General features: G+C 42.6%; 85 protein-coding genes, 1 tRNA gene and 5 pseudogenes (2 of these 91 running past the window's edge). 39 read left to right on the top strand and 52 right to left on the bottom strand.

What is annotated here, in order from left to right; all coding sequences use genetic code 11:
- The 7 genes from IPJ86_02430 to IPJ86_02400 all read right to left on the bottom strand — a co-directional run.
- Nucleotides 1–242 carry the start of a DUF4476 domain-containing protein gene (locus IPJ86_02430; GenBank protein ID MBK7886182.1) on the bottom strand. 505 nt of this gene lie to the left of the window's left edge, so only the first 242 of its 747 coding nucleotides appear in the window; it begins with the start codon at nt 240–242; the stop codon falls past the left edge of the window.
- Nucleotides 243–650: 408 nt separating this feature from the next.
- Nucleotides 651–1,193, bottom strand: a complete 543-nt coding sequence (locus IPJ86_02425) for an SET domain-containing protein-lysine N-methyltransferase (GenBank protein ID MBK7886181.1) — start codon at nt 1,191–1,193, stop codon at nt 651–653.
- Between the two features lie 525 nt (nt 1,194–1,718).
- The gene (gene mfd / locus IPJ86_02420; protein MBK7886180.1) at nt 1,719–5,099 is read right to left on the bottom strand and encodes a transcription-repair coupling factor; all 3,381 of its coding nucleotides are present in this window, start codon (nt 5,097–5,099) and stop codon (nt 1,719–1,721) included.
- A gap of 48 nt (nt 5,100–5,147) precedes the next feature.
- Entirely contained in the window at nt 5,148–6,044 is an 897-nt protein-coding gene (locus IPJ86_02415) for a hypothetical protein (protein ID MBK7886179.1), read from the bottom strand.
- Nucleotides 6,041–7,591, bottom strand: a complete 1,551-nt coding sequence (locus tag IPJ86_02410; protein MBK7886178.1) for a 2,3-bisphosphoglycerate-independent phosphoglycerate mutase — start codon at nt 7,589–7,591, stop codon at nt 6,041–6,043. The genes IPJ86_02415 and IPJ86_02410 overlap by 4 nt, the downstream gene beginning before the upstream one ends.
- 65 nt (nt 7,592–7,656) lie before the next feature.
- Entirely contained in the window at nt 7,657–8,625 is a 969-nt protein-coding gene (locus tag IPJ86_02405) for a HAMP domain-containing histidine kinase (GenBank protein ID MBK7886177.1), read from the bottom strand.
- Between the two features lie 380 nt (nt 8,626–9,005).
- A complete protein-coding gene (locus IPJ86_02400; protein ID MBK7886176.1) occupies nt 9,006–9,593 on the bottom strand; it encodes an AAA family ATPase in 588 nt (195 codons plus the stop codon).
- Between the two features lie 195 nt (nt 9,594–9,788).
- On the opposite strand from IPJ86_02400, the gene IPJ86_02395 reads away from it, so the two are divergent.
- Entirely contained in the window at nt 9,789–10,811 is a 1,023-nt protein-coding gene (locus IPJ86_02395; protein ID MBK7886175.1) for a hypothetical protein, read from the top strand.
- Complete coding sequence (locus tag IPJ86_02390) at nt 10,795–11,322, top strand: T9SS type A sorting domain-containing protein (GenBank protein MBK7886174.1); 528 nt, start codon at nt 10,795–10,797, stop codon at nt 11,320–11,322. Before IPJ86_02395 ends, IPJ86_02390 begins: the two co-directional genes overlap by 17 nt.
- Nucleotides 11,323–11,503: 181 nt before the next feature.
- Here the strand turns inward: IPJ86_02390 and IPJ86_02385 are convergent, their stop codons facing one another.
- Nucleotides 11,504–17,020 carry a PKD domain-containing protein gene (locus IPJ86_02385; GenBank protein ID MBK7886173.1) on the bottom strand — a complete coding sequence of 1,839 codons (5,517 nt, stop codon included), beginning with the start codon at nt 17,018–17,020 and terminating at the stop codon, nt 11,504–11,506.
- Nucleotides 17,021–17,061: 41 nt separating this feature from the next.
- Nucleotides 17,062–17,631 (bottom strand): hypothetical protein, encoded by a 570-nt coding sequence (locus IPJ86_02380; GenBank protein MBK7886172.1) that lies wholly within the window; start codon nt 17,629–17,631, stop codon nt 17,062–17,064.
- Nucleotides 17,632–17,946: 315 nt separating this feature from the next.
- On the opposite strand from IPJ86_02380, the gene IPJ86_02375 reads away from it, so the two are divergent.
- The gene (locus IPJ86_02375; protein ID MBK7886171.1) at nt 17,947–19,404 is read left to right on the top strand and encodes a hypothetical protein; all 1,458 of its coding nucleotides are present in this window, start codon (nt 17,947–17,949) and stop codon (nt 19,402–19,404) included.
- 54 nt (nt 19,405–19,458) lie between these two features.
- Here the strand turns inward: IPJ86_02375 and IPJ86_02370 are convergent, their stop codons facing one another.
- Together IPJ86_02370 and IPJ86_02365 are read right to left on the bottom strand one after the other, a co-directional pair.
- Nucleotides 19,459–19,854 carry a response regulator gene (locus IPJ86_02370; GenBank protein MBK7886170.1) on the bottom strand — a complete coding sequence of 132 codons (396 nt, stop codon included), beginning with the start codon at nt 19,852–19,854 and terminating at the stop codon, nt 19,459–19,461.
- 22 nt (nt 19,855–19,876) lie between these two features.
- Nucleotides 19,877–19,952, bottom strand: a tRNA-Phe gene (locus IPJ86_02365).
- Nucleotides 19,953–20,084: 132 nt separating this feature from the next.
- Between IPJ86_02365 and IPJ86_02360 the strand changes: the two genes are divergently transcribed.
- From IPJ86_02360 to IPJ86_02340, 5 genes are all read left to right on the top strand, one after another.
- Nucleotides 20,085–20,819 carry a type III pantothenate kinase gene (locus IPJ86_02360; protein ID MBK7886169.1) on the top strand — a complete coding sequence of 245 codons (735 nt, stop codon included), beginning with the start codon at nt 20,085–20,087 and terminating at the stop codon, nt 20,817–20,819.
- Nucleotides 20,803–22,074, top strand: a complete 1,272-nt coding sequence (locus tag IPJ86_02355; GenBank protein MBK7886168.1) for a hypothetical protein — start codon at nt 20,803–20,805, stop codon at nt 22,072–22,074. Before IPJ86_02360 ends, IPJ86_02355 begins: the two co-directional genes overlap by 17 nt.
- Nucleotides 22,040–22,648 carry an LPS export ABC transporter periplasmic protein LptC gene (gene lptC / locus IPJ86_02350; protein MBK7886167.1) on the top strand — a complete coding sequence of 203 codons (609 nt, stop codon included), beginning with the start codon at nt 22,040–22,042 and terminating at the stop codon, nt 22,646–22,648. The genes IPJ86_02355 and lptC overlap by 35 nt, the downstream gene beginning before the upstream one ends.
- A gap of 6 nt (nt 22,649–22,654) precedes the next feature.
- Nucleotides 22,655–22,840, top strand: a complete 186-nt coding sequence (locus IPJ86_02345; protein ID MBK7886166.1) for a hypothetical protein — start codon at nt 22,655–22,657, stop codon at nt 22,838–22,840.
- Between the two features lie 156 nt (nt 22,841–22,996).
- Nucleotides 22,997–25,087 carry a SurA N-terminal domain-containing protein gene (locus IPJ86_02340; protein ID MBK7886165.1) on the top strand — a complete coding sequence of 697 codons (2,091 nt, stop codon included), beginning with the start codon at nt 22,997–22,999 and terminating at the stop codon, nt 25,085–25,087.
- Nucleotides 25,088–25,612: 525 nt separating this feature from the next.
- Here IPJ86_02340 and murI read toward each other — a convergent pair.
- The 14 genes from murI to IPJ86_02270 all read right to left on the bottom strand — a co-directional run bounded on the left by murI (nt 25,613) and on the right by IPJ86_02270 (nt 40,124).
- Nucleotides 25,613–26,434, bottom strand: a complete 822-nt coding sequence (gene murI, locus IPJ86_02335; protein ID MBK7886164.1) for a glutamate racemase — start codon at nt 26,432–26,434, stop codon at nt 25,613–25,615.
- Between the two features lie 160 nt (nt 26,435–26,594).
- Nucleotides 26,595–27,107 carry an OmpH family outer membrane protein gene (locus tag IPJ86_02330; GenBank protein MBK7886163.1) on the bottom strand — a complete coding sequence of 171 codons (513 nt, stop codon included), beginning with the start codon at nt 27,105–27,107 and terminating at the stop codon, nt 26,595–26,597.
- 38 nt (nt 27,108–27,145) lie between these two features.
- Nucleotides 27,146–27,766, bottom strand: coding sequence for an OmpH family outer membrane protein (locus tag IPJ86_02325; protein MBK7886162.1), 621 nt, complete (start codon nt 27,764–27,766; stop codon nt 27,146–27,148).
- Nucleotides 27,767–28,210: 444 nt separating this feature from the next.
- The gene (locus tag IPJ86_02320; GenBank protein MBK7886161.1) at nt 28,211–28,909 is read right to left on the bottom strand and encodes a cytochrome-c peroxidase; all 699 of its coding nucleotides are present in this window, start codon (nt 28,907–28,909) and stop codon (nt 28,211–28,213) included.
- Nucleotides 28,888–29,292 (bottom strand): cytochrome-c peroxidase, encoded by a 405-nt coding sequence (locus IPJ86_02315; GenBank protein MBK7886160.1) that lies wholly within the window; start codon nt 29,290–29,292, stop codon nt 28,888–28,890. The genes IPJ86_02320 and IPJ86_02315 overlap by 22 nt, the downstream gene beginning before the upstream one ends.
- Nucleotides 29,289–30,317: a c-type cytochrome gene (locus tag IPJ86_02310; protein ID MBK7886159.1), complete on the bottom strand. Its 1,029-nt coding sequence runs from the start codon at nt 30,315–30,317 to the stop codon at nt 29,289–29,291. The genes IPJ86_02315 and IPJ86_02310 overlap by 4 nt, the downstream gene beginning before the upstream one ends.
- Nucleotides 30,318–30,321: 4 nt before the next feature.
- Nucleotides 30,322–31,269 carry a T9SS type A sorting domain-containing protein gene (locus tag IPJ86_02305; GenBank protein MBK7886158.1) on the bottom strand — a complete coding sequence of 316 codons (948 nt, stop codon included), beginning with the start codon at nt 31,267–31,269 and terminating at the stop codon, nt 30,322–30,324.
- Nucleotides 31,270–31,547: 278 nt separating this feature from the next.
- The gene (gene bamA / locus IPJ86_02300) at nt 31,548–34,055 is read right to left on the bottom strand and encodes an outer membrane protein assembly factor BamA (GenBank protein ID MBK7886157.1); all 2,508 of its coding nucleotides are present in this window, start codon (nt 34,053–34,055) and stop codon (nt 31,548–31,550) included.
- Entirely contained in the window at nt 34,048–34,800 is a 753-nt protein-coding gene (locus tag IPJ86_02295; protein MBK7886156.1) for an isoprenyl transferase, read from the bottom strand. The genes bamA and IPJ86_02295 overlap by 8 nt, the downstream gene beginning before the upstream one ends.
- A gap of 76 nt (nt 34,801–34,876) precedes the next feature.
- Nucleotides 34,877–35,647 (bottom strand): hypothetical protein, encoded by a 771-nt coding sequence (locus IPJ86_02290; GenBank protein MBK7886155.1) that lies wholly within the window; start codon nt 35,645–35,647, stop codon nt 34,877–34,879.
- A 153-nt stretch (nt 35,648–35,800) separates the two neighbouring features.
- A complete protein-coding gene (locus IPJ86_02285) occupies nt 35,801–36,709 on the bottom strand; it encodes an outer membrane beta-barrel protein (protein MBK7886154.1) in 909 nt (302 codons plus the stop codon).
- 83 nt (nt 36,710–36,792) lie between these two features.
- Complete coding sequence (locus tag IPJ86_02280; GenBank protein ID MBK7886153.1) at nt 36,793–37,671, bottom strand: NAD kinase; 879 nt, start codon at nt 37,669–37,671, stop codon at nt 36,793–36,795.
- 253 nt (nt 37,672–37,924) lie between these two features.
- Nucleotides 37,925–39,331, bottom strand: a complete 1,407-nt coding sequence (locus IPJ86_02275; protein MBK7886152.1) for a hypothetical protein — start codon at nt 39,329–39,331, stop codon at nt 37,925–37,927.
- Nucleotides 39,332–39,392: 61 nt separating this feature from the next.
- Complete coding sequence (locus IPJ86_02270; protein ID MBK7886151.1) at nt 39,393–40,124, bottom strand: cbs domain containing protein; 732 nt, start codon at nt 40,122–40,124, stop codon at nt 39,393–39,395.
- Between the two features lie 126 nt (nt 40,125–40,250).
- Here IPJ86_02270 and IPJ86_02265 point away from each other — a divergent pair, with 126 nt between their 5' ends.
- Together IPJ86_02265 and IPJ86_02260 are read left to right on the top strand one after the other, a co-directional pair.
- Entirely contained in the window at nt 40,251–40,967 is a 717-nt protein-coding gene (locus tag IPJ86_02265) for a pyridoxine 5'-phosphate synthase (GenBank protein ID MBK7886150.1), read from the top strand.
- A gap of 267 nt (nt 40,968–41,234) precedes the next feature.
- Complete coding sequence (locus IPJ86_02260; protein ID MBK7886149.1) at nt 41,235–42,758, top strand: T9SS type A sorting domain-containing protein; 1,524 nt, start codon at nt 41,235–41,237, stop codon at nt 42,756–42,758.
- A 462-nt stretch (nt 42,759–43,220) separates the two neighbouring features.
- Here IPJ86_02260 and IPJ86_02255 read toward each other — a convergent pair whose 3' ends face one another.
- The 5 genes from IPJ86_02255 to serA all read right to left on the bottom strand — a co-directional run bounded on the left by IPJ86_02255 (nt 43,221) and on the right by serA (nt 48,360).
- Nucleotides 43,221–44,303: a M48 family metallopeptidase gene (locus tag IPJ86_02255; protein ID MBK7886148.1), complete on the bottom strand. Its 1,083-nt coding sequence runs from the start codon at nt 44,301–44,303 to the stop codon at nt 43,221–43,223.
- 14 nt (nt 44,304–44,317) lie between these two features.
- On the bottom strand, nt 44,318–45,283 hold the full coding sequence (locus tag IPJ86_02250) for a DUF898 family protein (protein ID MBK7886147.1): 966 nt from the start codon (nt 45,281–45,283) through the stop codon (nt 44,318–44,320).
- Between the two features lie 572 nt (nt 45,284–45,855).
- The gene (locus tag IPJ86_02245; GenBank protein ID MBK7886146.1) at nt 45,856–46,146 is read right to left on the bottom strand and encodes a transposase; all 291 of its coding nucleotides are present in this window, start codon (nt 46,144–46,146) and stop codon (nt 45,856–45,858) included.
- 706 nt (nt 46,147–46,852) lie between these two features.
- Nucleotides 46,853–47,020 carry a hypothetical protein gene (locus IPJ86_02240; protein MBK7886145.1) on the bottom strand — a complete coding sequence of 56 codons (168 nt, stop codon included), beginning with the start codon at nt 47,018–47,020 and terminating at the stop codon, nt 46,853–46,855.
- 113 nt (nt 47,021–47,133) lie between these two features.
- Nucleotides 47,134–48,360, bottom strand: coding sequence for a phosphoglycerate dehydrogenase (gene serA / locus IPJ86_02235; protein ID MBK7886144.1), 1,227 nt, complete (start codon nt 48,358–48,360; stop codon nt 47,134–47,136).
- Between the two features lie 140 nt (nt 48,361–48,500).
- Between serA and fbp the strand changes: the two genes are divergently transcribed.
- Entirely contained in the window at nt 48,501–49,535 is a 1,035-nt protein-coding gene (fbp, locus tag IPJ86_02230) for a class 1 fructose-bisphosphatase (GenBank protein MBK7886143.1), read from the top strand.
- Between the two features lie 34 nt (nt 49,536–49,569).
- On the opposite strand, the gene IPJ86_02225 is transcribed toward fbp, so the two are convergent.
- On the bottom strand, nt 49,570–50,766 hold the full coding sequence (locus IPJ86_02225; GenBank protein ID MBK7886142.1) for an amidohydrolase: 1,197 nt from the start codon (nt 50,764–50,766) through the stop codon (nt 49,570–49,572).
- 747 nt (nt 50,767–51,513) lie between these two features.
- Nucleotides 51,514–54,882 carry a hypothetical protein gene (locus IPJ86_02220; GenBank protein MBK7886141.1) on the bottom strand — a complete coding sequence of 1,123 codons (3,369 nt, stop codon included), beginning with the start codon at nt 54,880–54,882 and terminating at the stop codon, nt 51,514–51,516.
- Nucleotides 54,883–54,999: 117 nt separating this feature from the next.
- Here IPJ86_02220 and gldC point away from each other — a divergent pair, with 117 nt between their 5' ends.
- The 4 genes from gldC (at nt 55,000) to IPJ86_02200 (ending at nt 57,962) form a co-directional block, all read left to right on the top strand.
- A complete protein-coding gene (gldC, locus tag IPJ86_02215) occupies nt 55,000–55,350 on the top strand; it encodes a gliding motility protein GldC (GenBank protein MBK7886140.1) in 351 nt (116 codons plus the stop codon).
- Nucleotides 55,351–55,586: 236 nt separating this feature from the next.
- Nucleotides 55,587–56,192, top strand: a complete 606-nt coding sequence (locus IPJ86_02210) for a YihA family ribosome biogenesis GTP-binding protein (GenBank protein MBK7886139.1) — start codon at nt 55,587–55,589, stop codon at nt 56,190–56,192.
- A 246-nt stretch (nt 56,193–56,438) separates the two neighbouring features.
- Complete coding sequence (locus tag IPJ86_02205) at nt 56,439–57,773, top strand: hypothetical protein (GenBank protein MBK7886138.1); 1,335 nt, start codon at nt 56,439–56,441, stop codon at nt 57,771–57,773.
- 36 nt (nt 57,774–57,809) lie between these two features.
- The gene (locus IPJ86_02200; protein ID MBK7886137.1) at nt 57,810–57,962 is read left to right on the top strand and encodes a T9SS type A sorting domain-containing protein; all 153 of its coding nucleotides are present in this window, start codon (nt 57,810–57,812) and stop codon (nt 57,960–57,962) included.
- A 169-nt stretch (nt 57,963–58,131) separates the two neighbouring features.
- Here IPJ86_02200 and IPJ86_02195 read toward each other — a convergent pair whose 3' ends face one another.
- Both IPJ86_02195 and IPJ86_02190 read right to left on the bottom strand, forming a co-directional pair.
- The gene (locus IPJ86_02195) at nt 58,132–59,067 is read right to left on the bottom strand and encodes a GNAT family N-acetyltransferase (protein MBK7886136.1); all 936 of its coding nucleotides are present in this window, start codon (nt 59,065–59,067) and stop codon (nt 58,132–58,134) included.
- A gap of 5 nt (nt 59,068–59,072) precedes the next feature.
- The gene (locus tag IPJ86_02190) at nt 59,073–59,954 is read right to left on the bottom strand and encodes a 1-acyl-sn-glycerol-3-phosphate acyltransferase (protein ID MBK7886135.1); all 882 of its coding nucleotides are present in this window, start codon (nt 59,952–59,954) and stop codon (nt 59,073–59,075) included.
- A 505-nt stretch (nt 59,955–60,459) separates the two neighbouring features.
- On the opposite strand from IPJ86_02190, the gene mraZ reads away from it, so the two are divergent.
- From mraZ to IPJ86_02120, 14 genes and pseudogenes are all read left to right on the top strand, one after another.
- Complete coding sequence (mraZ, locus tag IPJ86_02185; GenBank protein MBK7886134.1) at nt 60,460–60,942, top strand: division/cell wall cluster transcriptional repressor MraZ; 483 nt, start codon at nt 60,460–60,462, stop codon at nt 60,940–60,942.
- Nucleotides 60,929–61,828, top strand: coding sequence for a 16S rRNA (cytosine(1402)-N(4))-methyltransferase RsmH (gene rsmH, locus IPJ86_02180; protein ID MBK7886133.1), 900 nt, complete (start codon nt 60,929–60,931; stop codon nt 61,826–61,828). Before mraZ ends, rsmH begins: the two co-directional genes overlap by 14 nt.
- Nucleotides 61,825–62,223, top strand: a complete 399-nt coding sequence (locus IPJ86_02175) for a hypothetical protein (GenBank protein ID MBK7886132.1) — start codon at nt 61,825–61,827, stop codon at nt 62,221–62,223. The genes rsmH and IPJ86_02175 overlap by 4 nt, the downstream gene beginning before the upstream one ends.
- Nucleotides 62,224–62,251: 28 nt before the next feature.
- Nucleotides 62,252–64,041: pseudogene (locus IPJ86_02170) on the top strand (transpeptidase family protein).
- Nucleotides 64,041–65,498, top strand: coding sequence for a UDP-N-acetylmuramoyl-L-alanyl-D-glutamate--2,6-diaminopimelate ligase (locus tag IPJ86_02165; protein ID MBK7886131.1), 1,458 nt, complete (start codon nt 64,041–64,043; stop codon nt 65,496–65,498). The pseudogene IPJ86_02170 and the gene IPJ86_02165 overlap by 1 nt, the downstream one beginning before the upstream one ends.
- Nucleotides 65,499–65,501: 3 nt before the next feature.
- Nucleotides 65,502–66,758, top strand: coding sequence for a phospho-N-acetylmuramoyl-pentapeptide-transferase (locus IPJ86_02160; GenBank protein ID MBK7886130.1), 1,257 nt, complete (start codon nt 65,502–65,504; stop codon nt 66,756–66,758).
- An 8-nt stretch (nt 66,759–66,766) separates the two neighbouring features.
- Nucleotides 66,767–68,110 (top strand): annotated as a pseudogene (gene murD / locus IPJ86_02155) (UDP-N-acetylmuramoyl-L-alanine--D-glutamate ligase).
- 29 nt (nt 68,111–68,139) lie between these two features.
- Nucleotides 68,140–69,297 carry an FtsW/RodA/SpoVE family cell cycle protein gene (locus IPJ86_02150; GenBank protein ID MBK7886129.1) on the top strand — a complete coding sequence of 386 codons (1,158 nt, stop codon included), beginning with the start codon at nt 68,140–68,142 and terminating at the stop codon, nt 69,295–69,297.
- Nucleotides 69,281–70,396: an undecaprenyldiphospho-muramoylpentapeptide beta-N-acetylglucosaminyltransferase gene (gene murG, locus IPJ86_02145; protein ID MBK7886128.1), complete on the top strand. Its 1,116-nt coding sequence runs from the start codon at nt 69,281–69,283 to the stop codon at nt 70,394–70,396. The genes IPJ86_02150 and murG overlap by 17 nt, the downstream gene beginning before the upstream one ends.
- 3 nt (nt 70,397–70,399) lie before the next feature.
- Nucleotides 70,400–71,797, top strand: coding sequence for a UDP-N-acetylmuramate--L-alanine ligase (locus tag IPJ86_02140; protein ID MBK7886127.1), 1,398 nt, complete (start codon nt 70,400–70,402; stop codon nt 71,795–71,797).
- Nucleotides 71,794–72,606: an FtsQ-type POTRA domain-containing protein gene (locus tag IPJ86_02135; protein ID MBK7886126.1), complete on the top strand. Its 813-nt coding sequence runs from the start codon at nt 71,794–71,796 to the stop codon at nt 72,604–72,606. The genes IPJ86_02140 and IPJ86_02135 overlap by 4 nt, the downstream gene beginning before the upstream one ends.
- Before the next feature lie 3 nt (nt 72,607–72,609).
- Entirely contained in the window at nt 72,610–73,887 is a 1,278-nt protein-coding gene (ftsA, locus tag IPJ86_02130) for a cell division protein FtsA (GenBank protein ID MBK7886125.1), read from the top strand.
- 76 nt (nt 73,888–73,963) lie between these two features.
- The gene (gene ftsZ / locus IPJ86_02125) at nt 73,964–75,610 is read left to right on the top strand and encodes a cell division protein FtsZ (GenBank protein ID MBK7886124.1); all 1,647 of its coding nucleotides are present in this window, start codon (nt 73,964–73,966) and stop codon (nt 75,608–75,610) included.
- Between the two features lie 13 nt (nt 75,611–75,623).
- On the top strand, nt 75,624–76,073 hold the full coding sequence (locus IPJ86_02120; protein ID MBK7886123.1) for a GatB/YqeY domain-containing protein: 450 nt from the start codon (nt 75,624–75,626) through the stop codon (nt 76,071–76,073).
- A gap of 416 nt (nt 76,074–76,489) precedes the next feature.
- Here the strand turns inward: IPJ86_02120 and IPJ86_02115 are convergent, their stop codons facing one another.
- The 3 genes from IPJ86_02115 to IPJ86_02105 form a co-directional block, all read right to left on the bottom strand.
- Nucleotides 76,490–78,034, bottom strand: coding sequence for a T9SS type A sorting domain-containing protein (locus IPJ86_02115; protein MBK7886122.1), 1,545 nt, complete (start codon nt 78,032–78,034; stop codon nt 76,490–76,492).
- 99 nt (nt 78,035–78,133) lie between these two features.
- The gene (locus IPJ86_02110; GenBank protein MBK7886121.1) at nt 78,134–79,057 is read right to left on the bottom strand and encodes a T9SS type A sorting domain-containing protein; all 924 of its coding nucleotides are present in this window, start codon (nt 79,055–79,057) and stop codon (nt 78,134–78,136) included.
- On the bottom strand, nt 79,047–79,601 hold the full coding sequence (locus IPJ86_02105; GenBank protein MBK7886120.1) for a hypothetical protein: 555 nt from the start codon (nt 79,599–79,601) through the stop codon (nt 79,047–79,049). The genes IPJ86_02110 and IPJ86_02105 overlap by 11 nt, the downstream gene beginning before the upstream one ends.
- A 465-nt stretch (nt 79,602–80,066) precedes the next feature.
- On the opposite strand from IPJ86_02105, the gene IPJ86_02100 reads away from it, so the two are divergent.
- Together IPJ86_02100 and IPJ86_02095 are read left to right on the top strand one after the other, a co-directional pair.
- Nucleotides 80,067–87,347, top strand: coding sequence for a tandem-95 repeat protein (locus IPJ86_02100; GenBank protein MBK7886119.1), 7,281 nt, complete (start codon nt 80,067–80,069; stop codon nt 87,345–87,347).
- A 168-nt stretch (nt 87,348–87,515) separates the two neighbouring features.
- Nucleotides 87,516–89,950, top strand: a pseudogene (locus IPJ86_02095) (phenylalanine--tRNA ligase subunit beta).
- A 21-nt stretch (nt 89,951–89,971) separates the two neighbouring features.
- Here the strand turns inward: IPJ86_02095 and IPJ86_02090 are convergent.
- Entirely contained in the window at nt 89,972–92,308 is a 2,337-nt protein-coding gene (locus IPJ86_02090; GenBank protein MBK7886118.1) for a T9SS type A sorting domain-containing protein, read from the bottom strand.
- Between the two features lie 346 nt (nt 92,309–92,654).
- Between IPJ86_02090 and IPJ86_02085 the strand changes: the two genes are divergently transcribed.
- From IPJ86_02085 to rpmA, 4 genes are all read left to right on the top strand, one after another.
- Entirely contained in the window at nt 92,655–93,920 is a 1,266-nt protein-coding gene (locus tag IPJ86_02085; protein MBK7886117.1) for a DEAD/DEAH box helicase, read from the top strand.
- A gap of 8 nt (nt 93,921–93,928) precedes the next feature.
- Nucleotides 93,929–94,807 carry an EamA family transporter gene (locus IPJ86_02080; GenBank protein MBK7886116.1) on the top strand — a complete coding sequence of 293 codons (879 nt, stop codon included), beginning with the start codon at nt 93,929–93,931 and terminating at the stop codon, nt 94,805–94,807.
- Nucleotides 94,808–95,222: 415 nt separating this feature from the next.
- Nucleotides 95,223–95,534 carry a 50S ribosomal protein L21 gene (gene rplU / locus IPJ86_02075; protein ID MBK7886115.1) on the top strand — a complete coding sequence of 104 codons (312 nt, stop codon included), beginning with the start codon at nt 95,223–95,225 and terminating at the stop codon, nt 95,532–95,534.
- A gap of 29 nt (nt 95,535–95,563) precedes the next feature.
- Complete coding sequence (gene rpmA / locus IPJ86_02070) at nt 95,564–95,836, top strand: 50S ribosomal protein L27 (protein MBK7886114.1); 273 nt, start codon at nt 95,564–95,566, stop codon at nt 95,834–95,836.
- 597 nt (nt 95,837–96,433) lie between these two features.
- Here rpmA and IPJ86_02065 read toward each other — a convergent pair.
- The 7 genes from IPJ86_02065 to IPJ86_02035 form a co-directional block, all read right to left on the bottom strand.
- Entirely contained in the window at nt 96,434–97,297 is an 864-nt protein-coding gene (locus IPJ86_02065; GenBank protein ID MBK7886113.1) for a hypothetical protein, read from the bottom strand.
- A gap of 142 nt (nt 97,298–97,439) precedes the next feature.
- The gene (locus tag IPJ86_02060; protein ID MBK7886112.1) at nt 97,440–100,871 is read right to left on the bottom strand and encodes an efflux RND transporter permease subunit; all 3,432 of its coding nucleotides are present in this window, start codon (nt 100,869–100,871) and stop codon (nt 97,440–97,442) included.
- A 44-nt stretch (nt 100,872–100,915) separates the two neighbouring features.
- Complete coding sequence (locus tag IPJ86_02055; protein MBK7886111.1) at nt 100,916–102,019, bottom strand: efflux RND transporter periplasmic adaptor subunit; 1,104 nt, start codon at nt 102,017–102,019, stop codon at nt 100,916–100,918.
- 28 nt (nt 102,020–102,047) lie between these two features.
- Nucleotides 102,048–103,376, bottom strand: a complete 1,329-nt coding sequence (locus IPJ86_02050; protein ID MBK7886110.1) for a TolC family protein — start codon at nt 103,374–103,376, stop codon at nt 102,048–102,050.
- 122 nt (nt 103,377–103,498) lie between these two features.
- Nucleotides 103,499–104,125, bottom strand: a complete 627-nt coding sequence (locus IPJ86_02045) for a TetR/AcrR family transcriptional regulator (GenBank protein ID MBK7886109.1) — start codon at nt 104,123–104,125, stop codon at nt 103,499–103,501.
- Between the two features lie 170 nt (nt 104,126–104,295).
- Complete coding sequence (locus IPJ86_02040) at nt 104,296–104,640, bottom strand: twin-arginine translocase TatA/TatE family subunit (protein MBK7886108.1); 345 nt, start codon at nt 104,638–104,640, stop codon at nt 104,296–104,298.
- A gap of 340 nt (nt 104,641–104,980) precedes the next feature.
- Nucleotides 104,981–106,630: an alkaline phosphatase family protein gene (locus IPJ86_02035; protein ID MBK7886107.1), complete on the bottom strand. Its 1,650-nt coding sequence runs from the start codon at nt 106,628–106,630 to the stop codon at nt 104,981–104,983.
- A gap of 420 nt (nt 106,631–107,050) precedes the next feature.
- Here IPJ86_02035 and IPJ86_02030 point away from each other — a divergent pair, with 420 nt between their 5' ends.
- The 4 genes from IPJ86_02030 to IPJ86_02015 are packed head-to-tail and all read left to right on the top strand — an operon-like array spanning nt 107,051 to nt 108,697.
- Nucleotides 107,051–107,638: a hypothetical protein gene (locus IPJ86_02030; protein MBK7886106.1), complete on the top strand. Its 588-nt coding sequence runs from the start codon at nt 107,051–107,053 to the stop codon at nt 107,636–107,638.
- Nucleotides 107,635–108,066 (top strand): cytochrome-c peroxidase, encoded by a 432-nt coding sequence (locus IPJ86_02025; GenBank protein MBK7886105.1) that lies wholly within the window; start codon nt 107,635–107,637, stop codon nt 108,064–108,066. The genes IPJ86_02030 and IPJ86_02025 overlap by 4 nt, the downstream gene beginning before the upstream one ends.
- A complete protein-coding gene (locus IPJ86_02020) occupies nt 108,054–108,422 on the top strand; it encodes a hypothetical protein (GenBank protein ID MBK7886104.1) in 369 nt (122 codons plus the stop codon). Before IPJ86_02025 ends, IPJ86_02020 begins: the two co-directional genes overlap by 13 nt.
- A gap of 56 nt (nt 108,423–108,478) precedes the next feature.
- Nucleotides 108,479–108,697 (top strand): hypothetical protein, encoded by a 219-nt coding sequence (locus IPJ86_02015; GenBank protein MBK7886103.1) that lies wholly within the window; start codon nt 108,479–108,481, stop codon nt 108,695–108,697.
- 56 nt (nt 108,698–108,753) lie between these two features.
- On the opposite strand, the gene IPJ86_02010 is transcribed toward IPJ86_02015, so the two are convergent.
- The 7 genes and pseudogenes from IPJ86_02010 to IPJ86_01980 form a co-directional block, all read right to left on the bottom strand.
- Nucleotides 108,754–109,626 carry a pirin family protein gene (locus IPJ86_02010; protein ID MBK7886102.1) on the bottom strand — a complete coding sequence of 291 codons (873 nt, stop codon included), beginning with the start codon at nt 109,624–109,626 and terminating at the stop codon, nt 108,754–108,756.
- A 334-nt stretch (nt 109,627–109,960) separates the two neighbouring features.
- Nucleotides 109,961–112,150, bottom strand: coding sequence for a T9SS type A sorting domain-containing protein (locus IPJ86_02005; protein MBK7886101.1), 2,190 nt, complete (start codon nt 112,148–112,150; stop codon nt 109,961–109,963).
- Nucleotides 112,151–112,226: 76 nt separating this feature from the next.
- Nucleotides 112,227–112,922, bottom strand: a complete 696-nt coding sequence (locus tag IPJ86_02000; GenBank protein MBK7886100.1) for a DUF2490 domain-containing protein — start codon at nt 112,920–112,922, stop codon at nt 112,227–112,229.
- Nucleotides 112,919–113,287: a fluoride efflux transporter CrcB gene (gene crcB / locus IPJ86_01995; GenBank protein MBK7886099.1), complete on the bottom strand. Its 369-nt coding sequence runs from the start codon at nt 113,285–113,287 to the stop codon at nt 112,919–112,921. The genes IPJ86_02000 and crcB overlap by 4 nt, the downstream gene beginning before the upstream one ends.
- Complete coding sequence (locus tag IPJ86_01990; protein MBK7886098.1) at nt 113,284–113,868, bottom strand: phosphatase PAP2 family protein; 585 nt, start codon at nt 113,866–113,868, stop codon at nt 113,284–113,286. The genes crcB and IPJ86_01990 overlap by 4 nt, the downstream gene beginning before the upstream one ends.
- A gap of 4 nt (nt 113,869–113,872) precedes the next feature.
- Nucleotides 113,873–114,903, bottom strand: a pseudogene (gene obgE / locus IPJ86_01985) (GTPase ObgE).
- Between the two features lie 80 nt (nt 114,904–114,983).
- Nucleotides 114,984–115,343 (bottom strand): annotated as a pseudogene (locus IPJ86_01980) (adenylate kinase) (it continues 218 nt past the right edge of the window).

Below are 115,343 nucleotides of genomic sequence, written 5' to 3'. Positions count from 1 at the left end.
CTTTGCTGGTTATAGGAGTGGTAGTGATTTCTATATGTCCACACTTGTAGTTGATGACGGCCCGGCATGATGTCGTTGATGATAACCGCTGTTCCGGGTGTATTATACTGAACATGGTTTAGACTTACAATGACAGGCTTGTTGTCGAAGGTACGGATGCGGAGGTCCGAGAGCCTGTGATCCGCAGATGCATGAGCAGAAATTAGGCTGCTGATGATGAGAGTAGAGATCAGGTTTTTCATTTTTTTTTCCTCCTGTTGAATTGTTTGTTATTTGTTGTTGAAAAGCAAGAGGCAAGGGCTATGCCAAAGAAGAGACCACAGACCCTTATCCCCAAATATGGGGAGGCCTTCCTGATCAGTTAATTGGATTTATTATTCGTTAAAGGAACTGTCAGATCATTGAAAAATAATGATTTATAGCGACAGGAAAACGAGTATGAAATTAATATGAACTCAGGAGTTCTTCTTTCTGCTGAAATAGGTCTCGTTGAGCTGGCTGTAAACAACAAGTGCAAAAGAAATGCAAACTATGGCTATCGAAACATTCATCATATCTATCGGAGTTTAATTAGGACAAAGGTCGACCTATAATTTAAACTGAATGTTAAATCATCGCGTTAAATTTTAACAAACCGATGTTAAATGAATTCAGACCCTGCTTCCGGCCTTCTTTTTCAAATTGACTTTCTTCTTTGCAGCAACTCCCGCCGATTTACTGTATTGTTCTTTTTTCTTTTTACGGGCGATGTATTCACGGCGTTTTTCGCGCTCGCGTGCTAAAAATAAATGTCTTGTTTTTTCGAGGTATCTCCAGTAATCATCTCCATAATGCACAAAAACTTCTTGTCCGGGTAAAATAGTGCGTGTAGCGACAATGAACACTCTTTGTTCACCATTGCGTCGCTTGATTTCATATTGTGCATTGTTGGTTAATCCGGAAACTCTTCCGATTCCTCTGGCGTCGTTGGCATAGCGTCCCATCGCCCAGGGAGTAAAATATGCATCTACGCATCGGTTTTTTGAGATAAAAAACACGTAACCTTCGTGTCCCTCTTGTGCTCTCTTTTCGCACTCCGACCAGGGAACAAATTCCCCTTCATACTCACAAATGATGTCGCCCCGGCGGTACTCTTGTTCAACAAATAATCCTTTTCCTGCTTTCGGGAGCTGACTTTTTTTAATGTAAACCATAGTTGATATCAGGATGAATCTGCTTTGTATACAGATTTACTAATCCGGCGCGCAAAGATACACGCTATATGATATCAATAGCTATAGTATGTAAAAATTAATGATTGGTTTTCTTTGCTTTCGTCTCAAGATATTGTTGATAGAATACACAAATAGCTCCCAATGCAACGATGATAATAGAGATTGTTTTCATTTGTTTATGTTTTGAATACATAACAAAGGTCTATTGAGATAGCCCCTTTTGCCCTTCATTTTTGGTCAATAGAAGCTCAAAAAGGGCGAAAATGCCTCTTTTGTGGTCAGAATTAGGTTTGGGGCCGGGAATTTTATGCCCGAAAAGTGAAGATGTTTAAGAATTTGAATTCAGATTTCTTTCATTCGGTGGTTATGGTTTTCTTTTTTACACCTTTGAAGGGAGAAGGTGTTTTCATAGCGAGTTAAGTGGGAAAGCAAGAATGAAAAATATCAAATTCAAATAATGATTATCCTGAAAATGTAGAGCCGGGAAAATGTGATTTTCAGAAGTTAGACTTTTAATTCTACCTCTTTTTCCATCATCCTTGCCAATAAACTATCTGCCTCCTTTACACTATCTACATGCATCAAAGTAAGACTCAGTTTACCTTTGTCTTCTTTTAGTTTACAGGCTCTGGGATGGTTCTGAACGTATTTTAAAATAGTGGAAAAGAGGGTGCTTTGAAAATACGCTGAATCTTTATTGCTGATGAAGTAGGTTTTTAAGGTCCGGTTTTTAAGTACGATCTTCTCGAAACCCAGTTGCTTGGCTTTCCAGCGAAGTCGTATGGTATGCATGAGCTCATACACTTGTTTCGGAACCGGTCCGAAGCGGTCGCGCAGTTGCTCTCCGAAAGCGACCAGTTTTTCTTCATTGGCCACCTCGTCCAGTTCTTTATAAAGACTGAATCTTTCCGTGATATTGGTGATGTAATCATCCGGGATGCGCATTTCCAGGTCAGTGTCAATCTGGCAATCACGTACATAGTTGGTGATGGATTCATCCTCAGGGAAGAGTCCTTTGAAATCCGTTTCCTTGAGTTCCTGAATGGCTTCGTCCAGAATTTTATGGTACATCTCAAAACCAATTTCAGAAATGAATCCGCTCTGCTCTCCACCTAACAAATTCCCGGCACCACGTATGTCTAAATCGCGCATGGCCACATGAAAACCACTCCCCAGCTCCGAATGTTCTTCAATGGCCTTGAGTCGCTGTCGGGCTTCAGGGGTGAGTACCGTGAGTGGAGGTGCCAGCAAATAGCAAAATGCTTTTTTGTTGGAACGTCCTACTCGTCCACGCATCTGGTGCAAATCACTTAAGCCGAAGTAATGGGCATTGTTGATGATGATGGTATTGGCATTGCTGATATCCAGCCCCGACTCAATAATGGTAGTGGCGACCAGGACATCAGTGTCTCCCTCAATAAAATTGATCAGAATTTCTTCGAGTTTTTCTCCATCCATCTGTCCATGACCGACACTGATTTTTACATCCGGACATAACTTGTGAATCATAGCAGAGATATCGTGGATGTCCTGTACCCTGTTGTGAACAAAGAATACCTGTCCGCCTCTCGATACTTCGTAGTTGATGGCATCACGGATCAGGTGTTCGTTGAAGACATGCACTTCAGTGTTGACCGGATGGCGATTGGGCGGTGCGGTGTTGATAATACTTAAATCACGTGCTCCCATCAATGAAAATTGTAACGTACGGGGGATCGGTGTCGCCGTTAGGGTTAACGTATCTACATTTACTCTTAACGCTTTCAGTTTCTCCTTCGCTGCTACACCAAATTTTTGTTCTTCGTCAATGATCATCAGTCCGAGATCCTTGAAAAATACATCCTTGCTGAGGATGCGATGCGTGCCGATGAGTATATCTATCTTCCCGGCTTCCAGCTTTTTTAAGGTAGCAGTTTGTTCGGCTGTGCTCTTAAAGCGGTTGAGATAATCAATGGTGCAGGGAAACTCTTTGAGGCGTTCACTGAAGGTGCGGTAATGTTGTAAGGCCAGGATAGTGGTAGGAACCAACACCGCGACTTGTTTTCCATCTGCCACTGCTTTGAATGCTGCACGGATGGCGATTTCTGTTTTTCCAAAGCCAACATCTCCGCAAATCAACCGGTCCATCGGATATTCCTTCTCCATATCTTTCTTCACATCTCTCGTCGACTTCAACTGATCAGGCGTGTCCTCATACATAAAGGAGGCCTCCAGTTCTGTTTGCATATAGGAGTCGGCAGTGAAGGCGAACCCACTTTGCGCGCGTCGCTTGGCATATAAGGCAATGAGGTCTTTGGCAATATCCTTTACCTTTTTCTTGGTCTTCGATTTGAGTGTGGACCATGCCGTACTTCCCAATTTATTAAGAGTGGGTGCTGTGCCATCCTTGCTGGAGTAACGCGCAATCCGGTGCAGCGAATGAATACTGATGTAAAGTATATCATTGTCTTTGTACACCAATCGGATCGCTTCCTGTTGTTTTCCGTTTACATCCAGGGTCTCAAGTCCGGCGAATCGTCCGACACCATGATCAATATGTGTGATGAAATCTCCGGGCTTGAGACTATAAATTTCCTTTAAGGTGATGGCCTCACTTTTGCTGTAATTTTTCTTAAGCCGGAAACGGTGATAGCGATCAAATACCTGATGGTCGGTATAGCAAATCAGTTTGAGATCATGATCAATAAATCCCTGATGTAAAGCAGTAAGTATAGTATGAAATTTTAATTCAATACCCTTGTAAGCATCCGGCTTTGGAATGTCTTCAAAAATGGAATAAAGTCGTTCGGATTGTTTCGCGGATTCAGAGAAGAGATAATTGGTATATGATTTTTCCTGATTTTTATAAAGATTGTCGAGGAGTAAATTGAAGTTCTTGTTAAAGTGCGGTTGCGGTGAGATGTTAAAAGCAATGTTTTCCCTGTTTTCAAAAAAAGGCTTCGTTCCGAATTCCACGATGAGGTGTGGTTCAATTTTACTGCGGAGATCGTCTAATGAGTCAAACAGTTCATCTACTTTTCGCACCACCTGCTCCTCTTCAATGAAAACTTCTGAGCCATAACGTTCATTCACTTTTTCAAGCGAAGATTCAATGGCATTTAACGTGTATGCGAAGTCTTTGATGTAAAGATTCGTTTCCGCAGGTAAAAAGTCCAGGAAGGATTCATGCTCTTCTTTGACTAAACCTGATTGAATATTGGGGATGATGGTGACAAAGCCAATGCTCTTCTCGCTCAATTGTGTGGAGGGATCAAAGCTCCGGATGGACTCAATTTTATCTCCGAAAAGTTCAATACGATAGGGCAACTCGTGCGCAAAAGAGTAAATGTCGATGATACCACCACGAATAGCGAATTGACCGGGCTCATAAACGAAATCAATTTGTTCAAAAACATTTTCCTGCATGAACTCTGTCAGGAAATCAATGCTGAGCTTTTCACCCACTTTGACTTCCATGGTGTTGCGCTCGAGCGATTTCTTCGTGATGACTTTCTCATGGATCGCCTCCGGATAAGTGATCACAATAAAATGCTCTCTACTTTTATTGATCCGCGTGAGGACTTCTGCCCGGTGGAGGACACTGTTATTGTCCGGCTGATCCAGTTGATACGGTTTCTTATAGGAGGAGGGGTAGAGGACAGCTTTCTGATCGCCCAAAATATTTTCGAGATCATTTTGAAAATAGGCAGCTTCTTCACGATCTCCAAGAATAAATAAGGCAGGTTGGGGAAACTGATGCAAATGTGATGCAATAAAAACGGCATCTGAAGAGCCGGCTAATCCTTGCAGAAATATACGCTGTTGCTTACGTTCGAGCAGAAGTGTGCGGAGTCGCTGTGCCTGCGCCTGATTCTGGTATTTCTGAAGTATATTTAATAAATCCACCCGCACCTGTACTTTTCGGTGCTGCAAAGGTAATGAATGCGGAAACGATTAATCGAATGCAGGGCAATTTGCTTTTTTCTTTTTTCGCTTACCCCCCTTGAAACCGGATTTGTTACCTCCTCCGCCACTGCCACGGTTGCCATTGTCACCAAAAACAGGAGTGTATAAGAGTTTTACTCCGGCAAACATATAGGTGTCGTTGTCGTTGGGGTCTCCTCTGGAAGCACCTGTTCTTGGGTATCCATCGGCAAGGTTACTGGCCATCTCCACAGCAAGTGCTCCGTTAGGGGTTGCAGAAAGTTGAAGAGAGTCAACATATTTACCACTGAGATCATCAAAATAGTCGGCAAAAGTGAAATGATTTATAATCTCAATTCTTGCTGCAAAGGCATTGGAGAGCCTGAATTCTACACCCACGCCAAGCGGAAAAGATAGACTGTATAATTTATAGGGCTTGGGATTACCACCTCCTTCAATGTATTGTCCCTCTGTACCCAGTTTTTGTAATTCTATCTCCTGATCGTTCAAGAGGGCTATCGGATTGTAGTGATAATAAGCAACTCCGCCAATGAGGTAAGGCGTTACTTTTCTGGTTTTCCCATTTTGATAACCCAATATTCTATATTCTGCAGTCAATGAAACCTGCCAGATATCATTTCTGAAGTGAAGATCTCTATCCAGATTAAAATCCTGTATGGCCAGAGAATCTGCCCCTACCACTTTACCTGCAGAGAAGGCCCCGGCAATGTAAAAATGCTGACTTGCTCTGTACAATAATCCTCCGGTAAAATAATAGCGAAAGAGCTTTTGATGCGTCAGTAACCGGTCGTTCATGTCACCGTAGTACCAGGTGGTTCCACCACCAATGAAAATGCCGGTTCTTGTTTGTGATGAGGCTTGCAAAGAAAGGGTAAGAAGGAAAATTATTATAATTCGTCGGGTCATGATGGGATGTTTGCTGTTACCGTTTTTCCGGAAATGAGGACTTCGCCGGTCATTTCTGATGGAATGGGTATATTCATTAACGTTAGTATGGTCGGGGCAATGTCTGCCAGGCGACCGGAAGCCAATTTGATATTCTTGTCCCCGGTGATCAAAACGCAGGGAACAGGGTTGGTAGTATGTGCCGTGTTCGGACTTCCATCCGGATTCACCATCATATCCGCATTTCCATGATCAGCAATGATGATAAAGTTGTAATCTTTTTTTAGTCCTGCCTCTACTACTTCTTTCAGACAACTATCCACGGCTTCCACTGCTTTAATGGCAGCATTGAAATTTCCGGTATGCCCCACCATATCGGCATTGGCAAAATTCAGACAAACGAAGTCGGTTTCTCCTGTATGGAGTTCTTGTACGATAGCATCTTTTACAGCGAAGGCACTCATCTCCGGTTGCAAATCATAGGTGGCAACTTTCGGAGAAGGAATCATAATTCTCTTTTCTCCTTCGAAAGGTTGCTCTCGTCCGCCACTGAAGAAGAAGCTGACATGCGGATATTTTTCAGTTTCAGCGATGCGGATTTGCTTTTTATGATGCAAGGAAACCACTTCTCCCAAGGTCATGTTCAGATTGTTTTTTTCGAAAATGACAGAGATATTTTTATACCTGTCGTCGTATCTGGTCATGGTGACATAATGCAGATTAAGCTTTTTCATTCCGGCATCCGGCAGATCCTGCTGGGTGAGTACTTCCGTAATTTCACGGCAGCGGTCGGTCCGGAAATTGAAGCAAATGACAACATCATCCTCTTTAATATTTCCACAGGCTTCTCCTTTCTCATCAGTGATAATAATTGGCTTGAGGAATTCGTCGGTAATTCCTTCGGCATAGGCTGTAGCAACGGACGATTTCCAGTCGGTGGTTTTTTGTCCGATGCCGTTCACGAGCGCATCATAGGCCAATTTCACTCGTTCCCATCTCTTATCACGGTCCATGGCAAAATACCTGCCCGTGATAGAAGCAATTTTTCCGGTACTCTTATCAAGATGTTCCTGTAGATGCGTGAGGTAATTAAGTCCTCCCTTCGGATCCGTATCGCGGCCATCGGTGAAGGCATGAATAAAAACTTTTTTCAGTCCTGCTTCATGCGCTAATGTGCAAAGATGTTGGAGGTGATTGATATGAGAATGTACGCCACCGTCGGAAACGAGTCCGATCAGATGCAAAGCCCTGTCCTTTTCCGCAGCAGTTTTTAGTGCATTCACAAGGACCGGTTGGTGATCTATCGTTCGTTCCCTGACCGCTTTATTGATATTCGCGAGTTCCTGCCAGACAATTCTACCGGCACCAATGTTAAGATGACCCACTTCCGAATTCCCCATCTGACCTTCCGGTAAACCCACATCTTCGCCGGAAGTGAGCAGACTACAGGTCGGATAGCGCTTCATCAGGTCATCCATAAAAGGCGTATGGGCTTGAGAAATAGCATTTCTAAGGCTGTCAGGCGCTAAGCCCCAACCATCCAGAATTACAAGAACTACTTTACTCATAAATTGCTGCTTTTTATCTTAAAAGAATCGTGCAAAGTTACGGTAAAAATACGGCAGGAAGCATGCTATTTCTCAGCTGGAATCCTGATTTCAAAAACAGAGCCGGCAGGGTGGTTGGCCCTGACTTTTATAGTGCCTTTGTGAAGATGCACGATATGCTGCACAATAAAGAGGCCCAATCCGGTGCCTTTTGTGCGTCTCGTATCTTCATTTCCAACGCGATAGAATTTTTCAAATATTTTTAAACGCTCTGATTCTTCTATGCCGATGCCTTCATCGCGAATGGTCATTACCGCTTCATGCAGATGTCTGCTCAAACTGATTTCAATGGTCGTATCGGAGGTAGAGTACTTCTCGGCATTTTCAAGGAGATTGTAAATCATAGAACTTAAAGCCATTTTATCCCCAACAATGAATACGCCCGGGGTAATGATTTCTTTAAAACTATGATCGTGATCTTGCCGTTCAATATACTCCTGTATCAACTGCTCCATGAAATCGGAGAAATTGATGCGCTCAAAATGTAAATCAAAATTATTGTTTTCTAATCGTGATGCAAACAAGGCATTTTCAACCAGGAGATTGATACGTTCCGTTTCCAGCAAGGCTCTTCTGATAATTTCCTGTTGTTTCGGCCGGTCGAGGTCACGTTTCTGAATCGTTTGCAAATTTAATTTCACGGCAGCTAAAGGAGATTTGAATTCATGCGTGATAGAGAGCAGGAAGTTTTTTTGCTGCCGTGCCAGTGCAAACTCTTTCCGAAAGGCTTCCTTGGTTTTATAAATTCCAAAAACCAGCAATGCCAGAAACACACTGCCCTCACCCAGGACCATATACAAACGCTTCTTTAAATCCTGAGCAAAACGCAATTCTTCTTTTTGTATAGCAACAGGATCATCATGTACCAGCTCGGTCAGATCCATACGGTAGGCCACAATCTCCTGATTCAAATCAATCAGCAAATACGCCCACCACGAAAATTGCAACAAGATATATGCAACCAGCAAATAAAATATGAAGAGAGGTTTAGCCATAATTTTTTTGTAGCACCAAAGTTACAACAAACGGTGAATATGAAATGGATGAACCCGTAGTGACAGGTCGCGACCTGTCACCGGCAAATAAATGTAGTGACAGGTCGCGACCTGTCCCGCGTAAAATCGTAAATTGGTAACCTTCTCTATTTGTCCGAATGTAGCCGCGTTACATGTAATGCGGCTACATTCGGACGATGACAGTAATGACAGGTCGCGACCTGTCATTACGGAATATCCAACCACTCTATAAATCTTCCGGTTTAATCTTTACTATTTTGTTGTCTCTCATCACAACCAGTACAGAGTTTTTATATTTTTTGTAGGCAATCAATTTTTCATACGATATTTCAAGCCCCTTCAAAATTTTGTCCCGGAGTTCATTTTGTTCTTCTACAGTTATCATAGCATTTTTTAATTTGATCAAACTTTGTAGTGTTAATAATATTTAATTCCCTTGAATGGTTTTTTCTGCAATCGTTTCCTTGTGAATTGTCAAAAATTAAAGCTCCATCCGTTATTGGTAAATATATATCAAATAAATTTATAATTCCTCTTAAATATCTTCTTTCAATTACATCCGTCGGGATGTCGTGTCCACCCTCCAAGACTCGTGTCCTAACACGTTCCTTTGCTAATTCTGCATTTTGTAGCCAAAAGAAAATTAAAGTTATGGAATAATTATTTTCTTTTGCTTCAAGTATTTTACTTCTATAGCTCTTGGTTGATAAAGTTGTCTCAAAAGCAAAGCTTTCGTTTAAATACAGTAATTCATTTATTCGGTTTAACATTAAACGACCGGCTTCAAAAGCAATTTTTTCCGGCTGGAATGGTGAAATCCCTTTGGCAATTTCATCGGCATTTACAAATTCTTTACAATTGATCATTTCCGGTAAAATAGTAAAGGAAGCTGTGGTTTTACCAGATCCGTTACATCCTGCAATTATATATAGATTTTTATCTACCATTCCTGCAAATTTAATGAATTTTCCACTCTATTAAGCACAATTTTGCTTCATTTATGCTGAACACTTATAACTGTTTGGATAGTTAATCCTTTCAAAAAGATATATTTAATCAAAATAGTAGACGGATCTCAATTGCCTGTTTCAGAAAGAGAATTACCCTTATCTTTATTCCTGCCAATAATTCTGCATCGTTTCATGTTCCATAAAATCTTTCTTCTGTTCTTTTTCATCCGGTTGTTTTCTTCCGATGTTCATGCTCAGTTTACCGATCGTTATTGGGCTTTTGGAGATAGCGCAGCAATAGATTTTACTAATTTGAATAGTCCTCAACCCGCTAGTAGCATTTTAAGAGTACGTGGGACTTGTGCGAGTATTTGTGACAGTGCTGGTGATTTATTATTTTATTGTGGTTCTCCCAATTGGGCACAATGGTTAGCAATAAATAATATTTTTACAGATGGAACGGTAGTCAACAAAAACCATATTGTAATGGAAAGTGGTGATTCACTTGTTGGGGCATTATGGTATCAGGAAATGGTTATTGTTCCGGACCCAGGGGATATTAATCGTTTTTATATTTTTTGTGCTGGTAATACTCAACCAGTTGTAGGATTATATTATTCAATCGTTGACTTATCTTTTAATGGTGGTTTAGGAAAAGTTGTACAAAAAAATGTTCAACTCCGAAATGATACTATTACAGATGGGATAACAGCAGTAAGGCATGGAAACGGAAGGGATTGGTGGGTTTTAGCAAGAAGCTGGAAGACTGTTCCTACTAATGATATTACTGCATACTTGATTAGTCCATCTGGTGTTACCATAAGTCCTACTCAATATATTGGTGCAAGTATAGCATTGCAGAGTACTTATAGGCTAAAATTTAATTTGGCTGGTGACCATTTATATAATGTTTCTTCAAATGGTATCATTGAAAGATACGACTTTGACAGATGCTCTGGTATTCTATCTAATAAGATTGTTTATTCGTTAACAACATCCGGTTATAGCGGTCTTTGGGGTTTTGAAGTATCACCTGATGAAAGTAAATTGTATGTCTCTTCAATTTATCAAGGGGTTGGAGGAAACAAGGGATATTTAATACAATTTGACCTGAATAGCTCCAATTTTATTGCTAGTGCAGAAACTTTAAGGACTTTTTACGATCCGGATATTCCCGGCCTTTTAGAGTTAGGGCCTGATGGAAAATATATTTAAGTACTTTTGGGCTGGTCCGGATGCTTGTAGTTTTTATTTATTTTGTGCATCTACGGTTAATATAACTAATTCAAATTTATCAGTTATAAATTCTCCTGATAGTGTATTTCCAGCTTGCGATTTTACTTTATTCAGTTTTTACTTAGGAGGTCACAAAGCTTATGTAGGCCTTCCGAATAATCACAATTATGAATTAGGGGCTTGGGTAGGATCACCATGTGATACTCTTTCCGTTGGCTTAGAGTACTTATTTCCTAAGAACAAGGAGTTGAAACTATATTTTGATAAATCCTGGCAAACAATTTTTGTCAATGCTGAAGAGTTAAAAGGAAGAAATGCAACATTAGAGTTTTTTAATATAAATGGGCAGATAATTGATCGAATTTCTTCCAAAACAGATGGAAGTTATTTTAGCAACAGCAGTTCATTTTCGTCTCAACCTGATGGTGTGTACATTGTTAGGTTAAGTACCGAGAAGGAAGTGTTAACGGGGAGATTCGTGAAATGGTGAACAATAATTTTGTCAGATTGTTGCCGCGTCCGATTTTAATCACGCCATATGTAACGATGTCCGAATGTAGCCGCGTTACATGTAACGCGGCTACATTCGGACATTGACAACGGTAGGTAGTGACAGGTCATCTTGCTGGTGACAGGTCGCGACCTGTCACTACATACCGTCCTCACCGTTGTCAATCATCCAACTCCGTCGAGATACTCGTCCCCGTAACCGTTTTTACCGGAACCCAGGTGCCTTGCGGACTTAAAAATTCAATGACATAATTATCTACACCTGTCGCCCAATCTTCATAGGGTGACCAGTTCAAATAGGTGCGATGGTCTTTCCAATATCCTTCGAGTAAAATGCTTTTTCCGATATTGCTTTCCAAGCCCGGAATCTGACAATCGTTTACCACTACTACTTTATAAGTGTAGGAATTTGTTTGCACTTCCGCAGTCATATCGGTATAGCTGTTGACCGCAGCCGGTTCTGTCGCGATCTGACTGAAGTTGATGTTGTCAATGCTACGGAAAATCCGGTATTCAAGGACGCGCTCCGGATGAATGAATGGGGCATTCCATTCGGTGAGTATGTATTGGTTGTTCACTACAGTGGAGCGGACAATTAACGATTGCTGATTTTCGAAAATATTTTCCGGCCATGCCGCTGCGGTATCACTCCATGCTCTGAAGGGTTGTCCGCATAAGTCAACCGCTTCCACACGGTATTCGTATTCGAAAGGACAAAGTAAAGTGGTGTCGGTGTATTGTAGTGTCGTGGATGGAAGGCTGGCGATAAGTTGTGGACTACCCGATGGGCGCTCTGTACGGTAAAGTTTGTATTCGTTGAAGGTGCATCCCTGATAAGCCGTCCAGCTGACCTGAATGATAAGTCCGGTGCTTTGTGCGCTGATGTTGATGGTGGTATGCGAGGTGCTGCTGTCTAACGGTAACTCATAGCCGCAATGATCAATAGTTTGTACCTTATAGGTATAGGTATTGTTTTTTGTGTTTAAGCCATTGTCGGTATATGCACTCGTTAATGCTGTCGTAGCGAGTACAGGGTTATTGTCCGTGTAGATGAGATCCCAGGCATTTCCTGCAGTATTGTACCGGTATAAACGATAAGCGGCGACATCATTTTGCCATGTGTTGAACCATGTAATTTCAACCTGCTGATCGTTGAGTACACTGGCCGAAGCAATAGGACTTACAGCCGGCGGCAATGTATCGTAAACCTGGAAATACTGCAATTGAGTGCTGGTGTCGGAACAGCCATTGTTGTTGGTTACAATTAAGGTGACATCAAAGATTCCGGAACTGTTACCGGTAATCACAGGATTCATTAATGTACTGGTCGTGAAACCAAAATCCCATTGATAAGTCGGAGCAATGGTGTCGTTGGATTGATCGTTGAATTGAAGTACATCGCCAAAGCAGACAGCCGTTGTATCCACTGAGAATGCAGCTACAGGTGTTAGTAATGATTCAATGCCGGGTTGGAAAGTAAAGGTATCACTGCAGCCAAAATTATTGGTGGCGATGAGAACGGGTGTATATTGACCGGGAATAGAGTAGGTATACGAAGGATCAGTAGTCGTGGAAGAATCACCGTTTCCAAAATACCAGGTGTAAGAGATAGCACCTCCCGATGTATTCGTGAATTGAGTGCTTAACGGATTACAACCCGAATTGGTATTCACAGTAGCAGAAGCAGCAGGTGAAGGATGGATCAATACCTGTTGTTGCGCGGTATCCGAACATCCGTTGCTATTGGTGATGATAAGGGTGATGGTATAGATGGAATCATTCACCAACAACGGTTGAAAAACAGAATCTGTACTGCTTAAACCGTTATTCGTCGTCCAATTGTAATTCGGATTTTGTGTGAGGGATGAGTTACTGGAAAACGTCAATTGCGCCGGTTCACATCCTACGGTATCACTCGCAGAAATACCAGCAACAGGGGTTTGCCAAACATCAATTCCCGTGCTGAATTGGAAGGTGTCCTTACAACCGAATGAAGTGGTGGCAATGAGTTCCGGATAATACATTCCTCCCTGAATATAGGTATGTGTGGGATCATCTAACTGACTCGTATCTCCATCTCCTAAATCCCAGAGATAAGTAATCGCGCCCTGCGAAAGATTGATGAAGGATGTAGTAAATGTAGAGCAGCCCGAACTATCTGTGACAGATGCCGCAGCAACAGGTTTAGGATGGATGATTAATGGCAATGGATAACTATAGGATGAAGTACAACCTATCGAGTCAATCGTTATTAAAGTGATGGTGTACGATCCTGTATCCTGGTAGATATGTGCAGGATGGCAAAGCGTATCAATCGTTCCGTCTCCGAAATCCCAACTCCATTGACTGGCATTAATGGACGAATCCGTAAACTGAACACCTTGTCCCTGGCATCCGGAAAGTGTGGATATGCCGAAATTAGTATAAGTTCCCGGAATGGAAATATAATCCTGGCGTATCATCGTATCACTGCACCCATAACTGTTGATAGCAATGAGTGTGATGGTGTAGGTGCCCGGAATATAGTAGATATGTTGCGGATTGATATTGGAAGAAATCCCTCCGTCTCCAAACGACCAGCTGAATTGTGTGGCATCGGAAGTGGTATTGACGAAACTGATTTGTGTCGGCGAACATCCTGCGAGAGAAGGGGAATAAAAATCAACAACCGGTGATGAAATATGTACCATGTCAGGATAAAGAATGGTATCCAGGCATCCACCCGGGAATTCTGCAATCAGCATGACATCAAAATAGCCATTGCCGGTGTAAGTATGTGTGGGATGTTGCAACGTTGATGTGCTGTTGTCGCCAAAGTTCCAGGTCCAGGCGATGGCTCCGTTGGAAAGATCACTGAACTGTACAGCATGTGGAATACATCCTGTTGAATCATCAACCAGCGCACCGGCCGCATAATAGGGGAATGGAACCTGATAGGAAGTATCCATGCACCCATTGTTATCAGTTATGATGAGTTGAATGGAATCGGTCGGATCACTATAATAGGTGTATACCGGATTTTGCTGTACCGAACTGTCGCCATTTCCAAAATACCAAAGCCATTGCACGGCATTGTTACTTTGATCTGTAAAGCTTACCGTGACCGGCATACATTGTCCGTTGGTGGTATAGGTGAATAAACTTTGCGCCTGTATCACATTCAGATAGCCCACAGCTGTATGTGTAACAGAACAGGTATTTTCTATAGCCGTTAACGTTATAGTATATACGCCAGCCTGCGCGAAGGTATGCGTAGGATTCAGATCATTGGATGTGTTTCCATCTCCAAAGTCCCAACTATAGGAAGAGGCGTTTTGCGAATTGTTTTGAAAGGTCACCGCTGCATTGACACAGGAAATAGTGTTAGAAGTGAATGCCGGAATGGGATTGTTCACTACAACCGGTATTGCCAGATTAAAAGTGTCTTTGCAACCCAGCGTATCGGTGGTGATGAGTTCGACATTATAGCTGCCCGCAGTGGTATAGGTGTAGGCGGGTTGCAATTGTGCCGACGTATTTCCATCTCCAAAATTCCATAACGCATTGGTAAAGGCGAGTGAATCGGTTAAACTGAATTGCACCGGACTTCCTAAGCAAATATCCTGACTTCCGGAGAGCATAGGATTCGAATGTCCGAGTGTGATGGTAGTGGTGATGGTGGCAAGACAGCCTTCACCAATGCTCATGTTTAAGACAATGGTATAAGTGCCCGCCTGCTGATAAGTATGTGTCGGATTGGCTAACGTTGAAGTAGTACCGTCACCGAAATCCCAACTGAAAGTGGTGATATCGGGCGTTTGGGTGGAGAAACTAATGGTATAAGGTTTACAGGGATTGATAAAATTAAACTCTATCGGCTGCGGATCGTAGGGAATGGCTTTTACAATTGCATAGGGATTGAAGGTTTGAGTACATCCTCCCGGCATCGACGTTTGTAATGTAACCGTATAGATACCCGGTGTCGGATACAAGGCACTTGGGGATTGAGAAGTGGAGCCGGATCCATTCCCGAAATTCCAGTTCCAGGTGTTACTGCCTGTAGTAGGATCTGAAAACGCTATCGGATTATCCTGACAAACAAGGAATGTATCGGGGACTGTGTAAGCCACTTGTCCGCTGATGACGGTCACATAATTTGCTTTATACACCGTGTCTTTACAACCGAATGAATTGGTGACGATCAGATATACCGTATAATTTCCAATCGCAGCGTATGTATGACTGGGGTTGGCAAGATTGGAAGTAGTGCCATCTCCAAAATTCCATAGGTAATTATTGACATTAACGGCATTGCCGGTATGTGTAAACTGAACTGTCATGCCCGGACAACCTACCAGTGGCGTTCCGGTAAAGTAGGCTCTGGGGGCAAAGGATTTTATGAGTTGCGGTCTTGTAATTGAAGTTTGACAACCATTAGGAGAGATCGCAGTTAAGGTCACACTGAAGTAGCCACCCTGTGTATAAAGCGTCGTTGGATTGGTCAGATATGAGGAATCGCTGTTTCCGAATTTCCACAAATAGGAAGTCGCTCCTGTACTCAAATTAATAAACTGCGCGATGAAAGGAACACAACCACTATCCTGCAGCACAGTGAAATTAGCTACCGGTAGCGCATCTACTACAACCAGATTAGGAAGTGTAACGGAACCATTGCAACCGCTCTGGGTGGTAACGGTGAGTGTAATCGTATATGAACCGGGATTGGTATAAGTATGTACAGGATTGTCCAGAGTAGAAGTGGTGCCATCGCCCAGATCCCAGCTCCAGGTGGTGGCATTGGGTACAGTACAGTCAAACTGAATTGTGAGCGGACCACATCCTGCACTATCATTCATCGTAAAAGAAGGGACTAAACTATTTCCAATGGTGATGTTATTGGCAGAAGTGGCGGTGTCTATACATCCATTTGGAGAAGTGACAATTAAAGTGACCGGATAGTTTCCTGCACCGGCATATTGATGCGAAGGATTTTGCTGTGTGGAGGTGTTTCCATCACCAAAGTTCCATTGCCAGGAGGAGATGTTTGTTGCGGAAGCGGAAAACTGAAAGATGGTCGCAACATCACATGCCGAAGTCTGGTTGATGGTAATTTGAGCCAGCGGACTCGCATGAATGGTGATATAACTGTTCTTTATCGCAATGTCCTGGCACCCGAAAATATTTGATGCAATGAGCTTGACATTGTACGTACCGGGCGTAGTGTAAGTATGTGAGGGATTTGTTGCATTAGATGAACTGCCATCACCAAAATCCCATATATAGGAAGAGGCGCCCACAGAAATATTGGTAAAGAGTATGCTGTTCTGATCTTCGCAACCTGAAAAAGCAGAAGCATTGAAATCAGCAACCGGGTCGCCTAATATGGTAATGGTAGAGACAATGGTGTCTTTAATTCCTGTGGCAGAGGTGGCAATAAGGACAACCGTATATGCACCGGAATTAATATAAGAGGTGGAGGGATTGGTTAAAGTCGAATTGTTTCCGTTACCAAGACTCCATTGATAACTAACGGCACCGGTAGAAGTGTTTATAAAATTCACTAATAAGGGCGCGCAACCGCTGTCCTGGCTACTGGTAAACGAAGCTACGGGCACCTGGGCCCGTAGTAACGTTGTTGCAGTAAGTAGAAACAACAAGCTGAGATATTTTCTGAATACCCTATTCGCCGTTATTTTCATAGTTCGTAAACACGTGCACTTCACGTATAAAGGGACGTCGATTATTTGTTTTCTTCTTCGCCCTGTGCGTAGTTTTCGAAATTCGATGACTGGTTGATAACAGAACTAACAGAGCTGTATAATTGTGTACCTTCCTTGGTAATTTTCTTTACACGGTAGTAGGCAAATCCTGCAGGAGGTGTTTTGTCGATCCATGAATAGTAGAGTTCGATTTCCGATCCAATACCTTCTTTTACACCAACCGATTGAAATTCCTGACCGTTTCCGGAGCGTTCTATAACATATACGCAGTCTTCGCTTTCATTTTTTGACGTCCAGCTCACGAATACTTTACCGCTGTTGTAAACCGTATTGTAGTTGTGAATATTGACACCCGCCTGCTCATTCGCAGTGAACGGAGCACCCGGTGCGACCTGAGTTCCCTGTGCCATGGTGGTGCCTGCTGCAGCCATGAGGAGAATGAATACGATCGTCTCAATCAGGAAGAGATATTTAAACGTTGATCCTTTCTGTTCGTCACGATTGAAGTAACGCTTCGGTTTAGAGTACATCAGCATCCTGTTTTCACGGATGGTTTTGTAGAAGTCTTCTGTGTGTGCCTGGTGGTTCATTTTCAATTTATTTTTTGGTCATTGTCAATTTACGATCCTATATACGTGGGTAGAGGGGGTATTGGTTACATTCCTTCCATTTGTAAGGTTTTGGTCTTTTTTCACCGTTTTTAAAGGGAAATAGTAACCGGGGAAGGGGAATTGAAGTAGAAAGGACGTTCGTAATATTCTTGCGATCATGGACTGAATACGCAGTTTATGGAAAGAAGTTCCTACCCGGTTGAAATAATCAGAATAGAGAGACCCGGAAACCTTGTTGAAAGATCTGCGTATCAAGTGGCATAAAATACTCATCCAATTTAAGCAAGCTCAAGCATGGAAATCTTAAGTAAAACAATTAAGAAACTGACCGAAGATGAATACCAGCAACTGTTGCAGGAGGTGTCAGGGAAGAAGAAGAATAAGCCTTTTCTGGTGCTGGAAACTACACGGAATCGCGAAGTAGAAGATAGCGAGATGATGGATATCTTACAGGTGAACCCCAGCGCTTATTATACGCTGAAGTCCCGCCTGAATTCCAAAATCGCTTCTATACTCAGTAAGAAAGTGCAGAATCCGATACAAACGTTAATGGATGAGGTCTCCAGAGTACCGGCACACCTTTTTGGAAACAACCGCGAATTTTCGGTGAGAGCATTGCGTGAACTCGAGAAACAGCTAATAGAATATGACCTGAATGCAGAATTGATTTTAGTGTATAAAACACTTGCTCAATTGCATCTCTATTCAGAAGAGTACGATTCTTATGAGACCAAGTTTAACAAGCATGTCGCTTTTTCTCTCGCAGTGTCGAAGGCAGAAGGTGTCTTTTTCAGAATGATAAAGAAGTTAGGTGTTTATCAGTTGAATGGTCAGGAGTCCGATCTCGAAGAAGTGATCATGATGAAAAGGGAACTTAGCAATATTTGCGAGTTGTATGATTCCCATCGCCTCTATGTGCTTTATAATGTTGCCAGAATTTATTATTTATGTAATGTTCCTCATAAACTGGATGGACTGAAAGCTCGTGAGATTGAAATTGAAGCGGTCCTTCAAAAGATGACCAAGATTTTTGACAGCTATCCCATGGATACGTTTTATCAGAATATAAAATGTATTACGGATATGTTGTACTTTGAGTATTATGTGCGCACCGGAAATATTGTTCGTGCAGATTATTATCTCCAGCGCATCCATCAGCAGTTGCCGGAGATGACGGAGAAGCATATGATGAACTTTTTTGTGGTGCAATTCCTACGCTCTAAAATTGTAAAGTATCAAATCGATAGTAATATTGATCACCTGCAGTTTTATGCGGATAAGCTGGAGAAATATTGCGACTTTAATCAGGAGGAGGAATATCATTTTATTTGTGTGAAGCGTTATCTGGCTATCGTTCGTTTTTATCAACGCGACTTTCAGGGTGCTGCACGTAAGATTAATGAATTGCGCAATCAGATGTCGTTGAAGCAACATCTCTACACGGATATCGATTCAAAACTTTTTCAGGCCTTGCAATATTGCATTCTCGGTGATGATAGCCTTTGCATGCAAATTATCTCCAGTCTCAAGAGGCAAATCAGAGAACAGGATGCAGAGTTTGAGTCTGCCCGTTTTCTGATGAAATTGTTGAAGACCGCTTTGAAGCCTGCCGACTATCGTCGTAAAGTGAAGAAGATTGCAGAGATGTGGACAGAGTTTGAAGCATTGAATAGTGGTTCCTGCCCCGTGATCTCTTATGTAAAAGTGGATGAAAATATTATTCGCAGAATGAGCAATCCGATCAAGGATTAAATAGAATTATTTTTAAAAAAGGAAGCCCCGATGCATGCATCGGGGCTTCCTTTTTTAGAGGATGATGGCATCCAAATATTTTTCACTGAGCGGTTTGTTCACGTATTTAAATACATGCGAATTCGTGGAGGCCCGGTTGATGTCGTCAGGTGAAATCGAAGAGGATAAAACAACGATCTTACTCGTGTTTTTTATTTCATCCGACAACAATTCGAAATCCGTTAAAAATTCAAACCCATCTTTCACAGGCATATTCAAATCCAAAAAGATAATCTCAGGGTAATCGGCCTGCTGGTTCAGTCCGCGAAGGAAACCTAAGGGAGCATCAGCGGAATTTTTAACAATGACCTCTTTTGAAAAATGACTGGAGGTAATCATTCTTTCATTGATGAAGTTGTCGATCTCGTTGTCGTCGATCAGCAGGACCTTCCGAAAGCGAGTGGGTTTCATCTTGGTGGTTTTAAAATTTATTTGGTGGTGATGGGCGGAATCGAACCGTCGACACAAGGATTTTCAGTCCTTTGCTCTACCAACTGAGCTACATCACCGTGTTGGAGCCCGCAAAAGTAAGACATTTTTAGGAAAAACAAGTCGGGAATCAAAAGGTCTTCTCTTTCTGCTAAAGAAATTACAGATCAATTAAATAGCTTTTAAAATTTAATTAATCCTAATATTGCATCGTGAATCTGGTGCTCGATATTGGTAATTCTTCCATCAAGTATGGCGTATTTGATGGGGATCATCCCGTGAAAGTGGGTGTGCTCAATGAAATAGCAATAAATCAATTGCAATCAGATATCTCCGGGAAAAAAATCAAGAGGGTAATGATCTCTGCAGTAGCCCCTTTGCCTCCGTATCTGGAGAAACTTATTCAAGGTATAGAGGAGGTTTTTTATCTGGATGAAAAGATGCAAGTCCCTGTGAAGAATGGGTATGAAACACCTCAAACCCTGGGCCGGGACCGTCTCGCTAACGCTTGTGCAGCGCATGTTTTATTTCCGGGTCAGGATGTTCTTATTATAGATGCGGGTACCTGTTTGAAATTTGATTTTGTAAGCCATGATGGAATTTACTCAGGAGGTTCCATCTCCCCCGGCTTGAAAATGAGGTTCAAGGCATTAAATACTTTTACTGCCCGGTTGCCCTTGTTGGATCCTGTTTCCGCACCCGCTCTCACAGGTAAAAATACAACGGCCTCCATTCTTTCGGGCGTGGTTAATGGAATGGTGGCGGAAATCGAGGGCTTCATTCTGCAATACCGGGAACTTTATCCTCGTTTGGAACTAATATTAACCGGTGGCGACAGTGAATTCTTTTTAAATCAGCTCAAATCCCGCATCTTTGTTGCCCCGGTATTCACCTTGCAGGGTTTAAATGCGATTCTTCAGTTACAACACCATGATGAAAATAAGTAGGTTGATAGTCAGTATTCTAATGGTCTTTTTGATCCATCAGAGTTTTGGACAAACGAGTACCGTCTCCCCTTACTCCAGATTTGGACCGGGCGAATTGCTTTTTAATGGCTTTGCTCATCAACGTGGAATGGGTGGGACATCATTGGCGGAGAGTTATTTCGGCCGGCTTAATGTGTCGAATCCTGCCTCCTATGCCTATGATTCCTTGATGGTGTTTGAGTTTGGTGTAAGTGGCGAAAGACTCTGGTTAGATCAGGGTGCCATCAATAGTAAGAAGTACAATGCGAAACTGGAGTACCTCGTTCTCGGTATGCCGTTACTGCGGAATAAAATCGGACTCGTTTTCGGTATGCTGCCCTTTAGCGGAATTGGCTATTCTATCAAAACTTCTTCCTTTATCGATTCCTCCAATACCATCTCCACTACTTATGAAGGTACAGGAGGTTTAAATAAATATTTTCTGGGGACAGGCATAAAATTATCAAAGCAATTTTCGGTGGGAGTTAATGCTTCTTATCTCTTCGGATCAACCGAACAATCCAGGATAATCGAATTTACTGATACGGATTTCTTTGGAACCAGAGTGCTGGATAATACCTCTGTGGGAGATTTCCTTTTTGATTTTGGATTGCACTATAAAGCCCATCTGAAAAATAATTATACATTGGCCATAGGTGCTACTTTTTCTACTGCTCAACAGATGAAGGCGAAAAGATCCTTCCTTTGGGAAAATTACAGAACCAATGCGATCGGAATAGATTTTTCACGAGATACTGTTCAGTACATCGCAGAAGAAAAGGGTGAAATTGAATTGCCGATGTCATTTGGTATCGGTATACAAGTAGCGAAAGGTGAAAAATGGACCGTTCAATCCGATTTCAGGTTTCAGGAATGGAGTACGTATAAATCTTTCAGAGGAGAAGATAGTCTGGATAATAGTATGCGGGTTTCAATTGGTGGTCAATATGTGAATGATGCGAAAGGGACACGATTTATTGAAAGGATGCAATTCCGTGCCGGACTATTTTATAGTCAGTCGTATTTGAATTTACGTAATAATACTATTGAAGATAAAGGCATTAGCCTCGGCTTTGGCTTGCCTTTGAGAAAGGCATATCAGTCGATGATCAACATTGCTCTTGAAGCAGGGCAAAGAGGAACTACGGAGAGTACATTGATCCGGGAACGCTATGTTCGTGCCGTTATCGGTATTACCTTCAATGAAAATTGGTTCCAAAAAAGAAGATTTGATTAATCTGATCATGCGGACAAGTCGATTGTTTTTTAACAGAAGGAGTCTGGATTTCCTTTTTTTGTTAACTTTCGCTGGTGTTTTAAGTGCTTGTGAAAATGACCAGACAGAGATTAAACGTATTACAGAGCAAAAGAATGAGCCGGTAGAGCATATCAAGGGCCTTGAAACGCTCTATAGTGATTCGGGATTGGTACGCGTCAGAGTCAGGGCGCCCGAATTGAAGAAGATTGTTTCTCCACAGAATATCACGGAGATGCCTCAGGGGATACATATTGAATTCTTTGACCCGGAAATGAAAGTGGAATCCGAGTTAAAAGCGAAGTACGCGGTGCATTACGAGAATGAAAAAAGATGGGAAGCGAGGAAGGATGTAGTCGTGGTGAATAAAAAAGGAGAAATGCTGAATACAGAACTGCTGATCTGGAATGAAAGAAATGAAAAATTAACCAGTGATCAGCATGTTAAAATTACAACGGAAGATGAGATCATCTATGGGGACGGATTTGAAGCCAACCAGGATTTCAGTCTGTATAAAATATTTAATGTCAGAGGTCGCATTACAGTTAAAAAATAAGAAGCGATGTTGAGGGTGCTTGAACTTTCGTGGTTGGTCATTGTACTGCTTGGAGCTTCTCTCGGTACTTATAAACTTATTACTGAAACCCTCACTTCAGCACTGTGGTTTTTCATCTTTACCGGTGTGGCGATGGTCTTCTGGTTGATCAGAAGAAATCAGCGAATCCGAATGGAAAAAAGAGAAAAGTAAATCAGAAGGACCTTTTTGCCTATAGTGCTTTTCAAAATATTATCTAAAGAACTGATTTAAAATAAAATAGGATGTGGTTTTACTGCTCCAATTAGTTTTCACTTTGAAGAAAGCTTCGTATATTCGCACCCTCTAAATTCGAAAAATTATATTGTTATGGCAGTTATTGAGAAAATCAGGGGTAAGGCAGGTCTGTTGATCGGTATCGTTGGATTCAGTCTTGCGGCGTTTATCCTTGGAGACTTTTTCTCCACTCGGAATGGCTTTATGAGTGGAAGTGATTCTACCGTGGGCGAAATAAAAGGAAAAAAAATAAATATCATGGATTTTGAAGCCCGTGTGCAAACACAGGTGGATAATTACAAACTTCAGTCTTCTAACGAAACGGTGGATCAAAATACCATGGACCAACTCCGCGAGCAATCCTGGAATCAGTTGATCAATGAAATGGTGATGAATCCTCAGTTTGAAAAACTGGGACTGACATGTTCACCAAAAGAGTTGCTGGATATGGTGCAGGGAAAAAATCCTCATCAGCAAATCAAGCAAGCTTTTACCGATCCTAAAACCGGAATTTTTAATTCGGCCAATGTGGTCAATTTCCTGAAGAATATGGATAATGATGCAACAGGTAAAACACGTCAGCAATGGGTGCTATTTGAAAATGCTATCCGTGAAGAACGTATCCAGCAAAAATATTATAACCTGATAAAGCAAGGTCTTTTTGTGACAAAGGCAGAAGCGAAAGATGATTTCTTTGCAAAGAACAAAACTGCAAATGTGCGTTATGTGGCACTACCTTATACAAGTATTATTGATAGCACAATAGAAATCACTGATTCAGAACTGAAGACATTGTACAATGCAACGATGAAGAAGTACAAGCAGGAAGCTTCAACGAATATCGATTACGTGACTTTTGAAATTACGCCGAGCGATATGGATCGTCAGGCCGCTATGTTTGCCATTACGCAATTGACAGATACTTTCAGGACGTCAACGAATGATTCGGTTTTTGTGGTGCTGAATAGTGATGGTCCTTTTAATGCTTCTTACAATAAGAAAGGAAGTTTGCCTTTTAATATCGATTCTCTGATGTTTAGCGTTCCGGTGGGATTTGTCTTTGGTCCTTATGAGGAGAATGGTGCATTCCGTCTCGCTAAACTTTCAGCAGTGAAGATGATGCCGGATTCTGTGAAGGCTTCTCATATCTTGTTAAAAATTGAAGGTGCTAATAAGGATTCTGTTCTTGCCAGAGCTGATAGCATTAAGAATGCATTGAAAAGTGGCGCTGATTTTAAAACCTTATCGGATCAGTATTCAACAGATGAAGGTGCGAAGATGAAGGGGGGTGATCTGGGATGGTTTAGTCCGGGTATGATGGTGGCCGAATTTAATGATGCCTGCTTCCAGGGAAATAAGGGAGATTATACGGTTGTTCAAACACAATTCGGAGTGCATATCATCCATATCGTGGATCAGGGTAAGCAAAGTCGTCAGGTGCGTGTAGCTTATGTAGAAAAGAAAATTGAACCAAGTACCAAAACCTATCAGGCGGTATATGCAAAAGCCAATGAGTTCGCCGGGAAAAATTTAACTGCCGATGCTTTTGAAAAGGCTGTAACAGAACAGAAGCTGACCAAATTCTCTGAGCCGAATATCATGGAGACTGCCCGTCAGGTTGGTCCGCTGGAAGGATCACGCGAAATGGTGCGCTGGTCATTTACTGCAGAGTTGGGTGAAGTATCAAAAGCATTTGAATTTGGAAATCGTTTTGTCATTGCGAAATTGAATGATCGTCGTGAAAAAGGTTTTAGTACGATGGAGCAGGTGAAAGATCAGTTAACCGCTGAACTGCGCCGCGATAAAAAAGCAGCGATGCTGATGGAGAAGATGAAGAAAGGCGGAACCACGCTGGAGTCAATCGGTACTGCCGTGACACAACCGGTACAATCCGCAGCGTCTGTTTCTTTCGCTTCACCCATGCTTGCTAATAGCGGAATGGAGTCGTTTGTGGTAGGATACCTGATGGCAATGAAGCCCGGTCAAACATCAGCCCCTTTAAAAGGCCTGAATGGTGTGTATGTGGTGCAAGTGGAATCTTTTGCTGATGTCAAGGAACCTGCTGACCTGAAAGAGGCTACTAAGCAACTCCGCTCACAATTGCAGAACCGCAGCCAGTATGAGTCGTACAATGCCTTGCGCGAAAAAGCAGGAATTGTTGACAAACGCGCGAAGTTTTATTAAGAGAATGTAAATTGATTTTTCGGATAGCCCTGGGGTTAGATCGGAGATCAGTTATAAGATAATTAAAAAGCCGGATCCCAAGTCCGGCTTTTTTTATAATGGTAGCTGTACGATTTGGCAGAACTCAACTTGCACTTCTTCCTGCAAAACCCCTGTAGGGACGATATCTCTGTAAAGAAAGAGCTCCCCACTCAACTTACACTTCTTCCTGCAAAAGCCCTGTAGGGGCGATATCTCTGTAAAGAAGAGCTCCCCCTCTCGTAACAACTGCCATCACCCGACCGAAGGTCGGGTGATGGCAGTTAGATGGAGAAAGATGACATCCTTGCGTTACGGAGATGTCGCCCCAACAGAGCTTAAGTCAATGAAGGGGCAGCTACCTCGTGAAAGAAGCTAGTTACAGAGTAGCTCTTTAAGGGCTTGTTCAACAACGAAGAAGTGACTAAAGAGGCGACAATCAATTTTCACTAACAAAAAAAATCTCCCGATGTAGCTATTGTATTTCTTTTAAAAGTCCCGGTTCATTCACTTCCACAAATTCTTCTGTTCCAATTTAACCTTACCCTTGAAAAATATTTTTGTGCTCATTTCAAAAGAGGAGGTGAAATCTGAAATAAAGAATCGATGTTTTCCGGCTTTGCCCTGATGCAGCAATTGCTGTTCGTCGAGGACCCATTGTACATGGTGCGCTACTATTCTTGCCGAATCAAATATCTGGACACGACCTTTATAGTATTGTTCAATCTCCGGACGAATGAGCGGGTAATGGGTACATCCTAAAATAAGACTATCAATATTTTTTAATTTCGGGCGGGAGAGATAATCGTTAATGATGGTCTTCGAAATTTTATTGTTGAAGAAACCTTCTTCAATCATAGGAGCAAGCAGGGGGGTGGCCAGAGAGGATACACTAATTTTTTTAGATCGTGATTTTAATTTAGAGTCATATACTTCTGATTTTATCGTGGCCTTGGTGCCAATCACACCTACATGCTTAGTGGCGGTTTGCGCACTGACATAATCCACCACCGGATCAATTACATTTATTACAATCGCTTTGTTCCCAACATGTTTTTTTACAGTATCATAAGCCACGGATGAAATACTGTTACAGGCAATCACAATGGCTTTACAATTAAAACTCAACAGAAAATCACTGATCACCACTGACCATTTTCGAATAGCCTCCGGCGATTTATCACCATAGGGTAGGTGGGCCGTATCTCCAAAATAAATCAATGTTTCATTCGGCATGAGTTCATGAATGGCGTTGGCAACGGTGAGGCCGCCAATACCGGAATCAAAAATTCCCAGAGGACGGGAGGAAGGGTGAGCAGGACGAGGCATAGTCAAAAATAGAGAAATTCAGCTTGTCAGGGGTGGTGTAAGATTTCTTTTAGCAATGAAGTGAAGGGGAGAGAATGTAAAGCAGATTTTCAGGACTGGTTGGAAAAACAAAAAGGCTGCTTCCGGAAGAAACAGCCTTTTTAAGATTTATTTTTTCGAATTATTTCAATCCGAGTTTCCCTTTAACGAGAGGGAGCACATCGTCACCCTCCTGTGCAAACAGCAATGTTCCGGCGCTTGAGTCAAAGATATAAGAGAACTTATTGTCTTTCGCTACTGCATTAATTGCTTCTTCTGCCTTCTTCAAAATAGGAGTGTATAACTCTTCTTTTTTCTTTTGCATTGAGCTTTGAGCAGATTCCTGAAAGGATTGAATACGTTCTTCGAGGTCGCTGATCTCTTTCAATTTAGCATCTCGAATCGGATCAGCCATTGAACCTTCTTTTGATTTAAAGTCGGAGATTTTTCCCTGATATTCGGCGGTCATCGTTTTCAGCTGATTTTCGAGTGATGCTCCGAATTTTTGCAAGGAGGAATCAGCATTTTTTGTTTCAGGCATCAGACTCAATAATTGAGTAGAGTTGATATGTCCGAATTTGAGTGTGTTCTGCGCTTGTACCTGCACGGATAAGCCCAGCAGAATACCACAGAGGATGGCAAAGATTCTTGTCATGATAAATGGAATAGTTATTAGTTGATTAGTTGTTTTAATTATTTACGATCATCGGATCCGCCACCACCTGAAGGGGGAGGAGTATCACCTGAGCCACCGGGTTTAGTCGCACCGCCGCCATCTGTTTGTCCTTTGGTACCGGCTTTATAACCCATAGCTGCTAAAATATCATCGCTTTTGTCGTATTTGGGATTGGTGTATAACATCACCAGATCGCCTGACTTGTCAAAAATGACCGCATAGCCCTGATCGGTAGCAATTTTCTTTACGGCATTATAAATTTTATCCTGGATAGGTTTAATGAGTTCTTGTTTCTTCTTGAAGAGCTCCCCTTCATACCCGAATTTCTGTTTTTGAAATTCCTTTACTTCTTTTTCTTTATTGGTAATTTCCTGTTCGCGTTTACGACGCATTTCTTCAGTCAGCAGGATTTGCTCCGCCTGATAATCTTTATAGAGCTTATCGATAACACCATATTTGGCTTCGATATCTTTCTGCCAGGCCACACTCAATTGATCTAGTTGTTGCTGAGCGGCTTTATATTCAGAAATATTGTCAAGAATGTACTGCGAATCAATATAAGCGTACTTCTGAGCGAAAAGGGGCGAACCGATGAATAGTGTGGTTGCGAAGGTGAATGCTAGGATGAACTTCTTCATGTGTTGGGTTTTATCTGTCCCGCGTTTGCAAATTATCGTGCCAAATTTACCGATTTTATCGGAAGCAGCCAAATCGGGAACGTTATTATTATGAGGGTATAGCTATGTAAATCAGTGGTTTGAAAGAACATAGCGATAGAGAGTACTTCAAAACGCTGAATTCAGCAGTTTATTTCTTTAGGGATTCTTCATTTGTGGGGTGGAAGAAGCAAGGGTTAAAGGTGGAGGTAGGGTGTTACCAGTTGCCAGTTGCCGGTATTTCGCCACGACGTGGTGATGGAAGAATGTAGTTTTTATACGGAGATATCGCACCCTCCAGAGCTGGTAGGGTAGGTTGAAATAAGTTGTCTTGCAAAGAAGATCTCTACATACTATGACGATCACTACTGCAGCGACGCCATCTTGTGGCGAGAACCCTAAATCAAATAATAAACATTTTTTACGTTAAAAAGGACTTTTATATTCAGGGTTAGTCATCAGTTCCTGGTCGGTTAATGTTTTTAGAAAAGCAACTAAGGCCTGCTTATCAGAAGATGAAAGTTGCAAGCCATTGGGTAATTGCTGCAGAAAGGATGCATCAAGGGTTGTGGAGTTTGTGACCAGATTATAGTGATCTACGACTTGCTCTAATGTTTGAAATCTCCCGTCATGCATATAAGGTGCGGTAAGCTCCACATTTCGTAAGGAGGGTACTTTGAACTTTGCTCTGTCTGCCGGGAGATTGGTTACTTTTTCTCTGCCAATATCCGTTACACTCAAATCATCATCAATGCCGTTGTTCATATACTTGTCATTTTCAAAATTAGCACCACCATGGCAGTGTTTGCAGTCGGCACCGCTTGTAGAAGGAAAGCCCGGGTTGTATTCTGTAAAAAATAAATAGCGGCCCCGCTCTTCCTGAGCAGTTAATGTATAAGCCCCGGTCAGATAATCATCGTATTTGGAATGGTTGGAAACAATAGAATTCATAAATTGCTCTAACGCTTTTGAAATTAAAATGGTGTCGATCTGGGTGGTGCCAAATGCCTTTCGAAATTGGTTCGGGTAATTAGAACTTGATTGTAATTTATTGACAACATTGTTCAATGTTTCATCCATTTCTAAATTATCCTGAATTGGTTTTAAGGATTGGTGACGTAACAAATGTGCTCTGCCATCCCAAAAAATTCATTGGTATGCCAGGCCATATTGAATACCGACATGGCATTTCTTCCCCCCGGCAAATTGTTTACACCAATTGAAAATTGTGCAGTATCGTTAAAAGCAAATTGTTGCATATGACAACTGGCACAAGATTGTGTATTCGTGCGCGATAATTTTTTCTCATAAAATAACATTCTGCCCAATTTTACACCCTCCCGTGTTAAGGGATTGTCCTGTGCAATAGAAGGAGGAGGAAATGCACCTATATCTAATGTGTAAGGTGCATCAGGTGTTTCCGTGGATTCCGTGTCTTTTTTACAACTGTTTGCAGATAGAGCAATTGTTGTAATGATAAATACAATTACGAGTTTGGTATTTCTCATTTTTTGAAATCGTTGTTCTGAATGAAAGAAGGATCAGTTAATGAATTTAAAAAATTGACGAGGTCTTGCTTTTCCTGATTAGTAAGGGAGAGCGCAGTAATTAAATTACTTTTATTGACATGATTTTTACCACCTGAATTATAATGTTCTACTACATCTTCCAGCGTGGCCAAACTACCATCGTGCATATAGGGACCTGTGAGTGCAATATTGCGTAAAGTCGGCACCTTAAATTTTGCTCTGTCTTCCGGGAGATGGGTTAAACGCATTCGACCACTGTCGGCATAATTCAAATACAAGCCATTGTTTTCAAAAGCGTAATTGGTAAAGTTAAATCCACTATGGCATTGACTGCAATTCGTTTTATTACTTCTAAAAAGTTGGAGACCCCGCTGCTCACTGGTGCTGAGCGCATCGGATTTTCCGGCGTAATTAAATTCATCGTAACGACTATTGCCACTTATTAAACTCCTTTCAAAGGTGGCAATGGCCCGGGTAATAACATAGGGATCCATCGTTCTGCCATAGGCAATTTGTGCCTGTTGATTGTAACTGTTGTTTAATTTTAATTTATCCACTACATCAAGCATATTTGTATTAAACTCGTTATGCTCTTGTATGGGAACTAAAATTTGCATTTCCAATGTGCTGACTCCGCCGGCACGAGTAAAGTAAGGGTGATACGCCACATTAGCCAATGTAGGGGCATTGCTGGTACCCGGAGAATTGTTGTCGCCTAAACTGAATGCAACACTGTCACCGAATGCAAATTTCTGATGATGACAGGAAGCGCAACTTATGGTATTGTTTTTAGAAAGTTGAGTATCATAAAAGAGTCGTTTGCCTAACTCCCATCGCTCTTTAGTGAAGGTGTTGCTATCAGGGAAATCAATTAAGGGAAATCCTATTGGAATATTTATTATTTCCTGTTCTGCCAAAGGCGATGTGTCGTCTTTTTTGCAACCGATGAGTAGGGTGCAAAAGGAAATGACTAGGAGAAAAACCTTAACGACCGGGCTTTTCATTCTCCTATTCTTTAATTATTTTTCTATGCGTCACAAGGGTATCCCGGTTGTAAAATTTCAAAATATACATTCCTTTTGCAGTATGGCTCAGGTCGATTTCATTTTTGTTACTTAATGGTGTTTCAAAGACCACTTTACCGGTAACATCAGTCATCACCATTTTGTTTACGTTGTTATTTTGCTGATCAAAGTTGATAAACAAAGTTTTGGCAGATGGATTTGGATAAATATCTAAGTTTATATTTTCTTCCGCATTATTAATTGAAGTAGGGGTGCCGGCTCCCGGGCCAAATACATAATCACGAAAGTTTTCTAATGCGGTTAAATCAGTTGCATTTACACCATGATCTATGGGGCCGGAGGTCACATTAATATTTTCAAGTGCCTGTGAATAATCAGCATCTAAATTGATATATACATCGCTTCCACTGTTTACACCGGTAGTCATTACAGTTTGTTGAAAGTAATTGGCGTTTCCTAATCCGTGCATTTCAAATAGTGTTGTAAATCCAAAACCTGTGACACCTTCCAATGCTAAAAAGCGATATCCGGAAGACCAGCCCCAATGCATGGATGGACTTTGAAATGAAAGCGGATGTCCTGCTGGCTGTAAGGTAATATCAGAATTGTTAGTAGGCGCCTCAACACCGATGTAAAACTTAACACCTTCCACATTGGTCACATTAAAGTTGCCTAAAAGGTCAATCACAGTGATTGAACCTTTGGCCAGGATGTAATGAGAAGGTACAGCCGTTTCCACACCTCCATCATGAATGATTTTAATGCTGGAAATGTAGTAGTCTACACGCGTAATTCTGAAATTTTGCATTAAGTTGTTTTGCGCAGTTTGATTGAATGCAAAATTGGATGCACCAAGTTTATGCGAAATCGTCAGGTATACATTTTTTTGTGCTTTGGAAATTGTTGCTGCGAACATCAAAGCAAATAACATTATGTAGAAATTTTTATTCATTTTATTTTTTTAATTAAGTTGTATAACATTTATAATTCATGGCCGGTTTTAAACTCAATCGACCTTCAATTGCTCAATCAAATATAGGAAATTATTTAGTATTGGAGTATTCAAATTTTTCAGGGCAATCTAATTGGCATGGATGATAACGGACGGGGTTATTTTACCACCCTGACATTGGGCCTTGGAGAGATCCCGGCATGATATGGAATAGAAAATGAAGGCGTTACACAAATAATATTCGACTAATACACCGGCTAAAACTGCTGTCCGATCGTAAAGTGAAATTGGCCTTTGTTGACGTTGGGTTTGTTTTCAATTTCGTCGATGCCGTAGCCCCAGTCGAGTCCGAGGAGGCCGAACATGGGAAGGAAAATCCGGACGCCTATACCAGCCGAACGTTTGATGTTGAAAGGATTGAAATTGCGGGTGCCTAACCAGTTGTTACCGGCTTCGATGAAGGCCAGCGTGTAGATGGTGGCAGAGGGATTGAGCGATACCGGAAAGCGCAACTCCATCGTGTACTTGTTGTACGCCGTTCCACCCACCGTATTGCCATTGATGCTGGGTGTGATGGTGTTGTTGTTGTATCCTCTCAATGCGATGATCTCACGTCCGTCTAATGCGAATCCTGAAAGTCCGTCTCCTCCTAAATAGAATCGCTCAAAGGGCGAAGGTCCGATGTCACCGTTGTAGTAACCAAGGATGCCCATTTGTGCTCTGGAGAATAACACGAACTTGGTGCCGAGGCTCTTGTACCATGATCCGCTGAATTTCCATTTATGGTATTCAATCCACTTGTAACGGACTTCTGAACTGGCGGTGGTGTAGTCGGTGGTCTTGTCAAATAAACTGAAAGGTGGGGTGAGCTGTATGGTAAATGATAACTGCGAGCCGCTTCTTATCCAGATGAATCCATCTACTGAATTTCTGGAGATGGTTTGTTCAAAGTTTAAATTGTTGGAGTACCCATCACTGAATAAGAAAGTACCCTGCCAGTTTTCCAGCGTGTACCGTTGATAGGTTAACTCATGATAGATCTGGAAGAAGTCATCCGGCCATTTTAATCTTCTTCCTAACCCTACTGAACTACCGCTGATTTTTAACGCGGAGCGATCTTCATTTCCTTTTGGTAATCCATCCGTTTGTACAGAGTGGAAGAGGGAGACGCTGAGCGAATTTTGCTTTCTTCCTCCCAGCCACGGCTCTGTAAAGGACATGTTGTAACTTTGGAAGAATCGTCCGTTCGACTGAAAACGAATGCTCAGTCGTTGTCCGTCGCCGGTAGGAAGCGGAGACCATGTTCCTTTTTTGAAAATATTGCGCGCAGAGAAATTATTGAATGATACGCCCAGTGTTCCCACAACTCCGGCTCCACCGCCCCAGCCTCCTGATAATTCAAGCTGATCGGAAGGACGTTCTTCTACAATGTATTCGATGTCGACAGTTCCATCAGCCGGATTCGGTTTAGGAATTACATTTAATTTTTCCTGATCGAAGTAGCCCAATTGCGCCAATTCGCGTTGTGTACGGATGATGTCGGAACGATTGAAAAGTTGTCCGGGCTTGGTGCGGATTTCACGCAGTACGACTTTGTCGTTGGTCTTGGAATTTCCTTTTACGGTGATGCGGTTAACGGTCGCTTGTTTTCCTTCGTAGATGCGCATCTCCAGATCGATGGAATCATTTTCGACCAATACCTCTACAGGAGTGACCTGGAAAAATAAATATCCATCATCCATGTACAGCGAACTGATATCGCGGCTGTTCTGACTGATGAAAAGTCCTTCATCTAATTTCTGCTGATTGTAAACATCTCCTCTGTTAATGCCGAGTGTTTGACTGAGCAAGGCAGTAGGATATTTGGTATTCCCGATCCAGGTGATGTTTCTGAAAAAATATTTATTCCCTTCATCTATCCACACCTCAATATTTACACTCTTCTCATCAAATTTATAAACGCTGTCCTTGACGATTTCTGCATCTCTGAATCCTTTGGCGTTATAGGAAGCGACTACTTTTTCTTTATCTTTCTCGAGTGCTTCGTCGTTGAATTTGGAAGAACTAAAGATTTTATACCATCCTTTTTCCTTGCTGCCCTTCATCTTTCTTCGGATTTTCTTCTCTGTAAATTCTGTATTTCCGTGGATGATGACATCGTTAATTTTTACGCGCCTCTTATTACTAACGGCGATGCGCATGAGTTCCTGATTGACTCCGGCGGCACTATCGCGTTCCGTTTTTACATCTACCCCGATAAAGAGAAAGCCTTTGTCGACATAGTAATCCTTCACCTGATTCTTGGTCATCTGAATCAGATTTTCGGTGATCACTTTTCCTTTGACAAGCTGAAGTTTATCGCGCAGTTTATCCGCTTCATTTTTGCTGATGCCCGAGAAAGAGAATTTCGAAAGTCGTGGACGTTCTACCAATTGCAAATTCAGAAATATTCTGTCGCCGGTGATTTTTTCGGCCACCACTTTGATATCAGAAAGAAGTCCTTGTTTCCAGAGATTTTCTATGGCGCCGGAAATTTTATCTCCCGGAATTTTATACCGTTCACCAATGTTGAGTCCGGTGAGGGTGATGAGGACTCTTTCATCCAGAAACTGTACGCCGGTAACCGTGATGCCTCCGAGTTCAAATTCTTTTGGGTTGCCAAAATCAATCTCCTGATCCACACCACCAATAGTTTCTATCTGTGCCGCGAGGGGAGAGGAGAGGAAGATGAAAAGTAGGAGCAGTATGGAATAAACTCTAAGCATGTTCTGATTTCAGTTGTTCGGATGTTTTTCCGAAACGGCGTTCACGGTTTTGAAAGTCGATGATGGCTTCATAAAGATCTTCCCTGCGGAAATCCGGCCATAGTTTTTGTGTAAAGTATAATTCGGCATAGGCGATCTGCCAGAGGAGGTAATTGCTGACACGTGCTTCACCACTGGTGCGGATCAGAAGTTCAGGATCAGGCCAGGCGGCAGTATTCAGGTGCTGACTGATGATCTTCTCACTGATATCTTCGGGCTTCAGCAATCCTTCTTTTACTTCACGCGCGATGTTCTGTACCGCGTTGGTGATTTCCCATCGGGAACTATAGCTGAGAGCCAGCACCAGTGTCATCCGGGAATTGCCGGCAGTTTTCTCAATGCTTTTATTCAGGTTTTTTAAAACTTTATCCGGTAGACTTTCTGTATTGCCGATGGTAGCGAGACGGATATTGTTCTCCATCAAGGTGGGCGTCTCTTTGGAGATGGTTTGTACCAGCAGATGCATCAGCGCATCAATTTCAAAGCGGGGACGGCTCCAGTTTTCAGTGCTAAAGGCATAGAGGGTTAAAACTTCTACCCCTAGCTCCGCAGCACCCTCTACGGTATCACGCACGGCTTTCACGCCATTCTGATGACCGAAAGTGCGTATTTTACCATGTTGTTTTGCCCAGCGTCCATTACCATCCATGATAATTGCTACATGACGTGGTAAACGTTGGAGGTCTATCTTTTCTTTTAATGACATGGTTGAGGCCCGCAAATGTAATAAATGTGACGGCCTTATTCGCCCCCGAAAGGATATTAACTGCTCATTAACGAAACTACCAGAGTTTTATTCTGAAAGGCTGGCAATTATCGATGTATTTTTTTGATAAAGTATAGGTGATTTGAATCCCCGTAAATACATACCAGTCACGGTGTTTGGTGTCCCCTCTCTGTCGTCCGATATTTCCTCCGGGTGCCTGGTTGAGAGAGCGGTCACTTAAAAATTCTGCGGTTTTACCGTATTCTCTCCTGATGGCCAGGGGGTCGGCATAGGTGCTACTTACATCATCGAGATAATCCGTGTAAGTACGTCGCACACCTGACTCTATTGTCACCCCAAAACGGCGCATCAACTTGAATTTCATACCTCCTCCAAAAACGAAAGCGGCATTTATTCTTTTATAAGGATCACGGTCAGGATAGAGATCTGTTCCCTGTCCCTCCGTTCCGAGTGGTTGTAATTCTACCCATTCGTCATCGATCTCCGCTTTAGGGTTAAAGTGAAAGACGGATAACCCACAGAGCAAATACGGACTCATTGTGGTATATGGACTCGCTGTTTGGTACGGAAAGAAATTGAATTCAAATTGTCCGGATAGTTCGATGATACGGGAGCGAAAATTGAGGTTTCTGTTTCTGCTGTCAAAATCTTCAGCTTCTTCATCGCTGGCACGAACATGCCCATAGTTAAATGCTGCCTTGAATGCCCAGTGATTACTGTAAGACCGTCTGTATAAAATTCCGATCGCAGGATCCACAAAACGGGTATCATACATATTGGGATCCAGATCACCTTTGTATCCCATCACTCCAAACATAATTCCCATCTCGCGTGATTGCGACTGGCTAATGATTGGCCAACAAGCACTTAGAATAAGAAATAGCGATATTGTCCGCTTCATAATCATCTGCAAAACGTGGGATTATCTATAATAATTGCCCGGAGGAGATTCCGGTTAAGCCCACAAAGGTAAAAATGATCAGAATATAGGGAAGTTAGTACGGCCGGTACGAATTTTATAGTGAAGGCTAATGATAGCGAACATATATGCATCATTGTCACGGGGATCGCCGCGCTGTTGTCCTTCCTGAGTTTGTATCTCACTTAAGCCCAGTGATTTATCTGATAATAGAGCTGCTTCAGTACCATATTTTTGACGAATAGCTTCTTTGTCATAATACGTTTTGCTTACGTCGTCAATATAATCCGTAAATGTCTTTCTGATACCAAACTCAAAACCTACACCCCATCTCCTGTTAAAGAAATAGCGACCACCGATTCCCAGTGGAATACAAACCTGGGTGCGTTTATATTTATCACGTGCAGGAGAAATTCCTTGTCCTTCAGTTCCAAGTGGCTGAAGTTCATACCATTTATCGTTCAATTCACCTTTTGGATTAAAATGGAAAACACCTATTCCCACAAATCCATACAATGATCCTTCAAAGGAAGTAGACCTTCTGACACCACGTAAACGGTAGATTCCACCTTCCCGCTGTGATAAGAGGGCCGCTTCAAAATTTACATTGAACTCGTAGATATTCGATTTGAAATTGAGGTTTCTATTGTTCCTGAAAAACTCCTTCGTCAATTTATCATCCCCTTTTATATGTCCGTAAGTCAGGTGAGAATGCAAAGAGAAGATGGGGGTGAGTTTGTAACGCAATCCCAGTGATAGGGCAGGTCTGGTCAGACTAAATTCCAGATCCTTGAAACCGTTAGTCCCAATGGCATTGGCGCCTCCTAATTCTCCTAAAAAATTACTGGCTCCGATACCGAAACTCCATTCATAGCGGTAGGCTTTCCATCGGGCTCGAAGACGCTGAGCTTCGCTCACAGAACTGAACGCGGTGAGGAAAATGAGGCAAATAAGTAGGTGTTTCTTCATGTTGGTTGGGTGAGGCCTTTGGACAAAAATAATATTTTCCTTTTTATCCAAGCATATTTATTGTGTACGATTTGGTGAGTGGCTTAGTTTCTTGTGTCAAGACCCCAATTTAATTTCTTTCGAAGGGTGTCCAGGAAGTTGGTATTTCCCAGCCGGACGAGGTTCATGGTGAAGTCTTCGCGTCTCACGGCCAGGGATATGGCTGAATCAATTGTCACAGATCTTGAATCGAGGGAAGCCAGGAAATACTGACTTCGTCCTTCTACCTCCAGCGAGATAACATTCTGATCTGACACTACTATCGGGCGGACATTGAGGTTATGCGGGGCAATTGGCGTGATGACAAAATTACCGGAATAAGGGGCAACAATTGGTCCTCCGCAGCTCAGGGAGTATCCTGTTGAGCCGGTTGGAGTGGAGATAATCAATCCATCCGCCCAATAGGAATTCAGATATTCCCCGTTGAGATAAGTATTAATAATAATCATGCTCGAACTATCCTTTTTATGGATCGTGAGCTCATTCAGGGCATAATTAATCCCTCCAAAGAGGTTTCTATTCGATTCGAGACGCAGTAAACGCCGCTTATCCAGCGAAAAATGACCTTTTACCAATGCTTCCAAAGCACTGCCGATATCTTCTGTACCAATACTCGTCAGAAATCCCAGTCGACCAATGTTAATTCCCAGTACCGGTATCCCCGAATCCTGCACCAAAGTCAGTGTATCCAAAATAGTCCCATCTCCACCAAGGCTAAACAAAAAATCCACCTGCCCCCTGATCTCTGAACCCGAATTAAACGGCGTATTTTCAGGAATATCACTCCCCAACGACTTAATTCGATGCAAAAACGGCTGATAAATGAACAATTGGCACTTATATCGCCCCAATTCCTTCATTAATTCCCTCACAAAAGGAAAGTGTTCGGGAGCAACCTGACGGGCGTATAGGGCAATTTTCATTACCACGAAAGTAGTGAATTGTTCTTTGAACGCAGTTCAAAGAACAAGTTTAAGGTTTAAAGGGCTCCCATGAAGCGTATCGCTTTTCGCGATTCTGCTTCATGGTTCAAAGTTTAAAGTTCAAGGTTTAAAGTTAATAGGGTATTTAGTTAAAGTAAAAATCCTATTCTTGTTCCTCAGTGTTCCTCAGTGACCTTAGTGTCTCAGTGGTTAAAAAGGAAAGTTTCTAATAGCACTTAAAAATTTTATTCAGCTAAAAGACCGTTCCCATCCGGAAAAAAAGTCCGCTATCACCTACACGGTTAAACGCATATTCAAAACGGAAAACAATATCATAGTAGGTAACTACATCTAAACTTAACCCATATCCGTACTGCCATTCATTGCTCAGTTTATTCGTATTTCCAAACTGCTTATCAGAAACATAACCTGCATCGAAGAAAGCATTCAGATAAGCCGAGATCGGAAAGCGACGAAACTTATCCGATTTAAGAAACGGAAATTGATATACTTTAGTAGGAAGCAAGGTGTATTTGAAATTAGAACGGAACAATGCGAAGTCCTGACCATTCATGACATATAAATCATATCCCCTGATGTAATCTCCGCCATACCCCAATGCCCGCTGATTGAAAAATGGTGCGCCTTCCCGTTGCATAATGCGTCCCTTTATGGCCACACCACCATGCCAGCGTTTCGCGATCGGAAAATATTTTCTGACACCACTCGCAATAGCAATGAGATTGGGCTCGTGTGGAAGTATGCCTAAGCCGATTTTGGAGACTTCCAGTTCATATAGAATTCCGTTGAGGGCATACGGTTGATAGTCTCTGTTATCATAGCGATAATACCAACTGATGCCGATATGCTGCTGCCGCGGAAAATAATCTGTGAAGTAACGATCGTTCAGCACCAGTACAGTGTCTTCCACGCGTGAAGTACGGTAATCGATAGTTGTATTGTAGAAATTATAGAGGCCCTGGCGTTTGGTTAGGCGTATAAATGCCTGCATTTCCTGACGAAGAAAGCGGTCAGGATCTTTGTAGAACTGCAACTTGTTGTCGATGGTGCTATAGGCTACTTCCTTTACCCGGGTCGAATAGAATCCGGCAGAAAGTCCGACGTTGAGCTTTTTATTGATGTACGGGATGGTATAGTATAAGCCTAACCTTCGCGTATAACCGAAAAGCGCTTGTACCTGTGCAATATCATCTCTTCCGCTAAAATTTTCCTGACGGATGAACATCCCGTAGTTCGTACGTGAAAAATCTTTTCTTACCCACCACTCGTTGATGTTCCTGTCGGCAATCTCAAATACCGGGGAGGGCCAGAGGTACCAACGCTCCGTTAAATTGATGTGTACTACAACGGTGTTCGCTAATCCCTGGAAGTATTTTATCTCGACAAAGTTGAAGAGCGCGGTATTCATCAGGTTCTGGCGGCTTCTTTCAATGGCTGATTCCAGAATAAATGGAGGCAGACTATCTCCCTCATGAAAAGTCAATTCCCTGTTAATGATAAAGGGACGCGTTTTTCGGTTTCCGGTGATGATAATCCGGTCAATGATGGATGGCTGAAGACTCAGGCTATCTTTTAATTCCTGCGAATAGGAAAGGCAGGTCGTAAAGGAAATTAAAAGGAGCAGGAGATAGCGGAGCATAGGTGCGAAGAAAATGAAAAGAAATTAGCAGCAGTCAGCGACTTGAAAAATTAACCAACGATCAGATGTTGAGATAATTCATCAGTGATTCGTACCGGGTTTTTAAGTCTTCGGAATGTTCACTTTGATGGTAGGAAGCGATGATATGATAATCGAGGCGGTAGAAAGAAGCGAGAATTCGGCTCAAATCTACTTTATCAATTTTGATGGTCAATTCAATTCGGGCAGGGTCGGGAGTAGCAGAAACGGATGCACTTAAGATATGCGCGTCGTCTGATTCAATGACCTGAGCAATATGCGTCATGGAATAATCGGCCAATGCCAGGTCAAGGATGATAATTCCACCGGGTGTATAGACACTCTTGCTTTCTGCGAAATAGGAGACAAGATCATTTACGGTAACCAGACCCAGATATTCCTGGTCATTATTCAGAACAGGTACGAGGTCGAGCTTGTACAGAGAAGCTACTTTCGTAAGATCATAAACATGTTGGTTTTCGAAAACAAAAACCTTGTGCAGTTTTAATTCCGCCTCATCAATCGTTTGATGTGCAATAGCGGGATTGTTTACACCTGATTTATAGACCAGACCCAAATATTCCCTCCCTTTTATCACAGGTAAAGCATTGACTCTTAGCTCATCCATCCAGGTAAGAGCGCGTCCACACGTATCGCCGGGTTTCAGCGGGGGGACATTGTCGGAGATGAGTCGGGCTGCAAACATGTTAATTGTTTCGGGTATAACGGTGTCGGTTTCCGTAAAGTTTGGCGCAAACATAAGAAGATCTTTCATTGTCATTATTTTTATGTTTGTTCCTGTTCCTTACAACAACCTTACAGATTATTTGTTGCGATAGTAGTAGAAAAGAATGTGCCGAACTTTAATTAAATGCGAATTACTTATTAATCTTGCATCACCGTGACAAAGCTAAGCGTTAACATCAACAAAATTGCTACCCTCCGAAATGCGCGTGGAGGAAATATCCCTGATTTAGTTCAGGCCGCAATAGATATTCAAAAGTTTGGTGCTGATGGTATTACCATACATCCGCGACCCGATGAACGACATATCAGGTACAGCGATGTGTATAACTTGAAAAAGGTAGTTACCACCGAGTTCAATATTGAAGGTTATCCATCCATGGATTTTATGAAGCTGATAGATGATATTCGTCCGGAACAAGTGACATTGGTGCCGGATCCGCCCGGTGTGTTGACGTCCAATGCCGGCTGGGACATGATCACACATCAATCTTTTTTGAGAGATGTGGTCTCTTTTTTCAAATCCATCGGTTGTCGGGTCAGTTTATTTGTCGATCCTTCTGCCGGGATGGTGGAAGCGGCGGCAACGACCGGTACTGATCGTGTGGAATTGTATACAGAAGCTTACGCCTCGGGTTTTGCAGAAGATCCATCACTGGTGATTCTTCCATATCTCGAAGCTGCACAGGCTGCGCATGCGGTCGGCTTAGGATTAAACGCCGGTCATGATTTAAACCTTGAAAATCTTGCTTATTTCCATCGCCTCATTCCTTTCCTCCTTGAAGTAAGTATTGGTCATGCGTTAATCAGTGATGCTTTGTATTTTGGATTGGAGGAAACGGTGAGGTTGTATAAAGCGTGTTTGGAAGATTAAAATTTGCGGTTCGTGTAGATTATAGTTGTAATAGCATTTTTGCTTCTGGCTGCTTGCTTCTGGCTGCTCGCTTTTTTTGGGGCTGTAAAAATGATTAATAGAATTTAGTATACTGCGCCTCTCAAAAACTCTGCGGCTCTGCTCCCGATAGCTATCGGGATCTGCGCGACACCCAAATGATGATTTCTATTTTGAAACAAATTCACTTTGCAAAATATTAATTGAGACTCTAGATTGTTTTCATAATTTTTCCGTAATTTTATTGTGATGAAAAAATTCCTTTGCACTTTGTTGTTGATTACTGCGGTTGTTGGGAGTGAGAAGACATTCGCTCAATACAATAACAATTTTTGGGTGTTCGGCGATAGTTGTGGTATTGAATTTAATAATGGCTCTACAAGTAATTTTAAATCATCAATGAAAATGTTACGAGGTGCTGCTTCGATAAGTAATGCTATTGGATTAAAGGCATATTCATCTAGAAGTGATTTTTTTATTCCTGTAAACGGAAAAGTATGGAATTTGTATCACCAGCAAATGTCAAATGGTGATTTAATTTACGGAAGTGGTTGGTATCACGAAAGACTATTTCTGCCTGTACCCGGCTCGGATAGTTTATTGTATCTATTTAGTTGTTGCGTTACTTCCAGTTGTCCTTTCGGATTGTTTTATACTTTGATTGACTTAAGTGCGAATAGTGATTCAGGGGCCATTATCCAAAAAAATGCACCTGTTAATAATTATCCGGCCTTTGATGCTCTTATGGCAGTTCAACATGGCAACGGTAGAGATTGGTGGCTATTGTATCAAAGATGGGATGGCTCAAATGGAGTCCCGAGTTATAATAATTTTTATGTTTATTTAGTGGATAGCACAGGAATTAGTTTAAACTCTGAGCAATTTGTAGGACAAAGTCATTCTACAGGGTTAGGTCATTTAATTTTTAGTCCGAATGGTGATCATTTTGCGAATGTTTCGTTTGCCAATTTAATACAATTGTACAATTTTGATCGCTGTTCAGGAGTTATTTCACTTTGGGAAACCGTAGAAGTTGAAAACGGCCCTCAAGTTAATTATTACTATATTTCAAGTTCCTTTTCACCTGATGGAAGTAAGCTATATGTCAGTGAAAATTCGGCGATAGATAGTATACCTTCAAAACTGCTTCAGTTTGACTTACAAGCTTCTTCTATAATAAATAGTAAAACCGTTATACATAATTTTATAACTTCTACCGAAGGAATTGCTGATCTGAAATTGGCTCCCGATGGAAAAATTTATTTAGCCGCTGCAGATGAATTAAATTCATTTATTTATACGGATACATTTTACACTACAATCAACACTCACCTCTCCGTAATCAATCAACCCGATTCACTCGGCCTCGCCTGCGATTTTCAACCCTTTAGTTTATACCTCGGTGGTGCCAGAACATATTACGGCCTCCCCAACAACCCCGATTACGAACTCGGTGCATGGGTGGGCTCGCCTTGCGATACGCTTGCTGTAGGGGTTCAAGATCTTGAACCCCCAAAGCAAGCGTTTTTTCAAGCATGGTACAATAGCGAGTGGAATATGATTCACATCAACGCCTCCAAACTCAAAGGGAGAACAGGGGGTTTGCGGTTGTATGATATGGAAGGGAGATTGGTGTACGAGAAAATGGTGGAAGTGATAGCGGGAGGGTATGTGACGGGAGAGATACCGATGAATGCGGTGGCGAATGGAGTTTATCTGGTCAATCTTATTACTGATTCGGAAAGTGTTTCGTCTAAGTTAGTCAAATTTTAGGTGAGTAGAGATTTAGGTGCCAATAGTATTTTTTGCTGCTTGCTTCTTGCTGCTAGCTGCTCGCTTTTTTATCAACCCTGTCTGGACAGATTACCCTACCAGCCGGCAGGCAGGCGCGGGGTCGCTAAGATGGGCGGGGGTCGCAGGGCAATGTCATAATAAATCATAATAATCTTAACAAATCTGCGGCCTATCAAAATAGCATTGAGCATTCGGTTTTTTCAAATTATATCTGTAAATTCAAACCTCAGATTGCGACGAATAGCAATGCTTTTAATTTGAAAATATTCATGTTCCCGAAAAAAATTAATTGATTTTAGGTGAATGACGATCGTCGTCTTCGAAGGAATTTTCCTTTTTAACCACTAAGGCACTAAGCACTAAGGATCACGGAGGATTTTTCTTAACAAAAGAATTCTAAACACTTCAAAACATTCAACAACTCATCAATTCAACAATTCATTAATTGTAATTTGTGAGTAGTTCTTTTATATTTAAAAATCTCTTTTCCAGATCAGTTCTTTGAACACTGTGATAGGGATCTGTTTTTATTTTATGTTGAAGATAGTCTATACGCTCGGAAGAAACGGGATGGGTGCTCATCCAGCCCGGAATCGAGATATCGTTTTCTTTTTCGAGGATACGGAATAAGGAGATCATTCCATTAGGTTGGATGCGGTGTTTTTCGAGTAAGGCAAGTCCGCTCAGGTCGGCTTCTCTTTCGAATTTACGGGAGTAACTGAGATTTTGTAGCTGATGGGCATTGTCGATGAAGATGGTCATGAGGCCGTTCACGTCATTGAGGATGAGAGTGAGCAAAAGATAGCCGGAAAGATTTCTGCATAGGAGTCGCATGGAGTGACGGTGGGTGACATGCGCTATTTCATGCGCCATCACCGCCGCGAGTTGTTCCTGCTGATCCATTTTTTCGAGCAAGCCGGTGTAGATCATCATCCTTCCATCGGGTAGTGCAAAGGCATTGACCTGATCCTCACTAATGGCGGTAATGCGATACCGTGAGTCGAGTTCGGGTGCCATCTCCCGCAGGAAACGGTTGAGCTCGACACTGAGCAGCGAATCATTTTCTCCTGTAAAGAGTTCATCTGCGGTGAAGCTTGCGCCCAGTTTTTCATCTACACTTAAAGGAATATAATCGACAGCCTTTTCCGCTAATGCCGGTACCACATAAAAATAGAGTCCGGCACAAAAAGCAAGTACACCCAATGCGATACCGATATGCACTGCTAACCCGGCATTCAATAAACGATGATAACAGATATTCCCCTCTTTCATCCTGTTGAGATGCAGAAATTCTTCAATGAATTGTGCATTCCTGATCTCGATAATGCGACGCGTAGTGCCGGTGGTGGCCAGCAGTATGAATTCCTTTTCGCGGTGATTGATGCGCAGTTCACGGAAAGAAAAGTGAAGCTGTTGCTCGTCTTCTGTTTCAAGAATGAGTTCTTGTGTCGCCCCCGACAGGTAACAATTCACCTCGAAGGCTTTTGCACTAACGCCGTTATAAAAGCGAGCAGGATAGTTCATTGGCGAAGTCAGGGTCAAATGACAAAACCAAGGTCGAGCATATCCGACATATCCTCTCCTGTGGCATCTGTATATGCGCCTTCTGATTGTACCAGTTTATCCGTGTCGATGTCTCCCGTTACCTGAATTTTAGAAAAAACGAAATTCATCGTGCGGGTAACCACCCATGGAAAACCAATGCCCAGAGTGAAAATGAGCAAGAGCAGGTTGACGATGATCAGTGCGAAGAAATCTCCTCCGGTAGCGATGGATTTCAATTTGATTTTATCTTCGCCATGTTGCAGGCTCAGTCGATCGATGTAATAAGCGAACAATTCTTTTTGCCACCAGAACATGTAGATGCCCAAAGTGAAGATGGTGAAAAAATAGCCTTTGATATTCAGTAAAAAATATTCACCTCCGCTGCCTTTATAGTTGAAGGAGGCATTGCCGAAACGTATGTTGCTTAATACATAGGTGCGGAGGTTGATGGCCATCCATGGTCCGTAAATGCCCAGCGAAATCAGCGTGAAGAACATCTCCTTAAAAAACAAGATCATGAATTCATTTCTATCACCGCGGTACCCGAAGCGAATCCCTCTCCAACTGGTTCTCGACATCCGGTATTTATAACTTCCATGAATGGCTAAGGGGATGATGAAAATTAAACCCAGATAAAACCAGATGAGTCCTGCGACCATTTGTTCGTAGATAATGCCGGCAACAAGTCCCCCGTAAATTATAGTAAAGATGAGGATGGCCTTGATAAATCCTTTGAACATCTCCTTCCCGGTACCATGAAATTCAAAGCGGCTACTGTCGAATTCAGTTGCACCATATAAGAACTGCATCTCCCTCGCTTTTGCCCAGGGATAATAGAGTCCCAGGGTAAGGACTGTTAACAAGAGATTGACGATGGCAATTCCAAAATAGGTGCTGCCTTTACCGGTGAAGGAAAGAGGGTAGACGCGTTGGTTTGTGAAAGTAGTGGTTTCAATCATAGTGTTGGGTGATCAGGAATTTGGGAACTAATATAGAACTTAATTCAGAATTCAGAATGCAGAATTCAGAATTGCCCCCCCAAGGCCCCCCTCCCCCCCGAATTTTGGAATTTGGATATTGGGATAGATTTGGGAATTGAGATGCCGGAGACTTTTTATATGAATTTTAGATCCTGTCGGACTATAAATGTATATTCCAGATGCAACGATTGTCTCAGTGAATTTCCGGAAATAAGATTATCAAACTGCAATGAGGCCTTCGAAGGGAACTTCAAAGAGATTAACCAGGGATTTATCTCGAAAATCATAGTTCTTCATTACATAAATCGTCCTCAATTCCCAACCTGCCTGCCGGCAGCGTGGACACTTAAGGTATTAAACCCATCCCCATCCCCCACAAATTTTTTTAATTTTTTTTTTCCTTTTTTTTTTAATTTTGGGGCTGGGTGTTTTTTTATTTGATTTTCTTTCCCAACCCAACCATCTTCTTTTATCCATCCCCCCCACGCCCATTCTTTGGGAAAAGAGGGGGTTGGTTTGTGTTTAATTTTTTTTTTTTTTTGCTTTTTTTTTCAAACTTTTTTTTTTTTTCCCTTCGAAGGGTTTGTTATGGGCTGGCTTTTCCCTCCATATGCAAGGTGAGTTGCATCACTTTTGTGCAGCTGCCAACACCAACAGATAGAGTTTTCTAAACCCCATCCATTTTTAAGTTGGGTTTGCTCTATTTTAAATCCTTGCTTCTTAGTCAATCGAAACAACTGTTCAATATACCATCTTTGTTTATAACGTTCAATGATTTTCTGCACTTCACCTGTTCGTACTTCAATTGTAGTGAGAATTCGCCAGTGTATCGGATCCTTTATTTTTACATTACTTTTTTCCTGAACATTTACTACAAATAACTCTTTTGACTTTGGTAATCCTTGTTAATATATTTCCCATGTGGTCGTTCTAACTCTACTTTGCATACTTTAATTTCGGCTTGTGCTATCCTTGCAATCTTTTGTTTTCTTAAATCTTTAATTATCGGAATGGATAATTGACCGAGCGACTTTGATTTTTAATGGTTTCATCCATTGAACTTCCATCTGCAAGTTTCCTGTCACTTTGCTTCTAATTATTAAATCAGTCCGGTCATCCGGCACAGTGCAAAACTGATCATAAATGTCACCTTCACGATCTTCTATTATGTGATTGTTGCTGCTTCTGATAATATAGCTTTTGAGCTTTCACCGCTTTTATCCACTTATAGGACTCCTTTTCTTCAATGGGTTGTTGCTTATAAATCCGTGTTGTATTGTTTGACTTATCTTCTTTTCGATGCCATAATTGTACATGGAAGCCCAACAAATCTTCAGTTTGGGCATCAGTACCAAGCAATATGAGTTAAAAAGCCTAACCCCATTTTGTTGCCAACTAATCCTAAACCGCTATCTTCTTCTATGCTTTCCTTTAGATGCCCTAAACCATAAGAACTACTATCTTGAATTACTAATACATCTTTCCTTGAACTTTCTTTTACATCGTTTCGTTAGAGAACTGATGAGCTCTGCCTCACTAACGTTTTCATTATCCAAAACCGTAAAACCCTTTTTGATCAGCTTCAGTTAACGTGCTACCGTGAACAGAACTTGTTCGAGAAATTACTAAGGCTGAAACAACCTTTCTTGCCCTGTCTTCTAACCTTTTATCGCTCAGTTCGCCTTCGAAATCAATTATATAATTTGGTTTCTTCATAAGGCTAATTTAATACATTTGTGTCCAAACAGTAGCTGCCGGCAGGCAGGTTCCCAATTCTGCATTCCTAAATCCTAATTCTGAATTCTGAATTCTGAATTCTGAATTCTGAATTAATACAGGCTCCGTGTGCGAATCGTATGTTTTACCTTCTTCAACTCCGCCATAACCCTCGTGCTGCTCTTCTTATCAATATCCAACACCACATAGCCGATCTCCTCATTCGTCTTCAAATATTGTCCGAGGATATTTACTTTCATTTTCGAGAGGACCCCGTTGATTTGCGAAAGCACACCCGGTACATTGCGGTGAACGTGCAAAATACGATGGGCGTTATGCAACACCGGCAGACTAATCTCCGGAACAGTCAGCGACCCGGAACTGCTGCCACTCTCAATAAAGGCGATAATTTTTTCAGCGACATCTAAACCGATCGCCTCCTGCGCTTCTACTGTGCTGCCCCCGATATGCGGAGTCAGAATCACATTGGGCAATCCTTGTAATGGGGAGGCAAAAAGATCTTTGTTGCTCTTGGGTTCTTCAGGGAACACGTCTACTGCAAGTCCACCGAGATGTTTTTTCTCGAGTGCATCTTTCACCGCCCAGACATCCATCACATCTCCACGACTTAAATTCACCAGTACTGCACCCGGCTTCATCTTTTTAAGACGTGCTGCGTTGATGAGATCCCTCGTATCGGGAGTACCCGGGACATGCAGCGTGATTATATCCGATTTCTTTAGCAGATCATCAATGGAACGGCTGGCTTGCGCATTTCCCAGCACCAGCTTAGAGGTGATGTCATAAAATAAAACTTTCATTCCAAGTGCTTCAGCCAGCACCGATACCTGCGAACCGATATGGCCATAGCCGATAATGCCGAGTGTCTTCCCGCGTACTTCGTAGCAATCCTTACTTTCCTTCAGCCAAAGTCCATGATGTGCACCCTCACCCTTTTCAAAAACGCGACGCATGAGCATAATGCCTAAACCGATGACGAGTTCAGCAACAGAACGTGTATTCGAAAACGGTGAATTGAAAACGGCAATACCCTGCTTACGGGCTTCATCCATTTTGATTTGATTGGTTCCGATACAAAAGGCGCCCACGGCAATCAACCGTTCTGCATTCTTCAACACCGTTTCCGTCAACTGCGTTTTTGAACGAGTGCCCACCACATGCACTTTTGAAATTTTATCAGAAAGTTCTTTCTCGGAAAGGGAACCGCTAATAGATTCAATATCGGTATAGCCGGAATCTCTCAGCAACTTAATTGCTGAAGGATGAATGTTTTCCAGTAAAAGAATTTTTAATTTTTCCTTGGGGTACGATGTGTTCATGCTGCAAGATTAGAAATTATGCAGGAATGAAAGTGGAGGTGCCGCTTAAAATTTTAAACAGGTCTGCGTTGGTGAAAAAGGGGAGGATTGAAACTTTGAACCCAATGATTGAGTATATTTGTTTAATTAAGAAAAAGTCTATGCAAACAGTTGCCCCTAAAGTACGCTTCATAACACTTGGACAGTTTATTATTGAACGGCAAACCGATTTCCCTTTTGCGAAAGGAGAATTGAGTCGCTTGTTGCGCGATATCGGTATAGCCGCGAAAATCGTGAACAGAGAAGTGAATAAGGCAGGACTTGCAGATATTTTGGGTGACTTTGGCGATACTAATGTGCAGGGAGAAGATCAGAAAAAGCTGGACGTCTATGCCAATGAACAATTCATCAGCGCGCTCGGTGCAGGTGGAGAGTGTATTGCCATTGCTTCTGAAGAGAATGAAGAGTTGATAGAGATTGACAGTAAGGTCTCCAAAAATGCGCGCTATGTGGTCTGTATGGATCCGCTGGATGGATCTTCGAACATCGATGTGAACGTGAGTATCGGTACTATTTTTTCTATCTACCGCAGGAAAGATGAGCAGACCGGTAATAATTACCTCGCGGATTTTTTACAGAAAGGTGTAGAGCAAGTCGCGGCGGGTTATGTGATTTACGGATCGAGTACCATGCTGGTCTATACCACCGGGAAGGGTGTGAACGGCTTTACACTGGATCCTTCCATCGGCGAATTTTGTTTATCACATCCCGATATGAAAATTCCTGCCACCGGTTCCATCTACAGTGTGAACGAAGGAAACTATACCCATTTCCCGCACGGTGTAAAAGAATATATTCGCTATTGCCAGCAGGAAGATAAAGCCACCAACCGACCGTATTCGACACGTTATATTGGTTCGCTGGTAGCGGATTTTCACCGCAATATGATTAAAGGTGGTATTTATATTTATCCGTCTACTGCAAAATCACCAAAAGGAAAGCTGCGTTTGCTTTATGAGTGTAATCCACTTGCTTTTATCATTGAACAGGCAGGTGGACTGGCATCAGATGGATTTAATCGCATCCTTGATATTCAACCGGAATCCCTGCACCAGCGCACACCTTTGTTCATTGGTTCTTACGAGATGGTAAAGAAGGCTGAGGAGATGATGGCGCAGTATTCTTCCCCTAAATAAGCAGACAATTATTAAAAGTAATCGAAAATCGATTTTATTTTTCTCCCTGTAATTCACAAATCGCTAACCACGCCATCAGTCCTGTACCTATAGTTAATGCTGATTCATCTATATCAAAAGTAGGTGTATGTACAGAGGAAGTAATGCCTCTTGCTTCATTACGGGTGCCTAAGCGGTAGAAGCAGGCTTTTGTTTTTTGAGAATAGAAAGCAAAATCTTCAGCAGCCATCCAGATATCCAGGTCCAGTACATTTTCTTTTCCGAGATAGTTGATGGCATTGCTCTTTGCTCTTGCAGTGAGGATTTCATCATTTACTAATGCCGGATATCCTTTGCGTATTTCAAATTCAAGTTGTCCGCCCATGGATTGCACCAGTTGATGCGCCAGGTCGGTCATACGTTGATGGGCTTCTCCTCTCCATTGTTCATTGAGCGTGCGGAAAGTGCCTTCTACATAGACTTCGTCGGGAATCACATTGGTGGCACCATTGGCGATTACTTTTCCAAAGGAGAGCACACTGGGCAATGTGGGATTAGCGGTCCTACTGACAATTTGCTGCATGGCTACGATGAGATGCGAAGTGATGAGCACGGGATCGATGTTGAGGTGTGGCATAGCACCATGACCACCTTTTCCTTTTATCTTCAAATACAATTCATCGGTACTCGCCATGTAAATTCCACTCCTGAATCCCACCATCCCTGCCGGAATCAGGGGCATCACATGTTGTCCGAGAATGCCTGCAGGAGTCGGATTTTCCAGCACGCCTTCCCTGATCATCATGGAAGCACCACCCGGTAATTTTTCTTCTCCGGGTTGAAAAATTAATTTGACAGTGCCTTCAAACCGATCTTTCAACGAGAGTAGTATGTTCGCAGCGCCCAGTAAGGAAGAAGTATGCACATCGTGTCCGCAGGCATGCATCACACCGGGATTCAGACTTCGGTAAGGCACATCGTTCGCTTCGGTGATGGGCAACGCATCCATATCCGCGCGCAAGGCTACTGTTTTTTTACCGGGATTTTTTCCTTCTATGAGTCCAACGAGTCCGGTGCCGGCTACCTTATCTTTAAACGAAATACCCATCTCCCGAAGTTTCTCTCCAACAAATGCAGCGGTCTTGAACTCGTGAAAAGATAATTCAGGATGCATATGTAAATGATGACGAATAGCGACGATATCTTTCTGCTGACGGGAAGCAAGGTCCTGTATTTCTTTCGGTTGAATCATGTGCTGAATTATTAATTCAAAAGTACGTTATTATTTTATACTGGAATTTGTACTTGTAGGTGGGAGTATGTTTTTCTTCGTATAATATTTTTTGGCTTCCAGCCTCCGGCTACCGGCTACCGGCTTTTTTAAGATAGTTTATAATTAAATCGTTGACTGGGTTTTTTATAGAAACTTGTTTCTTTTTATGGCTGTCGATTGATGAATAACCAACGTGGGCATTGAAATTTAGAATTTCTTCGAGGTGTCTATTGCAATTCGCTTCTAATGTGACATGATGTTTTCGGCTAATTAATTTTTATATTAAAATTGTAATCATCGCGAGTCCTCTCGGTTAGGGTTTCACGCAAAGGCCGATGAGACGCAGAGGTTACATCGCTAAAACTCCGCAGTCCAAATGAGCAACAGAGACGCAGAGTTTACTTCGCTAATGCTTCGAAGTCCAAGGGAACAACTCCGCTAATGCTTCGAAGTCCAAGGTGCCGCAAATCTTAACGAAGTGTAGATCCCGAGTGGATTGCGAAGCATTAAACCTCGGGAGATGCAGAGATTACTCCGCTAAAACTTCGAAGTCAAATGAGACGCAGATCATACCGAAGTGAAAATCCCCATTAAAACTCACCGCCCCAAGCCGCCCGCCTTAAGCCCCAAGCCGGTAGCCGGCAGCTGGTAGCCGGCAGCCCTTTCCTTCGTAACGAAAATTTAGTTACCACTATGAATATTTTGCGAACCAAAATTTATTGGCACCTAAAAATCTAATCCTAACGAAAAATAGAAAATGCGCTCCTGAACTTCGCCATCATCAACTCCCCATGCCCAATCGGCGCGAAGGAAATAGCCAAGCACCCTGCTGCGTAAACCAAAACCATAGCCGCCCACTATAGGTTCTACTGTTTTGGTTACTGTGATGCTGATGGGATTGCCATTGTAATCCTTTCTGAACAGCGCATTGTTCTTGCTGTAAGGAGAGGTACCTGTCCATGCTGTACCAATATCGCCGAAGCCGATGATTTGAAAATTGCGAATGAAATCAGAGCGGATGGGTTTATTGATAAGGTACTGGAAAATGGGAACACGAAGTTCACTGTTGATGAGCGCGAAACTGTTTCCGTTACGAATGTTCTGAATGAAGCCTCGCATATTGGTCGCCAGGGCCTGGAAGGAATAAATCTCCGAAGGGTCAACCTGAATATTGTAATTGAAATTATCCGTCGGGACGAAGGCGTTGTCAGTCGATCCTAAATAGTAAATTAATTTTCGGCTTCCCAACGATGTACTTGCTGCAAAGCGGTTGGCCCAGATAATTTGTCGGTGGACTTTTAAGTAATGTCTGAAATCTGCACCGAAAACAGAGAGCGTGGAGTTGTCTTCATCCACTTGCTTAAAAAGTTCCGCGAATATTTTATAGCGTACTCCATTGTAAAGATTTAAACCGGTAGTGATGGTATTATCATATACAAATTCTCCTCTGACAGAAGCCCAGTTCTGGTATTGATTGGGGAAGGAAAGATTGAAGAGATCCGTACTCAATGCGGTCAGGCGATCGTGGCGGTAGGCGGCTGTTCCCCGCAGACTCGTAAGATCATTGAAGGGCCAGCGCACATTGTATTTCACTTCATGTGTGTGAATTCGGTACAAGGAGAATCGGCTTACTTCTTCGCGTCCCTGGCGGTAGAAGGAGATTTGTTTGTCGAGCCGGCGCTTGAGGTTTTCGAAACTGATATAGTATTCATTCGAGTTCAGATTTCCGCTGAGACGAAATCCTCCCACCATGCGGTAATCATCTAATAAGTCATTCACACCGATTTTGAAGAGTGCATTGAGTCCGGGATAAAAATACACAGCACCACCGGTATAGGTCTGGTAGGTTTCATTGAGAAGATTGTTGTCCAGTTGGGTGAGCAGATAACTCGGCGCAAAAGCTAATTCGTAATTGCGTTGCTTGGGCAATAAGTAGGAAGCGGTATCGGGTCCGGTCATTGCTCCTGCCAGAATAGGAGTGCCGGGTTCAAAATCGCTCGCTAGCAGTGGATCTGCCATCAGCGAATCAACTTTTGGTTTTACTTCAACCGGTTTTTCCTTTTTGGATTTCTTGCGTGGGAAATCAGACTGGAAGACATAGTTGTTGATGTCGATGGCACTGCTGTCCTGTTTTTTATTGCTGTCCGATGTTTCACTGCTCTTCGTTTGATCAATCACCTTGATGCCACCTCCCGAATTACTGCTGCCCGTACTGCTGCTTCTGATGCCGGAGTTTCTGTCCAGCTTAAAGCGTAATCCGGTTTTCTTCAGCGGAGTGGTGGAAAGGGAATCCGCTTGCGGTGAGGGACTGAGATAAATGCTGTACCGGGAATCAATGCGCATCAATTCGGCATAGCGGGTGGTCCGGCTATTGATATCGTGTTGCAAAACATTTCGCTTGTAATCACTTTGCGGACCTGCATTAACGATATAACGGTAGTGGATAACCGTATCAATGTATGCGATGGCACTATCCAAAGTAGAAACGTATCTGTTGATAATACCATTCTCATCGCTGAGGTAACTGAAATGCGAAGAATCAATCATCAGCGGTGCGGTTTCGTTCACGCCGGGTGTATTGGTGAGTCGAAGAAGTTGTGCCGATTTGCTGATATTATCAAAGAGGAAGATGTCGGTGGAGGAGGGGCGATCCAGTTCCGCAGCCTGACGAATGGGTGTCGGGCGTAAGGTGTCTTCATCTCTTGTTGAACTAAAGGCGATGTAGCGGTCGTTCATCACGTAGCGCGGTGAGAAGTCATCCCATCGGTCCTTGGTATGTTGAACGTAGGTCTTCGTGCGCGGACTAAAAGTAAAAATATCCGATTGCCCTTTTTGTACAGCGGAGAGGACGATTTCTGATCCGGAAGAGGAATAGGAGAAATCGAGGACTTTATCGAAGTAAAAGAATTTATTGGTTTCTTTTTTAATTCTTTTTCCCGGTGTATAATAATCCAACCAGAGCTTTCCCTTTTTTTCTTTTATCGCGGAGAGGTATCTTCCCGAAGGATGCCAGGCCAAAGTAGGATAACTAAGATCCATGGTCTGGTTCACGGATTTATATCCGCCTTTTGCCATTTTCTTCCGCTTCTTCTCTCGCACATCATAGAGCCAGATTTTATATTTGCCCAGATCATTGGTCACATAGGCCACCTGATTTCCATCCGGGCTCACCCGCACCTGACTGATATAGCGTCCTTGTTTCTTTAAGGTATAGATAGGTTTGCCGGGAGGGAGAACTCTGTTTTTATCATCTTCCGTATAACTCTGCCTGTAGTATTCGAGCCAGTTTTTACTGATTTCCTTCATCGGAACCCCCAGCACATAGATAAAACCATTTTCAATGTTGCGGTTGATGCGCGTCATGTACAGCAAATTCGACACAGAGCTGGTTCCATACGTTTCAATCACATAATTCCAGAGGGAGCTTCCCGCAAATTGCGCTTCGGTGCCGGTCAGGTTACTGAAATTCCGGTATTTCCTGCTCATGATCGCGTCGCGCATCCTTCCATCTTCCTCCGCCGTCCAGCCTTTCGAGACATAAGCCACGAGTCCGCTGACGAACCAATCGGGTAGATTCAGCAATACCGAGGCCTGCAATCGGTCCTTGATACTTCCTCCATACATGAGTTGGTTGATCATGACCTGCGCCACACCCGCACGGATTTGTTCCCGAAAATGCCGGTAGTCGCCATCGAAATACACTAAAATTTTACTCCCGACAATGCGGGTCAGTCCACCGGTATTGGTATTTTGCTCTTCCCCTTCCAGTCCGATGTTACTTTGTTTCAGATCGGTAAGGCGATTGTAAATCATAAACTGAAAGCGCCCGTTGATTCTATAGTCGAAGAGTTTCTCGATTTCAGCGATATCTGCTTCTGCGGTGCGACCGGCATAAATGGCCAGTTCTTGTCCACCGAGGTAGAAATAAGTATCAAAGCCTTTGAAACGATAAAATGTCCAGAGAAAATCATTGTATTGCACCCTGCTTTTGCCAAAATTCATCTGCACACCACGCGTAAACTGAGCCTCAGCAGCGGGTGTTGACAGTAGTAAGACCAAGACAAGGGTCAGTCGGCGCAAAAGAAGTTGAACCATAGAATCGCTCCTGCGAAGTTAGGCATTTTAATATCTGATTTGTTACGAACCTTAACTTTAAACGTTTCGATGTACCCTGTATTGCCTACTTTTGACATCTCTCTGACTGAAGCAACCATGTCTATCAATACCACTATCTCCCGCCGATCAGAAATTAAAGTCGCCGTGGAACTCAACGAAGAAAAGCAGCCCGTTGGCCTTCAATGGCATGCAGAAGATGCCGGCCTCCAGGGCGAAAAACCCGCCAAAGCCATGATGCTCGCCTTATGGGATAAAAATGACCAAAGCACCATGCGCATCGACCTCTGGACCCACGAAATGACGGTAGAGGAAATGGAGTTCTTCATGTACGAAACCCTCGCCTCCCTCGCCGATACCTACGAACGCTCCACCAGCGACAAAGAAATGGCCAAAGAAATCAAAGCCTTCGCGCATAAGTTTGGCAAGGAAAAAAAAGTCATCAAATGAGAGTTTACCATGAAGCGTATCGCTTTTCGCGATTCTGCTTCATGGTTTAAGGTTTAAGGTTTAAGGTTTAAAGTTCAAGGTTCAAAGTTTAAAGTTCAAGGTTGAATGAAAAATATTTTCAAATTAAAATCAAGCCAGCAGCCAGAAGCAAAAAGCCGGTAGCCGGCAGCTGGTAGCCGGAAGCCAACGATAGTTTTAATTATAAATATAAATTTATACAGTTAAAAAAAATTGAATTGCAAATAAAAACAGCCACATTCGTAAAAAGTTCAGGACAGGTAGAACAACTACCTCCGGAAGATTTTCCCGAGTTTGCATTTATCGGACGCTCGAATGTCGGAAAATCATCGCTCATCAATTGTCTCGTTGGAAGAAAGGAATTAGCCCATACTTCCTCCAATCCCGGGAAGACCCAAACCATCAATCATTATTTTATCAATAAGTCCTGGTACCTCGTGGATTTACCGGGCTATGGATATGCTAAAGTCGCCCAAACGATGCGGGCCGAATGGGAAAAGACCTTGTATAAATACCTCGGCAAGCGAGAAAATCTGATGAATGTTTTTGTGCTCGTAGATGGACGCATTGACCCGCAAAAAAGTGATCTTACATTTTTAAATAAATTAGGTCAGCATGGTTTACCGGTTTCCGTAGTCTTCACCAAGACCGATAAAATGGGCAAAGTCAACCTCGAAGAAAACATCCAAAAATTCAAGGATGCCATGCTGGAATACTGGGAAGAAGCACCACCCTTTTTCATCACCTCCGCCGAGAAAGGCACCGGTCGCATGGAATTATTGAAATACATCGATGTGATCACCAAGGGATGGAAGAAATCGTGATGCATACATCGTGATGGATATGACGTGGTGCCTACGTAATGACAGGTCGCGACCTGTCATTACCACAAAATCCCGTAGGGATGCCATTATTATAGAAAAAGAATCCATCAAAACCTAGCCCTGTAAGGGCGACATACAAGGGTACAACCCTTCCCGTAAATTTTTATCTGATTCGTCAAAATCAAATTCTTATTTCACCTTCTCCATGCTAAAAATCCGTAGCTTTATATCACAAAATATTACCGCATGATTCGGCTAATCCTCATTTTCATTTTTTTCACAACGGCACTTTCCGCTCAATTTACTGATCGCTATTGGGCTTTTGGTGATAGTGCAGCGATTGACTTTAAAAATTTAAATAGTCCTCAGCCTGCAAATAGCATTTTAAGAGTAAGGGGTAGTAGTGCAAGTATTTGTGATAGTGCAGGTGATTTATTGTTTTATTGTGGTTCTCCTAACTGGGCACAATGGTTGACACCAAACAATATTTTCACAGATGGAACAGTAGTAAGTAAAAATAATGTTGTGATGGAAAGTGGCGATTCACTTATTGGAGTATTATGGTACCAAGAAATGATAATTGTGCCAGATCCTGCACATAACCAGAGATTTTATATTTTTTGTTCTGCTCCATCAAATCTAAACCATGGTCTTTACTATTCAATTGTAGATTTATCCTTTAATGGTGGTTTAGGTAAGGTAGTACAAAAGAACATACAAATTCGAAATGATACAATGTGTGACGGGCTTACAGCAACTCGTCATGGAAATGGACGCGACTGGTGGATAGTAGTCAGAAGCTGGAAGGATGTGCCTACTAATAATATAACAGCTTATTTAATTAGTCCTACAGGTATAACACCAAATCCCACTCAATATATTGGAACCTTGACTTCACTTGATGCATTTTATCGTCTCAAGTTTAATAAGGAAGGTAACCGATTTTATAATGTCTCATCTCAAGGAATTATTGAAAGAATGGATTTTGACAGGTGCACAGGAATTTTTTCAAATCTTGTTACTTATTCAGGGCTTGGTAGTCCGTATTTGGGGTATTGGGGGTTTGAAGTTTCTCCTGATGAGAGTAAAATTTATACCTCACTTATCTACCAAACATTTAATTCAGATACTAGTTATATCCTTCAATTTGATTTAAATTCTCCTAATTTCCTTGGTAGTGTTGATACATTAGGTACTTATTTATCGCCTGACACCCCTGGGTTATTAGAACTTGGTCCAGATGGCAAAATTTATGTTTCCATTAATTGGTCTGGATTCGACACATGCTTTAGTTATTTATATTGTGCTGGAACAATAAATACAACTAATTCTAATCTTTCCATTATAAATTCACCGGACAGTAGCGGAGCAGTGTGTAATTATCAACCTTTTAGTTTTTATTTAGGAGGCCATAAAGCTTATGTAGGCCTTCCCAATAACCATAACTATGAACTAGGAGCTTGGATAGGATCACCATGTGATACACTTTCAGTTGGCTTACAAGACTTATTTCCTAAAAACAAGGAGTTGAAACTTTACTATGATAAATCCTGGCAAACAATTTTTGTTAATGCTGATTAGTTACATGGAAAAAATGCAACATTAGAGTTTTATAATATCAACGGGCAATTAATAGACCGAATATCTAGAGCGACAGATGGAAGTTATTTTAGCAACAGCAGTTTATTTTCCTCCCAATCCGATGGTATATACATTGTTCGGTTAAGTACCGAGAAGGAAGTGTTAACTGGGAGATTTGTTAAATGGTAACAGGTCGTATCGTCGGTATGTAGTGACAGGTCGCGACCTGTCACCGTTTAAATATGAAAAATTTTATTAGGATGTAGATAATTCGTTTCCCGGCATTGTAGCCGCGTTACATGTAACGCGGCTACAGTGCCGGGAATCCATGGTTTGGGTGACAGGTCGCGACCTGTCACTACGACGACAACGGCCTATACGTCTTCACATGCCTTTCTTTCTTCGTTTCGTAAATATCAGCGAGGGTAACTAAAATGCCGGTTTCTTCTACTTCGCCGAAATGATCATTAAGCGCGGTGCCGAATGTGCGCATGGTGGCACTGAGGTTCATGTAGGCGTTTACCAGAGGTGGAATGTTTTCGCCGAGCGCACGGACATGCTGATTTAATATGCGATGTCCTTCTTTGTAATCGAGTCCGCTGAGTTCTTTTTCAAATGCGCTTACATCGCTGGTGACAGGCAATGCTTTGATAGGAGTGACGAGCTGATCCTTATCCGGAAAATAATGTTGCATAAAATGGAGAATCATATCTCTGGCGAGTAAATTAAAATGCCGGTACATGGTGACTTTTCCAAAGAAGTATTTTATATCGGCATGATCCACATGGATAGCGCCAAGACCATCCCATAAATTATCAAGTGTAAAAAGTCCCTTCCTGTTTTCGGGGCGTGGTTGGTATTTGGGTTGTACAAATGATCTTCCGAGTTCAATGGTATAGGGCAAATATTCTTTCAAAAATTTTTCTGAGAAATGAAACAGTTCTGCTGTGGCCAGTTCGAGTACGCCATGTTCATCTCTCCCCGCATCTCCGCAACGGATAAAACGATAACCGCCCATAATTTCTTTTTCTTCCGGATTCCACGCGATCAATTGTTCATAGCAGTTGTCGCAGGTGTCGAAGGTGTCGAGGTCGCAATCCAATCCTGTTCCTCCTCCCGCATCTCTGAAAGTAATCTCCCGCAAACGCCCGATCTCCCTCAGGACATTAGGTGCATTGTGCGCGTTGATGATATAGAGTTGATTGGAACCGTTGTTGGTGACCCGTACAAAACGTTCTGTACTCAGCTCTTTTTCTAATAACTCGAGGGGAATGGGAGGAATTATGTTTTGCATATTCATTAGGGTCGGAAGTCGTCCGTTCCTTCGGCTAAAGTATAAATATGCTCCTTAACTTTTTGCGCCCAATCGTGATCATTGTACTGTTCGTTGAAAAGTTCATAGGAAAGGGGCTTGCCGATTTTAATGTGAATGTTTTTCCCCAACTGATGGTACATCTCATCCATCAGATAAAGCATTTCGATATTGGCCTTTATCCCCAGCTTCCCTCTCCATCGCGCCAGATTATAAAAGAAGTTGGAATTTCTCCCGGCAATATGAACCGGAATGATATTGCGTTTGTATTTTTTTGCCTTGGTAATAAAACTCTTTTTCCAGGTTAGATCCCTGATCAATCCGTTGTTTTGTTTTCTTGAGACAAGACCGGCAGGAAAAATTAAAAGCGACCCTTCGCCGGCGTAGTATCTGTCTATTTGGTCAAGTATTTCAGTCGAGTTTTTACCATGTTTATTGACCCCCACAAAAATATTATCAAGATTTTTAAGATGTAATAAGATGTCATTCACAATGAAAATCTGATCTTTTCTGACTTTAGCCACCACTTGTATGAGGGCCATACCGTCAAGTCCACCAATCGGGTGGTTGGAGGCAATGATGCAACCGCCTTCTTTCGGAAGGTTCTCCAAACCCTCACAAGTCACTTCTACACCGAACTCTTTAATTGCTTCGTCAACAAAGTCAAAGGATCTTTTATCCCCATGGCGTCTAAGGAGATCATTGATATGATCCTGATGAGCAATTCGTTTTAAGTAGTTGATGATGAGGCTGGGCATCCACTTTAAAAGTGCTGGATTCTTACCTCTGATGACTTCTTCTACATCAATTAATTTCTTTGGGGTTATTTCGTCGCTCATTGCTGAATTAAGTGGTCTAAAATACAGCATCGCCCGCTAACCAAAGGGTCGCCGGGTAAATCGAGGGTTTTTATACACATATTTTATATAAAAAGGAGGTGTTTTGGGGTAAAAGTGGGAGAGAAGATTTGGGGTTTAAAATAACATTGCATTGTAAATCAATTATATGCATTTGTTTTTATAGAGAAGGTTGTGGACAGCTTCTGGCACTGACTCTCTTAGTCTATTCTACTTAAAATAAATTATTGTGTGTGGAAGTTTCCTGTCCAACGGCAGAAGATTTTGGTCATGGTCTTATTCACTTCGCTTTGTTTATAAGTGACTAAAAATAAATTAGATAATGCTGTATTGGAGCTTATATTGGTGGGTTCCGGATCAAATACTTTTTGACATTTTTTCGATTTCTCCGGAAGCCCATGCAATAAAAGGCAGGGGTGAAAAGTTTTTAACAAAGTGGGGCAAAGTGGGATGAAGTGGTAAATTTTATTTTATTTTTACCACGTCAGTCACCAATCCGACCACAACCTAACCTATTATGTCGCAATTCCAGGGAGAATTTGAATGCAAGCTTGACGCGAAAGGGCGTTTGAGTCTGCCTTCTGCGTTGCGCAAGCAAATAGCTCCCGAAGCGAAGGAGAAGTTTATGGTGAACAGGGGTTTTGAAAACTGTCTCGCTTTGTATCCAATGGATGAGTGGCAGAAGATCAGTGACGAGATCAATAATTTGAATATGTACGTGGTGAAGAACCGCGAATTTGCCCGCTACTTTTTTCGTGGTGCGATGGAATTGGAACTGGACGCAGCAGGTCGTATCCTGTTGCCGAAACGTATGCTCGAACATGCAGGTGTAAGCAAAGAGTTGGTGTTGTACGGATGGGGAAATAAAATCGAAATCTGGTCAGTGGAAGGTTATGCTAAGTTGCTGAAGGATGAGCCGAAAGATTTTGCGGCATTGGCAGAGGAAGTAATGGGCAAAATAAATTTAAATCGCGGAGGTGGTGAACGTGGCCTATCATAATCCTGTCCTCCTCGACGCGGCAGTAAAGGGCTTGAATATTCAGCCCGATGGAATTTATGTAGATGTGACTTTTGGTGGTGGCGGACATTCCGCAGCCATTTTAAAATTGCTTGAAAAAGGTCGACTGATTGCTTTCGATCAGGATGCGGATGCAAAGGCTAACGTTCATGCAGATACGAGATTTTTATTGATCGATGATAATTTCAGGAATTTATCGGAGCGTCTCGCGGATGCAGATGTGAATACGGTAGATGGTATCCTAGCCGATTTAGGCGTGTCTTCGCATCAGTTTGATGTGGCAGAGCGAGGGTTCTCCATTCGGTTTAACGCGGAACTGGATATGCGGATGGATCAATCGCAACAGTTGACGGCAAAGGATGTGATCAATTATTATCCGGAGAAGGAATTGAGTCGTGTGTTTAAAGAATACGGTGAACTGATTCCGGCGCGTCGTATGGCAGAAGCGATCGTGAAAGCGCGGCAGGAGGCTTTTATCATTACCGGAGAAGAACTGAAGAAGGTGCTGTCGAAGTTTGCTCCACGTATGAAGGAAAACACATTTTATGCCCAGGTTTATCAGGCACTTCGCATTGAAGTAAACGATGAACTGGGCGCATTGAAAGAGCTGTTGAAGAAATCAGCAGCGGTATTGCGAAGCGGTGGTCGCCTGGTGGTGATCAGCTACCATAGTCTGGAAGATCGTTTGGTGAAGAATTTTATCAATAGCGGAAATTTCGAAGGCGAGCTCCACAAGGATTTTTTCGGAAACCCGACAGGATTGCTCTTCAAAGCCATTAACCGCAAGCCCATCTTACCTGAAGAATCAGAAATAGAAAATAACCCGCGCTCCCGTAGTGCTAAAATGCGCATCGCTGAACGTTTATGAATAAAATTCGTCAACCCATACCCGTGAGTAAGGAGGAGCCTGTAAAGAAGAAGAGCTCCGGTGAGAATGCTGCACGGAAGTTTATTCGGATCGTGAATGTGTTTAGTCTCTTTGATCGGAAAGCGGTGATGATTTTGATGCCCTATCTGTTCTTCCTCTTCCTGCTGGCCCTGGTGTATATCGGAAATAGCTATCTCGCCGAAAAGACAATTCGTGATATCGATCGTACTGAAAAAGACCTGAAGGAACTTCGCTCCGAGTTTATCACCGGACGATCAGAGTTGATGTATCGCTCCAAGTTGACAGAAGTAGCAGGAGCGATTCAAACCAGAGGCGTGAAGGAGTCGACAGTAGCTCCCAAGAAAATATTGCTTCGTAAAGTAACTAAAAATTAAATCCAGATAGTGTTAATACTCCAACGTTTTGGCTGAAAAGAAAAATGACATATTGATCAGAGGGTATCTCGTCTTCGCGGGATTCGTGCTGTTTGGTTTGGCGATCATTGCACGTGTCGGTTATCTGCAGATAGCGGAGGGCGAGTACTGGAAGAGTAAGAAGGATAGTCTGACACTTTCTTACCGCAGCATTCCTCCCATGCGTGGCAATATTTATGCAAGCGATGGTAGTCTGCTGGCGACATCATTGCCGCGCTACGATGTGCATGTGGATTTGCAAGCCGGTGGACTGAAGAAGGATCTGTTTAATGAGAAAGTGGATTCACTCGCGCTTTGTTTGTCGGATCTTTTTAAGGATAAATCAAAACAGGAGTATAAGAGAATTTTGAAGGAAGCGCGTCGCGAAGGTGATCGTTATTTATTGTTGAAGCGGAATATTTCTTATAAAGAACAAAAGGCCTTGCGCACTTTTCCGCTCTTCCGTTTGGGAAAAAATAAGGGCGGACTCATCGTGGATCAGCTGAGTCGAAGAGAGAAGCCGTTTAAATTATTGGCTTCACGAACGATTGGTTATAAGATGGCCAATAAGGAAGTGGAGTCGGTGGGAATTGAAAGTGCTTTTGAAAGTCATCAGCGTGGCACTACCGGAAAGCGATTGATGCAACGTATAGCAGGTGGCGTATGGAAACCGGTGAATACCGAAAATGAGATTGAACCTCTTGACGGCAGTGATGTGGTGACCACGATTGATCTGAACCTGCAGGATGTAGCTGAAAATGCATTGCTGAATCAGTTGCGTGAACACGATGCAGATATGGGTTGCGCGATTCTGATGGAAGTTTCAACAGGTCATATTAAAGCGATCGCTAACCTGAAGCGTGCCGATGATGAAGATAATTACAAGGAGGAATTTAATTATGCGATCGGTCAGGGCTCGGAGCCGGGTTCTACATTTAAGCTGGCCACGTTGATGGCGGCTATGGAAGATGGTTATGTGGACCTCGATGATTCTACCGATACGTTTGGCGGAGAGATGTTACTCGCAGGTGGAATTAAGATGAGAGATTCGCACGAAGGGGGCTATGGTCGTGTGTCTGTAAAGAAGGCATTCGCGGTTTCTTCCAATGTCGGCATCTCCCGCATTGCGATGAAACATTATAGCAAGAATCCGCAACTTTTTATTGATCGTCTGAAAGCTATGCATGTGGCCGATCAGCTTTCCTTGCAAATTCCCGGCGAGCCGGCACCCAGATTGAAAGGCACGAAGGAGAAGGACTGGTCGAAGGTATCCTTGCCTTTATCTCTATCGGGTACGAATCCAAACTGACACCCTTACAATTGCTGACGTTCTATAATGCCGTCGCGAACAATGGAAAGATGGTGCAACCTCTGTTTGTAAAAGAAATCAGGAACAAAGGTCATGTGGTGCAACAGTTTTCGGGTAAAGTGATCGCGGAATCTATTTGTTCGCCTGCTACGATTAAGAAAGCGCGTCAACTGCTCGAAGAAGTAGTCACTACCGGAACTGCATCGCATATTAAACATGCGCAGTATACCATCGCCGGAAAAACAAGAAATCTAGAAGTGAAATACAAAGGTCCTTCCAATGGATGGGTCTCTTCTGCGCAGCAGGCCTTCACTCCTGATTACAATAAAGTACCCAATGTAAAAGGCATGGGCTTACGTGATGCCATGTATCTCCTCGAGAATCAGGGATTACAAGTGAAGCCCATCGGCAGGGGTGCAGTGATTCGTCAATCTATTCAACCCGGAACAAAGCTGGAAAAGGGACAGCGCATTATCATCGAACTCGGTTAATGAAATTACTCAGCGATCTTCTTTACAAGACCGGCATCGAGGAGCTTAGTGGTGTTACCACTATCTCTATAGATAAAATATGCTTTGACTCCCGTCAGGTGAGTGAGGGAACACTCTTCGTGGCCGTGCGTGGAAGTAAGAGCGATGGTCATGATTTTATTAAAGAGGTTATTGCTAAAGGTGCAGTCGCAGTAGTTTGTGAGGAGATGCCTGCGGAGATGATTCCCGGAATCACTTTTGTTCGTGTGAAAGATTCTTCCTATGCGCTTGCGATTATTTGTTCCAATTATTACGATCAGCCTTCTTCTAAATTAAAACTGATTGGTGTGACCGGTACGAATGGTAAAACCACTACGGTTTCATTATTGTATTCGGTGTTTCGTCAACTCGGACATAAAACCGGACTCCTCAGTACCGTTCGCAATTTCGTGAATGACCTGGAGCTCGCTGCTACACATACTACACCTGATCCGCTGCAATTGAATGCGCTGTTGGCGAAGATGGTGGAAGCAGGATGTACCTATTGCTTCATGGAAGTGAGTTCGCATGCTATCGTACAACACCGTATTGCAGGTCTTGAGTTTGCAGGAGGATTGTTTACTAATATCACCAGAGATCATCTCGATTACCATAAAACATTTGACGAATACATCCGTGCAAAAAAAGGGTTCTTCGATCTATTGCCTGCTGATGCCTTCGCGATTATAAATGCCGACGACAGAAATGGCCGGATCATGGTGCAGAACACCAAAGCCAAAGTAAAGACTTTCGGATTGATGGGTGTCGCTGATTATAAAGCAAAAGTCCTGGAAAGTACGATCTCCGGATTGCTGATCAGCATCGATGGCAATGATGTGTTGTGCCGTCTGGCCGGGACATTTAACGCCTATAACTTATTAGGAGTTTACGTTACGGCCTTGCTGTTAGGAGAAGAAAAACTGCATGTTCTCACCGCACTCAGTACACTTTTACCACCTGAAGGACGCTTTGAGCAAATTAACAGTCAGCAGGGAGTGACCGGAATCGTGGACTATGCACATACCCCGGATGCTTTAAAGAATGTACTGTTAACCATCAATGATATTCGTGCAGGAAAGGAGCAGGTGATTACCATCGTAGGTTGCGGAGGAGATCGAGATGCAGGAAAGCGTCCGCAAATGGCGGCAATTGCCTGCGAACAAAGTGACCGCGTCATCCTGACTTCTGATAATCCGCGCAGTGAAGATCCGGATGCAATCATTGCGGAGATGAAAACCGGTGTACCCATACATCAAATGAAAAAGGTGCTTTCGGTAACGGATCGCCGTGAGGCCATCAGAACCGCCTGCGCCTTAGCCAAGCCGGGAGACATTATCCTCCTTGCCGGAAAAGGCCACGAAAAATATCAGGAAATAAAAGGTGTTAAATATCCCTTCGACGACAAACAAGTGCTCGAAGAATCATTAGAACTCTGCTAAACCATGCTCTATTACCTCTTTGATTATCTCGATAAAGCGTACGACATCCCCGGTGCCGGTGTGTTCCGCTTCCTTTCTTTCAGAGCGTCGATGGCGATTATCACTTCGCTGGTGATCACCTTGTTTTTAGGAAAGAGAATTATTCGTCATCTGCTCCGCATGCAGGTGGGAGAAACCATTCGCGATCTCGGTCTCGACGGACAAAAGCAAAAGCAGGGAACACCTACCATGGGAGGATTGATCATCATCGCTGCGATTCTTATTCCGACGATCCTCTTCACCCGATTGGATAATGTGTATATCATCATCATGATTATTTGCACGCTTTGGCTGGGCTTCATCGGTTTTCTGGATGATTATATTAAAGTGTTTAAAAAGGATAAGGAAGGTTTACGTGCGAAATCGAAGTTAGTCGGACAAGTGGGTCTGGGTTTAATCATCGGTTCCGTATTGTATTTTAATCCGAATGTAGTGGTGCGGGAGAAGATGAGCAATAACCGTATTGTTGTCGATCAGCAGAGTAATATCGTTGATGATCTCGGAAATAAAGACGGATTCTTGTTTTCCGGTGTGAATGAGAAATCCACCAAGACCACCATTCCCTTTCTGAAGAACAATGAATTTGATTATGCGCGTCTGGTAGATTGGGCGGGAGATAGTAAGAGCTGGATGCTGCCCTTGTTTTTCATTCTCATTGTGACATTCATCATCACCGCAGTTTCCAATGGTGCTAATATAACAGACGGAATCGACGGATTAGCCACAGGGACCAGTGCCATCATTGGTGCGACCCTTGCTGTATTCGCTTATGTTTCCGGTAATGCGGTTTTTGCCGATTATCTAAACATCATGTATATACCCAATACCGGCGAGCTCATGGTTTTCATGAGTGCTTTTGTAGGAGCCTGTGTTGGATTTTTATGGTATAATTCCTTCCCTGCACAGGTGTTCATGGGAGATACAGGAAGTCTGGCCTTAGGTGGAATCATCGCCGTCTTCGCCATTGCTGTCCGGAAGGAATTATTAATACCAATCATCTGCGGCATCTTCCTCGTGGAGAATTTATCTGTAATGGCTCAGGTCAGTTATTTTAAATATACAAAGAAAAGATTTGGTGAAGGTCGTCGCATTCTGAAGATGTCACCATTGCACCATCATTATCAAAAGCTGGGTTACCATGAGTCGAAAATCGTTACCCGCTTTTGGATCGTTGGAATTATGCTGGCTGTATTAAGTATTGTAACCCTCAAACTGCGATAAGAAACAACATGACTAAGCTGAATGGAAAAATAGTGATTCTCGGTGCTGCTGAAAGCGGCGTGGATCGGCTATTCTCGCTCAGCAGTTGGGGTTAGAGGTGTTTGTTTCGGATAGTGGAAGATTGCTGAGAAATACAGGAAGGAATTAGTAGAACGCAATATTGCTTTTGAAGAAGGTCAGCATACAGTGGGGAAACTGCTTGATGCGACAGAGGTGATTAAAAGCCCCGGCATCCCGGAGAAAGCAGCCATCATCAAGAGTATTGCTGCTGCGGGAATTCCGGTGATTTCTGAAATTGAATTTGCCGGTCGTCATACGGATGCAACGACCATATGCATTACCGGCACTAACGGTAAGACCACTACGACATTGCTCACTTATCATATGTTGACCAAGGCCGGATTGAATGCCGGTCTCGGAGGAAATGTAGGTAAGAGCTTCGCGCGACAGGTAGCAGAGGAAAAACACGATTACTATGTGCTGGAATTGTCCAGTTTCCAGTTGGATGGCTGCTATGACTTCAGAGCGGATATCGCCATCCTCACCAATATCACTCCCGATCATCTCGATCGCTATGAGTACAAATTAGAAAATTATATCCAATCTAAATTCCGGATACTCCAAAATCAACATCCTGAAGATGCCTTCATCTATTGTGCCGACGACGCACTCACGATGCAACATCTCGCACAAATAAGTACACCCATGACCTGCTCTCCTTTCAGCATAAAGCAGAAAGAAGGTATGAGCGCATGGCTTGAAAACGAACAACTCTGTATTCTAACCAATAACCAACCATTCACTATGTCCATTCACGATCTGGCCCTCCGGGTAAACACAACCTGTATAACTCAATGGCAGCCGGAATAGCGGGTCGCGTCCTTGATATTCGCAAAGATGCCGTCCGCGAGAGTTTCTCTGATTTCGAAAATGTGGAACATCGACTGGAAGCAGTAAGTACTGTTCACGGTATTGATTTCATCAACGACTCCAAAGCGACCAATGTCAATTCGACCTGGTATGCTTTAGAGAGCATGAAACAACCTACCATCTGGATCGCAGGTGGTGTGGATAAAGGCAATGACTATGCGATGTTGCTCGAACTTGTTAAAACCAGAGTGAAAGCCATTGTTTGCTTAGGCACCGACAATGAAAAAATCATTCAGGCTTTCCGTGATATCGTTCCTGTTATTGTTGAATCCGGTTCGGCAGAGGAAGCGGTGCAGGCAGCTTATCGGTTAGGAAAAAAAGGCGATGCTGTATTGTTATCTCCGGCTTGCGCCAGTTTCGATTTGTTCGAGAACTACGAAGATCGCGGACGTAAGTTCAAGGCAGCAGTACGTAATTTATAATATTTATAGTGTTAAATCATTCCCAAGGCATGACCTGGCTCGAATCGTATTTTAGAGGTGACCGCACCATCTGGCTCATCGTAATACTGCTGAGTATTATGAGTATACTGGCTGTTTATAGTTCAACAGGTACGCTGGCGTATAAATACCAGTCGGGAAATACAGAGTATTATTTGTTCAAGCACGGCATCATTATGATTCTTGGTTTTGTACTGATGTACATCGGACATTTTGTGAAGTATACGTTTTATTCACGCATCGCCAATCTCGGCATCATCATCGCCATCCCGCTCCTGTTCATGACCTTGCTGATGGGAAGTAATATCAATGAAGCGAGCAGATGGCTGACCTTACCGATTGTGAATCTTTCCTTCCAGACTTCCGATTTTGCGAAGGTGGCATTGATTCTCTATGTCGCCCGAATGCTCTCGAAGAAACAGGATAATATCAAGGATTTCAAGAGTGCCTTTGTGCCGATTATTATTCCGGTAGGTTTGGTTTGCGGATTGATATTACCGGCGAACTTCTCAACCGCTGCGGTGCTGTTTACCACTTGTGTCATCCTCATGTTCATCGGTCGTATCAGTTTGAAGTATATCCTATCGATGGTTGGAATTGCGGTGGGTATTTTCGCATTGTTTTTAATGATCGCCTATCTCACCGGCTATGAAGGACGTATTGAAACATGGAAAGCACGTATCGAAAATTTCAGTGAAGGAAGTGATCAGGGAAATTACCAGGTGCAGCAGGCGAAAATTGCGATTGCTACGGGCGGACTCATTGGAAAAGGTCCGGGTAATAGTGAGCAACGGAATTTTCTTCCGCATCCCTATTCGGATTTTATTTTCGCCATCATCGTGGAAGAATATGGTTTAGCAGGAGGAGGAATCATCGTCTTCCTCTACCTCTTACTTTTCTACAGGGCGCTGCAGATTGTCCGAAAAACTGAACGGGCCTTTGCGGCGATGATTACTATCGGTTGTGCATTTAGTCTGGTATTTCAGGCATTGATTAATATGGCCGTTGCAGTGAATCTATTTCCGGTAACCGGTCAGCCACTGCCCATGCTCAGTATGGGAGGAACATCCATTTGGTTTACAAGTGCTGCCCTCGGTATTATTCTGAGTGTAAGCAGTGAGATTGATAAAACAGAAAACGAAGTCAGAGAAGTTGCAGTCGCAGGATAAACATACACGCGTCATCATCAGTGGTGGTGGAACAGGAGGACATATCTTTCCTGCCATCGCTATTGCCAATGCCTTGAAAGCGATTGATCCTGCCATTCAACTGCTTTTTGTGGGAGCGGAAGGGAAGATGGAAATGGAGAAAGTTCCCGCAGCAGGATATACCATTAAAGGATTGCCAATTGCAGGAATTAAAAGAGAATTGAGTTTCGATAATTTTACTTTTCCGGTGAAGCTGATGCGAAGTCTGAATAAAGCGAAATCTATCCTGAAAGAATTTAAGCCGGATGTTGCAGTTGGCGTAGGAGGCTATGCGAGTGGTCCCTTGCTGTTCATGGCATCACGTGAAGGTGTACCGACATTGATTCAGGAACAAAATTCTTTTCCCGGAATTACCAATAAACTTTTATCGAGAAAAGCTGCCTCTATTTGTGTGGCTTATGATGGAATGGAACAATTCTTCCCCAAACATAAAATTGTTTTCACCGGTAATCCGGTTCGTGAAGATATTAAACAGATTGCCGGCAAACGGGAGGAAGCGGCGGCGTTCTTCGGAATGGATCCTGCTAAAAATACATTGCTGGTAGTAGGAGGGAGTCAGGGTGCACGAAGTATCAACAGAGCTGTTCGCGATGGATTGCAAAAATTAGCAGAACAAGGCATGCAGGTCCTTTGGCAGACTGGAAAATTATTTCATGCAGAAGCATTAAAAGCTGTGGAGGAAATCAATGCTCCCGGAATAAGGGCTTTTGATTTCATCACACGCATGGATCTGGGTTATGCTATGGCAGATGTTGTAGTGGCAAGAGCCGGGGCGAGTACTGTGTCGGAATTATGTATCGCGGGAAAGCCCTCAATTTTAGTTCCATTGCCGACAGCCGCCGAAGATCATCAAACAAAAAATTGCATGTCGCTGGTGAATAAAAAAGCCGCATTGCTGGTGACCGATATCGCCGCAGGGGAGAAATTGGTGAAGGAAGCCATCGCACTCTTAAACGATTTACCCCATCGACAAAAGCTGACAGAAAATATTCTCCCTCTGGCGCGACCTGAGGCAGCAGCAGAAATTGCACAAGAAGTTTTAAAACTCATACGAAAATAAAAAATGAATCACCCGACAGGTAAGCCCATTACTCAAGTCTATTTCCTCGGTATCGGGGGAATTGGGATGAGTGCGCTTGCCCGTTATTTTCTCTCGTCCGGAATGAAGGTGGCCGGCTATGATCGTTCCTCAACGCCTTTAACGGATGAACTCCGGAAAGAAGGAATGGAGATTCATTTTGAAGATGCGATTGAAAATATTCCTTCTTCATTCAAAGCGTCCGCTCAGCGGGAACAAACACTCATCGTATTAACACCTGCCATCCCTGCACAGCATCACGAATTGAATTTCTTCCGTGAACAGGGCTATCAGATAGCAAAAAGATCACAGGTTTTAGGTCTTATCACCAACGATGTTAAAACGTTTGCAGTAGCAGGTACACATGGAAAGACTACCACCTCTTCCATCTTAACGCATATCCTCTATAAAGCTGAACGGAATTGCACCGCATTTTTAGGAGGGATAAGTACCAATTATAATTCCAATCTTTTATTGGGCGATGCCTCTAAACCAAATCATGAAATAGTGGTGGAGGCAGATGAATTCGACCGCTCCTTCCTGACTTTGTTTCCTTATGCCGCTATCATCACTTCTATGGATGCCGATCATCTGGATATTTATGGCAATGCGGAAGAGATGCAGCATACCTATCGTTTGTTTGCAGGACAGGTGAAAGCAGAAGGTTTCATCGTGCATAAATCTGGTCTTGATCTCGGGTCAACTCCTGCTAAAAAATATACCTATTCCATCAGGGATAAGCATGCCGATTATGTAGGCGCCAATATAAAAGTAGAACAAGGTCGTTATCGCTTTGATCTCGTGACACCGGGTTATGTGATTGAAGGTTTAACGTTAGGATTACCCGGTCGGCATAACATTGAAAATGCTGTTGCTGCCTGTGCCATCGCGTTGGAAGAAGGTGTCGATATGGTTTCATTGAAAGAGGCATTGGAAACTTACAGTGGTGTACAACGACGTTTCCAATATCATGTAGTAAAAAGTGATATCGTCTATATTGATGACTATGCACATCATCCTGAAGAACTGAGAGCCGCCATACTTTCTGCCCGCGAGTTATTTCCAACTCGTAAAATTACCGTGGCCTTCCAGCCGCATTTATTCTCCCGCACCCGTGATTTCATGGAGGGCTTTGCAGAAAGTCTGAGTCTGGCCGATGCATTGTATCTTCTCGACATCTATCCTGCAAGGGAGGAACCTATTCCCGGCATTGATTCGGATCTGCTGTTTTCGAAAATTGCTATTGACAATAAATACAGAGTATCTAAGGAAGAAGTCATTCAACGATTAAGAATTCAACGTCCGGAAGTGTTCATGACACTCGGTGCCGGCGATATCGATCAATTGATTCAACCCATTAAAACCCTCCTGGAACAAGCATGAAAACAAAAATCAACTTCAGGAAAATTTTGATTCTTACCGCATGGACCCTATCGGGAATTGGCATGATCACCCTACTCGGTTTTGTCAGTCATGAACAGGAAATCCTGAAATGCAGCGGGATCCTGGTGGAGATGAAGGGCGATCAGGGACATGAATTTATTGATAAGGAAGAGGTCCTTGCCTTGGTGAACAGTAAAGGAAAAATGGAGGGAAAACCCATCGGAACCATTAACACTGCACTGTTAGAAAAAAGAATTTTAAGCAACCCGTTCGTAGAAAGCGTAGAAGTATATTCATCGATTGGCGGAAAATTGCACATTGACCTCGTACAACGCAACCCGATTGTGAGAATAGTGAATAAAAACGACGAACAATTTTATATCGATCAGACAGGTACATTTATGCCTGTATCAGATCGTTACACCCCTCCGGCATTGGTGGCGAATGGGTATATTTTTAACACCTATACCGAGATGAAAGTCGGTATCAATACCACTCCCGAAGATACAACGTTGACGCAGATACCAAGATCAATTGAGCAGGTGTACGCACTCGCCGGCTTCATAGCGGCCGATACTTTCTGGGCGGCGAATGCAGAACAGATTTATGTGAATGAAAAACAGGAGCTGGAATTGATACCACGTTTTGGAAATCACCGGATCCTGATTGGCGATACAACAGGACTTAAAGATAAGTTTGAGCGACTGATGGTCTTTTATCAGGACGGGTTGAGCAAAACAGGATGGAATAATTATAACCTCATCAACCTGAAGTACAAGGGCCAGGTGGTATGTACAAAAATCAAATAGTAAATGGAACATTCAGGGATCATAGTAGGACTTGATATTGGCACAACGAAAATTGCCGTTATTGTGGGTCGCAGGAATGAACACGGAAAGGTGGAGATCATGGGCATGGGTCGCTCGGAATCACTGGGTGTGATGCGGGGTATGGTGGCGAACATTGAGAAAACGGTGGTGTCCATCAAGGAAGCTGTCGCTGAAGCGGAATCAAAATCCGGAGTGGAGATCAGTGATGTGCATGTAGGTATTGCCGGTCAGCATATCAAAAGTATGCAGCACCGTGGAATGATTACCCGCACCAGTACGCAGGATGAAATCGGTCGTAAGGATATTGATGCGATCATCAAGGATATGTACAAACTGGCGATGCCTCCCGGTGAAGAAATTATTCACGTGATTCCTCAGGAGTATATCGTCGACAATGAACAGGGCATCAAGGATCCGATTGGTATGTCGGGAATCAGACTCGAGGCCAATTGTCATATCATCACCGGATTGATTACTGCTGCAAATAATATTCAAAAATGCGTGACAAAGGCGGGACTGAAAACCGTTGATATTATTCTTGAACCACTGGCCTCTGCTGAAGCTGTGCTTACGGAAGAAGAAAAGGAAGCCGGTGTGGTATTGGTGGATATTGGTGGTGGTACTACTGATATTGCCATTTTTCAGGATGGAATTATACGACATACTGCTGTTATTCCGTTTGGAGGTAATGTGATCACGGAGGATATAAAGGAAGGTTGTTCAATCATTCGTAATCAGGCGGAGTTGCTGAAAACAAAATTCGGTTCGGCATTATCGAAGCAGATGAAGGAGAATGAAATTGTTTCTATTCCGGGATTGCGCGGACGTGAACCGAAAGAAATATCAGTAAAAAATCTGGCTTCTATCATCCAGGCGCGGATGGAAGAGATCGTGGAGAGCGTGTATTATGAAATCAAGAGTTCCGGTTTTGAGAAAAAACTGATCGCAGGTATCGTCATCACCGGCGGTGGTGCGCAGCTCAAACATATTACGCAATTGGTGGAGTATATAACGGGCATGGATACCCGCATTGGTTATCCGAATGAACACCTGGGAAAAGGAATGGACGAAGTAAAGAGTCCGATGTATGCTACCGGCGTAGGACTGGTGATAAAAGGCTTGCAGGAAGTGGAGAACGAACGCAGAAATCCATCCGCGATATCCTCTACAGAGCCTGCAAAAGATGTCCGCAAAAAAGGCTGGTGGACCTCCATCTTTAACACCGAAATTTTAGGCGACGACAAAGACGAAAAATTGTAAATCTAACAACCTGCTAATAATATAAAATACTAATCACATGGATCAGCACGAATTTCCAAATCAGAAAACACAATTGATACAATTTGACCTGCAGAAGGATCAGGTATCAATCATTAAAGTAATAGGCGTAGGCGGTGGAGGCAGTAATGCCGTAAATCATATGTTCCGTCAGGGCATTAAAGGCGTTGACTTCCTGGTATGCAATACCGATGCTCAGGCGCTCGAAGTGAGTCCGGTGCCCCTGAAGATTCAGTTGGGACCAAGTCTCACGAAAGGTCGTGGTGCGGGTGCAATTCCTGAAGTAGGAAAAAATGCCGCTATCGAAAACGAAAATGAAATCAGAGCGATTTTAGGCGATGGTACCCGTATGGTATTTATCACTGCGGGAATGGGTGGTGGTACCGGTACCGGCGCTGCTCCGATCATTGCAGGAATAGCCAAGGAGATGGGCGTGCTCACCGTGGGTATTGTTACTGTTCCCTTTGGTTTTGAAGGGCGCAAACGTCGCCAGCAAGCGGAGGCAGGAATTGAGGAGATGAAAAATAATGTGGATGCCCTGTTGATTATCTGCAATGATAAATTGCGTGAGATCCATGGTAATCTGCAGTTGAGTCGTGCCTTTGGTCATGCGGATGATGTATTGGCGGTGGCTGCAAAAAGCATCGCGGAGATTATCACCAATACCATGCACCTCAACGTTGACTTTGCGGATATAGAGACCGTTATGAAGAACAGTGGTGTGGCCATCATGGGTTCTGCTACTGCTGAAGGCGATAACAGAGCGGTGAGAGCGGCAGAGGGCGCGTTGGATTCTCCATTGTTGAATGACAATGTGATTGAAGGTGCCAATTATATTTTGCTGAGCATCACCAGCGGAAGCAGCGAAGCGACGATGGATGAAGTGGGTGAGATCAATGATTATATTCAGGAGCAAGCCGGACAAACAGCGGAGATTATCCTCGGCTTAGGACATGACCCGGGATTAGGCGATAAAGTTTCCGTGACCGTTATTGCCACCGGATTTAAAACCGGAGAGCAGAAGCAAGCCGAAGTGAGAAAGCCGGATGTGATCGTTTACAAACTGGAAGATACACCCGCTCCTGCACCGCAACCTGTTGCACCTGTAGAAAATGAAGTGCCGGCAAATGGTCCTGTCATGGAAGTAAATCCACTGGAGCCTGTGCTGATCATTCGCGAGATAGAGCATACAGAAATGACTGCAGATTTCGATAATCATATCGATGCCGATTATATGGATGCTACGATGAGTTCGGAGACCCGTTATATTGAATTTGATTTTCCCGAAGACACGATCGAGCCGATGATTAAGCATACATTGCCGGAGGTAACTACCAATACGCCTGTAGCAGATGCACGCAACAATGATTCGAATGTCATCAAGCATGATTTATACACCGACAACACAAGTCAGCCGCCGAATCAATCCAACTCTTCGCAGCAGATGACGCAGGAAGATGAAATGTATCAGCGTTCACGCGAGCGGATTTTCCGATTGAAGGAAATCAGTATGCGTTTGAATTCTCCCAGTGGTATCGCTGATATGGAGAAGGAGCCTGCCTACAAACGCCGCAATGTAAAATTCGACAATACACCGGCTTCCTCTGATTCCAGTGTTTCGCGCTATACCTTGTCGATGGATGAGTCGCAGAATAAACCCGAGTTGCGTCCCAATAATCCATTTCTGCACGATAGAGTAGATTAATAAAACCAAACCTATGAGCCTTGAACAATCAATAATGGCTGACCTGAAAGCGGCCATGCTGGCGAAGAATGAAGCGGGTTTGAGAGCTATTCGTGCCATCAAATCAGCCATTCTCTTAGCCAAGACAAGTGCTTCCGGCAAAGAATTGAGTCCGGAAGATGAAGTGAAGATGTTGCAGAAACTGGTGAAGCAACGGCAGGAATCGATCGAAATCTACAATGCGCAACAGCGTCCTGATTTAGCCGGACCGGAGATGGAAGAAGTGGAAATTATTTCGAAGTATCTTCCTAAGATGATGAGCGAAGAAGAAATCAGAGCCATTGTAAAAGCAGTCATCGCCCAAACAGGAGCCACATCACCTGCTGAAATGGGTAAGGTGATGGGTGCAACTACAAAGCAACTTGCCGGGAAGGCAGATAATAAAATCGTATCTAATGTAGTAAAGGAGTTACTCAGTCAGTAATGACAGGGCGCGACCTGTCATTAGTCCCAAGTTCTCATAATTCCCTGAACCCGGTCCCGTAAGATCGGGTTTGTTTGTTGGGGGAGATGGTTTTACAGAGCAAGAAAGAGTGCGAGGCAGGAGGGAAGTAATCGTCAAACCTCAATACTTAATTCAATAATTATAGTTTTGAATAGAATAATATTCTAATAATTAAAATCTTCTTTTTAAACGCAGCGACCGCCGCGGATCCGCCGCGAACGCAGCGTTTAAGTTTGGAATCGTTACTGCTCTGGAAGGTGTTTTAATCACTTTAATTTCCTTTATACCTGCTCTTAGTGTGGTTAAAGTAGAAAACCATTAAGGTAACCTGCTGAATTTAGATAAGTTAAAATTTCACCCGCGAATGTAGGTACAAGTTAAGAAAAACTCTCTCCTCAATACTTCACCCACTTCCATGTACCACTTTCTCCATCGCTTTCAATTCTTACCTGATAGATACCCGATGACCATGTTGAAGCCGGAATACTTTGCATGGTGGACCAGGGTGGTAATAGTTGCTGATGCATCAAGCGCCCCTGCATGTCAAAGATACTAAGCATTCCGTCTTTATTTTGAGGGAGCAAATACAAAATTTCAAAGCCCTGTTTTCCGGGGTTGGGCGATAACTTTACTTTAAAATCATGTCTGTTAAATTCATTCAATCCTGTTGTTATTAAACAAGGACAACCCAAGGTGGTATCGCAACCGAGATAGTAGTTGGGGTGGTAGACATTGCCTCTGGCAGAATAGCAAGGTAAATGAATGGCATGTTGTTGTATATCACAGTCTACTCCATCACTATCAGGATAATTGATGTAGTGCAAATCAATTACACTGCTGCCGGATGATATATAGATTTTTCCGTTTGCAGCAAGTGTCATTAGCCAAAAATCAGATTGTAGTGGAGGATATGGTGAATAATATCCATCATTGATAGCTACTGTATCCAAACTACCAGCTATGTTAGAAGTATTAACATTAAACTGGACAATTTTTCTAGTAGTGGAGACATACAGCTTTTTCGAATCAGGTGAAAAGCATAGCCCTAAACCCGGATTCGGATCAGTAAAGGTTAACTGATTACTATTTGAAAATAATCCAGTACAGCGATTAAAATCTGCAAGTCGGGTATAATAATCTACTGCTCCCCATGTGCCAAGGTAATAACTATACGCAAATTTTCTTCCATCATTAGAGAAATTCATTTGTCCAAGAAAATTAATAGGATGAGGTGTGAATCCCAGAGGATGTCCACTCAAGGTTGAAAAACCTGCTGAGGAAAGAGATGTAACATAGACGACGTCTGAGCTATCTTTCATTGTAACGATCCACCAGTCGCGACCATTGGCATGTCTACAAACGGCCATGCCCGGATTAAGTCCCATTAAATAAACAAGTTGATTCTTTTGTCCGGCTACTACACCTCCAAGTCCATTGTTGAGTGTTTTGTTGATTAGCGTATAATAGAGACCATTGGATTTATAGTTGGATGAACTTGTACCAGACTGATGTAATAAATAAACTAAATTGGTGTCAATTGGATGCGGGACAAATATTGCTGTATGTTGCATTGGAATACCTGTAATTGCATCACACCAATTAATAGAGAAACTATTTTGAAGTAATCCACCCCCATTGAACATAGTATCACCGGTGGCATCAGCAATCCAACAACCATTAGTAGACATTTTCAAATTTCCATATTCATCTGAAAATGTACTTTGTGCTGACAGGAAGGGCATTTTGAAATTTGCAGGGGTTAACAAATAGCTTGTGGAATCAAAGCGAATGTTAGCTTTTGTTGAGACTACATTGGTATCAAACAAAGCGCTATCATACCCCAATAGCCAATGAGCGTTCATCCCTTGCGAAAAGCTGTATTGAGATAAAGAGGTCAGTAGAAATAACAATGAAATACTACCTATTTTTAACTTTCTCATTTCCTCTCGCGTAAAATTTTCATTATACTTTACTTTTTCAGTTAGTCTTTAAATACATTCTGTTTTTAATCTAATATTGACCATTATAAATATCACCCCTCAATACTTCACCCACTTCCACATGCCACTTTCTCCTTCGCTTTCAATTTTTACCTGATAAATACCCGAAGCCCACGAAGAAGCCGGAATACTCTGCATGGTGGACCAGGGTGGTAATATTTGCTGATGTATTAACCGCCCCTGCATGTCAAAGATACTAAGCATTCCGTTTTTATTTTGAGGGAGCAAATACAAAATTTCAAATCCATATTTACCGGGGTTAGGCGATAACTTTACTTTATAATCATGTCTGTTAAATTCATTCAATACTGTTGTAATTAAACAGGGGCAACCCAAGGTAGTATCGCAACCGAGATAGTAGTTAGGGTGGTAAACGTTGCCTCTGGCAGAATAGCAAGGTAAATGAACAGCATGTTGTTGTACATCACAGGCCACTCCATTACTATCGGGGTAGTTGATGTAATGTAAATCGATAACACTACTACCGGAAGAAATATAAATTTTGCCGTTTGCAGCAAGTGTCATTATCCAAAAATCTGATTGGAGTGGTGGATATGGTGAAAAATATCCATCATTGATAGCTACTGTATCCAAGCTGGCAGCTATATTTGAGGTATCAATATTAAACTGGACAATTTTTCTAGTAGACGAGACATATAGCTTCTTGGAGTCAGGTGAAAAGCATAGCCCTAAACCCGGATTCGGATCAGTAAAGTTTAACTGAATACTATTTGAAAATAATCCTGTGCATCGATTAAAATCTGCAATTCGGGTATAATAATCTACTGCTCCCCAGATGCCCGTATAATAGCTGTACCCAAACTTTCTTCCATCAGGAGAAAAATTCATTTGTCCCAGTAAATAAATTGGTGCCGGTAAAAATCCCAGTGACTGACCAACAGGTGGACTAAACCCTGAAGGTGTAAGGGAAGTGACATATACAATATCAGAGCTATCTTTCATTGTGAGAATCCACCAATCCCGCCCATTTGCATGCCTGCACACGGCCATTCCGGGGTTGAGACCCATTGCAAAAAACTAATTGGTTTTTTTGGCCTGCAACAACTCCTCCAAGTCCACCATTCAGTGTTTTATTAATTAAAGTATAATAGAGACCGTTTGATTTAGAATTTGATGAACTTGTTCCAGACTGATGCATTAGATAGACTAAATTACTATCAATAGTATGAGGGAGAAAAATGGATGTGTGAGGAAATGGTATACCAGTAGTTGCATCACACCAATTAATGGAATAACTATTTTGAAGTAATCCACCCCCATTTAACATAGAATCACCGGTCGCATCTGCAATCCAACAACCGTTACTGACCATTAATAGGTTTCCGTTTTCATCAGAAAGTGTTCCTTGAGCAGCCCTGAAGGGCATTTTGAAATTGGAAGGAGTTAATAAATAGCTTGTAGAATCAAAGCGAATACTCGCTTTTGTTGAGACTACATTGGTATCGAACAAAGCAACATCATAACCTAAAAGCCAATGAGCATTCATTCCTTGTGAAAAGCTGTTTTGAGTACAACTATGTACCAACAAAAAAATCAATATTGATCTAACAGATAGATTATTCATTAATATTCTTATATCCCCTTCCAATGGTAAATATAGCTAGAAATATTTATTTTTTTCCTTGTATTGCTATTTATTTTAAGATCAAAAGTACATGTTGTGGAATTCAAATTGCTCCAGCTAGGGTTATTGACTTATTAAGCTTATCGAAAACCAAGCGAAAAGACCCTTAGGGCATAAATTATTTCAAAAGAATGTAACCTTCCTCTACTCCTAATAGTATAAGCAAAGTTGAAAAGTCTGCAATTTGTTTTCCTTTAAACGTATTTGCACGCCCTAAAAGCCGTTTTCAAGAGAATTTTAAGTCTGGTTTTCCCGTAACATACCTTACATTTTTTTCGTAAGAATTCATGTAAAAAAGTGTCCCACGACACCAAAACCTGTTAGAGCATGTTGCGAAGTGTAAATTTCTTTGGAGTGAAAGGATTGTTTCTGTTGCTGATGATCAGTATGGGTCATACGGCAATGGCGCAATCTCCCGTGGCAGGAATCGATGCCAATGATACTATAGTTTGTGTCGGAAATACGATTTCATTTACGGATGTTTCGGTCCCCGGTGGAGCTCCTATTGTTTCATGGAACTGGACTTTTGGTGATGGTAATTCTTCTTCTTCACAAAATCCATCACATGCCTATGCAGTGGGTGGAAATTATATAGTGACGTTGCTGGTGACAGATGGAAATGGCAATACGGCCACAGCTACGCAGGCGATATTTGTTCTCGTTGCTCAGGCGATAAATAATACGGTTCGGATTTGTTCTCCGCAAAGTTCTACAACGATCATGGCTATTGATCCCGCCATTACTGGAGTGAATGGCACATGGTTTACGGCTTCAGGTGCAGTGATTGCAAGTCCGGGAAATGATACGACGCTGGTTTCAAATTTAGTGAGTGGCACCTATCTTATTTTCTGGGTGGTGTCAGATGGGGTGTGTAGTGATGCGGATCAGGTGACGATTATTGTAGATCAGCCGGTAACGGTGAATGCAGGTCCCGATCAGCAAATTTGTTCTACACCGGGCACAGCAACGATGGCGGGTTCTGTTCCTGCTCCGGGTACCGGTCTCTGGTCAACTACAAGTGCTGCTATTATCGCGAATCCATCCAACCGCAATACCACAATCTCCGGATTAACTACTGCCGGCACCTATACTTTTGTATGGTCGGTAACGAATGGTTCATGTATCAATCGCGATACAATGAATATTGTGGTATCAAGTCCGGTGGCTGCTAATGCAGGAGCTGATCAGCAGATTTGTTCTTCGCCGGGTACCGCCACACTTGCAGCAACAAGTCCGGCTCCGGGAAGTGGCTTATGGACCACCACCGGTGCGGCTGTAATTACTAATCCTACAAGTACAGGAGCAACGGTGAGCGGTTTAACCACTGCAGGCACTTATACATTTATATGGACAGTGATCAACGGTGCCTGTGTTACAAGGGATACAATGCAGATAGTAGTAACGATACCTGTTAACGCAAATGCCGGAAATAATATTCAGGTGTGTACCGCTACCGGTCAGGGGACATTGAATGGAAATAACCCTGCTCCCGGTACCGGTGTATGGACAGCATTAAATGGTGGTGTGATTACGTCGCCGAACAGTAGTACCACAACAGTTACAGGATTATCCTCTGCGGGCTTTTATAATTTCGTCTGGACGATCACGAATGGTCCTTGTATCACCCGCGATACGATGGTGATCATTGTTCGTGCACCGGTGATTGCAAATGCCGGTCCTGACCAGCAATTATGTAATGCAACAACCGCAACGCTTACCGGAAATAGTGCCGCGCCCGGTGTGGGTCTATGGACAACAACAGGTGCTGCGATCATTGCTACTCCTTCCTCTGCCTCCACTACGGTCAGCGGATTGTTGAGTGGGGTGAATACCTTTATCTATACTACTACCTACGGTGCTTGCGTGAGTCGTGATACCGTTATTATACGAATTGATTCGTTGATTACTGCCAATGCGGGTCCCGATATTACTATTTGCGAATCACAATCTACTGTTACCATGGCGGCGAATTCGGCGGCTCCGGGAAGCGGACTTTGGACGAAACTCAATGGAGGTACGATTACCACTCCATCGAGTCCTGTCACGACTATTACCGGATTGATTCCGGGTAATCATGTTTTCATCTGGACCATCACCAACGGAAGTTGTGTCAGCAGAGATACCATGCGCATTACCGTTAGTGTGCAAATCCCTTCCAACGCCGGACTCGATCAGCAAATTTGTCAGGGTGCAACGGCCAGTCTTTCAGGAAATAATCCTATTCCGGCCACCGGACTCTGGACGACCACCTCTTCCGCTATCATCAATACCCCTGCGAGTCCATCTACCACGGTTGGCGGACTCACTAACGCCGGTGTATATGTGTTTGTTTGGACAGTAACGAATGGCGCTTGCGTGCTCCGGGATACCGCCCGCATTACAGTCGATTCATCCATCATTGCTACTGCCGGCCCCGATCAGAATTTATGTAATGTATTTACCGCTACTCTCGCAGGAAATACAGCCGCGCCGGGTACAGGTGTCTGGACCACCACGAGTACAGCCACTATTTCAAATCCTGCACTCGCTACGAGCGGGGTCACCAATCTTGCCTTTGGAAATAATCAATTTATATGGACCATTACCAATGGAAATTGTGTGAGCAGAGATACCATTACAATCAGAGTAGATTCTATCGTGACGGCCAATGCAGGTCCGGATCAGAATATTTGTTCTTCTACCGGTACTGCGATCATGGCAGCGAATACTCCTGCATCGGGCTCCGGTTTATGGACCACGACTTCTACTGCAACCATTGCTAACGCATCCAGCCCAACAACGGGAATCAGCGGAATGAGTACAGCCGGCACCTATGTATTTGTCTGGACCATTACCAACGGTACCTGCATCAACCGCGATACGATTCGTATTACTGTAGCTGCTGCGATCCCTGCCAATGCCGGTCCTGATCAGCAACTTTGTAATGTAACCACTGCTACTTTAGCGGGAAATGCTGCGGCCCCCGGTTCAGGAGTATGGACGAGCACTTCTTCTGCTACCATTACAGCACCGGCTAATCCTTTATCTACCCTCACCGGATTAAGTGCAGGCGTTCATACTTTCGTCTGGACGATTGTTAATGGAGCATGTACTTCTTCCGACACGATACGCATTACCATCGATTCATTAATTCCTGCCAATGCCGGTCCCGATCAGCAAATTTGCGCAGGAAGTACAGTAACTTTATCGGCCAATACACCTTCAGCCGGATCCGGAGTATGGACGGCACTTTCAGGAGGAAGTATTAATACGCCGGGTTCGGCTAGTACTACCGTTAGTGGATTATCGATTGCCGGTAATTATTCGTTTGTATGGACCGTCACGAATGGTGCCTGCGTCAGTCGTGATACTGTGGTGATCACCATAAACGCCGTTGTCATCGCCAATGCAGGCAGTGATCAGCAATTGTGTAATGTCACCATTGCCACTTTAAATGGAAACAATCCGGCTCCGGGAACAGGGCTTTGGTCCACAACTTCATCTGCCAGCATCACCGCTCCTTCAAATCCTGCTACCGGTATCACCGGACTAACGGCAGGGATATACTCTTTTGTATGGACCATCACCAACGGTTCTTGTATTACCAGTGACACAGTTGTTATTATTGTAGATACACTCATCACTTCCAATGCAGGACCCGATCAGCAGGTATGTGAAGGAAGTAACGTTGTGCTCGCTGCAAATACTCCTTCCTCAGGAAGCGGAAACTGGACAGCACTCAACGGAGGAACTCTGGCCAATGCCGGTGCTTCCAACTCCGCGGTTTCAGGTCTAACTGTTGCCGGGAATTATTCCTTCGTATGGACCATCACCAATGGTTCCTGCATTTCTTCGGATACAGTTATCATCCAGGTTGATCTGCAAGTGGTCGCCAATGCAGGGACTGATCAGCAACTTTGCGGAGTAACGGCTACGAATTTATCAGCAAATGCTGCTTTGCCGGGCGCGGGTAGCTGGACTACTTCTTCGACAGCAACAATAACCAATGCTTCAGATGAAAATTCAGCAGTCACCGGATTGACGAACGGCATGTATGATTTTATCTGGACGATCACCAATGGAACATGTACAAGTGATGATACAGTGACAATTTATATTGACTCATTAGAAATTGCCAATGCAGGAGCTGATCAGCAGATTTGTTCAGGCAGTATTGTGACGATGTCGGCGAATGCTCCTGCTGCAGGTATAGGTCTTTGGACAGATCTGAACGGAGGAATCATCGCAGATCCTACTTCATCCTTTACCACCATCTCCGGACTTACTGTTTCCGGCACCTATAGTTTTGTATGGACCATCATCAATGGAACATGTATAAGTACGGACACGATTACAATTACCGTTGATTCGCTGATTCCCGCCAATGCAGGAACGGATCAAACTCTTTGTGAAACGCAAACTTCAACCAATCTCGCAGCGATCGCCCCATCTTCCGGAACAGGAACCTGGACAACAACGAGCGGGGCAAGTATTGATAATAGCAATGACCCTAATTCTCTGGTAAGCGGATTAACACCGGGCACTTATGATTTTATATGGACAATTGTAAACGGTTTATGCACATCTTCGGATACGGTAAGCGTTATAGTCTCTCCGCTTCCTACAGCCGCGAATGCAGGATCCGATCAAACTGCCTGTGCCAATTCATCCTTAACTTTAAACGGAAACATTCCATTGACAGGAACAGGTACCTGGACTTCATTAGGAGCAGCTATAGTCGATAGTCCTGCGAGTGAAAGTTCTACGGTGAGTAATCTGATTACAGGTGCCAATGATTTTGTCTGGACCATTTCAAATGGTGCCTGCAGCAGCAGTGATACCGTTTCGTTCGCGATTTTCCCATTGCCTGTTGCCGACGCCGGTATAGATCAATTTGTGCTGAGTGGAACAAATGTCATTCTCGGAGGAACGCTCGCAGCCACCGGAGGAACCGGCTCATATACGTATCAGTGGGTGCCCGGCATTTTATTAAATGACAGTACGATTTCAAATCCAACTGTAACAGTAAATGTCACTTCCGTCTTTACCCTGATTGTAATGGATAGTCTGGGTTGCAGCGATACTTCCTTCGTTACCATTTGGGTCAATAATCCACCCAATGCAGTAGAGGATACCATCACCACGGTAGAAGATAGTGTATTTACAATTGAAGTGCTACTCAATGATTCAGATCCTGATAATAATATTGATTCTTCTTCAGTAACCGTACTGCAAGGACCGTTTAACGGGACCATAGTTGTTTTACCGGGAGGACAAATTGTGTATACTCCATCGCCTGATTTCTATGGAGTAGATTCCATCTTCTATACAGTTTGCGATAGCGGCATGCCGGTTTATTGCGATAGCGCATGGATTTATATTACCGTTACCCCTGTGAACGATCCGCCGCTGGCTGTTGATGATTTCGGAACTACACCGGAGGATAGTTGTATTCAAATTGCTATTCTGCTGAATGATTCGGATATTGAAAATATGCTCAACGGGAGTACGCTTGTCATTGTGGGTGGACCATCCAATGGAACATTTACACTCGATACCCTCAATGGAATTTTGACCTATTGTCCGGATTCTAATTTTACAGGAATAGATACCCTCATTTATGCCATTTGCGATTCAGGATTTCCGCAGCCCATATTGTGCGATACAGCACTTGTGATTATTACAGTCACGCCGGATAATGATCCGCCTGTCGCTGTCAATGATTCAATCATTGCTTGTTCGGGAGATGCAGTCATCATCGCAGTGCTCTCAAATGATTTTGATCCGGAAGGAGATACGTTGAGTTTGTCCGTTCTTACTCCTCCCGTAAATGGTGGAACTTTCATCACCCCGACACACGAAATTATTTATACCTCTACATCCGGTACGGTAGGATGGGATAGTTTGCAGTATGTTATTTGTGATCAGCAGACACCAGCAGGGTGTGATACCGCATGGGTATACATCTATGTTCATCCTTTGCCACAGGCTACTTCAGTTGTTACCGATATATTGTGTGCAGGAGATAGTACAGGTGCCATCGACGTAACAACAATTTCCGGTGGAAATATAATTTATTCATGGTCCAACGGGTCTACAGATGAAGATATTGACAGCCTTCCGGCAGGAGAATATACCTTGTCGATCATGGATACTAACGGTTGCGTATTAGTGCTAACGGATACAGTATTCGGTCCGGCTTCACCGCTCATTGCCTTTATCTCCTCGCAAAATGTTTTATGCTATAATGACACCAACGGATTTATTGATCTGCAGGTGAGTGGCGGTACATTGCCGTATACTTTCTCCTGGGACAATGGAAGCACCGATGAAGACATTGATTCGCTTCTTGCCGGAACATATAGTGTGGTCGTTACCGATTCCAATGGATGTCAGGTCAACGGATCTGCTACCATCACAGCGCCGGTTCTTCCACTTTCGGGAGCAATAACTTCTCAGGACATCAGCTGTGGCGGAGATAGTACAGGCACCATCTCAGTAGCTGCAGGTGGAGGTACACCGGGTTATACATTCAGCTGGAGTAACGGAAGTACATCAACCCTCTTAACAAATCTTCAAGCCGGAATTTATACGGTGACGATTTCTGATACCAATAATTGTCAGCTGGTACTCTCCGATACCTTATTCGATCTTTCTACACCTATATTGGTTTCCGCCACTGTCACTCAACCGGAATGTCTGAACGGAATTCAGGGGTCAATTCAAGTAGTAGCTAACGGTGGTGCAGGTCCGCTAACGTATAGCTGGAATACAACAGATACCACCGCTTCACTGGATAGTTTGAGTAGTGGCATGTACGTGCTGACCGTGACGGATTCAACAGGCTGTAATCTGACCGTGCAGTACGATCTTCAGGATAGTTCAGCGGTGATCATTGCAATAGCAGGCGCTTCCGATTTTTGTCAGGGTGATAGCGCTGTATTAAGTGTGATAAATTATCCGGGTTTCACCTACCAGTGGTTACAGGATGGAAACCTATTGACTTCAGATACTACTCATCAGTTGACGGTGACTGCTAGTGGCGCCTATGAAATAATTGTAACATCCGCTTGTGGAGTTTATACAGATGGTCCGTTGAATATCACAGTGAATCCGTTGCCGTTGATTACTGCCGGAAACGATGCCTTTATTACCTGTGATTCGCTCTTAACATTAAGTGCAGTAGGTGGTCTCAGTTATAGTTGGACACCGGCGGCACAATGTGTCACTCCGGATCAGGCAATTACTGCAGTCTCTGCCTTTGTAAATACTGCCTTTGTGGTGACAGGAACAGATGCGCTGGGTTGCAGTGCTACTGATACGGTACTGGTCACGGTAACTTGTGATACGCTCACTATACCCAATGGATTTTCACCCAATGGTGATAATTTTAATGATTACTTTGTCATCACTAATCTGGAGAGATATCCGAATGCGAATCTTAAAATATTCAACCGATGGGGACTTCTGGTTTTCGAAATGGACAGGTATGACAATACATGGAACGGACTTTCCAATTCGGATCTCATTCGCTTAGGGGAAGAATTACCGGACGGAACGTATTACTATGTGCTGGATCTCAAAAACGATGAAAAACCTTTAAACGGGTTTGTTGTTCTTCGTCGATAATCTTTAAATATTCAGGTTTACCCCGTGGACTCTAGTGGTTTGCGGGGTTTTTATTTGAGGGAAGTCTTTCAGGAGAAAGCTAGTAGGGCACTTGAGCGACAATCTTAAAGCGACGTTTTTATCTCCCCAAGCAGTTTATTACCTTTGCCAGCAAATTCGAATTTCAAAATGAAGATTTCATATAACTGGTTGAAGCAATTTGTGGAGATGCCTTATCCTCCTGAAGAATTATCGAAGGCATTGACAGATTGCGGTCTGGAAGTAGAGCAGTTGTTGCCCTGGCAGAGTGTGCAGGGTGGTTTACAGGGTTTGGTGATTGGAAAAGTGTTGACTTGTGAACGGCATCCGAATGCTGACCGTCTTAGTGTGACGACTGTGGAAACAGGAGATGGAATTCCGAAGCAGATTGTTTGTGGAGCACCCAATGTTGCTGCCGGACAGACAGTGGTTGTTGCCTTGCCAGGTGCGAAGTTGTTTCCGTCAGCAGGAGAACCATTTGAAATTAAGAAGTCGAAAATCAGAGGGGAAGCTTCGGAAGGGATGATTTGTGCAGAGGATGAAATTGGTTTAGGGCAATCGCATGCCGGAATTATGATTTTGCCGGATACTATTCCGGCCGGAACTGCTGCATCGGATTATTTTAAAGTGGAGAATGATTGGATTTATGAAATCGGATTGACGCCCAACAGAGCGGATGCTGCTTCTCATTTGGGCGTTGCCCGCGATATCAGAACATTGATTGGAAGAAATAAAGAAGTGGATTTAAAACTGCCTGATGTTTCGGAATTTAAAGAAGAAGCCGGCAATTCTATTCACGTCGAAATAAAAAACAACGAAGCTTGTCAGCGATATTCGGGAGTGGAGATTACTGGAATTAAAGTAGGCCCCTCGCCGGAATGGTTGCAGCATCGCTTGAAAAGTATTGGTCTTCGTCCCATCAATAATATTGTAGATGTCACGAATTATGTGATGCACGATCTGGGTCAACCACTTCATGCTTTTGATGCAGAAAAAATAAAAGGAAAGAAAATTAATGTGGGCGAACTGCCTGCCGGTACGAAGTTTAAAACACTCGATGAAGCAGAGCGTACCTTGCAAGGTCAGGAACTGATGATTGCAGATGAAGAAGGTCCATTATGTATTGCGGGTGTTTTTGGTGGAATGGATTCCGGAGTCAGTGCGGAGACCACTTCTATTTTTCTGGAGAGTGCCTGTTTTCATCCTGTGTTTGTGAGAAAGTCGGCGCGGCAACATGGATTGCATACCGATTCCTCCTTTCGTTTTGAGCGGGGAACCGATCCCGATATGACGGTAATTGCATTGAAGAAAGCAGCAATGATGATAACTGAAGTTGCCGGTGGAAGGGTGAGCAGTAAGATAATGGATATCTATCCGGTGAAAATTCCTTTTAAGCAAATTGAATTATCTCTGGATTATCTTCATAATATTATCGGTGCAGAAATTCCGGCAGTAGAAGTCAAGAATATTTTAGTACATCTGGGCATAGAAATAGTGAAAGAGGAGGGAAGAATCCTCTCTGTAGCTGTTCCTCCTTTTAAAGTGGATGTAACACGTCCTGCAGATCTGGCAGAAGAAGTTTTGAGAATTTACGGCTATAACAATATCGGATTACCGAAAAAAGTATCCATCACGCCGGGCAAACGTGTAGTTCCTGATCCTGAAGAGATCATCGAACGGTCCGGTGCGTTTTTAGTTGCGCAGGGTTTTCGGGAGATCCTCACCAATAGTCTGACAAGCTTATCTCACCTGAATATTGTCCCCATGCACGAGGGTGTAGAGTCGGTGCAGGTGTTGAATCCCTCTCAAATGATCTGGCATTGCTTCGACATAAGATGCTCCTCACCGGACTGGAGACCATCGCCTATAATATTAACCGCCGGCAAAAAGATCTTCGCTTTTTCGAGTATGGAAAAACGTATTGCAAGGCAAAGGACAAGTACATCGAGACCACTCATCTCAGCTTATGGCTTACCGGTGCATCTACCCCTGAACATTGGAAGGTAAAGCAGGGCGAATTTGATATCTATCACCTGAAAGCGATTTTGGAACAACTCTTTGTTCAGGCGAATGTGGAGATGAAAGGGCAGTTCACGCTTAAAGCAGAAGCAGAAGATAGTTTAGACAATGCCGTTTCTTATTATCTGGGAAAATCACTCCTTGCAAAAGCCGGTAGTGTGAAACGAAGTATTTTGAAAGCGATGGATATTTCACAACCGGTTTGGTATGCCGATATCGATTTTGAAGCCCTCATGCGTGTGCTGAGCAAGAAGGATAAGGAAGTGGCCGGACCTCCTAAATTTCCGGAAGTCCGCAGGGATCTTTCCATGTTATTAGCCAGAGAAGTGCAGTACAGTGAGTTGGAAAAACTAGCCTTCTCTACGGAGCCTCGCCTCTTGCAGCAAGTCAACCTTTTTGATGTGTATGAAGGGGATAAAATTGAACAGAGCAAGAAGTCCTATGCACTTAGTTTTATTCTGCGTGATGAAGAAGCCACACTGCAGGATAAACAGATTGATGCCGTCATGGATAAATTGATGAAACAATTCGAATTGAAATTGGGAGCGGTCATCCGGAAAGTCTGAGGTCAATACCGTACCTGCCGCTTATTTAATGATGAGCTTGATGGTTTGTGAGGTTGAATTGGAGACAAAGCGCGCCATATAGCAACCGGGAGCAGTTCTTATTTTGTTTTCAATCAGATCAATAACAAAACCATTTTCATCCGTTTCCCATGTCTGTCTGGAGATGATTCTCCCTCTGAGATCAGTAATGGTAAGTTCCAGAGGACCATTCAAGCCTTCTCCGCGGATCACCTGCAAGTGACCGTCTCCCGGATTGGGAAAAATATCAACATGGAAGTTGCTCTTGCCTCTTTTCGGTAAGGCAATTACGTTAGAAAGCTCCATCGTGCCATCATAATCGGTTTGAAGCAATCGGTAGTAAAGCAGAATATCATCTGTATTCTCATCCTTGTACGAATAGGAACTAACGGTATTGGTTGTACCCATGCCGCTCACTCGACCCCGCTTCTCGAAAAGAATTCCGTCCCGGCTGCGTTCAATATCAAAGTAGTCATTGTTTTTCTCGTTTAATGTAAACCAGTTGAGCAACACCTTGTTTTCTTCACGGGCTCCTGTAAAGTTTACCAATGATACCGGTAGAGGTGAGGTGACCTGAATATAATACCAGGCCGTGTCGCATAGCGGATAGTTGTCACAAGTAATGTATTGAATACTATCCGTGCCTGTGAAGGATGATGAAATGGTATAACGGATACTATCTCCATTTATAATTGTTGCTGTGCCCGAAAATGGACCTGCAATGATAGTCGATGTATTAAATGGTCCTCCATCTTCATCGGAATCGTTGAAGCGTACATTGTAATCCTGATAGACAGGAGCGGTAAAGTGCAACGTGTCATTAATAGCCACCGGACGACTTACACCGAATAAGTTTAATTGTGCAGAGTTGTTGTTGCGAATATATTCGAGTGATGTGGTAGAAATATTTGAAGTGTACGTGATGTTTCCTAATTGATTAATTATCGTGGTTAAAATCAAGGTATCCGTTTGATTTTTCTGCAAGGAATCCAATACCCACTTCCCGGTACCTGGATGAAAAGTTCCTCGTGATGCGGAAGAGGTGGAATACAATAGTCCGACGGGCAAAGGCGCATCAATGGTAATAGACTTTGCACGACCGGGACCTGTGTTATGAATAACAATATATATGTTGAAAGGTTCATTTTTAACTGCAAACCCAGCCTGAGGAGACATGTTGATGGCAACATCTGTTTTAAAATCTATACCTTCAATCGAATCACTGGCAGGAATAAAAATGGAATTCAAGAAAATTCTTCTGCCATTAATTTTATTCGCGTCGTTGATGGTTCCTGTTGGAGCTGTCCAGTAATAATGATCATGACCAGCGATATAGAATAAGTTCCCTCCCGCAAATGTATTATTTCGCAACTTCATACCGGCCATCGTGGTAACTTGTGCACCGGCGGATCCATGCATGATTTTATAGGTGTTCGAACGAAAAGTACTTCCGGATTTTTCTTTCCAGAATTTACACTCTCCGTTGGGTGTCGCAATAGTACCCTGAAACTGCGCAGCAGGCATATCGTGATGCGGGAAAGTGGGAGCTGCCCAACCGGTCAGCATGGAATCGATACCACCGGTTGTCATCGTCTTCGTAGCATTTTCCATTGTTTTTAAGGCGACACAATTCATCACTAGATTCGCTCCCCTTTCAATAGAGTATCTTAAAATAGGGTTGATTCGTGCAGTGTCATAACTGTCCCAATGCGATTCGGATAATAAGGACCAATTACCTCCGGGATTAAATAGAGTACCGGCCGGAGTTTGCAAACGATATGAATTCGGACTGAATCCCGCTTCATTCAGCATCTGAACAGCAATGGTATCATAGCCGGAAGAGTTTAGAAGTAGAATGCGAGGCTTATGTGTTAATGTATAGCGGATATCGACAGTCGCATCAGCATCCATTCTATATACATAAACATTATTTCCAAATGAAGTTATTACCGGCCATGCACTGCTTACCCAGGCGCTGTCTACAATGAATGCACTGCTTCTGAAAGATATATTTCCCATTGATAAGGTATCCGGAAATATTCTGGTTGCTGTAGTCGTGAAGTCTATCGATCCTGCAGCGGTTCTGGTTTTGCCGGCTTTTATCGCCCATTTTACGGGAATTTCATTTTGAAGTAATTCATTCACTAAGCCATACGCTTTCATGTTAAAATAGCCGGGATGTTTTTGATAGTTGGTGTCCATAGCAATGATATATGAACCACTTTTGATAAGTTGATTGTTCGCCACCGGGCCGGGCAAATCATTTTGAGCCATCGACGGAAGCGTTGCCAGGGTCGCCAGTAGACAAAGGAGAAAGAATTTTCCCGGGAAATAATGCATGGTGGTTTGAATTAAGTTGAATGAGTTTTTACGTGAAATTTGCACAGAAGGTTTCCCGGAATCAGGAATAGAAAAATGAATTTTGTTTTCGTAAAACAAGATTTCCAAATTTCATGTTTTTTATTAAATTCCGGAAAAGAATAGGTTCAGAAGGCACTCGTTCCAAAAAGGAGGGGTGATGCCGGTTTTAATTGGTGGTTTTATCAAAAAACAGAATTTGGCAGTTGGTCACTTTATAATCTAGCGAAAGGAAAATTTTCACCATCTTCCTTTTGCCTACTTTTGTCCTGTGGAATCTTTCAAACATTTTAAGCTGAATCGACAGTTACTTGATGCAGTGGCTGATATGGGTTATTCAGCGCCGACTGCTATCCAGCAGAAAGCGATACCTGCGATTTTAGGCGGTCAGGATGTGCTGGGCATTGCACAAACAGGGACGGGGAAAACGGCGGCTTATCTATTGCCCTTGCTGCGTGTTTTGAATTATGCGCAGGGGAAGGATGCCAGAGCTTTGATCATTGTTCCCACCCGTGAGTTAAGTATTCAGGTAGGAAAATCCATTGCTGACCTCGGTAAATACACCGATTTACGCCATGCAGTTGTTTTTGGCGGACATGGCACGAAGGAGCAGATAGCATCAATTGAAGCGGGGATAGATATTTTGGTAGCGAGTCCGGGGAGATACCTCGATTTATACCTGCAGGGACATATTAACGCCCGGAAACTAAAGCATCTCGTACTCGATGAAGCAGAGCGCTTGATGGATAAGAGTTTTATCGGACAATTTCACCGCATACTGGAAACCATGCCGCAGAAAAAGCAGAATATGATGTTCTCTGCCACCATGTCGGAGCTGGTGATGAAAATTTCAGGTGATTTGCTCGATTTTCCGGTGGTCATCAACATTAAGCCGGATATGAAAACAGCCGATACCGTGAGTCAGGGCTTTTTCGCGGTTCCTAATTTGAGGACGAAACTCAATTTACTCGTGACACTCCTGAACGACGAAGCCACATTTTATAAGGTCATTGTATTTTGCAAAACGAAAACCATCGCCTCCAATACCGGAAAGTATTTACAACGATTGTATGGAGAAGAAAATGTGCTGGTCATTCATGGAAATAAAACGCAACAGACGCGAATCAATTCCATGCTGCGGTTTAGGAATGAAAATGTCAGAATATTAATAACAACTGATCTTGCAGCGAGAGGGTTGGATGTGCCGGATGTGAGTCATGTCATCAATTTTGATATCCCCATCATCTATGAAGATTATGTACATCGGATAGGCAGAACCGGTAGAGCCTTTCTTACCGGACATAGTCTCACCTTTGTCAACATGGCGGATGAATACCATCTTAAAAAAATTGAAAAACTTATCGGACAAAAAATTCCTGAATTGCCCATACCGGAAGGACTGGAAATACCCGAGACCGGATATGAAGAACAACAGGAATTACTACGGGAGATAGACCGGCAGAAGCGAAAAGAAAATCCGGATTTTCGAGGGGCTTTTCATGAAAAGAAGGTGCCGGCAACGGGAGGAGAGAGAAGTAAGTCGAAGATGCCCGGAAAAATTGCGGCAAAGAAAGCAGGAGGGAAGCGAAAGTGAGACGGTTTTTGAGTGTAAAATGGCTCATGCTTTTTTCATTGGCCTTGATTTGGGGAAGTTCATTTATCCTCATGAAAAGAGGACTTACCGCTTTTCGTCCCGATCAGGTCGCATCCATTCGCATGTTAGTAGCTTGTCTGGCCTCATTGCCACTTGCCTTTTCACGGCTCCGACATATTAAATGGGAGAGTGCAAAATACATGGCTGTTGTCGGCATCGTGGGGAGTGGGATACCTGCTTTTCTCTTTGCAACAGCACAAACACGTATCTCCTCTTATCTGGCGGGGATGTTAAATGCATTAACTCCGGTCTTCACGCTCATATTGGGTTCACTGTTTTTTCACTCGAAGTTTACCGGACGGCAAATTGCAGGAGTAATGATAGGATTTATTGGTGCTGCCGGATTGGTCTTCGTTCGCTCGGGAGGAGGGTTAAGTGCAGATGCCGGTTTTGCCTTTTTGATTGTAATTGCTACTTGCTGTTACGGGATCAGTGTAAATACTATTAAGACCTTTTTGTCCGGGCAGGATACCTTATTGATTTCATCCGTGTCTTTATTGGCGGTTGGAATTCCGTATGGGATCTATTTATTTACCACTGATTTTGTGGAACGCCTTTTTACCCTACCAGAGGCCGGGGTAGCCTTCGCGAGTCTGGCCACCTTATCCATCTTCGGAACAGCCTTATCGAATATCCTTTATTTTCAATTAGTTAAAACTGCCGGACCCTTATTCGCCTCGGCAGTAACCTACCTGATGCCCGTGATCGCATTAGCCTGGGGAATGGCAGATGGGGAGACCTTACATCCGATCCATTTATTCGCCATGCTGGCGATCCTTGCCGGAGTAGGATTGATTAGCTGGAAAGGACGGCGGGTTTCCGGCTGAGAGCTACCGGCTTCCGGCTACGGGCTTCCGGCTTTCGGCTACGGGTTATCGGCTTCCGGCTACCTGCTGTGACTATCAGATTTGTTTATTTAGGAAGTCTCTATATTTATCTTTAGCAATTACTATTACTTATAACTCACCGCTCAAAGCTATTTAGGCCGAAAGCTGGAGGCTGGTAGCCGATAGCCGCCTGCCGCTTGGATCTTACTATCACAATAATCCCTTTCTCGATTTAACCGGCACCTTCCTACCCCTAAAAAGCCGGAAGCCGGCAGCCGGCAGCCGGCAGCAAAAAGTCATAACTTACTGAAGATAAAAACAATAAGTTGAAAATACTTTTCTTCACAACCTTTTGTTAATTCCGTATTGATACACTATCTTTGCCCTCCCTTTTAGGGAAATAAGCTCAAATAACATGTACGCTATAGTAAATATCGCCGGTCAGCAGTTTAAAGTTCAGGAAAATAAACCTGTCTATGTTCACCGTATTGACGCCAACGAAGGAGACGCACTGAAATTCGATCAGGTTCTGCTGGTAGATAACAATGGTTCTGTAACCGTAGGAGCACCGCTCATTAGCGGAGCAGCAGTCACTGCGAAAGTAATTTCTCATCTGAAGGGTGATAAGGTGCTTGTCTTTAAAAAGAAACGTCGTAAGGGATATCAGAAGATGAACGGTCATCGTCAGGCGCTTACAAAAATTCAAATTGAAACAATCTCTGCTTAATTCATTAAGTAATAAAAAGTAAATAGAACATGGCACATAAGAAAGGCGTCGGTAGTTCGAAGAACGGACGTGAATCACATAGCAAGCGACTGGGCATTAAAATTTTCGGCGGACAAAGAGTAATTGCCGGAAACATTATCGTGCGTCAGCGTGGTACCAAGCATCATCCCGGTGCTAATGTTGGTATTGGAAAAGATCATACCCTTTTTGCATTGATTGATGGAACAGTGATGTTCCGTAAACGTACAGATGATAAATCATTTGTTTACGTAAAACCATTCGAAGCATCCGCGGAAGCTTAATTGAATATTTACATATCCCAAAACTGCCTCGTACATCACGGGGCATTTTTTTTTGGAAATACATTCTCTCTACCTTTTCGTCAAATCTTTTCATTGTAGGGCGTGGTTGCTTTGCTTTAAGATGAAATGTTCTTGTTTGTTAAACAATATGCAGAACTGTTTGTCAGGAAAGGATGTCGCATCTACGATGCTATAATCCTGTCGCATCTACGATGCTATAATCCTGTCGCTCCTACGGAGCTACCCATTTTTCGCATCTACGATGTCCCCTAATTGGTCAAATGATGTCGAGGAATATGAATTTAAAATCACCTGTTCTCTCAGGAATAAATGTAATCCGTAAATATTTGCCTTCGATGGCCCCGTAGGGGTCAAATTATTATAGACCCGGGGAAGATTTGTAGGTTGATTAGATTGGTGTGGACTGAGCGCAGCGAAGTCCACACGTATTAGGTACCCGGAAGGTTTAATTGAACAATAAAAAAATTAAGTGCGGTAAAATAAAAAAATCAAATTATTTAAAACGTATTCTTCCTGAACTTAACCGACATTTACTTCACCTATGCCATCCATCTGCAATATGATTTAAATTCGCCACTACAATTTCCAACTCGAAATAAATATCGAACGCTTATTAAATCCACTGATACCAAATATTTTTTCCTGCTTAATGTTAGTGCAATAATCAAAGCGGGCAGGCTCGGAATTGGCTTCGAGAGCAGCATTAACAACTACTTTATTCTGACTGGTGTTTTCATAAATTAAATTGTAAAAGCGATCATAGTAAACAACAGCTTTGTTAGCGTCGTTCACCAATAGAATTTTACTTTTTGGAGTGAGATTATCCGACAACCATATGTCTTCTTTCTTCATATTCGCATAAGTTTTATGGTTGTTTATTTTCTTGATGTAATTGTAATGTGCCTGATAAATGAATCCATTATTATAATTCAAATAGAGATTGTAGGAGTAAGTGAAGCGTGTGAAATAAAAATCCTGTAAATAATCATTGTTGCTATAGTACGTGGGAATGGATGGTAGTTCAAAATGTTTGTAATAATGATTGAGTTGTGTAAACCAATCTTCAGGTTTTGAATACGGCAAGGTTTCCAGTTTTTTATATTTGAAATTGTAGCGATAGATACTTTGCTCATTGTTGTCCATGATGAGTAAATTATCGTATTCGTCAAATTCCAATGCACGGACACATTTATCATTCGGTAATTTGATGCTATCGGTTTGTACTCCTGTTGCCGAAAAAATATACACATAGGGTCTGGAGCAGGCATTGAAGGCGATGTTCTCTTTGGAGTCGGCTGCAATCTTGAAACTATAACCCGATGGTCCTTCTACCTTTTCCGTGGGTATGGTAAATATTTCAGTACGAATTAAGCGTCCTTCCTGTGCTGAACCGGTGGCGGCATGGAGGAGGATGGAGAGCAACAATATGACTTTTTTCACAGGTGCAAAGAAAGTGAAAAATGTATCTCCCGGGAAGGTTCAGCGTTTAGATTTGGAAGGGACCGACAGCATAAAAAATCCGGCGTCAACTGGATGAGCGCCGGATTTTCAAATAAATATTTTCTCTGAGCCGATAGGATTCCTATTTGGAAGCGATCAGTTCAGGATCAATGGTATGATTACTTTTTTGATTATTTTCTATTGGTTCACCTTTCACCCTTTTCAGGAATCTATTCCATCTTTCACGCATTCTGTCCGTCATTAAATACATCACCGGCACCAGTATAAGTGTCAGGAAGGTGGCGAAGGATAAGCCGAAGATCATGGTCCAGGAGAGAGGTCCCCAGAAAGCGACACTGTCTCCTCCAAAGAAGAGATGTGGATTTCCTGTAGTCAGTAATAATTCGAAGTCGATGTTTAAGCCTACAGCCAATGGAATAAGTCCAAGCATGGTAGCACAGGCGGTCAGGAGTACAGGTGTCATCCTTGTTCTTCCGGCTTCTATGATGGCATCCCAGGTATTGTACCCCTGTTCTTTGAGCAGGTCAGTGAATTCCACGAGGAGAATTCCATTCCGGACAACAATTCCTGCTAATGCGACAATACCGATTCCCATCATGATCGTGGATACCGTCATGCCTGTAATCGCGTAACCAAAAAATACCCCGATCATACTGAAAATAATTTCTGTAAGGATAATGATCGGTTTACTCAGGGAGTTAAATTGTGTTACCAATATCAGGAAGATGAGTCCCAGTGAAACAAGCATCGCAGTGCCGAGGAAGCTCATGGTTTCCGCCTGCTCTTCTGTTTGTCCCGTCATTTTTATTTCAACACCATCAGGCACCGGAAAGGCATCTACTTTTTTCTGTACGCTGGTCACCACTCCATTGGGATCATAGCCGGTAAGTACATTGGAGTTAACGGTAATCACGCGTTTCTGGTTGATGCGTTTGATCCCGCCATAAGTGCTGGAGTATTTTATTTCGCAGAAGGCGGATAAAGGCACCTGTCTTACCACTCCTCCCATATTCATATCACGGAAAGTAATCTTGGTGTTCTTTAAGGCGTCAACGTTAGTGCGCTGGTCATATTCGTAACGTAACTGAATCGGGTATTCATCATTATCATCTCTGAATTTACTCACTTCATTTCCAAAAACGGCGTTACGGATTTCCATCCCGATTTGTGCCGTGCTGATTCCCTCACGGTTGGCACGTTCACGATCAATGATAAATACAATCTCCGGTTTGCTGGTTTCAAAGTCGGATTTCAATTGCTCAACACCAGGAACATCTTCCTGTACCAGATAGCGTTTCAGTGCTTCAGAAGATTTTACAATGTCTTCGAATTTATCTCCTCTTACTTCGATGTTGATGGGCTTACCAACCGGTGGTCCACCCTGCTCCTGATCTACAGAGATCTCAACACCTGGAATACCCTTAACGGATTCGCGGATGTCGGTCAGATATTTTTTGGAAGAAACCCCATCACGGTCGCTGAATTTTTTGAAAGCAACAGTGATCTTGGCTTTATGAGGCTGCACGCTGGGATCAAATTCATTGGCGTCATTCGTACCTACGGCAACGTTAGTGATTACTGAAGTGACGATCGGGTTGTTGGGGCCCAAAGCTTTGGTCACCCTTGCTTCAACCAGCTTTGCTATACTATCGGTAGTTGCCTGGTCTGTTCCGATAGGCGCTTTGATATAAGCATAGATAAAGTTCGGATCACTGGAAGGGAAGAAAACAAATTCATTTCTACCAAAGATCATGGCGAACAAAGACACGAAAAAGAGAAGAATCGTAGAGAAGATTAAAGTCTTTGGTCGGTGCAATGCCCATTCCAGTTTTTTCGCGTACCAATCTTTGAAGCGTGGCCATCTTTCTTCCTGGAATTTCCAGATGACACGCTGTAAGTAAAAATGGTTTAAGAAATTAAATCCGATAGTGAGCAACATCAGATTTCCGAAAGCATGTCCGCCACCCAGATGAAAGAGCGCACTCAGTGCTACCAGGACGATCGTACTTACCTTCAGTCCGCGCGTCATCTTCGGATGCTTGATATGTTCTTCGTCATGCGGTTTCATGAATTGGACTGCAAAAACAGGATTGATGATATAGGCTACAAGCAATGATGCCAGCAAGGTCACGATTAGGGTGATCGGAAGATAGTACATGAACTCACCAATGGTACCGGTCCAGAAGGCCAGGGGGATAAAAGGTGCGAGTGTGGTTAATGTTCCACTCAATACAGGAAGGAAGACTTCTCCGGCTGCAATTTTGGCGGCTTCTTTGATATTTCTTTTTCCATTGGCATAAATACGATGGGTGTTTTCGATGACCACAATCGCATCATCTACTACAATTCCCAGCGCCAGCAGGAAGGCGAAGAGTACAATCATGTTCATCGTAAAACCTATGGCCGGCATGAAGAGGAAGGCAATAAACATCGATAGTGGCACACTGGACGCCACAAAGAAGGCGTTGGTGGTTCCCATGAAGAACATTAAAATAAACAGTACTAAAATGAAACCAATGATAATGGTATTTATTAAGTCGTGTAATGTCGTTCTGGTCTGATCGCTTTGATCACCGGTCAAAGTGACTTTGAGATTTTGTGGCAGATCTTTTTCCTGCATGAGGGTAACGATATCCTTGATTTTATCTGTGGCTTCAATCAGATTATAACCGGTACGCTTTACTACATTCAAAGTGATCACATTTTTTCCATCCAAACGCGCAAAACTTTCCTGTTCTTTATAGGTGTCGCGTACATCTGCAATATCTTTTAAATAGACCGCTGCTCCGGATGCTCCTGCAATAATAATGTTCCTCACCTGATTGATATCCTTGAATTCTCCCTTTACACCAATCGTTCTTCTGATACCATCAGTAGAAACGGTACCACCTGAAATCGACATGTTTTCATAGGCAATTGCTCTTTCAATATCACCCAAGGCGATCTGAGCGGCCTGCATTTTATACATGTCCACATTGATCTGTATCTCACGGTCGAGAGCGCCTACCATTTCTACCCTACTGATTTCTTTCAGACTTTCAATTTTATCCTTGATATCATCCGCATAATTCTTCAGCTTGTTTAATTCCATGTCTCCGGATAAATTAATAAAGAGGATGGGGATTTCACTGAAGTTGATATCGGTAATAGAAGGTTCCTGTTTGAGATCATTGGGTAAATCAGAACGTGCTTTATCTACAGCATCTTTCACCCGTTGTTTCGCGATAGCTACCGGAACATCGGTATTGAATTCAACAATAACGCTGGTAAAATCCTGAACAGAGTTACTGGTGATTTTTTTCACGCCGGTAGCGCCCTTCACTTGCTTCTCAATGGGTTTGGCAATCAGATTTTCCATATCCGCAGGTGATGTTCCGGGATGCACCACGCTGACGAAGATTTGAGGCAGGGAGATGTCAGGAAAATTTTCTTTCGGCAAACTATTGTAAGCCATTATTCCCGCCAATGTAATGATTACAGTGAGGATGAATATGGTGGTCTTGTTATCAATAGCCCAACTGCTGGGCTTGAATTCTTTGAAGACGTCTTTCATAACATTAGGAAGTTTTAAAAATGAGATGTATAATTATTGTTGGATCAAAGGTTAATTTTTTGTCCGTCGATAAGGTCCTGGTAACCGCTGGATATGACCATGTCTCCGGCATTTAATCCTTCGAGGATTTCAAGTTTTCCGTCATAGTTTAAACCTGTTTTAACCATTTGCTTTTTTGCTTTTCCGCTTTCAGCAACGAAAAGATAACTACCTTCCGGAGTATTTTGCACAATGGCAAGTGGCAATGCAATGGCTTTATCTGATTTGTAATCTGCAATACGAACAATGGCTACCTGATTGGGATGCAGAGATGCCTCTTTGCCGGACATGTTTACTTCAACACGGAAAGTTCTGTTAATGGGATCAATTACTTTCCCTGCGTAGGTGATAGTAGCCTTTGTAGTAATCTTCTGATCAGGAAAATACACTTCTACAGGATCTCCTTTTTCTACTTTAGAAATATAAGCTTCGGCAACTTCGGCCTGTACTTTTAATTTTGAAAAGTTCACCACACGCAAGCCGGGCATTCCCGGAGAAAAGGCTTGTCCCACTTTCAAATCCACAATATCTACCGATCCGTTGATGGGAGACTTTATACGCGTCATCTCCAACTGCTGACGAACTGTCGCCATTTTTCGATCAATAGATTCAAGATTATTTTTTGCTTGCAGGTATTGTATTTCAGTTCCGATTTTCTGATCCCATAAGGATTTCTGTTTTTGAAAGAGGGTATTTGCAAATTCTCTCGCACTTTGCAGTTCTTCCAGACTTTTCATATACACATTGCTTTCCAGCTCCGCTAACACGGTTCCGGAATTTACTCTGTCACCGGCTTTTACAAAAATTTTAGAGATCGTACCGGGTGTTTCAGGACTAACCATTACATTATCTTCGCCCTCTACCTTCGCCTGAACTTCTATCAGATGACTGAATGGACCAAATTCCACTTTGGTGATAGCCACATCGCGACCGGGTTCTTTCTTCCCATCACCACTTTTAGCCAGTTCGGCCTCCAAAGTGGCGATCTTATCTTTAATTTCACTTTGTTGTTGTTTTAAATTTTCAAGTTCAGCTTTTTTATCGGGACTCCCGCAAGCTGTCATCAGAATCGCGATGGCGAAAGGAATTATATAGGTAAGATGTTTCATGTCTTATTTTAAATTGGTGCTATTATGATTAATAATTGATTTGTCCGCTCGCTTTATCCAGATCGATACGAGCAATGATGGTATCGTAGAGTGTATTGAAGAAATTGGCATCTGCTTCACGTAAGGAACTTTCTGCATCAACAACCTCCAGACTTGATCCGACACCATTGTCATATTTTATTTTTGCAACCCGGGCGATTTCGTTTGCGAGTTCTTTATTTTTCTTAACGATTACCAGACTTGAAGTATAGTTTTGGAAATTAATTTTCGCCGACTCCAGTTCCAGGGCGTAGCTGTTTTTCATCAGGTCCATCGCGTTTTCCACTTTTTGCAAAGTCAACTTTGATTGAGAAATCTTCGAACTTTTTTGCAACCCATCCCATATAGGAATTGATAATTTTAAACCAATCAAAGATGTAGGGAACCAGCGCAATCCGGAATCAAAAATATCAAACTGATTTCGCGCATTGTTGTAACTGAAACTACCAAATGCCACCAGTCCGGGTAAATACATCGACTTATACCTTTTTACATCCAATTCCTGAAGGCGTTTATTCACCGACATCACTTCATACTCCGGCCTGTTTGCAAGATTTACATTTTCCGGAATGGTAGTGTTTTTAAGAGCGATTTCTTCCAGCTTATCACTAAGCTTTATTTCCTGTCCGGCAGGGAAACTCATCTGGAATTTTAGCAAAGTATAGCTAATACTCTTATATCGTAGAATTTTTTCCTTTTCCACCATCAGGTTATTGTAGGTGAGTTCTATGCGATCAACATCTATTTTTTCTACAAAACCATTTTCATAATAAGCTTTTGTATCACTTAACAATTTTACCACACGTTCTAGATTCGCATCAATGATTTCCATTCTTGCTTCGGCCACCAGCGCTCCATAATAGGCTTTGCTAACATTCACCGCTGTCTCCGTTCGGGTTTGTTTGCTTTGCTTACGACTCAGTTCACGATAAGTCTTGCTTGCTTGCAGACCTACCATATAGCTGCCATCAAACAATAACTGGGAGATAGAAACTCCGGCAGAAGCACTGTATTGCTGACCGAACTGGACCGGAAAGAAAGTTCCAGGCTCTCCATCAAAGAATTCTCCGGGTACAAAGCTCACCGGAATATCCAGAAAGTTATTGAGTTCAGCGCTTCCATTAATCTGAGGGGTACCGGCTCCAATTAATTCATTGATTTTCTTATTGGCAATTTCTTCTTCAATCAACGCATTTTTTACGGCTGAGTGATTGGCAAGCGCATAGTCAATGGCTTGTTGCAGGCTGAAGGTGCTGTCCTGGGCCTGTAGGCTTCCAATAAAGAAACTGAGCAGGAATAAAGTCAGGAGTTTTTTCATAGATGATTTATTTGGGAGTGCAAATTTCATATTATTTATGAAATGGCGTTAATATATTGAATGAAATGTTGAATTATTTTGCTGAGACGTTTTTACAGACATTGAATTGTATTAAATTAAAGTTAATCTTCTTCTTCGATGAGCTGTTTATGTTTATTAATCAATTTATGGCCTTTCAACGTACATATTCCATACAGGTAATGTTCCAGCAACTGAATGGTCACATCATGAAGGTTGTATTTATCTGCAGGGTAGAAGAGGGGATTCATACCCAATTCAATTTCTTCCAATCGAAGACGAGCCAGTATTTTTATACTGAAGTCCGTACGGTATAATCCTTGTTCCCTTCCCTTTTCCAAATTCCTGATGATCTGGTGAAGTACCTTTTCTTCTTTAAATTTTCTAAAAATCTGCCATGCTTCCGGATGATACCTTTGCATATCATAAAATACATTCGGATTAACAGTGGCAAACACACTACTCATATAATGCATTGTATGCAGGATCTCTTCAATAGCATTTTTGGAAGCTTTTTCAAATTCATCAAACTTTAATTCGTGCTCACCCATTCCGCTTTCTATAACAGAAACGACTATTTTATTTTTGTCTTCGTAATGCTGATATAATGTCTTTTTGGAAACACCAAGATGTCGGGCGATATCGTCCATCGTTACATTCTTAATTCCAAACCGGCAGAATAACTCATCCGCTCCTTTTAAAATCCTATTTTCTGATTTGAATAAACTCATTTTTTAATATTGGGTACAAAACTATGGAAACTATTGATGCAAAAAACGTTTCCAATGTATATTTTGTTTATCCATAAGGACGATTTAGCGATAAATCGCTGACTATTAGGTAGAAAAAAAAGAAACAAAGACAATTTAAGATGATTTAGAAACTCCTCTGAAAAATATATTTAGCGTGCCGCTGACCTTTCTTCCGGTGCGATGGGGGGTAAATCCGGTTGCTTTATTTCAGGGGAAGTTGCCAAGGTGACGTTATCGGATGCAGGTGGGGTTTCCAATTTCATTTTTTCTTCCACGGCTAAAACATTCGCTTGTTTTTCTACCTCATGCATTCCCTGCTTGATTTCTGATTGCACCCCATTCATAGCATCTTTAAATTGACGAATTCCTGATCCTAAACCACGAGCCAAACTGGGTATATTCTTCGACCCAAAAAAGAGCAGCACAAAGAGCATAATGACCACCAATTCTCCACCCCCTATACTTTCCAGAAACAGAATAATTGCCGTCATCATCCCACAAAAATAAGTACAATCTTCAAAGTATTACTATCTACAAATAAATAATTCAGTCAATAATGCTTCCATCCGCTTCAATATCCAGATATTTCCCTTAAATCTGTTAACCTCGTTCTTATTTCTATACACTATGATAAGAATCAATATTAATCCATTTTTCGGGAGGTCCCATCTCCTTAAGGAGATTTACGCTTGCGATCAAATCTTCAATTAACCCATCTTCAAATCTTCAAATCAACCCATCTTCAAATCAACTCATCTTCAAATCTTCAAATCAACCCATCTTCAAATCAAATCCCATCTTCAAATCTTCAAATCAACCCATTTTCAAATTAAGTTATTTTACCAACGCATTAATCTTTTTACCGGTACATCCATTCGGAAGCGTAATGTTTAACAGAAAGGATAGAGTAGGCGCGATATCTGTAATATTGACCTCGTCTGCAGTTGCACCCGCGGGAATATGCCATCCATACCAAAGCAAAGGCACATGTGCATCATAAGGATAAGGGCTACCATGTGTCGTACCCTGAGTTCCATCTCCGCCGTACAAGGGATCCGTCCATCCGGGAGAAAATAACAGGCAAACATTTCCACTTCTTCCTGTGTGAAATCCTTTTTGAATACGGTTGCGAAAAAGCTCATTATATTCTTCCTCTTGTAAATTGCAGGCAGTCACTATATCCATGATACCGGTAATTGATTTTCGTAGAAAATTGCCAAGTTCGCGCTCAATAGTGCAAACTGAAAGTTTATCTTGCAGGATGAGGGCTTCATCGAGATGAACCTGATCATTGATATAGCATTGTAAGTACTCCGGTTTGCCATATTTCTCTTTGAGGAAGTAGCGAATGGTATCCTTGATAATTGTGGGATTGGAAAAACCGGCGGCCAGCTTATGGTCCAGCATGTGTTTAGGATTTTCCATGCAGGCATGATCAGCAGTCATGAATAACAAATAAGCGCCCTGCCCAATTCGGTTATCCAGAAACGTTAGTAAGTCAGCGATGTCGCGATCAAGACGGATGTAGGTATCTTCCGTTTCAATAGCGTTGGGTCCGAACTGATGTCCTACATAATCTGTCGCTGAAAAACTGACGCAAAGGAAATCGGGAATGCTGTCCGCCCCCATCTTTTCTCCCAGGATCGCAGACAATGCAAAATCCTTGGTCAGTGTATTGCCAAAGGGAGTTCTCCTTACCAGATCATAACCTATTCCTTTGAGTGCGGGCAGGTCATGAGGAAATACAGGCTTCGCTTCTCCTCTAAAAGCGGCTTCATAAGGACTATCATCAGGATCACTTTCATAATATTCTTTTATAGGCAAGGCAGTATTCCAGGGTTTAGAGAGATATTGTTCCGGCCATTTTCGATCATTGAATTCATGCGACCATTTCGGGAGATCGTTCCGGTACCAGGAGCTGGTAATCCAGTTTCCACTTTTTCCATCGTACCAATAAGCAGCATCTGCACTGCGTCCGGCAGGCAAGATGGCGCCACGGTCTTTGAGTGAGATTCCAATAACTTTTGCCTTCATCTGTGTGGACAAACGCAATTGATCGGTTAGGGTAGTTGTTAGTAAACGATGAGGAGACATCATGCCTTCTTTGCCTTCTTTGCCTTCTCCACCTACAGCTCTGACAGAAGTGTCCTGTGTGCAATACACAGTATCCATCGCCAATTGATCGTACCAGTCATTACCTGTTATACCATGTAAGGATGGTGTTGTTCCGGTATAAATACTCGCATGACCCGGACCTGTATAAGTGGGTGCATAATTGAACTGAGTATTCCGGCAATAAAATCCGCTTTTTAAAATTCTCTTGAATCCGCTATCACCAAATTTGTTATTGTATCTCGTAAGGTAATCCGGACGCATTTGGTCAATAACAATTCCAACAATTAATTTTGGCCGGGAAGTAATCTGCGACTGACCATCTAACAGAAAAGGAAAAATTAGCAAGATCAGAATGATAATGTTTCTCATAATACAAATGTATGGAAACTTTGAAAGTGAACCTGTGTTTTATTCAATTAATGCGAATGAATAAATTGTTAATTATTTCTCATAGTAAAAGGCAATCTTTATTTTGCAAAGGATGAATTAATTAAAGTGGAACTAACCGGACTGGTGTTTCTTTTGACTGTAACATTTGTTTCATAATATACTCGAAATGTATAAAATTCGGTTAGCAACTATATTTTATCAGCTTTAATTATGACCGGCGTCATTTTAACTACTGTTCTACCTCGCTTACTTTTGTAAAAACACGTATCATGAAAAAGTATCTTGCACTTTACCTTCTGCTGATCATTTCTTCTTGTAAAAAAGGATGATGAACCAGTACCCGTTGATACAAACACCCTCTCCCTTAATCTCAGTTTTAAAGCGGGTAGTTCATCGTTATTGTTTGATACAATAGCGTATGTAAATGCTGCCGGAAATCAATACAGTGTTTCTCGCCTGCAGTTTTATATATCCAATATACAGTTGATAAAATCGGATAGCTCTTTGGTAGATATTTCGGCTTATAGTTATGTAGATGCAAGAGAGATCACCACATTAAAGATCGCCAACACCATTCCTGTAACCGGTCAGTTTATCGGAATGAAATTGCAGATTGGTCTTGATTCATCACATAATATAAGCAATGCTCTTCCTGCAACCAATGAAAATATTAATATGGCCTGGCCGGATATGATGGGAGGAGGCTATCATTTCATGAAACTGGAAGGATCCTATGTAAGCGGTCTCAGTTTTCCCGGATATGCGATGCACATCGGTCGGAATGAATATCTGGTTAATTGTAGCATCAGTCATACTTTTACACTGAATAAAGGAAATAACGAAATGGATTTAGTAATGGATATCAATGAGTGGTATGCCAATCCTTCGGTATATGATTTTGATATAGATGGTAATTACTCAATGGGCGTCATGGCGGCAATGATGAAATTACAAATGAATGGTAGTGATATATTTATACTTCAATGAAAAGAAAGAGCTACACCTTACTAATTCTTCTGATAATTACAGGTATTATTCATTCCTGTAAGAAGGATACAAAAAGTGATTCTGTAAGTACAACTCCTTATAATTTGGTGGTGCCTTCGGGTTTTCCGCCTCCAAATATTCCTATAGGTAATCCTTTGACCGTGGAGGGCATCGAACTCGGCCACCATTTATTTTATGATCCTATCCTTTCATCAAACGGATTAAGTTGTTCTTCTTGTCACTTGGCAAGTAAAGCGTATTCTGTACCGGTTTTTGTGACCGGAATTGGAGACAGTATTAGTGTTTTACCAATTATGAATCTTGCTTTTAATCCTAATTTTACGTGGAATGGACAATTTCCGACTACCGAATCGGTTTGTATGTTGGACTTTGAACCTCCTTTTTTAATACTAATATGGATACTTTAGTTGAGCGGCTTGAGGCCAATAACAAATACAAGAACATGTTTTTCCGTTCTTTTGGAAACAATTCTTTTCGTTCAATGAGCGATCTTGAACTGAAATCAAAAATTGTTGCTGCTATTGGACAATTTATAAGAACCCTTACCAGCTCCAATTCAAAATTTGACCGTTATTTGAATCATACAGAAAATCTCACTTCTTCAGAGCTATCAGGAATGGCTATATTTTTTACTGAACAGGGAGATTGTTTTCATTGTCACGGTGGTCCACTTATGACCAGCAATGCCATCACGAACATTGGTCTTGATAGTATACCAGCCGGCCAGGATAGGGGAAATACAATTACACCGGCAATATTCTAGATGATGGAAAGTTTAGTATTCCTTCGTTAAGAAACGTTGCGCTTACCGCTCCTTATATGCACGATGGCCGTTTTCAGACATTGGAAGAAGTCGTAGATTTTTACAATAGTGGCGTTCACCAGACTTCTCCCAATATTGATCCGATCATGACAAAGGCATTCAAGGAATTTGGTTTGCAACTGACGCCGTTTGAAAAGCAATGTCTCGTAGATTTCCTCAAGACATTTACGGATACCGCTTTTGTGAACAATCCGAACTATCAGCAACCGAATTGAAAGATGAGCTGTTAAACAGGAGTTGAATTCTTTGCCGCTGCGCAGAGATTGTTTGATTACACTGTCATTGGAACTTCCATCACGAGGACTTCGGAATTATCTTGTGCAGTAATTTGCAGTGTGTCCACATCCCATATGCCAAAGCCATCTCGCTTCTCGATGAGTTGGTCATTGATTTTCATTTCACCATGAAGAAGAAAGACATACACGCCATTTCCTTTTTTGTTCACCTTGTATTCGATGCTGGTGCCTTTGTCTAATTTGCCGAGATGGAACCAGGCATCCTGATGAATCCATACCCCCGCATCATTGGCATTGGGAGAAAGAATTTGCTGTAATTTATTATGACGATCTTCTTCATTTAATGTAATTTGGTCATAACTGGGTTTGACATTCTTTTCTTTTGGGAAAAGCCATATTTGCAAAAATTTTACGGTCTTATCTTTGTTTTTGTTGTACTCGCTATGCTGAATTCCGGTGCCGGCACTCATCACTTGAATATCACCATTTTTAATGACCGTTACATTTCCCATGCTATCCTTATGCTCAAGATCACCTTCAAGAGGAATGGAAATAATTTCCATATTGTCATGCGGATGAGTACCAAAGCCCATGCCTGGAGCTACCGTATCATCATTTAACACGCGCAGTACCCCAAAATGCATGCGGTCGGGATTATAATAATTCGCAAAGCTGAAAGTATGTTTGGAATCGAGCCAGCCATGATTAGCTTGTCCGCGTGAGGCAGATTTATGTAAGATAGTATTTGCCATAAGTTCTGATTTTTCGTTAGGGATATGGTTGAAGCCGATGATGTCCAACTCTTTTAGTTCATCAATATTGTTGCGAATAACTTGTCCAAGGGCTGCAGATGCTGCGAACATACTTGTTCCCAGCAAGCCTTTTCGGAGAAATGATTTTCGATCCATGTTTAATGTTCAATGTTTAATGTTTACCATGAAGCGTATCGCTTTTCGCGATTCTGCTTCATGGTTCAAAGTTCAATGTGAAAACAAAGTAAATGAAAAAATGTTTATTTGTGACATATTTATTTTCTGGAATTATGTATTCATCTCATTGAAAATCAGCAGAACAGGAGCTGGGGTCAAACTTACCGGCAGCTGAGGCTTAGGCAGGCAGACAGAACGGACGCAACGTCGTGAAATCTCGCGATCACAATGAATGCAACGATTTTTATTATTCTCCGGTTTGCTCTATATACCAAAAGGGATTTCCTGGGCAAATGGACAATTTAGTTTTTTTTCAATGCTTGATAATGATCTTTTGGGAACCTGTTTTTCTTCCTACGCCATCTATCCCCTCTATAATATATAGCCCATCTCTGATTATTGATGTGTTAACGATAGCATTAGTAGGTGAGGTTTGCAGCGTAAGAAGAATGCGTCCACTGATGTCGGATAGGCGAAATTGATCAACTGAAGAGTTGGACGAACGAACATAAATATTATCACTCGCGGGATTGGGAAAGCAGATTATACCATTCTTTTTTTCAGGATCGTCGCTAATTCCTGAAGTACTATTTCCGGCCTGATCATCACTATTGATGAAATTGTTGGCTCTTAAACAAGCAAGAATAGCAGTTTCACCGTTATAATTATTATTGCCCCAGCCCGGAATATTTTGCAAGGGTAGCTCAGCGCCACTCCCCGTATGTTTTCCAATCACAACAATGGAAGAGTCTGTTTTCCAGACTCCCATCAGTCGTACATTATCACCTCCGCTTTGTGTCAATGTATCCCAGGCGCCTACCAGCAAAGAGCTATAAAGTGGCTTTGAAAGGTCGGGAGTATATAATCTGACGAATTCATTCCAGCAGGAAAGTCCTCCATTTGCAGGTTTCACCATTTTCTGATAGGCGTTGGCGGTAGTAATGGTTCTGCGACCTTTTCCGAGAACCAGAACACTTCCATCTGCTGTAACTTTAATTCTATTTTTACCAATATATGTCGTGTTTACATTGGGCCATCCGGTGTTAGGATTTGGCCATCCATCGAGGTTGGGATCAGGATGTGCAGCACCAAGGCTACCGGTTCCTTCTGCATATTCGGCCATATAGGTGCTGTGATGGAGTGTGCCATCTGCTAGTTTTATTTTTCCAAGCCAGGAGATGTGAATATTTCCACTGGTGCCCGTAAACGTATTCTGAAATCCGTTAGCAGAAGGATTGGCCGCAATTTGATTACCCTCCCAAAGGTTTTCAATATTATTCCCATGACATCGGGCTGCTACTACCAGGAAGGAATTTTGTTGTGGTAAAGAATAGTCAATTGCAAGCGCATCGAGGTATTGATCAGGGGTAGAGTTCACCGTATCACCGGCCGGTGTAATTTCATGGTATAGTCGTGACCACCATAGCAATGTGCCGTTCTGATCCATGGCCATCACCGCCGGTTCAAAATCGGGATTTCCTCCAGGCAAAATGCTCTTGCTGTTAAATCCAATGTACATCCGGTTATCCCTCCTGTCAATACATATCGATGAGGGACCATAGGTAAAGGTAGAAGAGGGGGAATATCCCGTATACCCCGGACCGGAGGATGAATTTCCAGACACCCCGGGATTACAAGGACCATTGTACAGCACATCCAGTGGCCATTTTCCTTTTTTCGTACCTCCGTTACCGTCAGACGTTGTGGTGTTGTAGTCTATAGCGGAAGTAGAGCGCAATTCGCAACGGTTCGCATCTCTTTTAAAAACAATGGCACTATAGGTCAGGTTGTTTATTCCGCCGGGATAGGAAGAAGCAGATCCATAATATTCGCCACCTCCATTGATCCAGTGTATTCTCCAATTGGTAACCACCTCATCATTTCCGTCACTGTCGGTTTTATAAATTGCAGACCAGTTATAGTCATGTGAATCCCCATATGCATACACCACCTTTCCATCATTACCCACATCCCACGGCTGATAGGCATCCGGATATTGACCGGTAGCAGCCTTCACATTTTTCACCCAGGTGAATCCGGTTGGAATGCCATTCAGGAAATTATTATTCAGTTTTCCAATGAAGTATCCTCCGGTATTACTATCCTGAGTATCGCCGCTGATGAATAGATTCCCGGTTGCCTGCCCCGGCACATTTGAACTTTTAATAAATCGAAAATCTTCGGCTGCTCCGGCAGGAAGTGAACAAACAGTTAAAATTTGTTGAAGTGTCGGATCCATCTCCAGAAGAAAGCAGATTTTACCTGTACCTTGGTTATTGCTGATTCCCGGATTACTCCATGCCATTTGTAAGGATGTAACGGGAATCCAATTTAAATTGTCAGCTGCACCAATCACTAAATAATTCCCATTAGAAAGTTGTAGCAGATCATTGAAGCTTTCATTTCCAGTGTTTCCTGCATAAGTCACCAGTTGTTGTTGTGCCTTTAAGGATGAAGTAGATAATAAGAATCCTAATAGTAATAGTTGGAGTTTGTTCAGCATATATGTTAATAAGGATATAATTTAAGTTACATCAAGGGGTGAAATGAAATAAAAATCAGGAATTCCTTTCAGATGTTTATTCTTTGTTATGAAAATTGATGGTTTGGTGAATGGTAAAAAGCACTTGTCTTTTATTACTTCTCTCATACATCTGCCAGAGCATCCCTCCTTCTATACGAAGATGAGGTGTAAGAAAGAAACCTGCACTGCAAAGAAATCGATTTCTATCAAAAACCGGAGAGTCAAAATTGAGGAAGATTTCGTCCATTAGTATCAAGTATACGGCTCCTTTTTCTAATTTGCTTTTATTTAGAGGAACTTGTACGTTTAGTTGATAGCGAAATCGTATATTGGATTTAGTGGAAAAGAAACGTTGTTCCAGCCGATATCGATGGGATATGGTGGCCCTGTCTAATTGTGAATTCAATTGCAACTGCTGATGCAATCGCCGTTCTTCCGACGCAATCTTAGGTTGGTTTTCTTCTTTATATTGTTCCACATGGCTCCATGCTGCTCCTGCTGAAAGTTGAAGTTTTTGCGCAGGTAAGTTATAGTAGATAGCCCCTCGTATCAACCCCTGTTCAAGATCATGAAGAAATTCGTAGTTCCGTAAATTTAAATCAAGGTGGAGACCAATATTTTCATTAAAATTTAAGCGAAAATTATAATTAATCCAATAGCCGGTCTTTGAAGGTTGCGCATAGGAATATGTAACAGACAATAGTGTCGTTAGTAATAAGCAGGCTATAAATTGTCTTTTGATTTGTTTCATTTTTGCAGCATCCATGCCGCCCAGAAAGCAATCAGGCACACGACAACGCTGACTAAAGTATACGTAAGGGCCAGCCCGATGTTTCCTGCCCGGAACATTTCAAATCCTTCCATGGTAAAAGTTGAAAATGTGCTAAGTCCGCCACAAAATCCGATGCCGATGAAGAGTCGCTGATGTTCAAAATTGCCGGGGCGAAGAGCTATTGTAGCTACCACAAATCCAAGAATAGCAGAGGCGATGATATTCGCAGCAAGCGTATGCCAGGGAATACTGCTTTGAATGGACTTCTGCATGAATAAGCCCAGAAGATATCTCACCACACTGCCTAACCCACCCCCGATGAATACAAGTAGTATATTATTCATGTAACAGCAATTTTATCGGAAACTTTGATGGTTTGACGGAACAATGTAGAAAAAATTACTGCCAGAATGAAGCCTAAGGCCCATCCGCAAAGTACATCTAGCGGATAATGTGCGCCCAAGTAGATTCTGCTGTAACCATTCAAGAGCACAAAAGCCAGTAATTCGAGTTGAAAGATCTTACTACTCCGTGGTAAAACAAGAAGTATAAACACCGCCAATGCCATCGTATTTGCAGCATGTGAACTGACAAAACCAAATTGCCCCCCGCATTTATCGTTTACCAAATGTACCCATTCCTGAAGTGCAGGATCATGACAGGGCCGGAGTCGTTCAGTGGTATTTTTTAATAAGGTGGAAAGCTGATCACTTACTGCAATAAGGGCAGCAATTATTGGGAAGAAGTAAAGTGTTTTTCCGGCATAAGTTTTATAAAGTACATAAAGTAACCAGGCATAAAATGGGATCCAGGTAAATTTTTGACTCACCCAATACAGGATAAAATCGACAATGGGATCATGTGCTCCGTTGATGAAAAGAAACAGGCGGGTGTCAAGCTGTTGTATCCAGAACGGGAGTTGCATGCATTTATCGAGAAAGGAATGATCGTTCGTTCATCTGATCCCAAAGGACATCTTTCAGTTCTGTAATTCCCTTGCCTGTAACTGAAGAAATGAAGAGAACAGGTACAGCAGTGCCATCCGATTGTTTGTCTGTTGGTGTTTCCGCCATCATCGCTCGCTGTAATTCATCATCAATCATGTCAGTTTTTGTGATAGCAATCACACGCCGTTTATCGAGTAATTCCGGATTGTGCAAACGCAGTTCATTGATTAATATTTCATATTCCTTGCACAAATCTTTTGCATCGACCGGCACCATAAACAGCAATACTGAATTCCGTTCAATATGTCGCAGAAAGCGTGATCCGAGTCCTTTTCCCGCATGGGCTCCCTCGATGATTCCCGGAATATCGGCCATTACGAAGGATTTGGAATCACGGTATTTGACGATGCCCAGATTGGGTACGAGAGTGGTAAAAGGATAATCAGCGATTTCCGGCTTGGCTGCAGAGACAACAGAGAGCAAGGTGCTTTTACCTGCATTCGGAAATCCGACTAATCCTACATCAGCGAGTAATTTTAATTCGAGTATTTTCCACTTCTCTGCCGTTTTCTCCGGGCTGAGCAAAACGTGGAGTTTGCAGGGTGGATGTTTTAAAATGGCAATTGCCTTTGCCACCCCGTCCTCCGGGGACAATTATTTCTTCTTGTCCGTCAAACTCAATTTCAAAATGTTTTTCTCCCGTTTCGGCATCTCTGGCGATAGTCCCCAATGGAACTTCAAGAATGATATCTTCTCCATCAGCCCCTGTTTTGAGGGTGCTGCCACCACCCCTGACCCGGTTCAGCAATGACATGCTTTCTGTATTTGAGATGCAGCAAGGTCCAGTGTTGCGCATTTCCTCTTACGATGATATGTCCGCCTCTTCCCCCATCACCACCATCAGGACCACCTTTGGCTGTGAATTTATCTCTGTGAAAATGAACGGCACCTGCACCACCTGCGCCGGAGCGGCAACAGATTTTAACGTAGTCAACAAAATTAGTTCCGGACATTATATTTTTTTGGTAAGTTATTTTTTAGATTTTGATATCTGCGCTCATCGTTAACATCCGCGTCAGCCGCGTTCAATAAATTAATTTGCGATGGACCTTATCGCATCGCAGAGACGGCTGAAGATGTCATCTATACTGCCAATGCCATCAATCCCTGTGTATTTATTTTGCGCCTGATAATAATCCCGCACAGGTTCGGTTTCGTTACGGTACACATCAATCCGCTTCTGAATGATAGCCGGATCTTTGTCATCCGGACGTCCTGAATCTTGTCCGCGGAGAAGCAATCTCTTTTTTAATTCTTCTTCTTCCACCTCCAATGCAAGCATCATCGTTATAGATGTGTTTTTTGTAGCGAGGAAATTATCCAGTGCTTTCGCTTGTGCCGGTGTGCGTGGAAAGCCATCGAAGATATAACCTTTCGCATCCGGTGATTTATC

Source organism: Bacteroidota bacterium (assembly GCA_016713925.1).
Lineage (GTDB): Bacteria > Bacteroidota > Bacteroidia > AKYH767-A > OLB10 > JAJTFW01.
This window is presented reverse-complemented; position numbering and strand designations above follow the sequence as displayed.

Coding starts and splice junctions, on each gene's coding strand:
- serA (MBK7886144.1), bottom strand. CDS start 48,360: ATGAACACATCGTACCCCAAGGAAAAATTAAAAATTCTTTTACTGGAA.
- IPJ86_02275 (MBK7886152.1), bottom strand. CDS start 39,331: ATGCTCCGCTATCTCCTGCTCCTTTTAATTTCCTTTACGACCTGCCTT.
- IPJ86_02225 (MBK7886142.1), bottom strand. CDS start 50,766: ATGATTCAACCGAAAGAAATACAGGACCTTGCTTCCCGTCAGCAGAAA.
- lptC (MBK7886167.1), top strand. CDS start 22,040: ATGAAAATTGGTTCCAAAAAAGAAGATTTGATTAATCTGATCATGCGG.
- IPJ86_02240 (MBK7886145.1), bottom strand. CDS start 47,020: ATGAAGAAACCAAATTATATAATTGATTTCGAAGGCGAACTGAGCGAT.
- IPJ86_02000 (MBK7886100.1), bottom strand. CDS start 112,922: ATGAAACAAATCAAAAGACAATTTATAGCCTGCTTATTACTAACGACA.
- IPJ86_02405 (MBK7886177.1), bottom strand. CDS start 8,625: ATGGCTAAACCTCTCTTCATATTTTATTTGCTGGTTGCATATATCTTG.
- IPJ86_02305 (MBK7886158.1), bottom strand. CDS start 31,269: ATGTTATTTGCTTTGATGTTCGCAGCAACAATTTCCAAAGCACAAAAA.
- IPJ86_02040 (MBK7886108.1), bottom strand. CDS start 104,640: ATGATGACGGCAATTATTCTGTTTCTGGAAAGTATAGGGGGTGGAGAA.
- IPJ86_02085 (MBK7886117.1), top strand. CDS start 92,655: ATGGGTTATTCAGCGCCGACTGCTATCCAGCAGAAAGCGATACCTGCG.
- IPJ86_02020 (MBK7886104.1), top strand. CDS start 108,054: ATGGATACTTTAGTTGAGCGGCTTGAGGCCAATAACAAATACAAGAAC.
- murI (MBK7886164.1), bottom strand. CDS start 26,434: ATGCCTCGTCCTGCTCACCCTTCCTCCCGTCCTCTGGGAATTTTTGAT.
- IPJ86_02285 (MBK7886154.1), bottom strand. CDS start 36,709: ATGAAGAAACACCTACTTATTTGCCTCATTTTCCTCACCGCGTTCAGT.
- ftsA (MBK7886125.1), top strand. CDS start 72,610: ATGGAACATTCAGGGATCATAGTAGGACTTGATATTGGCACAACGAAA.
- IPJ86_02140 (MBK7886127.1), top strand. CDS start 70,400: ATGAATCACCCGACAGGTAAGCCCATTACTCAAGTCTATTTCCTCGGT.
- gldC (MBK7886140.1), top strand. CDS start 55,000: ATGTCTATCAATACCACTATCTCCCGCCGATCAGAAATTAAAGTCGCC.
- IPJ86_02110 (MBK7886121.1), bottom strand. CDS start 79,057: ATGAAAGATAGCTCTGATATTGTATATGTCACTTCCCTTACACCTTCA.
- IPJ86_02355 (MBK7886168.1), top strand. CDS start 20,803: ATGATGAAAATAAGTAGGTTGATAGTCAGTATTCTAATGGTCTTTTTG.
- IPJ86_02195 (MBK7886136.1), bottom strand. CDS start 59,067: ATGCAAAACATAATTCCTCCCATTCCCCTCGAGTTATTAGAAAAAGAG.
- IPJ86_02425 (MBK7886181.1), bottom strand. CDS start 1,193: ATGGTTTACATTAAAAAAAGTCAGCTCCCGAAAGCAGGAAAAGGATTA.
- IPJ86_02045 (MBK7886109.1), bottom strand. CDS start 104,125: ATGAGTTTATTCAAATCAGAAAATAGGATTTTAAAAGGAGCGGATGAG.
- IPJ86_02165 (MBK7886131.1), top strand. CDS start 64,041: ATGAAATTACTCAGCGATCTTCTTTACAAGACCGGCATCGAGGAGCTT.
- fbp (MBK7886143.1), top strand. CDS start 48,501: ATGCAAACAGTTGCCCCTAAAGTACGCTTCATAACACTTGGACAGTTT.
- IPJ86_02255 (MBK7886148.1), bottom strand. CDS start 44,303: ATGAACTATCCTGCTCGCTTTTATAACGGCGTTAGTGCAAAAGCCTTC.
- IPJ86_02055 (MBK7886111.1), bottom strand. CDS start 102,019: ATGAAACATCTTACCTATATAATTCCTTTCGCCATCGCGATTCTGATG.
- IPJ86_02330 (MBK7886163.1), bottom strand. CDS start 27,107: ATGACAAGAATCTTTGCCATCCTCTGTGGTATTCTGCTGGGCTTATCC.
- IPJ86_02205 (MBK7886138.1), top strand. CDS start 56,439: ATGATTCGGCTAATCCTCATTTTCATTTTTTTCACAACGGCACTTTCC.
- IPJ86_02015 (MBK7886103.1), top strand. CDS start 108,479: ATGCACGATGGCCGTTTTCAGACATTGGAAGAAGTCGTAGATTTTTAC.
- IPJ86_02415 (MBK7886179.1), bottom strand. CDS start 6,044: ATGACCCGACGAATTATAATAATTTTCCTTCTTACCCTTTCTTTGCAA.
- IPJ86_02025 (MBK7886105.1), top strand. CDS start 107,635: ATGAAAAGAAAGAGCTACACCTTACTAATTCTTCTGATAATTACAGGT.
- IPJ86_02160 (MBK7886130.1), top strand. CDS start 65,502: ATGCTCTATTACCTCTTTGATTATCTCGATAAAGCGTACGACATCCCC.
- IPJ86_02380 (MBK7886172.1), bottom strand. CDS start 17,631: ATGAACCACCAGGCACACACAGAAGACTTCTACAAAACCATCCGTGAA.
- IPJ86_02260 (MBK7886149.1), top strand. CDS start 41,235: ATGAAAAAATTCCTTTGCACTTTGTTGTTGATTACTGCGGTTGTTGGG.
- mraZ (MBK7886134.1), top strand. CDS start 60,460: ATGTCGCAATTCCAGGGAGAATTTGAATGCAAGCTTGACGCGAAAGGG.
- IPJ86_02250 (MBK7886147.1), bottom strand. CDS start 45,283: ATGATTGAAACCACTACTTTCACAAACCAACGCGTCTACCCTCTTTCC.
- IPJ86_02295 (MBK7886156.1), bottom strand. CDS start 34,800: ATGTCATTAAAAGAAAAGATAGACCTCCAACGTTTACCACGTCATGTA.
- IPJ86_02035 (MBK7886107.1), bottom strand. CDS start 106,630: ATGAGAAACATTATCATTCTGATCTTGCTAATTTTTCCTTTTCTGTTA.
- IPJ86_01990 (MBK7886098.1), bottom strand. CDS start 113,868: ATGCAACTCCCGTTCTGGATACAACAGCTTGACACCCGCCTGTTTCTT.
- IPJ86_02220 (MBK7886141.1), bottom strand. CDS start 54,882: ATGGTTCAACTTCTTTTGCGCCGACTGACCCTTGTCTTGGTCTTACTA.
- IPJ86_02280 (MBK7886153.1), bottom strand. CDS start 37,671: ATGAAAATTGCCCTATACGCCCGTCAGGTTGCTCCCGAACACTTTCCT.
- IPJ86_02190 (MBK7886135.1), bottom strand. CDS start 59,954: ATGCTGTATTTTAGACCACTTAATTCAGCAATGAGCGACGAAATAACC.
- IPJ86_02370 (MBK7886170.1), bottom strand. CDS start 19,854: ATGAAACCCACTCGCTTTCGGAAGGTCCTGCTGATCGACGACAACGAG.
- IPJ86_02050 (MBK7886110.1), bottom strand. CDS start 103,376: ATGAAAAAACTCCTGACTTTATTCCTGCTCAGTTTCTTTATTGGAAGC.
- bamA (MBK7886157.1), bottom strand. CDS start 34,055: ATGCTTAGAGTTTATTCCATACTGCTCCTACTTTTCATCTTCCTCTCC.
- IPJ86_02060 (MBK7886112.1), bottom strand. CDS start 100,871: ATGAAAGACGTCTTCAAAGAATTCAAGCCCAGCAGTTGGGCTATTGAT.
- IPJ86_02310 (MBK7886159.1), bottom strand. CDS start 30,317: ATGAAAAGCCCGGTCGTTAAGGTTTTTCTCCTAGTCATTTCCTTTTGC.
- IPJ86_02390 (MBK7886174.1), top strand. CDS start 10,795: ATGGAAAATATATTTAAGTACTTTTGGGCTGGTCCGGATGCTTGTAGT.
- IPJ86_02135 (MBK7886126.1), top strand. CDS start 71,794: ATGAAAACAAAAATCAACTTCAGGAAAATTTTGATTCTTACCGCATGG.
- IPJ86_02115 (MBK7886122.1), bottom strand. CDS start 78,034: ATGAGAAAGTTAAAAATAGGTAGTATTTCATTGTTATTTCTACTGACC.
- IPJ86_02345 (MBK7886166.1), top strand. CDS start 22,655: ATGTTGAGGGTGCTTGAACTTTCGTGGTTGGTCATTGTACTGCTTGGA.
- rpmA (MBK7886114.1), top strand. CDS start 95,564: ATGGCACATAAGAAAGGCGTCGGTAGTTCGAAGAACGGACGTGAATCA.
- IPJ86_02325 (MBK7886162.1), bottom strand. CDS start 27,766: ATGAAGAAGTTCATCCTAGCATTCACCTTCGCAACCACACTATTCATC.
- IPJ86_02375 (MBK7886171.1), top strand. CDS start 17,947: ATGGAAATCTTAAGTAAAACAATTAAGAAACTGACCGAAGATGAATAC.
- IPJ86_02105 (MBK7886120.1), bottom strand. CDS start 79,601: ATGAATGCTCATTGGCTTTTAGGTTATGATGTTGCTTTGTTCGATACC.
- IPJ86_02090 (MBK7886118.1), bottom strand. CDS start 92,308: ATGCATTATTTCCCGGGAAAATTCTTTCTCCTTTGTCTACTGGCGACC.
- IPJ86_02315 (MBK7886160.1), bottom strand. CDS start 29,292: ATGAGAAATACCAAACTCGTAATTGTATTTATCATTACAACAATTGCT.
- IPJ86_02410 (MBK7886178.1), bottom strand. CDS start 7,591: ATGAGTAAAGTAGTTCTTGTAATTCTGGATGGTTGGGGCTTAGCGCCT.
- IPJ86_02100 (MBK7886119.1), top strand. CDS start 80,067: ATGTTGCGAAGTGTAAATTTCTTTGGAGTGAAAGGATTGTTTCTGTTG.
- IPJ86_02150 (MBK7886129.1), top strand. CDS start 68,140: ATGACCTGGCTCGAATCGTATTTTAGAGGTGACCGCACCATCTGGCTC.
- IPJ86_02395 (MBK7886175.1), top strand. CDS start 9,789: ATGTTCCATAAAATCTTTCTTCTGTTCTTTTTCATCCGGTTGTTTTCT.
- IPJ86_02270 (MBK7886151.1), bottom strand. CDS start 40,124: ATGAAAGATCTTCTTATGTTTGCGCCAAACTTTACGGAAACCGACACC.
- IPJ86_02005 (MBK7886101.1), bottom strand. CDS start 112,150: ATGCTGAACAAACTCCAACTATTACTATTAGGATTCTTATTATCTACT.
- IPJ86_02400 (MBK7886176.1), bottom strand. CDS start 9,593: ATGGTAGATAAAAATCTATATATAATTGCAGGATGTAACGGATCTGGT.
- crcB (MBK7886099.1), bottom strand. CDS start 113,287: ATGAATAATATACTACTTGTATTCATCGGGGGTGGGTTAGGCAGTGTG.
- IPJ86_02175 (MBK7886132.1), top strand. CDS start 61,825: ATGAATAAAATTCGTCAACCCATACCCGTGAGTAAGGAGGAGCCTGTA.
- IPJ86_02340 (MBK7886165.1), top strand. CDS start 22,997: ATGGCAGTTATTGAGAAAATCAGGGGTAAGGCAGGTCTGTTGATCGGT.
- IPJ86_02385 (MBK7886173.1), bottom strand. CDS start 17,020: ATGAAAATAACGGCGAATAGGGTATTCAGAAAATATCTCAGCTTGTTG.
- IPJ86_02010 (MBK7886102.1), bottom strand. CDS start 109,626: ATGGATCGAAAATCATTTCTCCGAAAAGGCTTGCTGGGAACAAGTATG.
- IPJ86_02290 (MBK7886155.1), bottom strand. CDS start 35,647: ATGGGAATTATGTTTGGAGTGATGGGATACAAAGGTGATCTGGATCCC.
- rplU (MBK7886115.1), top strand. CDS start 95,223: ATGTACGCTATAGTAAATATCGCCGGTCAGCAGTTTAAAGTTCAGGAA.
- IPJ86_02120 (MBK7886123.1), top strand. CDS start 75,624: ATGAGCCTTGAACAATCAATAATGGCTGACCTGAAAGCGGCCATGCTG.